General features: G+C 73.2%; 101 protein-coding genes and 3 tRNA genes (2 of these 104 only partly in view). 70 read left to right on the forward strand and 34 right to left on the reverse strand.

What is annotated here, in order from left to right; genetic code table 11:
- The 3 genes from ABD976_RS26035 to ABD976_RS26045 form a co-directional block, all read right to left on the reverse strand.
- Window positions 1-273, reverse strand: partial view of a tyrosine-protein phosphatase gene (locus ABD976_RS26035; RefSeq protein ID WP_345367706.1) — the 5' end (the start) only. Its footprint begins 465 nt before the window's first position; 273 of the gene's 738 nt are visible here — the first part of the coding sequence; the start codon lies at window positions 271-273; its stop codon lies beyond the left edge, outside the window.
- A 94-nt stretch (window positions 274-367) separates the two neighbouring features.
- On the reverse strand, window positions 368-1,786 hold the full coding sequence (locus tag ABD976_RS26040) for a neutral zinc metallopeptidase (RefSeq protein WP_345367707.1): 1,419 nt from the start codon (window positions 1,784-1,786) through the stop codon (window positions 368-370).
- A gap of 150 nt (window positions 1,787-1,936) precedes the next feature.
- The gene (locus ABD976_RS26045) at window positions 1,937-3,274 is read right to left on the reverse strand and encodes a neutral zinc metallopeptidase (protein ID WP_345367708.1); all 1,338 of its coding nucleotides are present in this window, start codon (window positions 3,272-3,274) and stop codon (window positions 1,937-1,939) included.
- 70 nt (window positions 3,275-3,344) lie between these two features.
- Between ABD976_RS26045 and glgP the strand changes: the two genes are divergently transcribed.
- The gene (gene glgP, locus ABD976_RS26050; protein ID WP_345367709.1) at window positions 3,345-5,897 is read left to right on the forward strand and encodes an alpha-glucan family phosphorylase; all 2,553 of its coding nucleotides are present in this window, start codon (window positions 3,345-3,347) and stop codon (window positions 5,895-5,897) included.
- 37 nt (window positions 5,898-5,934) lie between these two features.
- Here the strand turns inward: glgP and ABD976_RS26055 are convergent, their stop codons facing one another.
- The 3 genes from ABD976_RS26055 to ABD976_RS26065 form a co-directional block, all read right to left on the reverse strand.
- Window positions 5,935-7,092 carry a hypothetical protein gene (locus ABD976_RS26055; RefSeq protein ID WP_345367710.1) on the reverse strand — a complete coding sequence of 386 codons (1,158 nt, stop codon included), beginning with the start codon at window positions 7,090-7,092 and terminating at the stop codon, window positions 5,935-5,937.
- 173 nt (window positions 7,093-7,265) lie between these two features.
- Entirely contained in the window at window positions 7,266-7,664 is a 399-nt protein-coding gene (locus ABD976_RS26060) for a rhodanese-like domain-containing protein (protein ID WP_345367828.1), read from the reverse strand.
- Window positions 7,665-7,765: 101 nt separating this feature from the next.
- Window positions 7,766-8,404, reverse strand: coding sequence for a cysteine dioxygenase (locus ABD976_RS26065; RefSeq protein ID WP_345367711.1), 639 nt, complete (start codon window positions 8,402-8,404; stop codon window positions 7,766-7,768).
- Between the two features lie 472 nt (window positions 8,405-8,876).
- On the opposite strand from ABD976_RS26065, the gene ABD976_RS26070 reads away from it, so the two are divergent.
- From ABD976_RS26070 to hrpA, 3 genes are all read left to right on the forward strand, one after another.
- Window positions 8,877-9,644, forward strand: a complete 768-nt coding sequence (locus ABD976_RS26070) for an ABC transporter ATP-binding protein (RefSeq protein ID WP_345367829.1) — start codon at window positions 8,877-8,879, stop codon at window positions 9,642-9,644.
- A 177-nt stretch (window positions 9,645-9,821) separates the two neighbouring features.
- Complete coding sequence (locus ABD976_RS26075) at window positions 9,822-10,604, forward strand: enoyl-CoA hydratase/isomerase family protein (protein WP_345367712.1); 783 nt, start codon at window positions 9,822-9,824, stop codon at window positions 10,602-10,604.
- Window positions 10,605-10,802: 198 nt separating this feature from the next.
- A complete protein-coding gene (hrpA, locus tag ABD976_RS26080) occupies window positions 10,803-14,687 on the forward strand; it encodes an ATP-dependent RNA helicase HrpA (protein ID WP_425570126.1) in 3,885 nt (1,294 codons plus the stop codon).
- 499 nt (window positions 14,688-15,186) lie between these two features.
- On the opposite strand, the gene ABD976_RS26085 is transcribed toward hrpA, so the two are convergent.
- On the reverse strand, window positions 15,187-16,032 hold the full coding sequence (locus ABD976_RS26085) for a DegV family protein (protein WP_345367714.1): 846 nt from the start codon (window positions 16,030-16,032) through the stop codon (window positions 15,187-15,189).
- A gap of 265 nt (window positions 16,033-16,297) precedes the next feature.
- Between ABD976_RS26085 and ABD976_RS26090 the strand changes: the two genes are divergently transcribed.
- Window positions 16,298-17,080, forward strand: coding sequence for an electron transfer flavoprotein subunit beta/FixA family protein (locus ABD976_RS26090; protein WP_345367715.1), 783 nt, complete (start codon window positions 16,298-16,300; stop codon window positions 17,078-17,080).
- Window positions 17,081-17,112: 32 nt separating this feature from the next.
- Window positions 17,113-18,072 (forward strand): electron transfer flavoprotein subunit alpha/FixB family protein, encoded by a 960-nt coding sequence (locus ABD976_RS26095; RefSeq protein ID WP_345367716.1) that lies wholly within the window; start codon window positions 17,113-17,115, stop codon window positions 18,070-18,072.
- A 67-nt stretch (window positions 18,073-18,139) separates the two neighbouring features.
- Here the strand turns inward: ABD976_RS26095 and rnhA are convergent, their stop codons facing one another.
- Window positions 18,140-18,595 (reverse strand): ribonuclease HI, encoded by a 456-nt coding sequence (gene rnhA, locus ABD976_RS26100; protein ID WP_345367717.1) that lies wholly within the window; start codon window positions 18,593-18,595, stop codon window positions 18,140-18,142.
- A 143-nt stretch (window positions 18,596-18,738) separates the two neighbouring features.
- Between rnhA and ABD976_RS26105 the strand changes: the two genes are divergently transcribed.
- From ABD976_RS26105 to mnmA, 4 genes are all read left to right on the forward strand, one after another.
- Window positions 18,739-19,476, forward strand: a complete 738-nt coding sequence (locus ABD976_RS26105) for a GNAT family N-acetyltransferase (protein ID WP_345367718.1) — start codon at window positions 18,739-18,741, stop codon at window positions 19,474-19,476.
- On the forward strand, window positions 19,473-20,249 hold the full coding sequence (locus ABD976_RS26110) for a lysophospholipid acyltransferase family protein (protein ID WP_345367719.1): 777 nt from the start codon (window positions 19,473-19,475) through the stop codon (window positions 20,247-20,249). Before ABD976_RS26105 ends, ABD976_RS26110 begins: the two co-directional genes overlap by 4 nt.
- Before the next feature lie 73 nt (window positions 20,250-20,322).
- Window positions 20,323-21,552, forward strand: a complete 1,230-nt coding sequence (locus ABD976_RS26115; RefSeq protein WP_345367720.1) for a cysteine desulfurase family protein — start codon at window positions 20,323-20,325, stop codon at window positions 21,550-21,552.
- Between the two features lie 3 nt (window positions 21,553-21,555).
- Window positions 21,556-22,641: a tRNA 2-thiouridine(34) synthase MnmA gene (mnmA, locus tag ABD976_RS26120; RefSeq protein ID WP_345367721.1), complete on the forward strand. Its 1,086-nt coding sequence runs from the start codon at window positions 21,556-21,558 to the stop codon at window positions 22,639-22,641.
- Between the two features lie 12 nt (window positions 22,642-22,653).
- On the opposite strand, the gene ABD976_RS26125 is transcribed toward mnmA, so the two are convergent.
- Together ABD976_RS26125 and ABD976_RS26130 are read right to left on the reverse strand one after the other, a co-directional pair.
- Window positions 22,654-24,273: an ABC transporter transmembrane domain-containing protein gene (locus ABD976_RS26125; protein WP_345367722.1), complete on the reverse strand. Its 1,620-nt coding sequence runs from the start codon at window positions 24,271-24,273 to the stop codon at window positions 22,654-22,656.
- A gap of 20 nt (window positions 24,274-24,293) precedes the next feature.
- Entirely contained in the window at window positions 24,294-25,418 is a 1,125-nt protein-coding gene (locus tag ABD976_RS26130) for a DUF1611 domain-containing protein (RefSeq protein WP_345367723.1), read from the reverse strand.
- 182 nt (window positions 25,419-25,600) lie between these two features.
- On the opposite strand from ABD976_RS26130, the gene ABD976_RS26135 reads away from it, so the two are divergent.
- The 7 genes from ABD976_RS26135 to ABD976_RS26165 all read left to right on the forward strand — a co-directional run bounded on the left by ABD976_RS26135 (window position 25,601) and on the right by ABD976_RS26165 (window position 35,575).
- A complete protein-coding gene (locus ABD976_RS26135; protein WP_345367724.1) occupies window positions 25,601-26,641 on the forward strand; it encodes a uroporphyrinogen decarboxylase/cobalamine-independent methonine synthase family protein in 1,041 nt (346 codons plus the stop codon).
- A gap of 88 nt (window positions 26,642-26,729) precedes the next feature.
- A complete protein-coding gene (locus tag ABD976_RS26140) occupies window positions 26,730-27,131 on the forward strand; it encodes a hypothetical protein (protein ID WP_345367725.1) in 402 nt (133 codons plus the stop codon).
- Window positions 27,132-27,135: 4 nt separating this feature from the next.
- Complete coding sequence (locus ABD976_RS26145; protein WP_345367726.1) at window positions 27,136-31,008, forward strand: caspase, EACC1-associated type; 3,873 nt, start codon at window positions 27,136-27,138, stop codon at window positions 31,006-31,008.
- Between the two features lie 41 nt (window positions 31,009-31,049).
- Complete coding sequence (locus ABD976_RS26150) at window positions 31,050-32,078, forward strand: DUF6461 domain-containing protein (RefSeq protein WP_345367727.1); 1,029 nt, start codon at window positions 31,050-31,052, stop codon at window positions 32,076-32,078.
- A 73-nt stretch (window positions 32,079-32,151) separates the two neighbouring features.
- Entirely contained in the window at window positions 32,152-32,796 is a 645-nt protein-coding gene (locus ABD976_RS26155) for a hypothetical protein (RefSeq protein ID WP_345367728.1), read from the forward strand.
- Between the two features lie 125 nt (window positions 32,797-32,921).
- Window positions 32,922-35,051 (forward strand): NAD-dependent DNA ligase LigA, encoded by a 2,130-nt coding sequence (gene ligA, locus ABD976_RS26160; RefSeq protein ID WP_369774599.1) that lies wholly within the window; start codon window positions 32,922-32,924, stop codon window positions 35,049-35,051.
- Window positions 35,052-35,083: 32 nt separating this feature from the next.
- Complete coding sequence (locus ABD976_RS26165; protein WP_345367729.1) at window positions 35,084-35,575, forward strand: GNAT family N-acetyltransferase; 492 nt, start codon at window positions 35,084-35,086, stop codon at window positions 35,573-35,575.
- 361 nt (window positions 35,576-35,936) lie between these two features.
- Here ABD976_RS26165 and ABD976_RS26170 read toward each other — a convergent pair whose 3' ends face one another.
- A complete protein-coding gene (locus ABD976_RS26170) occupies window positions 35,937-36,590 on the reverse strand; it encodes an ACT domain-containing protein (RefSeq protein WP_345367730.1) in 654 nt (217 codons plus the stop codon).
- A 270-nt stretch (window positions 36,591-36,860) separates the two neighbouring features.
- Here ABD976_RS26170 and gatC point away from each other — a divergent pair, with 270 nt between their 5' ends.
- The 4 genes from gatC to gatB are packed head-to-tail and all read left to right on the forward strand — an operon-like array spanning window position 36,861 to window position 40,388.
- The gene (gatC, locus tag ABD976_RS26175) at window positions 36,861-37,160 is read left to right on the forward strand and encodes an Asp-tRNA(Asn)/Glu-tRNA(Gln) amidotransferase subunit GatC (protein WP_345367731.1); all 300 of its coding nucleotides are present in this window, start codon (window positions 36,861-36,863) and stop codon (window positions 37,158-37,160) included.
- Window positions 37,160-38,689: an Asp-tRNA(Asn)/Glu-tRNA(Gln) amidotransferase subunit GatA gene (gene gatA, locus ABD976_RS26180; RefSeq protein ID WP_345367732.1), complete on the forward strand. Its 1,530-nt coding sequence runs from the start codon at window positions 37,160-37,162 to the stop codon at window positions 38,687-38,689. The genes gatC and gatA overlap by 1 nt, the downstream gene beginning before the upstream one ends.
- Window positions 38,689-38,886, forward strand: coding sequence for a hypothetical protein (locus ABD976_RS26185; RefSeq protein ID WP_345367733.1), 198 nt, complete (start codon window positions 38,689-38,691; stop codon window positions 38,884-38,886). The genes gatA and ABD976_RS26185 overlap by 1 nt, the downstream gene beginning before the upstream one ends.
- Window positions 38,883-40,388 (forward strand): Asp-tRNA(Asn)/Glu-tRNA(Gln) amidotransferase subunit GatB, encoded by a 1,506-nt coding sequence (gatB, locus tag ABD976_RS26190; RefSeq protein WP_345367734.1) that lies wholly within the window; start codon window positions 38,883-38,885, stop codon window positions 40,386-40,388. The genes ABD976_RS26185 and gatB overlap by 4 nt, the downstream gene beginning before the upstream one ends.
- A 97-nt stretch (window positions 40,389-40,485) precedes the next feature.
- Here gatB and ABD976_RS26195 read toward each other — a convergent pair whose 3' ends face one another.
- Window positions 40,486-41,901: a carboxylesterase/lipase family protein gene (locus ABD976_RS26195; RefSeq protein ID WP_345367735.1), complete on the reverse strand. Its 1,416-nt coding sequence runs from the start codon at window positions 41,899-41,901 to the stop codon at window positions 40,486-40,488.
- Window positions 41,902-41,937: 36 nt separating this feature from the next.
- Window positions 41,938-42,840, reverse strand: a complete 903-nt coding sequence (locus tag ABD976_RS26200) for an MBL fold metallo-hydrolase (protein ID WP_345367736.1) — start codon at window positions 42,838-42,840, stop codon at window positions 41,938-41,940.
- 126 nt (window positions 42,841-42,966) lie between these two features.
- Between ABD976_RS26200 and ABD976_RS26205 the strand changes: the two genes are divergently transcribed.
- The gene (locus tag ABD976_RS26205) at window positions 42,967-43,890 is read left to right on the forward strand and encodes a helix-turn-helix transcriptional regulator (protein ID WP_345367737.1); all 924 of its coding nucleotides are present in this window, start codon (window positions 42,967-42,969) and stop codon (window positions 43,888-43,890) included.
- Here ABD976_RS26205 and ABD976_RS26210 read toward each other — a convergent pair.
- A complete protein-coding gene (locus tag ABD976_RS26210) occupies window positions 43,844-44,599 on the reverse strand; it encodes an SDR family NAD(P)-dependent oxidoreductase (RefSeq protein ID WP_345367738.1) in 756 nt (251 codons plus the stop codon). The genes ABD976_RS26205 and ABD976_RS26210 overlap by 47 nt on opposite strands.
- Window positions 44,600-44,658: 59 nt before the next feature.
- The gene (locus ABD976_RS26215) at window positions 44,659-45,816 is read right to left on the reverse strand and encodes a PQQ-dependent sugar dehydrogenase (protein ID WP_345367739.1); all 1,158 of its coding nucleotides are present in this window, start codon (window positions 45,814-45,816) and stop codon (window positions 44,659-44,661) included.
- A 130-nt stretch (window positions 45,817-45,946) separates the two neighbouring features.
- Here ABD976_RS26215 and ABD976_RS26220 point away from each other — a divergent pair, with 130 nt between their 5' ends.
- On the forward strand, window positions 45,947-46,663 hold the full coding sequence (locus ABD976_RS26220) for a DoxX family protein (protein WP_345367740.1): 717 nt from the start codon (window positions 45,947-45,949) through the stop codon (window positions 46,661-46,663).
- Window positions 46,664-46,985: 322 nt separating this feature from the next.
- Here the strand turns inward: ABD976_RS26220 and ilvD are convergent, their stop codons facing one another.
- Both ilvD and ABD976_RS26230 read right to left on the reverse strand, forming a co-directional pair.
- Window positions 46,986-48,830 (reverse strand): dihydroxy-acid dehydratase, encoded by a 1,845-nt coding sequence (gene ilvD, locus ABD976_RS26225; RefSeq protein WP_345367741.1) that lies wholly within the window; start codon window positions 48,828-48,830, stop codon window positions 46,986-46,988.
- Between the two features lie 188 nt (window positions 48,831-49,018).
- Window positions 49,019-49,615, reverse strand: a complete 597-nt coding sequence (locus tag ABD976_RS26230) for a PH domain-containing protein (protein WP_345367742.1) — start codon at window positions 49,613-49,615, stop codon at window positions 49,019-49,021.
- A gap of 372 nt (window positions 49,616-49,987) precedes the next feature.
- On the opposite strand from ABD976_RS26230, the gene ABD976_RS26235 reads away from it, so the two are divergent.
- The 7 genes from ABD976_RS26235 (at window position 49,988) to ABD976_RS26265 (ending at window position 57,773) form a co-directional block, all read left to right on the forward strand.
- The gene (locus ABD976_RS26235) at window positions 49,988-51,820 is read left to right on the forward strand and encodes an acetolactate synthase large subunit (protein WP_345367743.1); all 1,833 of its coding nucleotides are present in this window, start codon (window positions 49,988-49,990) and stop codon (window positions 51,818-51,820) included.
- Between the two features lie 8 nt (window positions 51,821-51,828).
- A complete protein-coding gene (gene ilvN, locus ABD976_RS26240; RefSeq protein ID WP_345367744.1) occupies window positions 51,829-52,335 on the forward strand; it encodes an acetolactate synthase small subunit in 507 nt (168 codons plus the stop codon).
- Window positions 52,336-52,379: 44 nt separating this feature from the next.
- Window positions 52,380-53,375, forward strand: a complete 996-nt coding sequence (gene ilvC, locus ABD976_RS26245; RefSeq protein ID WP_345367745.1) for a ketol-acid reductoisomerase — start codon at window positions 52,380-52,382, stop codon at window positions 53,373-53,375.
- A 139-nt stretch (window positions 53,376-53,514) separates the two neighbouring features.
- On the forward strand, window positions 53,515-53,763 hold the full coding sequence (locus tag ABD976_RS26250; RefSeq protein ID WP_345367746.1) for a DUF397 domain-containing protein: 249 nt from the start codon (window positions 53,515-53,517) through the stop codon (window positions 53,761-53,763).
- A gap of 223 nt (window positions 53,764-53,986) precedes the next feature.
- Window positions 53,987-55,585, forward strand: coding sequence for a phosphoglycerate dehydrogenase (gene serA, locus ABD976_RS26255; protein WP_345367747.1), 1,599 nt, complete (start codon window positions 53,987-53,989; stop codon window positions 55,583-55,585).
- A 247-nt stretch (window positions 55,586-55,832) separates the two neighbouring features.
- Entirely contained in the window at window positions 55,833-56,876 is a 1,044-nt protein-coding gene (locus tag ABD976_RS26260) for a 3-isopropylmalate dehydrogenase (protein WP_345367748.1), read from the forward strand.
- A 111-nt stretch (window positions 56,877-56,987) separates the two neighbouring features.
- The gene (locus tag ABD976_RS26265) at window positions 56,988-57,773 is read left to right on the forward strand and encodes a fumarylacetoacetate hydrolase family protein (RefSeq protein ID WP_345367749.1); all 786 of its coding nucleotides are present in this window, start codon (window positions 56,988-56,990) and stop codon (window positions 57,771-57,773) included.
- A 266-nt stretch (window positions 57,774-58,039) separates the two neighbouring features.
- Here ABD976_RS26265 and ABD976_RS26270 read toward each other — a convergent pair whose 3' ends face one another.
- The gene (locus tag ABD976_RS26270) at window positions 58,040-59,272 is read right to left on the reverse strand and encodes an FAD-dependent oxidoreductase (RefSeq protein ID WP_345367750.1); all 1,233 of its coding nucleotides are present in this window, start codon (window positions 59,270-59,272) and stop codon (window positions 58,040-58,042) included.
- A gap of 105 nt (window positions 59,273-59,377) precedes the next feature.
- Between ABD976_RS26270 and gltX the strand changes: the two genes are divergently transcribed.
- The 5 genes from gltX to ABD976_RS26295 all read left to right on the forward strand — a co-directional run bounded on the left by gltX (window position 59,378) and on the right by ABD976_RS26295 (window position 63,226).
- A complete protein-coding gene (gene gltX, locus ABD976_RS26275; protein WP_345367751.1) occupies window positions 59,378-60,865 on the forward strand; it encodes a glutamate--tRNA ligase in 1,488 nt (495 codons plus the stop codon).
- Window positions 60,866-60,975: 110 nt separating this feature from the next.
- Window positions 60,976-61,743, forward strand: coding sequence for an HAD family hydrolase (locus ABD976_RS26280; protein ID WP_345367752.1), 768 nt, complete (start codon window positions 60,976-60,978; stop codon window positions 61,741-61,743).
- A gap of 166 nt (window positions 61,744-61,909) precedes the next feature.
- Window positions 61,910-61,981: transfer RNA gene (locus ABD976_RS26285), tRNA-Gln, on the forward strand.
- Between the two features lie 34 nt (window positions 61,982-62,015).
- Window positions 62,016-62,088: transfer RNA gene (locus ABD976_RS26290), tRNA-Glu, on the forward strand.
- Between the two features lie 1,065 nt (window positions 62,089-63,153).
- A tRNA-Glu gene (locus ABD976_RS26295) sits at window positions 63,154-63,226 on the forward strand.
- A gap of 107 nt (window positions 63,227-63,333) precedes the next feature.
- Here the strand turns inward: ABD976_RS26295 and ABD976_RS26300 are convergent.
- Window positions 63,334-64,035 (reverse strand): IclR family transcriptional regulator, encoded by a 702-nt coding sequence (locus ABD976_RS26300; protein WP_345367753.1) that lies wholly within the window; start codon window positions 64,033-64,035, stop codon window positions 63,334-63,336.
- Window positions 64,036-64,123: 88 nt separating this feature from the next.
- Here ABD976_RS26300 and leuC point away from each other — a divergent pair, with 88 nt between their 5' ends.
- The 3 genes from leuC to ABD976_RS26315 all read left to right on the forward strand — a co-directional run bounded on the left by leuC (window position 64,124) and on the right by ABD976_RS26315 (window position 67,080).
- The gene (leuC, locus tag ABD976_RS26305) at window positions 64,124-65,527 is read left to right on the forward strand and encodes a 3-isopropylmalate dehydratase large subunit (RefSeq protein WP_345367754.1); all 1,404 of its coding nucleotides are present in this window, start codon (window positions 64,124-64,126) and stop codon (window positions 65,525-65,527) included.
- A gap of 44 nt (window positions 65,528-65,571) precedes the next feature.
- Entirely contained in the window at window positions 65,572-66,174 is a 603-nt protein-coding gene (gene leuD, locus ABD976_RS26310) for a 3-isopropylmalate dehydratase small subunit (RefSeq protein ID WP_345367830.1), read from the forward strand.
- 228 nt (window positions 66,175-66,402) lie between these two features.
- Window positions 66,403-67,080 (forward strand): HU family DNA-binding protein, encoded by a 678-nt coding sequence (locus tag ABD976_RS26315; RefSeq protein WP_345367755.1) that lies wholly within the window; start codon window positions 66,403-66,405, stop codon window positions 67,078-67,080.
- Window positions 67,081-67,400: 320 nt separating this feature from the next.
- Here ABD976_RS26315 and ABD976_RS26320 read toward each other — a convergent pair whose 3' ends face one another.
- From ABD976_RS26320 to cofC, 3 genes are read right to left on the reverse strand one after another with little or no spacing between them, the layout of a single operon-like run.
- The gene (locus ABD976_RS26320) at window positions 67,401-68,336 is read right to left on the reverse strand and encodes an NUDIX hydrolase (protein ID WP_345367756.1); all 936 of its coding nucleotides are present in this window, start codon (window positions 68,334-68,336) and stop codon (window positions 67,401-67,403) included.
- Between the two features lie 58 nt (window positions 68,337-68,394).
- Entirely contained in the window at window positions 68,395-70,614 is a 2,220-nt protein-coding gene (locus tag ABD976_RS26325; RefSeq protein ID WP_345367757.1) for an RNA degradosome polyphosphate kinase, read from the reverse strand.
- A gap of 13 nt (window positions 70,615-70,627) precedes the next feature.
- Window positions 70,628-71,299 (reverse strand): 2-phospho-L-lactate guanylyltransferase, encoded by a 672-nt coding sequence (gene cofC, locus ABD976_RS26330; RefSeq protein ID WP_345367758.1) that lies wholly within the window; start codon window positions 71,297-71,299, stop codon window positions 70,628-70,630.
- 102 nt (window positions 71,300-71,401) lie between these two features.
- Between cofC and ABD976_RS26335 the strand changes: the two genes are divergently transcribed.
- The 5 genes from ABD976_RS26335 (at window position 71,402) to ABD976_RS26350 (ending at window position 75,019) form a co-directional block, all read left to right on the forward strand.
- A complete protein-coding gene (locus ABD976_RS26335; protein WP_345367759.1) occupies window positions 71,402-72,181 on the forward strand; it encodes a lysophospholipid acyltransferase family protein in 780 nt (259 codons plus the stop codon).
- Window positions 72,168-73,184 (forward strand): NAD(P)H-dependent glycerol-3-phosphate dehydrogenase, encoded by a 1,017-nt coding sequence (locus ABD976_RS26340; RefSeq protein ID WP_345367760.1) that lies wholly within the window; start codon window positions 72,168-72,170, stop codon window positions 73,182-73,184. The genes ABD976_RS26335 and ABD976_RS26340 overlap by 14 nt, the downstream gene beginning before the upstream one ends.
- A gap of 13 nt (window positions 73,185-73,197) precedes the next feature.
- A complete protein-coding gene (locus tag ABD976_RS26345; RefSeq protein WP_345367761.1) occupies window positions 73,198-74,295 on the forward strand; it encodes a cystathionine gamma-lyase in 1,098 nt (365 codons plus the stop codon).
- Between the two features lie 128 nt (window positions 74,296-74,423).
- Window positions 74,424-74,489 carry a putative leader peptide gene (locus tag ABD976_RS29665; protein WP_369774600.1) on the forward strand — a complete coding sequence of 22 codons (66 nt, stop codon included), beginning with the start codon at window positions 74,424-74,426 and terminating at the stop codon, window positions 74,487-74,489.
- Window positions 74,490-74,551: 62 nt separating this feature from the next.
- The gene (locus ABD976_RS26350) at window positions 74,552-75,019 is read left to right on the forward strand and encodes a cysteine dioxygenase (protein ID WP_345367762.1); all 468 of its coding nucleotides are present in this window, start codon (window positions 74,552-74,554) and stop codon (window positions 75,017-75,019) included.
- A 123-nt stretch (window positions 75,020-75,142) separates the two neighbouring features.
- Here the strand turns inward: ABD976_RS26350 and ABD976_RS26355 are convergent, their stop codons facing one another.
- On the reverse strand, window positions 75,143-75,796 hold the full coding sequence (locus ABD976_RS26355; protein ID WP_369774597.1) for a pyridoxamine 5'-phosphate oxidase family protein: 654 nt from the start codon (window positions 75,794-75,796) through the stop codon (window positions 75,143-75,145).
- Window positions 75,797-75,856: 60 nt separating this feature from the next.
- Here ABD976_RS26355 and pdxR point away from each other — a divergent pair, with 60 nt between their 5' ends.
- Entirely contained in the window at window positions 75,857-77,275 is a 1,419-nt protein-coding gene (gene pdxR, locus ABD976_RS26360; RefSeq protein WP_345367764.1) for a MocR-like pyridoxine biosynthesis transcription factor PdxR, read from the forward strand.
- A 64-nt stretch (window positions 77,276-77,339) separates the two neighbouring features.
- The gene (locus ABD976_RS26365) at window positions 77,340-78,431 is read left to right on the forward strand and encodes a D-alanine--D-alanine ligase family protein (protein ID WP_345367765.1); all 1,092 of its coding nucleotides are present in this window, start codon (window positions 77,340-77,342) and stop codon (window positions 78,429-78,431) included.
- Between the two features lie 55 nt (window positions 78,432-78,486).
- On the opposite strand, the gene ABD976_RS26370 is transcribed toward ABD976_RS26365, so the two are convergent.
- A complete protein-coding gene (locus ABD976_RS26370; RefSeq protein WP_345367766.1) occupies window positions 78,487-79,059 on the reverse strand; it encodes a DUF3515 domain-containing protein in 573 nt (190 codons plus the stop codon).
- A gap of 116 nt (window positions 79,060-79,175) precedes the next feature.
- Window positions 79,176-79,409, reverse strand: a complete 234-nt coding sequence (locus ABD976_RS26375; RefSeq protein WP_345367767.1) for an Lrp/AsnC ligand binding domain-containing protein — start codon at window positions 79,407-79,409, stop codon at window positions 79,176-79,178.
- 96 nt (window positions 79,410-79,505) lie between these two features.
- Between ABD976_RS26375 and ABD976_RS26380 the strand changes: the two genes are divergently transcribed.
- Entirely contained in the window at window positions 79,506-80,471 is a 966-nt protein-coding gene (locus tag ABD976_RS26380; protein WP_345367768.1) for a thiamine-phosphate kinase, read from the forward strand.
- A gap of 67 nt (window positions 80,472-80,538) precedes the next feature.
- Here the strand turns inward: ABD976_RS26380 and ABD976_RS26385 are convergent, their stop codons facing one another.
- The gene (locus ABD976_RS26385) at window positions 80,539-81,879 is read right to left on the reverse strand and encodes an MFS transporter (protein ID WP_345367769.1); all 1,341 of its coding nucleotides are present in this window, start codon (window positions 81,877-81,879) and stop codon (window positions 80,539-80,541) included.
- Window positions 81,880-82,246: 367 nt separating this feature from the next.
- Here ABD976_RS26385 and ABD976_RS26390 point away from each other — a divergent pair, with 367 nt between their 5' ends.
- Both ABD976_RS26390 and ABD976_RS26395 read left to right on the forward strand, forming a co-directional pair.
- Window positions 82,247-82,921 (forward strand): uracil-DNA glycosylase, encoded by a 675-nt coding sequence (locus ABD976_RS26390; protein ID WP_345367770.1) that lies wholly within the window; start codon window positions 82,247-82,249, stop codon window positions 82,919-82,921.
- A 385-nt stretch (window positions 82,922-83,306) separates the two neighbouring features.
- Complete coding sequence (locus ABD976_RS26395) at window positions 83,307-83,870, forward strand: Rv1733c family protein (protein WP_345367771.1); 564 nt, start codon at window positions 83,307-83,309, stop codon at window positions 83,868-83,870.
- 205 nt (window positions 83,871-84,075) lie between these two features.
- On the opposite strand, the gene rpmB is transcribed toward ABD976_RS26395, so the two are convergent.
- The gene (rpmB, locus tag ABD976_RS26400; protein WP_345367831.1) at window positions 84,076-84,267 is read right to left on the reverse strand and encodes a 50S ribosomal protein L28; all 192 of its coding nucleotides are present in this window, start codon (window positions 84,265-84,267) and stop codon (window positions 84,076-84,078) included.
- A gap of 297 nt (window positions 84,268-84,564) precedes the next feature.
- Between rpmB and ABD976_RS26405 the strand changes: the two genes are divergently transcribed.
- From ABD976_RS26405 to ABD976_RS26450, 10 genes are all read left to right on the forward strand, one after another.
- On the forward strand, window positions 84,565-86,118 hold the full coding sequence (locus tag ABD976_RS26405) for a DAK2 domain-containing protein (protein WP_345367772.1): 1,554 nt from the start codon (window positions 84,565-84,567) through the stop codon (window positions 86,116-86,118).
- 176 nt (window positions 86,119-86,294) lie between these two features.
- Window positions 86,295-86,657 carry a GntR family transcriptional regulator gene (locus ABD976_RS26410; protein WP_345367773.1) on the forward strand — a complete coding sequence of 121 codons (363 nt, stop codon included), beginning with the start codon at window positions 86,295-86,297 and terminating at the stop codon, window positions 86,655-86,657.
- Window positions 86,654-87,607 (forward strand): DUF1648 domain-containing protein, encoded by a 954-nt coding sequence (locus ABD976_RS26415; RefSeq protein WP_345367774.1) that lies wholly within the window; start codon window positions 86,654-86,656, stop codon window positions 87,605-87,607. Before ABD976_RS26410 ends, ABD976_RS26415 begins: the two co-directional genes overlap by 4 nt.
- Window positions 87,608-87,619: 12 nt before the next feature.
- Complete coding sequence (locus tag ABD976_RS26420; RefSeq protein ID WP_345367775.1) at window positions 87,620-88,534, forward strand: CPBP family intramembrane glutamic endopeptidase; 915 nt, start codon at window positions 87,620-87,622, stop codon at window positions 88,532-88,534.
- On the forward strand, window positions 88,531-88,998 hold the full coding sequence (locus ABD976_RS26425) for a hypothetical protein (RefSeq protein WP_345367776.1): 468 nt from the start codon (window positions 88,531-88,533) through the stop codon (window positions 88,996-88,998). Before ABD976_RS26420 ends, ABD976_RS26425 begins: the two co-directional genes overlap by 4 nt.
- 31 nt (window positions 88,999-89,029) lie before the next feature.
- Window positions 89,030-91,240, forward strand: a complete 2,211-nt coding sequence (recG, locus tag ABD976_RS26430) for an ATP-dependent DNA helicase RecG (RefSeq protein WP_345367777.1) — start codon at window positions 89,030-89,032, stop codon at window positions 91,238-91,240.
- A 590-nt stretch (window positions 91,241-91,830) separates the two neighbouring features.
- Window positions 91,831-95,208, forward strand: coding sequence for a pyruvate carboxylase (locus tag ABD976_RS26435; protein ID WP_345367778.1), 3,378 nt, complete (start codon window positions 91,831-91,833; stop codon window positions 95,206-95,208).
- Window positions 95,209-95,339: 131 nt separating this feature from the next.
- Entirely contained in the window at window positions 95,340-95,858 is a 519-nt protein-coding gene (locus tag ABD976_RS26440) for a hypothetical protein (RefSeq protein ID WP_345367779.1), read from the forward strand.
- Window positions 95,859-95,952: 94 nt separating this feature from the next.
- Complete coding sequence (locus ABD976_RS26445) at window positions 95,953-96,519, forward strand: hypothetical protein (RefSeq protein ID WP_345367780.1); 567 nt, start codon at window positions 95,953-95,955, stop codon at window positions 96,517-96,519.
- 95 nt (window positions 96,520-96,614) lie between these two features.
- Window positions 96,615-97,730, forward strand: a complete 1,116-nt coding sequence (locus ABD976_RS26450) for a TIR domain-containing protein (RefSeq protein WP_345367781.1) — start codon at window positions 96,615-96,617, stop codon at window positions 97,728-97,730.
- Window positions 97,731-97,984: 254 nt separating this feature from the next.
- Here the strand turns inward: ABD976_RS26450 and araD are convergent, their stop codons facing one another.
- From araD to ABD976_RS26465, 3 genes are all read right to left on the reverse strand, one after another.
- Window positions 97,985-99,715, reverse strand: a complete 1,731-nt coding sequence (gene araD, locus ABD976_RS26455) for an L-arabinonate dehydratase (protein WP_345367782.1) — start codon at window positions 99,713-99,715, stop codon at window positions 97,985-97,987.
- Window positions 99,716-99,853: 138 nt separating this feature from the next.
- The gene (locus ABD976_RS26460; RefSeq protein ID WP_345367783.1) at window positions 99,854-100,381 is read right to left on the reverse strand and encodes a hypothetical protein; all 528 of its coding nucleotides are present in this window, start codon (window positions 100,379-100,381) and stop codon (window positions 99,854-99,856) included.
- 74 nt (window positions 100,382-100,455) lie between these two features.
- Window positions 100,456-100,683 (reverse strand): hypothetical protein, encoded by a 228-nt coding sequence (locus ABD976_RS26465; protein WP_345367784.1) that lies wholly within the window; start codon window positions 100,681-100,683, stop codon window positions 100,456-100,458.
- A 121-nt stretch (window positions 100,684-100,804) separates the two neighbouring features.
- Here ABD976_RS26465 and ABD976_RS26470 point away from each other — a divergent pair, with 121 nt between their 5' ends.
- The 7 genes from ABD976_RS26470 to ABD976_RS26500 all read left to right on the forward strand — a co-directional run bounded on the left by ABD976_RS26470 (window position 100,805) and on the right by ABD976_RS26500 (window position 104,410).
- Window positions 100,805-101,659 (forward strand): helix-turn-helix domain-containing protein, encoded by an 855-nt coding sequence (locus ABD976_RS26470; protein WP_345367785.1) that lies wholly within the window; start codon window positions 100,805-100,807, stop codon window positions 101,657-101,659.
- Window positions 101,660-101,667: 8 nt separating this feature from the next.
- Window positions 101,668-101,862: a DUF397 domain-containing protein gene (locus ABD976_RS26475; protein WP_345367786.1), complete on the forward strand. Its 195-nt coding sequence runs from the start codon at window positions 101,668-101,670 to the stop codon at window positions 101,860-101,862.
- Window positions 101,863-102,005: 143 nt separating this feature from the next.
- Window positions 102,006-102,209, forward strand: a complete 204-nt coding sequence (locus ABD976_RS26480) for a DUF397 domain-containing protein (protein WP_345367787.1) — start codon at window positions 102,006-102,008, stop codon at window positions 102,207-102,209.
- Between the two features lie 79 nt (window positions 102,210-102,288).
- Window positions 102,289-102,492 carry a DUF397 domain-containing protein gene (locus ABD976_RS26485; RefSeq protein WP_345367788.1) on the forward strand — a complete coding sequence of 68 codons (204 nt, stop codon included), beginning with the start codon at window positions 102,289-102,291 and terminating at the stop codon, window positions 102,490-102,492.
- Between the two features lie 33 nt (window positions 102,493-102,525).
- Window positions 102,526-102,726 (forward strand): DUF397 domain-containing protein, encoded by a 201-nt coding sequence (locus ABD976_RS26490; RefSeq protein ID WP_345367789.1) that lies wholly within the window; start codon window positions 102,526-102,528, stop codon window positions 102,724-102,726.
- Between the two features lie 31 nt (window positions 102,727-102,757).
- Window positions 102,758-102,961, forward strand: a complete 204-nt coding sequence (locus ABD976_RS26495) for a DUF397 domain-containing protein (protein ID WP_345367790.1) — start codon at window positions 102,758-102,760, stop codon at window positions 102,959-102,961.
- Between the two features lie 132 nt (window positions 102,962-103,093).
- Window positions 103,094-104,410 carry an MFS transporter gene (locus ABD976_RS26500; protein WP_345367791.1) on the forward strand — a complete coding sequence of 439 codons (1,317 nt, stop codon included), beginning with the start codon at window positions 103,094-103,096 and terminating at the stop codon, window positions 104,408-104,410.
- A 102-nt stretch (window positions 104,411-104,512) separates the two neighbouring features.
- On the opposite strand, the gene ABD976_RS26505 is transcribed toward ABD976_RS26500, so the two are convergent.
- Window positions 104,513-105,193 (reverse strand): GntR family transcriptional regulator, encoded by a 681-nt coding sequence (locus ABD976_RS26505; protein ID WP_345367792.1) that lies wholly within the window; start codon window positions 105,191-105,193, stop codon window positions 104,513-104,515.
- Between the two features lie 117 nt (window positions 105,194-105,310).
- On the opposite strand from ABD976_RS26505, the gene ABD976_RS26510 reads away from it, so the two are divergent.
- The gene (locus ABD976_RS26510) at window positions 105,311-106,864 is read left to right on the forward strand and encodes a thiamine pyrophosphate-dependent enzyme (protein ID WP_345367793.1); all 1,554 of its coding nucleotides are present in this window, start codon (window positions 105,311-105,313) and stop codon (window positions 106,862-106,864) included.
- Window positions 106,865-107,110: 246 nt separating this feature from the next.
- On the opposite strand, the gene ABD976_RS26515 is transcribed toward ABD976_RS26510, so the two are convergent.
- From ABD976_RS26515 to ABD976_RS26525, 3 genes are all read right to left on the reverse strand, one after another.
- Window positions 107,111-108,190, reverse strand: coding sequence for an Ldh family oxidoreductase (locus tag ABD976_RS26515; protein ID WP_345367794.1), 1,080 nt, complete (start codon window positions 108,188-108,190; stop codon window positions 107,111-107,113).
- Between the two features lie 2 nt (window positions 108,191-108,192).
- The gene (locus tag ABD976_RS26520; protein ID WP_345367795.1) at window positions 108,193-108,918 is read right to left on the reverse strand and encodes a ribonuclease activity regulator RraA; all 726 of its coding nucleotides are present in this window, start codon (window positions 108,916-108,918) and stop codon (window positions 108,193-108,195) included.
- Window positions 108,919-109,098: 180 nt separating this feature from the next.
- Window positions 109,099-111,150: a HelD family protein gene (locus ABD976_RS26525; RefSeq protein WP_345367796.1), complete on the reverse strand. Its 2,052-nt coding sequence runs from the start codon at window positions 111,148-111,150 to the stop codon at window positions 109,099-109,101.
- A 153-nt stretch (window positions 111,151-111,303) separates the two neighbouring features.
- On the opposite strand from ABD976_RS26525, the gene rsmD reads away from it, so the two are divergent.
- The 4 genes from rsmD to ABD976_RS26545 form a co-directional block, all read left to right on the forward strand.
- Window positions 111,304-111,870 (forward strand): 16S rRNA (guanine(966)-N(2))-methyltransferase RsmD, encoded by a 567-nt coding sequence (gene rsmD, locus ABD976_RS26530; RefSeq protein ID WP_345367797.1) that lies wholly within the window; start codon window positions 111,304-111,306, stop codon window positions 111,868-111,870.
- A gap of 55 nt (window positions 111,871-111,925) precedes the next feature.
- A complete protein-coding gene (gene coaD / locus ABD976_RS26535) occupies window positions 111,926-112,408 on the forward strand; it encodes a pantetheine-phosphate adenylyltransferase (RefSeq protein ID WP_345367798.1) in 483 nt (160 codons plus the stop codon).
- Window positions 112,409-112,528: 120 nt separating this feature from the next.
- Window positions 112,529-112,963: a guanyl-specific ribonuclease gene (locus ABD976_RS26540; RefSeq protein WP_345367799.1), complete on the forward strand. Its 435-nt coding sequence runs from the start codon at window positions 112,529-112,531 to the stop codon at window positions 112,961-112,963.
- A 206-nt stretch (window positions 112,964-113,169) separates the two neighbouring features.
- A protein-coding gene (locus ABD976_RS26545) for a F0F1 ATP synthase subunit B family protein (protein WP_345367800.1) crosses the window boundary here: on the forward strand, window positions 113,170-113,618 show its 5' portion. 283 nt of this gene lie beyond the right edge of the window; 449 of the gene's 732 nt are visible here — the first part of the coding sequence; it begins with the start codon at window positions 113,170-113,172; the stop codon falls past the right edge of the window.

Raw genomic sequence — 113,618 nt, forward strand, 5'->3', positions numbered from 1 at the left:
CTGGAAGGCGTCCCCGGCGCGCTCGTCGAGCGGGACCCGCACGGTCTCCAGCTCGGCGGGTCGGGGCGCCAGGTCGGGTCCGTCCTCGGGGGTCAGCGCGAGGACGGTGCGCACGCCGTGCGCCAGCAGCGCTTCCCAGCCCGCCGCGGTGAGGTGGTCGAGGGCTTCGGAGCGGACCACGGCACCGCGCCGGGTCCGGCCGCCGCCGGTGGTGGGCAGGCCGCCGAGGTCGCGTCCGTTGAGCAGGCCGTCCCAGTCGAGTCGTCGCGTCATGCCCGTTCGGACGTGCCGCGGCGCGGCGGGGTTGCCCGGTGGGGTTGCTCGGTACCGGCGGATTCCTCGGGAAGCGCGGGTCAGCGGTGGGAGATCAGCCGCCGTACTTGGTGGTGCAGGGCGAGATGCCCTCCTGGAAGCCGATCCGGAACGCCTCGACGCGGGCGAAGCCGGTGGGCACCTGGTCGCCGGAGAGGTCCGCGGCGATCAGGCTGTCCTCGCCGAGCAGCGCGGCCACGCCCTCGTCGACGTCGCCGGGGGCGACCCGCAGCGTGCCGACCGGGTTGCGCTGCCCGATCGGGTCCTCGATGAGCAGACCGCTCCAGGAGCCGACCAGGCACGCCGTGCGCAGGCCGGCCTGCTCGTCGTCCAGGGACAGCCCGGCGGCGTGCTGCACCGACAGCGCGTAGCGGGAGGCGACCTGGGCGTAGGCGGCGAAGTCGCCGTAGCCGGAGGACTCGGCGTTCGTCGTCGGCGGCTGGGCGATCCGCTGGAGCTCTGCCACGTCGAGCGACACGGTGTTGGTGTCCGGGCAGTAGGAGGCGGGCGACGTCGTGGGCACCCCGCCGCACGAGGTGCGCTCGGTGACGATCTCCGGCGGTTCGGCGCCGGTGTCCCGGAATACCGCCCGCAGGCTCTCCTCGACGGCGGCGAGGGTGGCGGCGTCGACGGGCAGGTCGCTGTCCTGCCCGTCCTTCCAGAACTGGAACTGGGTGGTGCGCTGCTTGACGTCGGCGACGTCCATCGCGGCGCAGCGCTTCGGGCCCTCGCTGAAGCCGTACTGGAAGGCGGTGACCCGGTCGAAGGCGCTGCCGTGCGCGTTGGCCCCGGTGAAGCCGCTGTCGCCCGGGGCGTCCCGGATGTAGTTGAGCACGCCCATCACCTGGTTGAGCCCCGGGCCGGTGGAGACCTCGAAGTGCTCGCTGGAGCCCTCGGCGACGTGCCGGAAGAACGCGCCGGTGAAGCAGTCCGCCTGCTGCTCCAGCACGATCACCGGGTCGTTGCCGGTCGCGGTGCCCGCGCGGTGCTGCACCGCGTGCCCCATCTCGTGCGCCAGCACCGCCACCACGGCCATCGGCCCGAAGCTGTTGTCGAGCATCGGCAGCAGCTCGGCGCGGTCCCACGCGATGACGTCCTCGGACGGGCAGTAGAACGCGTTGGCCAGCCCCGCGGTGCTCTCGCCGCAGAGCCGGATGCCGGCGCCGCCGGAGTCGTAGGAGGCCAGCCGCTTCACCGGCTGGAACTCGGTGCCGAAGGCGTCGGGGAAGACCTCCGCCCAGTACGCCGAGACGTCGGCGACCGCGTTGCGGGCGAGCCGGTCCATCTCGCCGCCGTCGCTGCCCTCCACCGGGAGTTCGGCGTCCGGGACGCCCGCGCGCGGCCCGGACGGGCCGTCGGTCACGGGCAGCCCGGCCACGTCGGTGGTGGAGTAGCTGCCGAAGGTGGTGGGGGTGCCGCTGATGGCCTGGGAGCACCCGCCGACGAGCGCGGCGCACGCGATCGCGGAGAGCACGGCGCTCGCGGTGCGGGCGCGCCTCCGCCGGGGTGTCGGAACCGGTGCCACTGAGGTGTCCCATCCTGGTCGGGGTGCTGCCGAGCGGCAAGCCTATCCGGTGATCTTCGGGCGGCGACCGGGATCGTCGAAAACCCGGGCGGCGGCCCGTCAGCGCGGCGGCAGGCAGGCCGGTGCGCCGCCGAGCACGCCCTCGCGCAGCGCGGTGACGCGCTCGGATCCGGTCAGCGCGGAGCGGCCCGCCGCGTCGGCGGAGACCCCGTCCACGACCAGCGCGGCTTCCACGGCCTCGTCCAGATCGGCGGGCGAGAGCGCCGGGTCCGACGCGGTGGCGGCGCCGGTGAGGCAGAGCACGGCCGTCCCCGCGGCCGGGCCGGTGGTCGGCCGTCCGAGGGAGCGCAGCGCGGTCAGCGCGTAGCGGGAGGCCAGCGCGGTCCCGGTCGCCCGGTCGCCGATGTCGTGGTCGACCTCGGCCAGCGCGGCCCGGTCCAGCAGCACGGTCGGCGGTTCGGCGCAGGCGGCCACCGGCCGCGGACGCGGGCAGCCCGGCGCGGTGCCGGAGCGCACCCGGGGGTCCGGCCAGGCGCCGCCCCGCTGCGCGACCACCTCGGCGAAGAAGGCGTCGAGCCGGGCGGTCCGCCCGGGATCGTCGAGCGGCTGCACCGGGTCGTCCGGGCCCGGTTCGGCGACCTCGGGCACCGCCAGCTCCGCGCAGTGCCCCGCCCCGCGGTCGAGGCCGTCCTGGAACGCCGAGATCCGGGCGAAGGCGGTGCCGTGCGTGGTGGTGCCCACCGGGTCGCGGAACACCAGCAGCGCGCGCAGCGCCCCGTCCACCGCGCCCGCGTCCAGCCGCAGGTGCTCGGAGCCGCCCGCGGCGACCCAGCCGAAGAACGCACCGGCGTAGCAGTCGGCCATCGCCTCCACCCGGATCGGGTAAGCGCCGCCGCCGACGTCCATCCCGGTGCGCTGCTGCACCGCGTGCCCGAGCTCGTGGGACAGCACCAGCAGCACGGCGGCGTCGCCGTAGTGCTCGCGGAGCACCGGCAGCAGCGCCGCGCGGTCCCACGCGATCGCGTCCACGGTCGCGCAGTAGTAGGCGTTGCCTTCGACGTCCTCCGCGTCGGCCGAGCACGGCGGGGGCGGCGCCGCGCCGTTCGGGTCGACCGAGAAGAAGCCGCCGTCGAGGTCGCGCCACGGCGCGCCGAACACGGCGGGGAACTCCGCGGCCCAGTACCGCTGGACCTCGGTGACGGCGGTCGCGGCGATCCGGTCGGTGTCACCGTGGTCGGTGCCGTGCACGAACGCCGGGTCGACGGTGTGCAGCACCACGTCGTCCGCCGGGGCGGTGCACCCGGTGAGCGCGGTGATCAGGGCCAAGGCCGCGAGCAGGGCCCGCCGCGCGGGGAACCCGGTCGCGCGCGGGCGGACCCGCGGCGCCCGGCTGCCGCCGCGCCGGGGAACCGCTGGAGCGCGTTCGAAGGCTGGCACCGGTCCAGCCTCCCACCGCCGGGTGCCGGGCGGCGCGCCGCCACCCGCCCCCGGGATAGGGTCCGCTCCCGTGAGAGCCGTCCACCGCTTCACCGTTCGAGCACACCTGCCCGAGCCGCTCAGCGCGCTCGGCACCCTGGCCACCAACCTCCGCTGGACCTGGCACCCGCCCACCCAGGACCTGTTCGCGGCGGTGGACCCGGAGGTGTGGGCGCGGGTCGGCGGCGATCCGCTGCGGCTGCTCGACGAGGTGCCCGCGGAGCGGTTGAGGCTGCTGGCCGAGGACAAGGAGTTCCTGGCGCGCTGCCGCGCCGTCGACGACGACCTGCGGCGCTACCTGACGGTGCCGCGCTGGTACCAGCAGCGCCAGGACGAGGGGGCCGGGCTGCCCGCGTCGATCGCCTACTTCTCGATGGAGTTCGGGCTCACCGAGGCGATGCCGAACTACTCCGGCGGGCTGGGCGTGCTCGCCGGGGACCACCTCAAGTCCGCCTCGGACCTCGGGGTGCCGATGCTCGGGGTCGGGCTGCTGTACCGCTCCGGCTACTTCCGGCAGGCGCTGTCGGCCGAGGGGTGGCAGCTCGAGCGGTACCCGGTGCTCGACCCCCGCGGGCTGCCGCTGGAACCGCTGTGCGGCGAGGGCGGCGCGCCGGTGCTGATCCGGGTGGCGATGCCCGCCGAGCGCACGCTGCACGCGCGGATCTGGAAGGCGCAGGTCGGGCGGGTGCCGCTGCTGCTGCTCGACACGGACCTGCCGGACAACGACGACGACCTGCGCGGCACCACCGACCGGCTCTACGGCGGTGACGCCGAGCACCGCATCCGGCAGCAGATCCTCGCCGGGATCGGCGGCGTCCGCGCGGTCCGCGCCTACTGCGACCTCACCGGGCACCCGCATCCGGAGGTCTTCCACACCAACGAGGGGCACGCCGGGTTCCTCGGGCTGGAGCGGCTGCGCGAGCTGCAGGACGATCCGGGGTTGGAGTTCGACCAGGCGATGGCCGCGGTCCGCGCCGGGACCGTCTACACCACGCACACGCCGGTGCCCGCGGGCATCGACCGGTTCCCGGTGGACCTGGTGCGGCACTACTTCGGCGACGGCTCCCGCCGCGGCCTGCTGCCCGGGGTGCCGACGAACCGGGTGCTGGCGCTGGGCGCGGAGGACAACCTCGGCATGTTCAACATGGCGCACATGGGGCTGCGGCTGGCCCAGCGCGCCAACGGGGTGTCGAAGCTGCACGGGAAGGTCATCCGCACCATGTTCGCCGGGCTGTGGCCGGGTTTCGGCGAGGCGGAGGTGCCGATCAGCTCGGTCACCAACGGGGTGCACGGCCCGTCCTGGTCGGCGCGCGAACTCGGCAAGCTGCTCGGCGAGTCCGAGATGGACAGCGGCGCCGGGCTGCGCGGCATCGAACCGGTCAGCGATTCGCTGCTGTGGGAGCTGCGCTGCTCGCTGCGCCAGCGGCTCGTGGACGAGGTGCGGCGCCGGTTGCGCGAGGCGTGGCTGGAACGCGGCGCCTCCGACCTCGAACTCGGTTGGTGCGACGCGGTGTTCGACCCGGACGTGCTCACCATCGGCTTCGCCCGCCGGGTGCCGACCTACAAGCGGCTGACCCTGATGCTGCGGGACACCGAGCGGTTGCGCGGACTGCTGCTCGACCAGCGGCGGCCGGTGCAGATCGTGGTCGCCGGCAAGTCGCACCCGGCCGACGAGGGCGGCAAGGCGATGATCCAGAAGATCGTCGAGTTCGCCGACCGCGCCGACGTGCGGCACCGGATCGTCTACCTGCCCAGCTACGACATGGCGCTGGCGAAGTACCTGGTGACCGGGTGCGACGTGTGGCTGAACACGCCGGTGCGCCCGCTGGAGGCGTGCGGGACCTCGGGGATGAAGGCGGCGCTCAACGGCGTGCTGAACCTGTCGGTCCGGGACGGCTGGTGGGACGAGATGTTCGACGGCGACAACGGCTGGGCGATCCCGAACGCGCGCGGCGTCACCGACCCGAACCGGCGCGACGACCTGGAGGCCGGCGGGCTCTACGAGCTGATCAGCGACCAGGTGGCGCCGATGTTCTACGAGCGCGACACCGATGGCGTGCCGGGCAAGTGGATGTCGATGGTCCGGCACACGCTGGCCACCCTCGGACCCCGGGTGCAGGCCTCGCGCATGGTGCGGGAGTACGTCGACGACCACTACACCCCGGCCGCGAACTCGGCGCGCGCCGTGGCCGCCGACGGTTTCCGGGGCGCGAAGGAGGTCGCCCGGTACCGGGAGCGGCTGCACGCCTCCTGGACCTGGGTGCGGGTCGGTACCACCGGGATGTCGGTGCCCGGCGGCGGCGCGCCGCTGCTCGGCGGCGACGTGGTGGTGCACGCGGAGGTCGACCTGGCCGGGCTCGACGAATCCGATGTGGACGTCGAGGTGGTGGTCGGCCGCGTCGACGACTCCGACGAGCTGCACGACTTCGTCACCCGCTCGATGCACCCGGTCGGCGGCGGCCGGTACGAGGCGGAGGTGACCCTCCCGCACGCCGGACCGGCCGGCTACACCGTGCGGGTGCTGCCCACCCACCCGCTGCTGTCCGGCCCGGCGGAACTCGGCAAGGTCGTCCTCGCGGGCTGACCCGGCGAGCGCCGGTCGGGTCGACGCGGCCGGTGCGTCAGGCGACGTGGAGCCGTTGGTGGGTTTCGACGACGCGGGGCCACCACGGGGCGAGGTCTTCCGCGCGGGCCAGGGCAGCGCGGGCGGCGGCGTTGTCCTGCTTGGCCATGTGCGCCCGGGCCAGCGTCGCGAAGTCGTCGGCGCGGGACAGCGGCGAGGTGTTGTGCTCGGCGCCGATCGCCGCGAGCCGGGCGGCCTCGTCCGGTTCGCCTTCGAGCAGCGCCAGCAGCCCCTTGGTGCCGCTGAGCTGGAATTCGGGGTAGCCGAGCCGGATCGCGTCGTCCAGCGCCTTCTTCGCCAGCGGCAGCAGGTCGTCGGGCGGGAGCTGTTCGGCTTCCACCGCGGCGAAGCCCAGTCCCGCCATCCCGGCCAGCAGGTAGGACATCTCGCGCGGTCCGGCGTCCCGGCCGGACAGGTGGTCGAGCAGCAGCAGGCAGGCCTGCGCGTACTCCCCGCAGGCCTCGTGCAGGCTGACGCGGCAGGACACCGTGGCGTTGAGGTCGGGGTGCTGCCGCACCAGCTCGTCGACGTGGGCCCGCGACCCGTCGACGTCGCCCGCGCGCAGCGCCTCGTAGGCGCGGGCGGCCATCGGTGCCGCGCGGAACTCGTCGCGCTCGGGCCGCGGCATCCGGGGCAGGCCGAACAGGAGCCACCCGGTCGAGGTCGCCATCGGAGCCCGGCGAGGCCAGAGCTTGTACAGCATCAGCGGGGTCGCCGCCAGCGCCGCGCCCCGGCCGAACGGCAGCTCCGCGAGCGTCCACGCGCCCACCGCGGCGGCGATCCCGGCCAGCGCCGACACGAGCCCGGCCAGCCAGCAGCGCAGCACCACCGGGGAACGCCACGGACCGATCTCGGCGCTGAGGGTCACCGGAAGCGCCCGGACGGTGATCGTCACCCGGCCCGCCTGCCAGGACGCCACCCGGCGCATCGCGCCGAACACCACGTGCCGGACCCGCAGGCCGAACAGCGCCGAGCCGAGCAGCAGACCGAGCTGCGTCGCGATCGGCAGCGCGATCACGCCGACGAGCGCACCGAGCAACCCGAGCGCCACCCCGGAACCCCCGGTGCCGAGCGTTGCTTCGACGGCGGTCACGACGACCGCACCGATCACGGCCGCCACGAACCACGGGCGGGACAGCAGGTTCTGCGCGCGCACGGGACGAACCTACGGGACCACCGGGGCCCGGTGGGCCCGCTTCGGCGAACCCACCGCGTCCCGGCTGCGGCACCAGCCCCGGAGCCGCCCGGACCCCCGGAGCCGCCCGGACCCCTGGAGCCCGCCTGGGCAGCAGGGCGGAGCCGGTCGGGGGACGGCGCGCGCAGTGCTCGTCAGGGCGGGTGGTGCACCGGCAGCCCCGCCGACTTCCACGCCCGGAAGCCGCCGGCCAGGTCGGTGGCGCGGGTCAGCCCGAGGTCCTGCGCCTGCGCCGCGGCGAGGCTGGACGCGTAGCCCTCGTTGCAGACGAGGACGACGGGCAGTTCGGTGCGCAGTCCCGCGAGGCGGTGCGGACCGCCGGGATCCAGCCGCCACTCCAGCACGAGCCGCTCGACGGTCAGCGCACCGGGGATCTCGCCGTCGGCCAGCCGGTCGGACTGCGGCCTGATGTCGACGATCAGGCCGCCGTCGCGTTGCGCGGCGAACGCTTGCTGCGGGGTGAGCCGCTCGAGCTGCTCGCGCGCGGCGGCGAGCAGGCGGTCGATCCCGAACGGTCCGGCGGAAGGGCTCAGCCCCCGGCGCACGGCGTTCTCCGGTGCCAGATCGGTCGGTGTCGGATCGACCGGGTCCGAGCGGGCGGGTTCGCGCGGAGCGGGGTGGTCGCCGGTGGTCGTCATCGCGTCCCCTCGGAGTCGTGCGGCGAGGCGACGTCGGCCGCACCGGTGGCGTCCACTGCGGACAGGTCCGCGTAGCGGCGCACCGGCCGCAGCGGCGGGGAGTAGGCGTGCACGCCGGCCGCGTTGACCGAGGACGTGTTGACGATCTGGTGGGCCCGGTCGCCGCCGAAGCCGATCGCGGTGCCGAGTTCGCGATCCGCGGTGCGGACCGGGCCGTGCGGGTGGCGGTAGTGCTCGCGGAGTTCGCCGAAGAGCACGGCGAAGGAACCGGCGGCGCCGCCGTGGTCGTGCGGTCGGGTGCGCTGGCCCGGTGCCCAGGACAGCAACCAGAGTTCCACGCCCCGGGTGAGACCGAGCTTGACCCACCACCGCCGGTCGTCGTGGATCTCCACCACGTCGAGCAGCGGACCCGCGAATTCGGCGATCACCCGGGCGGTCAGGTCCCGGAGCTCGCGCGGGGTCCAGCGGAGGTGCTCGGGGCGGAGCAGGTCGTGCGGGAACGCCCGTTCCACGCCGGGGTGCAGGTGGGCTGCGCCGGGTGCGGGCAGGTCGTCGGTGGGGACGTTGTCGAGCGGGGCGGGAACCCCGAGCGGAGCGGGGCCGGTGGGGATGTCCTGCTGCGGCAGCGCGTTCATCGGATCTCCGGGAGTGCGTCGCGAGGGCGTGCGGGCGGCGCGGCAGCAGCGCTCCACGAGCAGGAGCGGTGAGCGGTGGACGCCGCCGCGCGGGCGCGCCCCGAGCGGGGCGCGCGGACGTTCGCCTCAGCGACAGGCGGAGGTGACGACCCGGAACAGGTCGGTCACGCGATCGCGGGTGAGCAACGAATCGGCCACGCCGCCGAGAGTGGCACGTCGACAGCCCCGGTACCAGCAGGAGCACCGCCGTCCCGGCATCTGGACCACCCGCGACGCCATGATCACCCGCGCGGGGGAAGCGCAGGGTCCTCCCCGGCGCAGCGCAGCCAGGCGGGGACGGAACAATGACTCCCCGGAGGGGACCTGCCGGACACCTGCGGCGGTCCGGACGGAGACGAACCGGGCGCGCGTCGCCGCGGGCGCCGCGGTCAGTCACGGCTGGGAGGTAGACGTGGACGACCTCGTCATCCGCATGGATGGCGTCGGGGTCCGGCGGGGCAAGACCGCGCTGGTCGCTGACGTGAATTGGTCTGTCGAGCTCGATGAGCGCTGGGTCGTCCTGGGCCCCAACGGCGCGGGCAAGACGACCCTGATGAAGCTCGCCAGCACCGAGATGCACCCCAGCGACGGGGTCGTGGAGGTGCTCGGTGAACGCCTCGGCAAGACCAACGTCTTCGAACTGCGCCCGCGCATCGGGTTGAGCTCGGCGGCGCTGACCAACCGGATCCCCGCCGACGAGGCCGTGCGCGACGTGGTGGTCAGCGCCGGGTACGCCGTCCTCGGCCGGTGGTCCGAGGAGTACGAGGAGATGGACACCGAGCGCGCCGAGGAGCTGCTGGACCTGCTCGGCGTCGCGCACCTGGCCGAACGCCCGTTCGGCACCCTGTCCGAGGGCGAGCGCAAGCGCACCACCATCGCGCGCGCCCTGATGACCGACCCGGAACTGCTGCTGCTCGACGAGCCCGCCGCCGGGCTCGACCTGGGCGGCCGCGAAGACCTGGTGGCGCGGCTGTCGGCGTTGGCGCTGGACCCCGACGCCCCGGCCTCGGTGCTGGTGACGCACCACGTGGAGGAGATCCCGCCCGGGTTCACCCACGCGCTGCTGCTGCGCGGCGGCACGGTCGTCGCCCAGGGCCTGCTCGACGACGTCCTCACCGAGGGCAACCTCTCCGCCACCTTCGGTCAGGACCTGGAGCTCCAGCGCAGCGGTGACCGGTTCTTCGCTCGTCGGCGCGGCTGACCGCCCGCCCCGGACCTCGCCGTGCTCGTCGGCGCGGACGACCGGCGGCCGGGCGCGGCCGCACCGGGGAGCGCGGGCGGCGGGGTGAGCTCCGGGCCCGCTCGCGGGCGGTGCCGGAACCGGGCCCTGCGCGATAGCCTGCCCGTCGAGGTGGCTGTTCGACGAGGAGGTTGCTGCGTGGGCGAGTTCGTCAAGCTCGAAGTGGACGGTGCTGTCGGGACGATCCGGTTGGACCGGCCCCCGATGAACGCGCTGAACCGGCAGATCGAGCAGGAGCTGCACGAGGTCGCGATCGAAGCGTCCCGGAGCGAGGACGTCCGCGCCGTCATCGTCTACGGCGGGGAGAAGGTCTTCGCGGCGGGCGCGGACATCAAGGAAATGGCGGACATGTCCTACGCCGACATGGCGACCAAGGAGCAGCACGGGCTGTCCGCCGCGATGAGCGCCGTCGCCGCCATCCCGAAGCCGACGGTGGCGGCCCTCACCGGCTACGCCCTCGGCGGCGGGTTCGAGCTCGCCCTGGCGTGCGATCGCCGGGTCGCGGGGGACAACGTCAAGGTCGGGCAGCCCGAGATCCTGCTCGGCACGATCCCGGGAGCGGGCGGCACGCAGCGGCTGGCGCGGCTGATCGGGCCGAGCAAGGCCAAGGACATCATCTACACCGGTCGGTTCGTGGCCGCCGAGGAGGCGCTGTCCTGCGGCATGGTCGACGAGATCGTGCCGAAGGACGAGGTGTACGCGGCGGCCCGGCGCTGGGCGGAGCAGTTCACCGGGGGTGCGGCCCGGGCGCTGGCGGCGGCCAAGGCGGCCATCGACGGCGGCCTGGACGTCGATCTGGACAGCGGGCTGAAGCTGGAGACGCACCTGTTCGCCGGCACCTTCGCCACCGAGGACCAGGGCATCGGGATGCGGTCCTTCGTCGAGAACGGACCGGGCAAGGCCGAATTCACCGGTCGGTGAACCGGCGGGCCGCCGCGCCCGTCGGCGCCTCCGGGAGTGGTCCGGGTCACCGCTGCTCCCGGAGGTGGGCCCGCTCGCTGTGAGCGGTGCGAAAACCGGAAGCGCCACGCGCGGGTGCTTCTCTATGCTGGAAGCGGTATGGGTACCCCCGCTGCGACTTCTCCGCTCGTCGACCTGCGCGATCGCTTGCCCCGGCTGATGCTGCACGACCAGCGTCGGCTGCGTCGGCGCATCGAGGGCGCCCGCAAGATCCGCGATCCCGAGGCGGTCCGCTCGGTCGCCGCCGAGATCGCCACCGATGTCCAAGCCGCCGAACACCGCGTCGAGCAGCGCGAGGCGGCGGTGCCGGAACTCCGCTACCCGGAGTCGCTGCCGGTCAGCCAGCGCCGGGAGGACCTGCTGGCGGCGATCCGGGACAACCAGGTCGTGATCGTCGCGGGCGAGACCGGCTCGGGCAAGACCACCCAGCTCCCGAAGATGTGCCTGGAGCTGGGCCGCGGCGTCCAGGGCATGATCGGCCACACCCAGCCGAGGCGGCTCGCGGCCCGCACCGTGGCCGAACGGGTCGCCGAGGAGCTCGACACCGAGCTGGGCACCGCGATCGGCTACCAGGTGCGGTTCACCGAGCGCGCCGGCGAGGACACCCTGGTCAAGCTGATGACCGACGGCATCCTGCTCGCCGAGATCCAGCGCGACCGGATGTTGCGCCGCTACGACACCCTGATCATCGACGAGGCGCACGAGCGCAGCCTCAACATCGACTTCCTGCTCGGCTACCTCAAGCAGCTGCTGCCGCGCCGCCCCGACCTCAAGGTGATCATCACCTCGGCCACCATCGACCCCGAGCGGTTCTCCCGGCACTTCGACGACGCCCCGGTCGTCGAGGTGTCCGGTCGCACCTACCCGGTGGAGGTCCGCTACCGGCCGCTGGTCGACGACTCCGACGAGGCCGAGGACGTCGTGCGCGACCAGACGCAGGCGATCTGCGAGGCGGTCGACGAGCTGGCCGCGGAGGGGCCCGGGGACGTCCTGGTGTTCCTGAGCGGCGAACGGGAGATCCGGGACACCGCGGAGGCGCTCGAGCGGCAGGGCCGGCCGGGCACCGAGGTGCTGCCGCTGTACGCGCGGCTCTCCGCCGCCGAGCAGCACCGGGTGTTCCGGCCGCACGCGGGACGGCGGATCGTGCTCGCCACCAACGTGGCCGAGACCTCGCTGACGGTGCCGGGGATCAAGTACGTGATCGACCCGGGGACCGCCCGCATCTCCCGGTACAGCTTCCGCACCAAGGTGCAGCGGCTGCCCATCGAACCGATCTCGCAGGCTTCGGCGAACCAGCGCAAGGGGCGGTGCGGTCGCGTCTCGGAGGGCATCTGCGTCCGGCTGTACTCCGAGGAGGACTTCCTCGCGCGCCCGGAGTTCACCGACCCGGAGATCCTGCGGACCAACCTCGCCTCGGTGATCCTGCAGATGACCTCGCTCGGGCTCGGCGAGATCGAGTCGTTCCCGTTCGTCGAGCCGCCGGACCGCCGCCAGATCACCGACGGGCTCAACCTGCTGCACGAGCTGGGTGCGCTGGACCGCACCAAGAAGGACCTGACCAAGCAGATCACGGCGGTCGGCCGGAAGCTGTCGCAGCTGCCGATCGATCCCCGGCTGGCCCGGATGGTGCTGGAAGCCGAGCGCAACGAGTGCGTGCGCGAATTGCTGGTGCTCACCGCGGCGCTGTCCATCCAGGACCCGCGGGAGCGGCCCGCGGAGAAGAAGGAGGCCGCCGACCAGCAGCACGCGCGCTTCGCCGACAAGGAGTCGGACTTCACCGCCTACCTGAACCTGTGGACGTACCTGCGGGAGCAGCAGCGGGAGCTGTCCAGCAACCAGTTCCGCCGGCTGTGCCGCAACGAGTACCTCAACCACCTCCGGGTGCGGGAGTGGCAGGACCTCTACGCCCAGCTCCGCCAGCTGGTCAAGGGCATGGGGCTGTCGCTCAACGACGAGCCCGCCGACAGCGCGCGGGTGCACCAGTCGCTGCTGGCCGGGCTGCTCTCGCACGTCGGACTCAAGGACGCGGAGAAGAAGGCCGGGCCGCAGGGCAGGGGCGCGACCGAGTTCCAGGGCGCGCGCAACGCGCGGTTCGCGATCTTCCCCGGTTCGGCGCTGTTCAAGAAGCCGCCGCGCTGGGTGATGGCCGCCGAGCTGGTCGAGACGTCCCGGCTGTGGGCGCGGATCGCGGCCCGGATCGAACCCGAGTGGGTGGAGCGGCAGGCGCAGCACCTGGTCAAGCGCAGCTACAGCGAACCCCACTGGGAGAAGGACCGCGCGTCGGTGGTGGCCTACGAGAAGGTCACCCTCTACGGCATCCCGCTGGTCGCCTCGCGCAAGGTGCAGTACGGGCGGATCGATCCGGAGCTGTCCCGCGAGCTGTTCATCCGGCACGCGCTGGTGGAGGGCGACTGGGAGACCCGGCACGCCTTTTTCCGGGAGAACCGGGCGCTGCTCGAGGAGGTCGAGGACCTCGAGCAGCGGGCCCGCCGCCGGGACATCCTGGTCGACGACGAGACCTTGTTCGACTTCTACGACCGGCGGGTGGGGGCGGAGGTCGTCTCCGGGCGGCACTTCGACACGTGGTGGAAGCAGGTCCGCGAGGAGCAACCGGATCTGCTCAACTTCGAGAAGTCGATGCTCATCAACGAGTCGTCGGCGGCGGTCAGCGACCAGGACTACCCGGACACCTGGCAGGTCGGGGCGCACCGGCTGCCGCTGACCTACCAGTTCGAACCCGGGGCCGACGCCGACGGCGTCACGGTGCACATCCCGGTGGCCGTGCTGAACCAGGTGGACGGTGCCGGCTTCGACTGGTTGATCCCCGGGCTGCGCGAGGAACTGGTGACCGCGCTGCTGAAGTCGTTGCCCAAGCAGCTCCGGCGCAACTTCGTGCCCGCCCCGGACTACGCCCGCGCGGTGCTGGCCCGCACCGCGCCGTCCCGGGGGCCCCTGGTGGACGCGGTGCGCGACCAGCTCCGGGCGATGACCGGAGTGGTGGTGCCGCCCGGCGAGCTGTCCCTCGACCGGCTGCCGGACCACCTGCGCATGACCTTCCGGGTGGTCGACGGGAAGGGACGCTCGCTCGGCGAGTCCAAGGACCTGGAGTCGTTGCGCGAGCGGCTGCGGCCGCGGTTGCGGGCCGAGATCTCCGCCGCCGCGGACGACGTCGAGCGCAGCGGTCTGCGCTCCTGGGACTTCGACCGGCTCCCGGGCACCTTCGAGCAGTCCCGCGGCGGTCACGCCGTCAAGGCCTTCCCCGCGCTGGTCGACGAGGGCGACAGCGTCGGGGTGCGGGTGTTCGACACCGCCGACGAGCAGCGCCAGGCCCTGTGGCGGGGCACCCGCCGCATGCTGCTGCTCAACCTGCCCTCGCCGGTGAAGTCGCTGCAGCGGGGCCTGAGCGGGACCAGCCGGCTGCTGCTGGGCAGCAGCCCGCACGGTGACCTGACCGCGGTGCTGGAGGACTGCGCGAGCTGCGCGGTGGACCGGCTGATCGCCGACCACGGCGGGCCCGCCTGGGACCGGTCCGGCTACGCCGAGCTGGAGGCGTTCGTGCGGGCGCGGCTGGGCAGCGCCACCGCAGGCATCGTCTCCGTCGTGGAGAAGGTGCTGACCGCCGACCAGCAGGTGCGCGCGCGGTTGGCCGACCGGCCTGCCGGGGCTCCGGCCGAGTCGATCGCCGACATCGAGGACCAGCTCGCCGGTCTGCTGCACCCCGGGTTCATCACCGGCACCGGGTGGCGGCGGTTGTCCGATGTGGTCCGCTACCTGCGCGGGGTCGAGCAGCGCCTGGACAAGCTGGTGCACCACCCGCAGCGCGACCTGGAATGGATGGCGCAGGTGCACGAGGTCGAGGACCGCTACCGCGCGCTGCTGGACGAGGTGCCGTCGGGACGCCTGCCGAGCGAGGCGCTGCTCGCCGTCGGGTGGATGATCGAGGAACTGCGGGTGAGCCTGTTCGCGCAGACGGTGGGCACGGCGCACCCGGTATCGCCCAAGCGCATCCACCGCGCGATGGACAAGGCCGCCGGGGGCGCCTGACACCGGCGGTCGTCTCCGCGGCCGCCGCGGTGGTGGTTGCGGGGGCCGGAGCCGCCGCGCCTCCTCCCGCGGCGGTGCGCCGACCGGGTGGGGACGCGGTGCGGTGGTGCTGGACGGGGTTCGGGGGCGCGAATCCACGGTGTCTCCTCGGGACGGGAGCATCCCGACGCCGGTCGCCTCGGTGCCGCGGGGAACGGCGACGGGCGTGCCGGGGGCACCGCGCATTCCGGCGGAAAGCGCGGTCGTGTTCGTCGGGGTGCGTCGTGGCGGTGCCGGAATTCGTTGGCACCGCGCGGATCGGTTCGGGAGCGACCAGCACGGTCCGATGTGGACCGCTGCGGAACGCTCAACACCGAGTATCCGGACTCGAACACCTGTTTGTCATCACTCGGTGGAGTGGATCGCTCCGGCGAACCGGCGCCCGCGCTCGGCGCCGGAGACCGGGACGCCGGGATCGGCGCACCGGGATCAGCGGGCCGATGATCAGCGCACCGGCGGATCAGGGCACCGGCGACACCGTGACGCCGAGCGCGCCCGGCCCGGCGTGGGCGCCCAGGACCGCGCTGGTCTCGGCCAGGGTGGCCCGCCGCACCTGGGGGATCCGGGACCGCAGCTCGTCGAGCACCTGCTGGGCCCGCTCGGCGGATTCGAAGTGCTCGACGCCGATGTCCACGGGGGCGCCGCCCGCCTTCCGCGCCGCCCCGGCCACGGCCTTCTTCAGCGCGCGCTCCGGGCCGATCCCGGTGGTGTGCTGGCCGATGATGCCGTCCTCGAGCGCCAGCACGGGCTTGATCGACAAGGTCTGCCCGAACCAGGCGCGGGCCCGGCCGATCCGCCCGCCGCGCTGCAGGTACTCCAGGGTGTCCACGTAGAGGAGCTGCATCGTGCTGCGCAGCCGCAGGTCCAGCACGTTCATCACGCCCTGGGCGGTCGCGCCCCCCGCGGCGGCCTCGGCGGCGGCGATCACCGGGTAGCCGAGCCCGAGCCCGACCAGGCGGGAGTCCACCACGTACACCGGGATGCCGACCTCGGCGGCCGCGGCGCGGGCGGATTCGCAGGTGCGGGAGAGCCCTTCGGAGATGTGGATGGACAGGATCGCCTCGGCGCCCGCCGCGGCCGCGTCCTGGTAGTTCCAGAAGAACGCGGGCGCCGGGGGCTCGGCGGTCGTGACCGGGACGTCGGCGCGCATCGCGTCGGCGACGTCCCGGTGCGGCACCCGGCGCTCGTCGTTCTGCTCGTCGCCGACTGCCAGCTCGAGCTGGACGACGGCGATGCCCAGCCGCTCGGCGACCTCCGGCGGGATGGAGGCCGTCGAGTCGGTGACGATGGCGACGCGTTGGCTCATGCGCTCCAGGCTACTCATGGGTAAAGCATTTCCGGGCCTGCTGCGGCGAGCTGCCCGTTCGGCCGCCCCTGGGGCGGAATCGTGAGTACCGTCACCCGTCGTCGCAGGTTGCGTGGCTGCTACCGGCAAGTAACATCCAGGGTGGTTGCCATCACTGTGCTTGCGGTGTGGTGACATGGCAAGGTCAACCTTTCCCGGGACCGCGTTCCGGGCGCAGCAACCGCAGCGACACCGTCGTCAGTCCGCAGGAGGTCGAAGAGGGCCCATGAACATCGTCGTCCTGGTCAAGCAGGTGCCTGACACGTATTCCGAGCGGAAGCTCACGGACGCGGACCACACGCTGGACCGCGAATCCGCGGACGCGGTGCTCGACGAGATCAACGAGCGCGCGGTGGAAGAGGCGCTGCAGCTCACCGAGGCCCACGGCGGCGAGGTCACGGCCGTCTGCATGGGTCCGGACCGGGCGACCGACGCGATCCGCAAGGCGCTGTCGATGGGCGCGCACAAGGCGGTGCACCTGTCCGACGAGGCGTTGCACGGCACCGACGCCCCCGCGACCGCGCGGGCGCTGGCGAAGGTGATCGGCGCCCAGGAGTCCGTCGACCTGGTGGTCGCGGGCAACGAGGCCACCGACGGCCGCAGCGGCGCCGTCCCGGCGATGATCGCGGAGGCCCTGGGCTGGCCGCAGCTCACCTTCGCCCGCAAGGTCGAGGTGGACGGCAGCACGGTGCGCATCACCCGGGAGACCGACGCGGGCCTGGTCGACGTCGAGGCGTCCACCCCCGCGGTCGTGTCCGTCACCGAGAAGATCAACGAGCCCCGGTACCCGTCCTTCAAGGGCATCATGGCCGCCAAGAAGAAGCCCGTCTCGGTGCTGACCCTGGCCGACGCCGGGATCGACGCCTCGGAGGTCGGGCTGGCCAACGCCGCCTCGCAGGTGGTGGAGTCGGCGCCGAAGCCGCCGAAGCAGGCCGGGCAGAAGGTCACCGACGAGGGCACCGGCGGTTCGCAGATCGCCGAGTACCTGGTCGGCCAGAAGTTGATCTGAAGTCGTTCACGAGCATTCGAGGAGGCGTAGAGATGTCTGAGGTCCTGGTCCTCGTCGACCACGTGGACGGCGAAGCCAAGAAGGTCAGCTACGAGCTGCTGACGGCGGCGAAGCGGCTCGGCGAGCCCGCCGCGGTGGTCGTCGGCGAGCCCGGCACCGCCGAGAAGCTGAGCTCGGCGCTGGGCGGCCACGGGGCGGCGAAGGTGTACGCCGCCGAATCCGCCGAGGCCGGTTCCTACCTGGTCACCCCGCAGGTCGACGTGCTCGCGGAGCTGGTCGGCAAGGTCTCGCCCGCGGCGGTGCTGATCCCGGCGTCCACCGACGGCAAGGAGATCGCCGGCCGGCTCGCGATCCGGCTGGGCTCCGGTCTGCTGTCGGAGGTCGTGGACGTCGACGCCGAGGGCGTGGCCGCGCACTCGCTGTTCGGCGGCTCCTACACGGCCAAGGCGAAGGTGGCCACCGGCACGCCGGTGATCACCGTGCTGCCCGGCTCGGTGGAGCCCGAGGAAGCCGCCGGTGCCGGTGCCGTCGAGCAGGTCGCGGTGCCCGCCCAGGACGCCGCGAAGGCCGCGCGGATCACCGGTCGGCAGCCGGTGGAGGCCGGTGACCGGCCCGAGCTGACCGAGGCCGGCGTGGTCGTCTCCGGTGGTCGCGGCGTCGGTTCGGCGGAGTCCTTCGAGGTCGTCGAGAAGCTGGCGGACTCGCTGGGCGGTGCCGTCGGGGCCTCCCGCGCCGCGGTGGACTCCGGTTTCTACCCGCACCAGTTCCAGGTCGGCCAGACCGGCAAGACGGTGTCCCCGCAGCTCTACATCGCGCTGGGCATCTCGGGTGCGATCCAGCACCGCGCCGGGATGCAGACGTCCAAGACGATCGTCGCGGTGAACAAGGACGCGGAGGCGCCGATCTTCGAGATCGCCGACTACGGCGTCGTCGGCGACCTGTTCCAGGTGGCCCCGCAGCTCACCGAGGAGATCGGCAAGCGCAAGGGCTGAACGACCCGCCCGCGGTGGGCGGTCCGCACCAGTGCGGGCCGCCCACCGCTGCGTTCGGGGGCGGGTCTCAGCGGGCCTCGTCGCGGCCCCGGCAGGCGAGCCGGTCGGCCCGCTCGTTCTCGACGTGCCCGCTGTGCCCCTTGACCCACTGCCACTGGATGTCGCCGTGCCGGGCGCATTCGGCTTCGAGCCGCTGCCACAGCTCGGCGTTCTTCACGGGCTGCTTGGCGGCGGTGCGCCAGCCGTTGCGCTTCCAGCCCGGCAGCCACTTGGTGATCCCGTTGAGCACGTAGCTGCTGTCGCTGTGGACCCGCACGGCGGGCACCGGCCGGGTCAGCGCCGCGAGCCCCTCGATGACCGCCGTCAGCTCCATCTTGTTGTTGGTGGTGGCGGCGTCGCTGCCGTGCAGCTCGCGCTCGTGCGTCCCGTAGCGCAGCACGACGCCCCAGCCGCCCGGGCCGGGGTTGCCGCTGCACGCGCCGTCGGTGTAGATCTCGACGATGGCTCGGTCCTCGGTGCTCACCCGGGCAATCTAGGCGATACCGCGCGGAGTTCTCCCGGCCGGGCGCGAGCGCTCGGTGCGTCGCGCGCGGTTCACCGGATGTTCGGCCCCAGGGCCCGTCTTCGGCCTACCGGCGGTTCTCCGCCCGGCGGTACACCTGCGTCATGTCGCCAGACGCTGCACTCGCCGCCGTGACAAGCCCGGCGGCCTCCCGGTATTCGATGGTCGTCACCCGCGACCCGCTCGACGTGCTCGCCGCCCAGCGGTTGCGCGCGCAGGTCCTCGGCGCCGAGTGGGGAGTGCCCCTCGGCGCGTTCGACCAGGACCGGTTCGACGACCACTGCGACCACCTCCTCGTCCGCGACGACCTCAGCGGTGCGGTCGTCGGCACCTACCGCCTGCTGCCCCCGCAGCGGTCGGCGGCGGGGCTGTACTCGGCGGAGGAGTTCGACCTCACCGCGCTCGACCCGCTGCGCCCCGGCCTGGTGGAGGCGGGCCGCTCCTGCGTGCACCCGGACCACCGCAACGGCGCGGTCGTCGGCCTGGTGTGGTCGGGGATCGCGCGCTACCTCGACGAACACGGGCACCGGTGGCTCGCCGGGTGCGCCTCGGTGCCGCTGGACGACGGCGGGGCGCTGGCCGCGCGGGTCTGGGACGCGGTGTCGCGCAGGCACTACGCCCCGCCGCGCCACCGGGTCCACCCGCACCGCGAATTCCGCCCGGGGCCGACCACCGCGCGCGGCCCGCTGCCGCCGCTGCTGCGCGGGTACCTGCGGCTCGGCGCGCAGGTCTGCGGCAGGCCGGCGCACGACGAGGAGTTCGGGGTGGCGGACTTCTTCGTGCTGCTGGACTTCGCCGCGGTCGACCACCGCTACCTGCGCTACTGGGGCGTGGCCGGATGACCGGTCCGTGGTCGCCGGTGTCGCCGTGCGGACCGACCTGCCTGCCGGACCGGGACCGGGAGGTCCCCACCGCCCTGGTGCTGCTGCGGCTGGCGGTCCTGATCGGGTTGCTGCCGCTGGGAGTGCTGCTGGCGCTGCTGCCCGCGGGGCTGCGGAGGTGGTGGTCACCGCGGTGGTTCCGCGCCGTGCTGCGCGCGGTCGGCGTCCGGTGGGTGGTGCGCGGGACCCCGCCGGAGCGCGGGGAGCTGGTGGTGGCCCACCACGTGTCCTGGCTGGACGTGGTGCTGCTGCAGGCGGTCGGGCCGCTGCGCATGGTCGCCAAGGCCGAGCTCCGGGACTGGCCGCTGCTGGGCGGGGTGGCGCACCGCTTCGGCGTGCTGTTCCTGCACCGGGACCGGTTGCGGGCGCTGCCGGGCGCGGTCGCCGAGGTGTCCGGTGCGCTGCGCTCCGGCGCGGTGGTGGGGGCGTTCCCGGAGGGGACGACGTGGTGCGGCCGGTCGGCGGGTCGGTTCCGGCCGGCGCTGTTCCAGGCCGCCCTCGACGCCGGTGCCCCGGTGCGCCCGGTGGCGCTGCGCTACCTGGCGGCCGGGGCGCCGACCACGGCGGTGGCGTTCGTCGGGGAGGCGTCCCTGCTGAGCTCGGTGCTCGGGGTGGCGCGCTGTTCCGGGCTGGTCGCGGAGGTGGCGTTCCGGCCGCCGTGCCGGGCGGACGACCGTCGCGGGCTCGCCCGGTCGGCCCAGGAGTCGGCCCAGGGATCGGCGCTGCCGGTGTGACCTGCCTCGCCGGGGGTGCTGAGCTGGGTACTCGGCTCGGCGGCGGGTGGGGCTGCATTACCCTGGACGTGCGATGACTTATCTTGACCACGCCGCCACGACCCCGATGCGGCCCGCGGCGGTCGACGCGATGAGCGAGGCGCTGGCCCGGCTGGGCAACGCCTCGTCCCTGCACACCTCGGGGCGGCGGGCCCGCCGCGCGGTCGAGGAATCGCGCGAGGACCTGGCCGACGCGCTGGGCGCCCGACCCTCCGAGGTGCTGTTCACCGCGGGGGGGACGGAGAGCGACAACCTGGCGGTGAAGGGCATCTTCTGGGCGCGGCGCGCGGCCGATCCGGCGCGGCGCCGGATCCTCGCCTCGGCGGTGGAGCACCACGCGGTGCTCGACGCGGTGGAGTGGCTGGTCGAGCACGAGGGCGCCGAGGTGACGTGGCTGCCCGCCGACGCCCACGGCCGGGTGCGGGCCGAGGTGCTGGCCGAGGCGCTGGCCGCGCACCCCGCCGACGTGGCCCTGGTGACCTGCATGTGGGCCAACAACGAGGTCGGCACCGTCAACGCGATCAGCGAGCTGGCCGGGATCGCCGAGGAGCACGGGGTTCCGCTGCACACCGACGCGGTGCAGGCGGTGGAGTCGCTGCCGGTGGACTTCGCGGCCTCCGGGGTGTCCGCGCTGACGATGACCGGGCACAAGGTCGGCGGCCCCTACGGCGCCGGGGTGCTGCTGCTGGCCCGCGACGTGCCGTGCGCCCCGCTGCTGCACGGCGGCGGCCAGGAGCGGGAGGTCCGCTCCGGCACCCTCGACGTGCCCGGTGTGCTCGGGCTGGCGCGGGCGGTGCGCGAGGCCGTCGAGGCCCGGGAGGCGCACGCCCCGCAGCTCGCCGCGCTCCGCGACGAACTGGTCCGCGGTGTGCTCGCCGAGGTGCCCGACGCGGTGCTCAACGGCGACCCGGGGACCGGCCGCGTCGGCGCCGGACCGTCGCGGTTGCCGGGCAACGCGCACTTCACCTTCCCGGGGTGCGAGGGCGACAGCCTGCTGATGCTGCTGGACGCCAACGGGATCGAGTGCTCCACCGGTTCGGCCTGCACGGCGGGCGTCGCCGAACCGAGCCACGTGCTGCTGTCGATGGGAGCCGAGCCGGAGGCCGCGCGCGGATCGCTGCGGTTCTCCCTGGGGCACACCTCGACCGCGGCGGATGTCCGAGCGCTGACCGGGGCCATCGGCCCGGTGGTGCGACGAGCGCGCGACGCCGGCCTGGCCGGGTCGCGCCGGTCTTCGGCGTCCGCGGGCGCCAGGGAGGTGTGAGGCGTGCGAGTGCTGGCCGCGATGAGCGGTGGGGTGGACTCGGCGGTCGCCGCGGCCCGCGCGGTGGCGGCCGGGCACGAGGTCGTCGGCGTGCACCTGGCGCTGTCGGCCAAGCCGGGGACGCTGCGCACGGGCGCGCGGGGCTGCTGCACCGTGGAGGACTCGCGGGACGCGCGGCGGGCGGCGGACCTGCTCGGCATCCCGTTCTACGTGTGGGACTTCGCCGAGCGGTTCACCGAGGAGGTCATCGACACCTTCGTCGGTGAGTACGCGGCGGGCCGCACCCCGAACCCGTGCCTGACCTGCAACGAGAAGATCAAGTTCGAAGCGTTGCTGGACAAGGCGATCGCGCTGGGCTTCGACGCGGTGTGCACCGGCCACTACGCGCGGCTGGAGCTGGTCGACGGGGTGCCGGAGCTGCGCCGCAGCCGGGACGCCGACAAGGACCAGTCCTACGTGCTGGCCTCGCTGACCGCCGAGCAGCTCCGGCACTCGATGTTCCCGCTCGGCGACTCGCTGAAGTCCGAGGTGCGCGAGGAGGCGGGGCGCCGCGACCTGGCGGTCGCCGAGAAGCCGGACAGCCACGACATCTGCTTCATCCCCGACGGCGACACCCGCTCCTTCCTGGAGGACCGGCTCGGCAGGTCCCCGGGCAAGCTGGTCGACGCCGAGAGCGGCGCGGTGCTCGGCGAGCACGCCGGGGTGCACGGTTTCACCGTGGGCCAGCGCAAGGGACTGGGCATCGACGCCCCCGCCCCCGACGGCAGGCCGCGCTACGTGCTGTCGCTGGAGCCGGTGTCCGGCACGGTGGCGGTCGGCTCGGCCGAGCACCTGGCGGTCACCGAGGTCGACGCCCGCCGCCCGATCTGGCCGGGCCGTCCGTTGGACGGGCCGACCGAGTGCGTGGTGCAGGTCCGGGCGCACGGCGGGCTCGCGGACGCGGTCGCCGAGGCCGACGACGACGGCATCCGGGTGCAGCTCCGCCAGCCGCTGCGCGGGGTGGCGCCGGGGCAGGCGATCGTGCTGTACCGGCCGGAGGAGCGCGGCGACCTGGTGCTGGGCAGCGGGCTGATCTCCGCGACGCGCTGACCGGGGGCCACCTCACCGGCGCCCGAACCCGGCCAGCACGGCGCGGCCGGGGGCCGATCCGGCGTCGAGGTCCCAGACCTGGTGGTCCGGCACGATCGTGGCGGGCACGTCGGTGGCCAGGACCACGACCCCGGGGTAGTCCGCCAGCAGCCGTCCGAGCAGGGCGCGGCCGTCGGCGCCGAGCTGGTCGTCGATGTGGTCGAGCACCAGCAGCGGCGGTTCCTCGTGGAGCGCTCGGGCCAGCTGGAGGCGCGCGAGCTCGGGCAGCGACAGCGGTTCACCGCCCCGCCGCAGCTTCGTCCGCTCGCGGTCGGGCAGGGCGGCCACGCGTTCCTCGAGCCCGACGTCGCGCAGCGCGGGCCAGACCGGGCGCTTCGAGTCCGGGTTGCGGTAGCGCACCGCCCTGGCGATGGTGCCGCGTTCGACGGCGAGCCCGCGCGCGGCGTACCCGACCTGGCTGCGCCGCTCCGTCGGGGACCGGTCGCCGAGGTCACGTCCGGCGACCCGCACCCACGCCTTGGCCCGGCCGTCGACGCCGGCCAGGAACCCGAGCACCGCGTCGACGCGTTCCGGGTCCTGGCTGCGCAGGACGACCCGGGCGCCCGGAGCGGCGATCAGCCCGGGTGCGTCGACGCGTCCGATGCGGAGTTCGGAGACGTGGACCTCGGACGGCGCGGCGCCGCGGTCGGTGCCCGAGGAGCCCCCGCGCGGCCACCGGCGCCGCGCCGCTCCGGCCCCGGGGGCGAGCGCGGGCGAGAGGATCCGCCGCGCCGCCAGGTACGACTGGCGGTACTCCACGACCCGGCCGAGGTCGTGGGTCGGCGCGGCCAGCACGCCCACGACGGTGATCGCGGTGGCGATCGAGGCGTGATCGATGCCGGCCCAGGAACCGGCGGTGATGACGCAGAGGGTCGAGACCGCCGCGGTGGCCGCGGCGATGCCGCGCAGGTACCCGGCGACCTTCGAGCGGTGCACCGCGGCCGCTCCGACGTTCGTGCTGAGCTGGTCGATCTTCTTGAGCTCCCGGTGGATCCCGCCGCCCGCGCGGATCGACGAGCCGGCGGCGACGGTGTCGCTGACGTGGGAGGCGAGCCGCCCGCGGGCCTTGCGCACCGCCCGGGCCCGGCTGAACGCCGGCCGGGCGAGGAGCGCGAGACCACCGCAGAGGACGAGGACCGGGGCGAGCACCGCCAGCGCGAGCATCGGGTGCATCACCGCCAGCACCACGACCACGCCGACGATCAGCGGGATGCCCCCGGCCAGGGGGGCGATGCCCCACGCCACCCAGTTCCGGATGGCCGAGAGGTCGTTGGTGGTGCGGGCGATGGTGGTCCCGAGGGAGGGCCCGTCCGCCCCGGCGAGGCTGGAGGCGACGAGTCCGGCCCGCATCTCGTGCACGTAGTCCTGGGCGAGCTTCTCGGCGAACACCCGCTCCAGGACCCGGACGAGCCCCACCCCCAGCGCGGCCAGCAGCAGGACGCCGAGCGCGGTCCACCGGTGGCCGGGGTCGTCGGCTTGCATCAGGCGCGGCATGGTGACCGCGGTGATCCCGGCCAGCGCCGCCTGCCCCGCCCCGGTGGAGACGAGCACGGCGAACATCGCCCGCCGGCCGCCGGTGAGGAGGTCCGGCATCGGCTCCGCGGCTGCCCGGCTCACAGCAGCGCCCGCGCCACGTCGGGGTCGGCGAGTTCGTAGGTGTTGACCACGGGGACGTCCAGCACTTCCCGCGTCTCGCGCACGGCCAGCGGTGCCGAGGTGACCACCCCGCTGACGGCCGAGACGTGGAGCTCGTGGCTGCGCAGCACCTCCACCCCGGCGACGGCGCCGAGCGCCCCGGACGAGGCGAACACGACCTGGTCGACGTGCCGGGCGAAGACCGGGTCGGCCAGCAACCGCTTGGTCTCGCCCTGGTACAGGCCGTCGGCGATCTCGACGACGATGACGTCGGTGCCCGGCACCGACAGTTCCTCGAGGAGCGACACGAAGATCGACCGGACCTGGTCGTGGTCGAGCCGGAACGTGGTGGCGTAGCCGAAGTCGGTGAAGTCGAGGACCTCCGCCGCTCCCGCGTCGAGGAAGCCGTGCGGATCGCTCCCGGCGCCGGTACCGGTCGCCTTGCCCGCGCTGACCCGCAGCCCGGACTGCGCCAACCCCCGGATGAGGAAGTTGACCGTGGTCGACTTGCCCGCGTTCATCGAGGTGCCGAGCACGCCGATGACCCGGGGACGACCTCCGGTCGCGGGCCCGCGGCCACCGGTGCGGCGCGGCGCCGACCGCTGGAGGGTGACGATGCCCTCCGCGTCGGCGAGCAGGCCCACCGGGCGCACCACCGTCGGATCGTCGACGTCGTCGTGCTTGGCGGTCACGAACCCGGCCAGGCCGCCCGCGGCGACGAGGTGGAGGGGGCGCAGGTCGCCGGGCACCTCGGCCTCGAACTGGTCGGGGGCGTAGCGGTGCCCGTAGGCGATCAGCACCTCGTCGCCGGGGAACAGGGTCTGGCGCCGGCTCACCGGGCTCTCCAGCTTCGCGTGCAGCCCGATCTCGTCGACGCGGGCGAGCACCACATCGCCCGGCTGCGGGACCACGCCCGGTCCGCTGAGCAGCGCGTAGCCGGAGGGGTCGTCGTCGATGCGGGCGGCGAGATGTCGGGTGGTGTACGCCTTCTTCGCCCGGTTCAGCCGAACGGGGTCGAGATCGTCCCGCCGGGGGAGTGCGTCGACCTCGCGGACCGCGCCCGGTGCGGTCGTGCCGTGCTGGGCGGTGGCGACGGGCAGCATGACGTTCCTTCTTCCCTCGAACGAGTGGCGGAGCTTCGACGGGGACGAAGTTAGGGAGACCGGGTGAGAGCACCGTGGGGCCAGGATGAAGGGATCTTCAGCCGGGTATCGCCCACGTCACACGCGGCCGTGCACCGGGTGCGCCGCTGACGCCCCGGCCGTCCGCGGCGGATAATGGAGCCATGCCAGAGCAACTGCGCGGTTCCGACATCACCATTGCGCCCGGGGTGGCCACGGCCATCGGTTCGATGCCGGGGTCGGACCCGGTGGAGGCGGCGCGCACCGTCGTCGGCGAGCTGCCCGAGCTGATGCCGTTCCCCGAGCTGCCGGGCCGGGGCGTGGGTGCCGACATCATCGGTCGCACCGCGGCGATGCTGGTCGACCTCGCCGTCGAACTGGTGCCCTCCGGCTACCGGGTCGCGGGCAAGACCGGTCGCGACCACCGGCGCGGGCAGGACCTGCTGCGCTGGGACCTGGACGCGGTGGAGCAGGCCGTCGGCGAGGCCGGGGCGCCGCGCGCGGTGAAGGTGCAGGCGGCCGGTCCGTGGACGCTGGCCGCCGAGGTCGAGCTGGCCCGCGGCCACCGGGTGCTCACCGATCCAGGTGCGCTGGCCGACTTCACCGAATCGCTGGTCGAGGGCCTGCGGGGGCACGTCGAGGCGGTCGCCGCCCGCACCGGGGCGCCGGTGGTGGTGCAGCTCGACGAGCCGGTGCTGCCCGCGGTGCTGGCCGGTCGGCTGCCCACGCCCTCGGACTACGGCACCGTGCCCGCGGTCCCCGAACCGGAGGCGCAGCGGCTGCTGGCCGGGGTGGTCGAGCGGCTCGGGGCGCCGGTGGTCGTGCACTGCTGCGCCGGTCGGCCGCCGGTGGCGCTGCTGCGCCGCGCCGGGGCCGCCGCGATCGCGCTGGACGCCACCGGACTGGGCGAGGTCACCGGGGCGCTGGCCGACGAGCTCGGCGAGACCTGGCAGGAACGGGTGCCGCTGCTGCTCGGGCTGGTGCCCGGCACCCCGGCCACCGACGCGCCGGTCGGACCGGGCCGGCTCGCCGAACCCGCCTTCGCGCTCGCCTCCCGCCTCGGCTTCGGCCGCCGCGCACTCGCCGAGCTCGCCGTGCCCACACCGACCTGCGGACTCGCCGGGGCCGACCCGGCGTGGGCCCGCCGCGCGATCGCGCTCAGCCGCGACCTGGCGGGCGTCTTCGCCGAGCACGCGGAGAGCTGAGCCCGGTCCGCTGCCGAACCGGCCCCGGGCCGGGTGATCACTGGGTTACCGTGAGCGAGCACGCTCGCGGCTCCGGAGGGGAACCCAGATGGCCCGGCTCATGGTGACTTTCGCCCTGCAGGACGACGACCCGCAGCGCCGGGAGGAGGCGACGCACCGGCTGCTCGGTGAGCTGCGCGACCTCGCGGTGCTGCGGGTGGACCGGGTGCGCGGTGCCGTCGAGGAGGGCGCCAAGGCCGGTGCCGCCCTGGAGATCGGGCAGCTCGTGCTCAGCGGGGTGTTCTCCACCGCGGCCCTCACCGCCGCCACGAAGGTGCTGGTGGCCCGGTTGCAGCGGGAAGGCGCGCGCCAGGTCGTCCTCGGCGAGGGCGAGAACCGGATCGAGATCACCGGGCTGTCCGGCAAGGACCAGAGCGCCGTGGTGCACGCCATCACGGCGGCCCTGGCCTCCTCGGGGGCGCTCGACGAGGGCGAGCCCGCGGAGAGGTGATCGCGTGCGCCTGGCCTTGCTGATCGCCACCTCGATGTACGCCGATCCGGGGCTGCGCGCGCTGCGCGCCCCGGCCGACGAGGCGGAGGAGCTCCGCCAGGTGCTGCTCGCGCAGGGCGACTTCGACCAGGTCGAGGTGCTGCGCAACGAATCCCGCAGCCAGCTCGAACGCGCGGTGGACGACGTGTTCCGCAACGCGGGCCCCGGCGACCTGGTGCTGCTCTACCTGAGCTGCCACGGCCTCAAGGACGACCGGGGCAACCTGGTGTTCGCGGCCTGCAACACCGAGCTGGACCGGCCCGATTCCACCGCGCTGACCGCGTCGTTCGTCCGGGAGCGGGTGCACGCCTCGCAGGCCTCCACCAAGGTGCTGCTGCTGGACTGCTGCTACAGCGGCGCGTTCTCGCTGAGCGGCGCCAAGTCCTCGGCGCTGGTCGACCACGCCCAGCTCACCGGGCGCGGCACCTTCCTGCTCACCGCGACCAGCGCCCTGGAGTACGCCTACGAGGACGACCGGCTCACCGACAACGCCGCGATCGCCTCCTCGCTGTTCACCGACGCCCTGCTGGAGGGCATCCGCACCGGTGCGGCCGACGCGGACGGCGACGGGCTGATCACCGGGGAGGAGCTCTACCTGTACGTGGCCGCGAAGCTCGCCGGGCGCCAGAGCCCGCAGCGCACCAACGACGGCTACGGCACCTTCTACGTCGCGCGGACCGGCGGGACGGTCCCGGCGCCGCCCTCGACCGCCGACCTGCCGGAGGTCTCCCTCGGCGAGCTGCTCGGCGACCCGCTGCGTCGCCCGGACGAGCCGCTGGGGCGCACCGCGGCGCCGGTCGTCGGCGTGCGCGGCGCGGCCGGGGAACCCTTCACCGTCGACTTCGCCGCGCACAACCTCGTCGTGCTCGGCCCGAGCGGCTCCGGCAAGAGCCGGTTCCTGCGCACCGTCCTGCTCGGACTGGCGGCGGGCGCCGACCCGTCCGAGGTCCGGATCAGCTGCGTGGACTCGGAAAGCCGGTTCGGCGCGTTCGCCCGGCTCGACCACGTCGACGCGGTCGTCGGACCGGACGAGCACGAGGCGATCGGTCGGGTGGTGGCCGCCGCCGGGCGGACCCTGGCGGCGCGGCGGGCGCTGTTCCGGGAGCGGGACTTCGACTCGGTCCGCGACTTCCGCGCCGCCCGGCGCAACGGGGAGCTCGACGACGCGCACCCCGACCTGTTCCTCGTGCTCGACCGCTGGGAACCCTTCGCCGACCACAACCCCGACCTGGTGCGCGAGGTCGTCATGCTCGCCCGCGACGGGCTCCAGTTCGGGCTGCACGTGGTGGCCACGGCGCGGCGGGCCTCGGACCTGCCGCCGCGGGTGCACAGCCAGCTCACCGGCCGGATCGAGCTGGGCGAGGGCCCGGCGCGCTCGCACACCGGACCGTTCCGCCCCGCCCTGCCCCGGCTCGGGCGGCACAGCGGGCGGATCGCCGAGGACGTCGCCTCGGTGGAGGAGTACGGGCGGCCGGTTCCCCGGACGATCGGCCCGGCGGGCCTGCGCGACCTCGGCCTGCTCCGAGAGCCGGCGGCGGAACCGGCCCGCCCGCCGCTGCGGATCCCGCTCGGCGTGGACCGGTCCGGTCGCCCCGTCGTGCTCGACCTCCGCACCGGGGCAGCGACTCGGTCGGCAGGGGCCGGACCGCACGGACTCGTCGTGGGACGGCCGGGAGCGCGGGTCGCCCAGACGGTGCGCGCGGTGGTGACGCTGCTCGCGCTCGCCCACTCCCCGGCCGAGCTGTCCTTGGCCCTGCTCGGCAGCGCCAAGCGGAACGAGCTGCGGGGCCTGGTCGATCTGCCGCACTGCGTGCTGGACCGGGCGGTACCGCTGCCCACCGGACTCGACCGCGTGCAGCGTGAGATCAACCGGCGGCGCGCGGCGGAACCGGGTTCCTGGTCGCCCTTGGTCGTCACCATCAACCTGGAATTCCCGCATTTCTCCGCGCCGCGGCTGATGGACAAGATCCTCGCGGTGATGCGCAGCGGTGGGGAGGTGGACGTCCACGTGCTCCTGCACGGCTACGAGCTCGGACCTGAACAACCGGACGAACTCCTGGACCTGTGCGGTTTCCGCATCGTGCACCGGACCACCGCGCGGGCTGAGTCCTGGCGCTTGCTCGGCAGCGGTGCCGCGGCGGAGGCCACCGACGTCCAAGGGCTCGGGTGGCTCAAGAGGGCGGACGACCCGCCGGTCCGGTTCCAGGGCTGGGAGCCGAACGCCGAGTTCGCCGAGGAACTGCGCGCGCTCAGTGACGCCCCGACGCGGGCCGAGGTGCTCGCCGACCCGCTGGACGGGCCGATCACCCTCGCCGACGTCCTCGGCGAGCCGTCGTCCGACCCGGTGCGCGGGGCGTCCACCGCCGCGCCCGGCGCGGACCGGTTGCCGGTGGGGATCGTGGACGACTTCGAGCGCGCGACGACCGCGCCGCTCACGCTCCCGGTGGGGCGCAACCTCCTCATCAGCGGGCCGCCGAGATCCGGCCGGTCTTCCGCGGCGCGGACCGCAGTGCTGGCGCTGGCGCTGAGCAGGACACCCGAGGAGCTGGTGTTCTACTTCCTCGGCCGGGGCGACGGCTTCTCCTGCGGGGACGTGCTCGCCGCGCTACCGCACGTGGCGGGGACGGCGTCGTTCGGCAGTGCGGACGCCGAGGCGGCGGCCATGATCCGCGAGATCACCGCGGTCCTGGGCGCGCGCGAAGCGGGCGAAGGAGGCCCGGCACCCCTGCTCTACCTGGTGGTCGAGCCGTGGCACGTGATGGTGGACCGGTTCGGCGACCTCGCGGCGGAGATCGAGCGGATCGCCGAGCGCGGCGCGAGGTTCGGGGTCCACGTCATCGCGGTGGTGGAGCCCGGGGGAGGGGGACCGGACCTACCGACCCGGTGGGAGCTGAGCCGGGAGGCGCCCGGTACCGGGGTCCTCGGGGGTGCCCGGTTCCGGTTGGCGCTGCCGTGGTTCGAGGACGAGGGGCCCGAGCCGAGTGCGGCCTTGGCCCGGCGGATCGCGGAGGCGTGGCCGGGGTTCCCCGCGAGGGCGTCCGCAGCGGTGACCGCGCCCCCGGTGGTCCCGTACTCGGCGGGTAGCGGGAGCGGCTTGCGGATCGGTTGGCTGGAGCGCGAAGGTGCCTGGCTGGACGTGGACCTCGACGAGACCGCGCACCTGCTCTGCGTCGGCTCCCGCAGTTCGGGGACCGGCTCGCTGCTGCGGGTCGTCCACCGCGAGGTCGAACGCCTCCACCCGGGAAGCCGGGTCGTGGTCCTGGATCCGCGCCGGGAGCTGTTGGGCGAGTTCCCCGCGTGGCTGAGCTACCTGGCGGTGCCCAGCGGGTTCCGCGCGGCGGTGGAGCCGCTGCTGGCCGAACTCGGCAGGCGCTCGCGCGGCGGGCGGTGGGACCGGCGGGTGTTCCTCCTGGTCGCCGACGCCGAGCTGATCGCCCCGGAGGTGCTCGACGGGCTGGTCGACCACCTCGCGGAGGGCGCGCGGATCGGGTTCCACCTCGTGCTGACCCACAACTCGGTCAACCAGGCGGGGGCCTTGCGCTCCGGGGTCGCGGCCGCGCTGCGCGACGCGGGGTGCACGGCGGTGGTGCTCAACGGCGACCCCCGGGACGGGGAGCTGTGGCCGGGGGTGGTGGCCACCGCGCAGCCGCCCGGTCGCGGGCGGGCGCTGCGGCCCGGCCGCGAGCCGGAAGTGGTCCGGTTGTCGTGGCCGGACGCCGGTGCGCCGGACCCGGGCGAGCAGCGCGCCCCGGCCCCCGACTTGTTGCCGCCCGGTTGGGTCGCGACGCCGCCGGTCACCGGGCACCCGGGCGGCCGAACCGCTGACGGGATTTCGTGAACGGTCGGTGGCCGCGGCGTGCTGCTGGTAGGAAGAAGTCCGTGGTACAGGACTCCGGGCAGGACGAGGTGGAGCGCGCCGGGTGGCTGCGGCGGAGCACGCTGCACGAGGCGGCGTGCCTGACGCTGGTGCGCGGTGCGGACGTCGAACGGGTCGCCGCCGGGTTCGGGGCGGTCGCCGACCTGGCGCGCCCGCTGGACATCGACGAGTTCTGCGAGGAGTCCTTCGCCCAGCAGGAGCGGTACCCGATGATCGCGGTGCGCCCGCTGGGCGACTGGCTGCTGGTGGTCGAGGACGGCGGGTTCCAGGGGCGGCGCCCGGAGGTGCTGCGCCGGATCACCCGGGGCACCCGCGGGGTGTCGCTGTTCTGGGACGCCGCGGCCGTCACCCGCTTCTCCAGCGCCGCCGCCGGCGAGCTGCGGACCACGTTCGAGGCGGTGCTGCCGGAGATCCGGGAGGGCGCCGCGCCCGACGAGCTGGAGGGCGCGCGGGCCGGGCTGCCGTGGTCGCGGGCGGAACCGGTGTCGCTGATGCTCGCGCTGGCGGGCCGGGTCACCGGGATCGAACCGACGCGGGAGTGGCTGGCCGGTGAGTTCCGGACCTTCCCGGTCGCCCCGTGGCCCGACGACCTGGCCTCGCTGCCCGCGCCACCGTCGGAGATCACCGGCTACCCGCCCGAGCTGGCGCCGCTGCTGCGGGCCGCCGGTTCGGCCGAGCGGCGCAGCGCCGCGCTGGCGGTGGCCCGGCACGTGCTCGGCTCGGTGGACTTCCTATGCCATCCCGTCGTGGACCAGGTGCTCGCCGCGATGCGCGACCGCCGCGGGGTGGACCACGCGCGGCTCAACGAGACCGTCCGGGAGTGGAGCTGGCGCAGCGTCTTCAACCGGCCGCGCGGCAGCGCCGTGCGCAACGAGCTGCACGCGCTGGAGGTGCTGCGCCGCGCCGCGCACGACGACCCGCTGACGGCGGTGCTGGCGGCGCTCGCCGAGGCCCGCCGGGTGCGCGGGATCGACCCGGCCGAGCTGGCGCACGTCGCCTCCGCCGCGCTGGACGCGTCCTGCCGGTCCTGACCCGTCCTGCCGGTCCGTTGCGTTCGGTGCCGAACCGGCCCCGCCGCGCGGACCGGACCGGCACAATGGGGCCATGCTGAAGTTCTTCCGCCGCCGCTCGGCGCCCGAGTCCGAACCGGTCGACGCCGACGCGCTCGCGCGGGAGTTCTGGCAGCGCTGGGACGCGATGCTGCCCGAGATCGCCGCGGCGCTGGGCGACGAGTCCCCGCAGCGGGTCGAAGCCCTGGTCGCCGACGCCGTCGCCGCGCTGCACCCGCGGCTGACCTTCGGCATCGAGCGCGGCGAGCAGGCCGTCTACGCCTTGGTGGTGAGCGGGCAGGCCGACCCGGAGCTGCGCCGCTTCACCGACGCCTGGAAGGCCACCGCGCCCGCGCCCGGGCCGCTGTGGGAGTACCACGACTCGGTGCCCGCGGTGCCCGATCCCACCGAGGTCACCGTCAACCTGCGCGGTGAGCGCTACCCGCTGGCGGAGGTCCGGGTGGTGGCGCAGGTCGACGAGGCGGAGGGCCTGGTGGACGTCGCGGTGTACCACCCCGGCTTCGCCGCCCTGGACGACGACGTGAAGCGGGCGCTGACGTTCCTGCCGCTGGACGCCGCCCTCGGCGAACGGCTGGCCGCCGACCGGCTCGGCCGGGTGGAGACCGCCGACCGGGAGCCGCAGGGCGCGATCGGCCTGCTGGAGCTGCGCGAGCTGGTCCGCGAGCTCGATCGCGGCTGAGCTCGCGCCGCGACGGCGAGGCGCTGCGTGCCGTTGTCGGGGCGGCTCGTTAACCTCGGCACGTGACCAGCGAAGACCCGCGCCGCCCAGACCTCGACGGCCCCGATCTCGACGGCCCCGATGAGCTGCCCGGTGAGCTGCCCGGCGATCCCGCCGCGGGCGGTGCGGCGGAAGGGGCCGAGGACGTTCCCGCTGACGTGCGGGAACGCTATTCCGCACTGGTCGAGGAGGTGCGCGGGCACCAGTTCCGCTACTACGTGCTCGACGCCCCGACGATCTCCGACGGCGAGTTCGACGAGCTGTTCGGCGAGCTCCAGCGGATCGAGGAGCGGCACCCGGCGCTGCGCCTGGCCGACTCGCCCACGCAGGTGGTCGGCGGCACGTTCTCCACCGAGTTCACCGCCGTGGCGCACCTGGAGCGGATGCTCAGCCTGGACAACGCCTTCGACACCGACGAGCTGCGCGCCTGGGTCGAGCGGGTGGAGCGCGAGGTCGGCGGTCAGGTCCACCACCTGTGCGAGCTCAAGATCGACGGGCTGGCCATCAACCTGCTCTACCGGGACGGGCGCCTGGAGCGGGCCCTGACCCGGGGGGACGGCCGCACCGGCGAGGACGTGACGCTCAACGTGCGCACCATGGCCGACGTGCCGGAGCGGCTCACCGGCACCGACGAGTACCCGGTGCCCGCCCTGGTGGAGGTCCGCGGCGAGGTGTTCTTCCGCGTCGAGGAGTTCGCCGAGCTCAACGCGAAGCTGGTCGAGGCGGGCAAGCCGCCGTTCGCCAACCCGCGCAACGCCGCCGCCGGATCGCTGCGGCAGAAGGACCCGCGGATCACCCGCACCCGCCCGCTGCGGTTGATCTGCCACGGGCTCGGCAAGCGGGAGGGCTTCGAACCGGCCCGCCAGTCCGAGTCCTACGCGGCGCTGCGCGCCTGGGGGCTGCCGGTGTCCGAGCACACCGTCGTGCTGACCACCGAGGACGAGCTGGTCGAGCACATCCGGTACTGGGGCGAGCACCGCGACTCCGCCGCGCACGAGATCGACGGCGTGGTGATCAAGGTCGACGAGGTGCCGCTGCAGCGCAGGCTGGGCACCACCTCGCGGGCCCCGCGCTGGGCGATCGCCTACAAGTACCCGCCGGAGCAGGCGACCACGACGCTGCAGGAGATCCGGGTCAACGTGGGGCGCACCGGGCGGGTGACCCCGTACGCGGTGATGGAGCCGGTCAAGGTCGCCGGGTCCACGGTGTCGATGGCCACCCTGCACAACGCCGACGAGGTGCGCCGCAAGGGCGTGCTGATCGGCGACCGGGTGGTGATCCGCAAGGCGGGCGACGTGATCCCCGAGGTGCTCGGCCCGGTGGCGGACGTCCGCACCGGCGAGGAGCGCGAGTTCGAGATGCCCACCCTGTGCCCGGAGTGCGGGACGCCGCTGCGCCAGCAGAAGGAGGGCGACGTCGACATCCGCTGCCCGAACAGCCGGTCCTGCCCGGCGCAGCTCCGGGAGCGGTTGTTCCACCTCGCCGGGCGCGGCGGCTTCGACATCGAGGTGATGGGCTACGAGGCGGCGGCGGCGCTGCTGGACTCCGGGGTGCTCACCGACGAGGGCGACGTGTTCGACCTCGACGAGGACGCGCTGCTGCGCACCCCGCTGTTCCGCACCAAGGACGGCGCCCTGTCGGCCAACGGCGCGAAGCTGCTGCGGAACCTGGAGTCGGCGAAGAACCAGCCGCTGTGGCGGGTGCTGGTGGCGCTGTCGATCCGGCACGTGGGGCCGACCGCCGCGCAGGCGCTGGCCCGCGAGTTCGGGTCGCTGGACCGCATCGAGCAGGCGACCGAGGAGGAGCTGGCCGCCACCGACGGGGTCGGCCCGACGATCGCGACGGCCGTGGTCGAGTGGTTCGAGGTGGACTGGCACCGCGAGGTCGTGCGCAAGTGGCGCGCGGCGGGCGTGCGGATGGCCGACGAGCGCGACGAATCCGTCCCGCGCACCCTCGAAGGTCTGTCCATCGTGGTCACCGGGACGCTGACGACCTACTCCCGGGACGAGGCCAAGGAAATGATCATGGAACGCGGTGGCCGCGCGGCCGGTTCGGTGTCGAAGAAGACGGCGTTCGTGGTGGTCGGCGACTCGCCCGGGTCGAAGTACGACAAGGCGATGCAGCTCAAGGTGCCGGTCCTCGACGAGGACGGGTTCACCGCGCTGCTCCAGCAGGGCCCCGAGGCCGCCGCCGAGCGCGCGCTGCCCGCGGAATGAGCACCGCGCCCCGAGTGGCAGCATCCGGTGGCATGACGACGATCCGCGCTGCCCGGGCGGCCGACTTCGAGGCCATCGGCGAGCTCTGCGTCCGCGCCTACGCCGAGGCGGGCAACCTCCCGGCCGACGACATCGACTACGCCACCGAGCTGCGCAACGCCGCCGACCGCGCGGCGAAGGCGGAGCTGCTGGTGGCGGTGGACGACGACGCGGTGCTCGGCACGGTCACCGTGGCCCGACCCGGCGGCGTGTACGCCGAGATCGCCCGGCCCGGCGAGGTCGAGTTCCGGATGCTCGCGGTGGCCCCCGAAGCAGCCGGGCGCGGCATCGGCGCCGCCCTCGTCGGCGCGGTGCTGGACCGGGCCCGACAGGAGGACGCGAAGCAGGTCGTGCTCTGCGTCTCGGAGGTCGCCACCGCCGCCCAGCGCCTCTACCGGCGACTGGGCTTCGAGCCGATGCCGGAGCGGGATTGGCTACCAGTGCCAAACTTCCGCCTCACCGCTCACCGTCTTCCACTGTTCTGAACTCGCCTTGCGGAGCGGTGCGGGCAGCGGAACCTCAGCGGCCTTCTCGCTCCGGGCGCCCTTCCTCATGTACAAGCGCGTACACAGCGTCAGGGCGTCCTCGCGAGAAGACCGCTGAGAACCCGCGGCGGTGCGAGTTGCGGGGGTGGGGCAAAGCGGAAGCGGCTTTCGCCGCTTGCCTGACGGTGGTCGGGTTCGGCGTGTGCGTGCCGCTTGCCTGGCGGTGGTGCCGGATGCCGTTGCGCGCGGGGCTTCTCGTTCGTCGTGCGGGTGGGTTTTGCTGGGTGAGGGGCACCCTTGTCCGAGTTACTTGGACAAGGGTGCCCCTCACTCCTGTTCCGAACGGGTGAGCCGCGGGGGCTCAGTTGTCCAGGACGACGGCGACGATCCCGGCGAGGTGGGAGAGCCGGGCGAGCTCGGCGGTGCGGAACAGCGGTCCGCCGGGTCGTCCGGCCAGCAGCACCCGGTCGGGCTTGCCGATCGGGGTGGCGGCGAGTTCGGTGCCGAGCTCCTGCCACGTCCCGGGCACCCACTCGGCGTCGCTGTCCAGGATGGTGCCGCGGTCCAGCGGCAGCCACGGCAGCTCCAGGTAGCCCTCCTGCGGTGCGGAGGTGCTGGCGGCGAGCTGCTCGGCGCCGCCGGAGCGGTGCCCGAACACCATCGCCCAGCCCGACCGGATGATCCGCGGCACGCCTTCGGCGAAGATCTGCAGCCCGTTGCCCGGGTCGGCGGCGATCTCCTCGACCAGCTCCAGCTCGCGGTGGGTGTCCAGCACGCCGGAGTAGGGCCGGACCGCGTCCACCTCGACGCCCTCGATCGATTCGGCCGCCGTGATCAGCACGTCCGGCAGCCGACCGGAGGGCAGCTCCACCACCAGGTCGTCGATGGCCACCCCGCCGCCGCGCTCCACCACGTCGACGCTGAGGATGTCGGCGCCGATCTCGCCGAGAGCGCTGGCGACCGAGCCGAGGGTGCCCGGCTGGTCCGGTATCTGCACCCGAACGAGGAAGGACACCGGACTCAACGCCTCCAGCTTCGTGCGCGGCACCTCGCCGGCCGCGCGGCTCCACGACCGCGCTGGTCCGGCGGCCGGGGGTTGGCGCTGGAATTGTGGCAGATCCGGGGCCGCTGTGGTGATCCCGGCGTCCACGCAGTGGAATGACCTGCGCTTTCCGGGACCCCGGCGACCCCGCCCGGCCCGGCGCGCCCCCCGGACCCCACCGGGCGGGTTCACCATAGACTTCACGGGTACCCGTGAACCGCACATGACCAGGGAGCCTTCGCAGTGTCCAAGATCTCCCGCGACGAGGTCGCGCACCTCGCAGGGCTGGCGAGGCTGGCCGTCACCGAGGCCGAGCTCGACACCTTCGCAGGCCAGCTCGACGTGATCCTGGAATCGGTGGCCAGGGTCGGGGAGGTCGCCGCGGACGACATCCCGCCGACGTCCCACGCGGTGCCGGTGACCAACGTCTTCCGCGACGACGAGGTCCGGCCCGGCCTGAGCCGCGAGCAGGCGCTCTCCGGAGCCCCCGCGGCCGAGGAGGACCGGTTCCGCGTGCCGCGGATCCTGAGCGAGGAGGCCTGATGACGCAGACCGTATCCGGTGACGACCCGACCGGGCTGAGCGCGTCCGAGCTGGCCGACCGGCTGCAGGCGGGTGAGCTGACCTCCGTCGAGGTGACCCGCGCGCACCTGGACCGCATCGACGCGGTGGACACCGCCGTGAACGCCTTCCTGCACGTCGACGTCGAGGGCGCCCTGGAGGCCGCCCGCCGCGCCGACGCGGACCGGGCCGCGGGCACCCCCGCGTCGCCGCTGGCCGGGGTGCCGGTGGCCGTCAAGGACGTGCTGACCACCAGCGACATGCCCACCACCTGCGGCTCCAAGATGCTGGAGGGCTGGGTCCCGCCGTACGACGCGACGGTGACCCGGCGGCTCCGCGAGGCCGGCATGGTGCTGCTCGGCAAGACGAACATGGACGAGTTCGCGATGGGCTCGTCGACCGAGAACTCCGCGTACGGGCCGACCCGCAACCCGTGGGACCTGGACCGGATCCCGGGCGGTTCCGGTGGTGGCTCGGCCGCCGCGCTCGCCGCCTTCGAGGCCCCGCTGTCGATCGGCACCGACACCGGCGGCTCGATCCGCCAGCCGGGCGCGGTCACCGGCACCGTCGGCGTCAAGCCGACCTACGGCGGGGTGTCCCGCTACGGCCTGGTGGCCTTCTCCTCCTCGCTGGACCAGGCCGGTCCGTGCGCCCGCACGGTGCTGGACGCGGCGCTGCTGCACGAGGTGATGGCCGGGTCGGACCCGATGGATTCCACCTCGATCGACGCGCCGGTGCCGCCGGTGGTCGCCGCCGCCCGGGACGGGGCCGCCGGTGACCTCGCCGGGGTCCGCGTCGGCGTCGTCCGGGAGTTCTCCGGCGAGGGCTACCAGCCCGGCGTGCAGCGGGCGTTCGACGCCGCGGTGCAGCAGCTCACCGCGCTGGGCGCCGAGGTCGTCGAGGTGTCCTGCCCGCACTTCGACTACGCGCTGGGCGCCTACTACCTGATCGCGCCGAGCGAGTGCTCGTCGAACCTGGCCCGCTTCGACGCGATGCGCTACGGCCTGCGGATCGGCGACGACGGTTCGCGCAGCGCCGAGGAGGTCATGTCGCTGACCCGGGAGTCCGGTTTCGGCCCCGAGGTCAAGCGGCGGATCATGCTCGGCACCTATGCGCTGTCCTCCGGCTACTACGACGCCTACTACGGGCAGGCGCAGAAGGTGCGCACGCTGATCACCCGGGACTTCGGCGCCGCCTTCGAGCAGGTCGACGTGCTGGTCTCGCCGACCACGCCGACCACCGCGTTCCCGATCGGCGACCGGGTCGACGATCCGCTGGCGATGTACCGTGCGGACCTGTGCACCATCCCGTCGAACCTGGCGGGCAACGCGGCCATGAGCCTGCCCTGCGGCCTCTCCGACGAGGACGGCCTCCCGGTCGGGTTGCAGATCATGGCTCCGCCGATGGCCGACGACCGGCTCTACCGGGTCGGGGCGGCCTACGAGGCCGCGCGCGACGCCGCCCTGGGCGGCGCACTGATCAACAGCGTTCCGCAGTTGGAGGTGGCGTGATGAACCCGAAGATCAAGGCGGCGTTCCAGCTCGCATCCGTGCTCTCCGCGGCGTTCGGCCTGCGGGCGAGCCTCCGCGACGCCCGGGCCAAGAACGACAAGCTGGCGATGGCGGACGTGCTGATCACCGCGGCGGGCCTGGTCACCGGCACCGCGCTGGCGGTCCGCACGCTGCGGCGCAAGGAGGACGACGAGTGACCGCGGTGGCGGAGATCATGGACTACGAGCAGGTCCTGGAGCGGTACGACCCGGTCCTGGGCCTGGAGGTCCACGTGGAGCTGTCCACGCGGACCAAGATGTTCTGCGGCTGCGCGAACGCCTTCGGCGCCGAGCCCAACACCCAGGTGTGCCCGGTGTGCCTGGGGATGCCCGGCGCGCTGCCCGTGGTCAACGGCAAGGCCGTGGAGGCCGCGATCCGGATCGGCCTGGCGCTGAACTGCCAGGTCGCGGAGTGGTGCCGGTTCGCCCGGAAGAACTACTTCTACCCGGACATGCCGAAGAACTTCCAGACCTCCCAGTACGACGAGCCGATCGTGTTCGACGGCCACCTCGACGTGGTGCTCGACGACGGCGAGCTGTTCCGGGTCGAGATCGAGCGCGCCCACATGGAGGAGGACACCGGCAAGTCGCTGCACGTCGGCGGTGCCACCGGCCGGATCCACGGGGCCGAGCACTCGCTGCTGGACTACAACCGCGCCGGGGTGCCGCTGATCGAGATCGTCACCAAGCCGATCACCGGTGCGGGGGAGCGGGCGCCCGAGGTGGCCCGCGCCTACGTCACCGCGCTGCGCGATCTGCTGCGGGCGCTGGACGTGTCCGACGTGCGGATGGACCAGGGCTCGCTGCGCTGCGACGCGAACGTGTCGCTGATGCCGAAGGGCACCGCGGAGTTCGGCACCCGGACCGAGACCAAGAACGTGAACTCGCTGCGCAGCGTGGAGCGCGCGGTCCGCTACGAGATGCAGCGGCACGCCGCGGTGCTCGCCTCCGGCGGCTCGATCCGGCAGGAGACCCGGCACTTCGACGAGGCGAGCGGCGGCACCTCGGCGGGACGTCCGAAGGAGACCTCCGAGGACTACCGCTACTTCCCGGAGCCGGACCTGGTGCCGATCGCGCCGTCCCGCGAGTGGGTCGCCGAGCTGGCGGGCACCTTGCCGGAGCTGCCGTGGGAGCGCCGCAAGCGGGCCAAGGACGAATGGGGACTGTCCGACGAGGAGCTGCGCGACCTGGTCAACTCCGGAGCGCTGGAGCTCGTCGCGGAGACCGTCGAGGCCGGGGCGCCGTCCGGCGACGCCCGGTCCTGGTGGGTCGCCTACCTGTCCCAGCAGGCCAACACCCGCGGCGTCGAGCTGACCGAGCTGGCGATCACGCCCGCCCAGGTGGCGCGGGTGATCGCGCTGGTCGCCGCCGGCGAGCTGACCAACAAGCTGGCCCGGCAGGTCGTCGACGGCGTGCTGGCGGGCGAGGGCGAGCCGGACGAGGTCGTCGCGGCGCGCGGGCTGGCCGTGGTCTCCGACGACTCGGCGCTGCAGGCGGCGATCGACGAGGCGCTGGCCGCGCAGCCGGACGTCGCGGACAAGATCCGGGGCGGCAAGGTCCAGGCGGCGGGCGCGATCGTCGGCGCGGTCATGAAGGCCACCCAGGGCCAGGCCGACGCCAAGCGGGTCCGCGAACTCGTCCTGGCCGCCTGCGGCCAGTAGCCACCGCGCCCGTTCACCCGTCAGGGAAGTGAGTGAGGGGCACCCTTGTCCAAGTAACTTGGACAAGGGTGCCCCTCACTCCGCGTTCGGAGGGTGCTCAGGCTGTGAAGTGGGCGGGGTCGGAGGGGGCCCAGCCGGGGTTGCCGGTGCGGGCGAAGTCCACCCAGGCGCCGTGCAGGCGGGTGGCGAGTTCGGCCGGCGGGGCGGGGCGGCCGAGCAGCCCGTGGGGACCGCGCAGCGCGGGGACGTGCAGGTTGTCGAACGCGAACGGCAGCTCCACCGCGTGCGCCGCGCCGAGCGAGCCGTCCAGCGCGGGGGAGCGCCAGGCGAACTCGTAGCGGTGCGTCGGTCGTCCCCGTGCGGCGTGGGCGTCGGCGAGGCGGCGGCTGCCGGTCCGGAACAGCGCGTCGCCCAGGATCGCCGAGCGCAGCCCGCCCTCGGTCGCCGCCGGGTGCTCGGCCCGGAGCCGCGCCACGAGGGCGGCCGGGTCGGCGGCCACCCGGGCGGCGGTGTCGTGCACGTCCTGGGCGGTCGAGGTGATGAGCTCGCCCTGCGGCGCGAGGTAGAGGTTGCCCTCCTCGGCGTTGGTGCCGACGAGGAGCGCGACGTCGGCGGTCGCGGCTTCGGCGGGCTGGCGGTCGAGCACGAGGCTGAACGGGCTGAGCCCGACCAGCGGGTCGAACCGGGTCGCGGTGCGCAGGTCGAGGCCGCCGAGCTCCGGTGCGATCTCGACGAGGCGCTCGTCCGGCACCTCGGCGAAGTCGGGGGCGAAGTCGGGGGCGAAGTCGGCCGGGGCGATGCCGAGGGCGTCGGCCGCCGCGCGGGTCACCCGCGCCGCCTGCTCCGGGGAGAACGCGCCGAGCCCGCTGCCGCTCTGCACGATGGCGCGCTGGAACAGCCCCGCCGCCTCGGGGGTGGCGAGCACCCCGGCCGCGATGGTCGCCCCGGCGGACTGGCCCGCGAGCGTGACGGTGCCGGGATCACCGCCGAACGCCGCGATGTTCTCCCGCACCCAGCGCAGCCCGGCCACCACGTCGAGCAGCCCCCGGTTGGGCGGTGCGCCGGGCACGTCGAGGAACCCGGGGATGCCCAGCCGGTACTGGAGGGTGACGAGGACGACGCCGTCGCGGGCGAAGGCCGTCCCGTCGTAGAGCGGGGTCCGGGCTGATCCGGCGACGAACCCGCCGCCGTGCACGAAGACCAGCACCGGGTTGCGGTGCGCGTTCGGCGGGGTCCACACGTCGGCGGTCAGGTAGTCCGCGCCGGGAACCCAGCCCGCACCGAAGTAGGGCGACATGTCCAGCGCCCCGAAGTCGCGGCGCGGTTGGGGCGCGGTCGGGCCGGGCGCCGTCGCGTCGCGGACGCCGGACCACGGGGCGTGCGGGGCGGGCGGGGCGAACCGGGCCGCCCCGGTGGGCGGTGCGGCGTAGGGGATGCCGTGGAAGACGTGCGCGGTGCCGCCGGCGCGGCCCCGGACGGCCCCGGCGGTGGTGGTGACGATCGGGTCGGACACCCGGTTCTCCTTCGGGTTCGCGGGAAATCGGCGCGGTCAGAGGCGGGCGAAGGGCGCCCAGCCCTTGATGGCGAACGAGCCGCCCTCGCGGACCACCTCCGCGCCGCCGTGCCCGCCGAGGTGCGCGGGCAGGACCAGCGCGCCGGTGTCGGCGGCCCAGCCGAGCAGCCGCCGCCGGGTGGCCCGGGACCGCACCGGGTCCTCGCAGAAGCAGCTGTTGGTGTCGGGTTCGACGAACTGCAGCGGGGTGTGCAGCAGGTCGCCCGCGAACAGCGCGCGGTCGGTGCCCGATTCGAGCACCACCACCGACGAACCGGGGGTGTGGCCGGGCGCGGGCTCCAGCCGCAGGTTCGCGTCGATCCGGTGGCCGTCCTCCCACAGCTCGGTGAGCCCGGCCTCGTGCACCGGGGCGACGCTGTCCTCGAACACGTTCTGGTTGCCGTGCCCGGAGATCGGGGTGCGCCCGTTCGCGGGGTTCCAGAACTCGAAGTCGGCCCGGGGCAAGAGGTAGGTGGCGTTGGGGAAGGTCGGCACCCACGTGCGGCCGTCGAGCCGGGTGTTCCAGCCGACGTGGTCCACGTGCAGGTGGGTGTTGATGACCAGGTCGACGTCCTCCGGCCGGACCCCGGCCGCGGCGAGGCGGCCGAGGAAGTCCGTGTCCAGCCGGCTCCACACCGGTGCGTGCGGGCGTTCCTTGTCGTTGCCCGCGCCGGTGTCGACGAGGATCGTCCGGCCCTCTCTGCGCAGCAGCCACGTCTGGGCGGCGGCGACGACGGTCCCGGTGGCCGGGTCGAGGAAGTCCGGTGCGAGCCAGTGCTCGCCGTCCCGCCAGGACTCCGCCGGGCTCTCCGGGAAGAAGGTGCCGGGTGCCATCCCGACCGAGCCGTAGTACTCCACGATCCGGGTGATCGTGACGTCTCCCAAGACGATCTCGTGCATGTCCGCTCCTCGCTGGTATCGCTGCGGACCAGCGTGCGGCGGCGGATCCGGGCCGGACCAGACCCGCCCGCGCCTATCCCCGGCGGGGTCAGGCTCGGCGGCCGGTCGCCGCGCATACTCGGGAGCATGGCGACTGGATTGGGCGAGTTCCTCCGGGCTCGGCGGGCGGGGTTGCGCCCCGAGGACGTCGGGCTGCCCGAGTTCCCCGGGCGGCGGCGCGTGGCCGGGCTGCGGCGGGAGGAGCTCGCCCAGCTCGCCGGGGTGAGCGCGTCCTACTACACGCGCCTGGAGCAAGGTCAGTCGAGCAACGCCTCCGGCGCCGTCCTGGACGCCCTCGCCGGAGCGCTCCGGCTCGACGAGCACGAGCGCGACCACCTGCGCGAGCTCGCCCACCGGCGCCCCCGGCCGCTGCGCCGCCCGGCTCCGGAGCGGGTCGACCGCACGACCCGGGAGCTGATGCGTTCCCTCGACGCCGCGCCCGCGCTGCTCGTCGGGCGGCGCACCGATGTGCTGGCCTGGAACGCGCTCGGGCACGCGCTGCTGGCCGGGCACGTCGACCGCACCGCGCCGGACCGGCCTGCCGACCGGCCGAACCTGGCCCGGATGCTGTTCCTCGACCCGCACACCCGCGAGCTCTACGCCGACTGGAAGCGCAAGGCCCGCTCCCTGGTCGGCACCCTGCGGCTCGCCGCCGGCCGGCACCCCGAGGACGCCCTGCTGGCCGCCCTGGTCGGGGAGCTGTCCATGCGCAGCCCCGAGTTCGTGGCGATGTGGGGCGACCACCGGGTCAAGCCGTGCCAGGCCGACGAGTTCGAGCTGCGGCACCCGCTGGTGGGCGCGCTCACCGTCACCAAGCAGGCCCTCGTGGTGGGCCGTTCCCCGGAGCAGTCCCTGATCGTGGCGACCACGGCGGAGGGCTCCAGCTCCGAGCACACCCTGGCCCTGCTCGCCCGGACCACCGCCGAACCGATCGAAGCACCCGCGCCGCCCGGTGACGTCGCCGTCAGCGGGCCAGGTAGCCGCCGTCCACGTGGAGCTCCGAGCCGGTGATGAAGGAGGCGTCGTCGGAGGCCAGGAAGGCGATGGCGGCGGCGATCTCCTCGGGGCGGCCGAGGCGGCCCAGCGGGGTCACCGCGACCAGCGGTCGGCGCTGCTCGGTGGCGTCCGGGTCGCCGAGGATCGGGGTGTCGACGAAGCCGGGGTGCACGGAATTGACCCGCACGCCCGACTCCGCCCAGTCCAGCGCCACGTTCTTGGTCAGGGTGCGCACGGCGCCCTTCGCGGCGTGGTAGGCCGGGTTGCCGCCGAGACCGCCGCTGACCCCGTAGATCGAGCTCACGTTGATCACCGAGCCGTGACCGGACGCCTTGAGCGCCGCCGAGGCGGTCTTCATGCCGAGGAACACCCCGGTCTGGGTCACCGCGACGACCCGCTCGTAGCCCTCGGCGGTGCTGTCCTCGATGCTGCCCCGATCGCCGATCCCCGCGTTGTTGACCAGCACGTCCAGCCGTCCCCACGTGGCGAGCACCGCCTCGATCGCGGCGGTCCAGGCGGCTTCGCCGGTGACGTCGTGGTGGACGAACACCGCCCGGCCGCCCCGTTCCCGGACCTCGGCGACGACCTCGGCGCCCGCCTCGTCCTGGACGTCGGTGACCGCGACGGCCGCGCCCTCGTCGGCCAGCCGCAGCGCGGTGGCCCGGCCGATCCCGCTCGCCGCACCGGTGACCAGCGCCACCCGGTCGCCCAGCCTCGCCGCCATGTCCCGCTCCCTCCATCGACTCACCCGATCGTGGCAGAGCGGGTGAATCGGGTGGAAGCTCAGTCCTTGCCCGCGGTCCCGCCGGTGGGCGGCTCGATGCGGATCACCCGGTCGTCGCTGGACACCGGCTGCCCGCCCGCCTTGTTCGCGGTGCCCAGCCAAACCAGGCCGTCCGGGCCGAGCGCCGCGGCGGTGAAGCGGCCGTAGGTGCCCTCCATCACCTTCGTCGGCTGGCCGGTGAAGGCCCCGTCCGGGGACGGGTGCAGCGTGTACAGCGCGGCGGCATCGCGCAGCGCCACCACCACGGTGCCCGGGTCGGCGGCGCAGCCCGTCACGCCCGGCTGCTCCCGCCAGCTCCAGGCGGGCGGCCCGATCGGTCGGCCCGGACGCACCTGGTGCAGCACGTCCTCGCCCGCCCGGCGGTCGGTGACCCAGAACGAGCCCAGCCCCGGGACCCCGCAGATGCCGCCCGGATCGGACAGCCCGGCGGCGATCACCGGCGAGTCCGGCCGCGGGTTGCCCTCGGCCGGATCGCCGAAGCCGTTGATCCGCAGCACCTTCCCGGCCAGCGACGCCGGATCGGTCGCGGCGGCCGGGTTCCCCGCGTTGCCGGTGGCCACCAGCAGCGCGCCTTGCCCGTCGTCGAACAGCGCGCCGGAATTCCCGCTGCCGCCCTTGGGGATGCCGGTGAGCACCGGCTTCGGGCTGTCCCCGGCCGCGATCCGCACCACCCGGTTGTCGCCGCCGGTGGTGATGTAGGCGTAGAACAGCTCGTCCTCGTGGTAGCTCGGGGACAGCGCGAGCGCGGTCAGCCCCCCGCCGGCGGAGGCGTCCACCGGCAGCCGGGCCAGCTCCACCGGCTCGGCGTCGCGGCGCACCAGCAGCACCCGGCCGGTGGCCCGCTCGCCGACCAGCGCGCCCTGCCCGTCGGGCAGCACCGCGACGGCGCCGACCGGCTCCAGGCAGGTGGCGATCACCGCGGTGTCCGGGTCCTCGCAGCCGACCGGCTCGGCGGGCGCGGACTGCGGGGCGTCCGGGTCCGGCGGCGGCGCCTCGCCCTCGATCGACGGCTGCGGACCCGCCTGCGGTTCCAGGCTCGGCTGCTCCGACCACGGCCGGGGGTGCTCGTCGGGGAACTGGGCGCACCCCGCCAGCAACGCGCCGACGACGGCGGTCGCGCTCAGCAGGAGACGCCGGTTCCGGTGGGAGGCTGCCACGGCCACGAGGGTAGCCCGGCCGCGGTGAACGCCGGGTGAGCCAGGCACTCGCGGCCGGTGGTCACGTGTCGAGCGAGATTCCTTCGAAAGGGTCGCACTTCGCGGTCGCCATGCCTTAGCCTCACGCGGCGTGAGGATCCACGACGATCGCCCCGGTGGTGCCGGCGGCTACCCCGACGATCGCAGCTACGGCCGCCACGCCAGCGGCGGAGCGGCGGGTGGTCCGGGCAGCGCGCACGGCTACGACTACTACGACGACGCCTACAGCGACGCGGAAGCGACCTCGCTCGTCGCGTCCGACAGGGACTACTACTACGACGACGAGGCCGAACCCGGGCTCCAGCCCGAGCGGTCCGGCTGGAACGCGGGCGCCGACCTCGGCCTGCTGGTGCTGCGGTGGACCCTTGGCGGGATCTTCCTCGCCCACGGCGCGCAGAAGCTGTTCGGCGCGTTCGGCGGGCCCGGACCCGAGGGCTTCGCCGGGGCGCTGACCGGGATGGGCTTCCAGCAGAGCGCGCTGCTCGCGCTGATCACCGGCGGCACCGAGCTGGGCGCCGGAGCGCTGCTGGTGCTCGGGCTGTTCACCCCGCTGGCCGCCGCCGGCGTGCTCGGCGTGATGGCCAGCGCCATCGCGCTGAACTTCGGCAACGGGTTCTTCGCCTCGGAAGGCGGAGTCGAGTTCGAGGTGGTGCTCGCCGCGCTCGCGCTGGGCCTGATGTTCACCGGGCCGGGCCGGGTCGCGCTGGACCGCGGCCGGGTCTGGGTCCGCCGCCCGCTGATCTTCGGCACCGTGTCGTTGGTGATCGCGGCGGCGGCAAGCGCAGCAGTACTACTCCTCCTGCGGTGAGGTTCGTGGTTTCGGGCTCGCTCTGCGTGGCGGTGCGGGTAGCGGAACCTCAGCGGCCTTCTCGCTGCGGGATCGCCTCCTGATGTACCCACTTCGTACACGGCGTCGGCGCTGTCCTCGCGAGAAGGCCGCTGAGAACCCGCTGCGGTGCAAGTGGCGAGGGTGGGGCAAGGCGGAAGCGGCTTCCGCCGCTTGCCTGACGGGGGTTTCGTTCGGCGTTGCCTGCGGGCTGGTGGTGACGTTCGCCTGATGGGGCCTTGAGTGAGGGGTACCTTCATCTGTCGGATGAAGGTGCCCCTCACCGGGGAACGTCAGTGGGTGGTCACTTGCCGATGTCGCGGACCGCGCCGTAGGAGGCGGAGGTGGCGAGCTTGGCGTAGGCCCGCAGCGCCGCGGTGACCTTGCGCTCCCGGCCGACCGGCTCCCACGGGTGCTCGCTGGCGTCCATCTTGGCCCGGCGTTCGGCGAGCACCGCCTCGTCGACCAGCAGCTCCAGCTTGCGCTCCCGCACGTCGATGAGCACCTGGTCGCCGTTCTCGACCAGACCGATGGTGCCGCCGTTGGCCGCCTCCGGGGAGATGTGCCCGATGGACAGCCCGGAGGAGCCGCCGGAGAAGCGCCCGTCGGTGATCAGCGCGCACTTCTTGCCCAGCCCGGAGCCCTTGAGGAAGGCCGTCGGGTGCAGCATCTCCTGCATCCCCGGGCCGCCGGAGGGGCCTTCGTAGCGGATCACCAGGACCTCGCCGGGCTGGATCTCCTTGTTCAGGATCGCCGAGACGGCCTGCTCCTGGCTCTCCAGCACCCGCGCCGGGCCCTGGAAGTGCCACAGCTCCTCCTCGACGCCCGCGGTCTTGACCACCGCGCCGTCCACCGCGAGGTTGCCGCGCAGCACCGCCAGCCCGCCGTCGGCGGTGTAGGCGTGCGCGACGTCGCGGATGCAGCCGCCCTCGGAATCGGTGTCCAGGCTGGACCAGCGGTTCTCGGTGGAGAACGCCTTCGTGGTGCGGACCCCGCCCGGCGCGGCGTGGAACATCTCGACGGCCTCGGCCGACGGCGAGCCGGAGCGGACGTCCCACTTGGTCAGCCACTCGGTCAGGTTCGGGCTGTGGATCGCGGTGACGTCGCGGTGCAGCATCCCGCCCCGGTCGAGCTCGCCGAGGATCGCGGGGATGCCGCCGGCCCGGTGCACGTCCTCCATGTGGTAGTCGGAGTTCGGCGCGACCTTGGCCAGGCAGGGCACCCGGCGGCTGGTCGCCTCGATGTCCTCCAGGGCGAAGTCGATCTCGCCCTCCATCGCGGCGGCCAGCGTGTGCAGCACCGTGTTGGTGGAGCCGCCCATCGCCATGTCCAGCGCCATCGCGTTCTGGAACGCCTTCTGGTTCGCGATCGAGCGGGGCAGCGCCGACTCGTCGTCCTGGCCGTAGTAGCGGCGGCACAGGTCCACGACGGTGCGCCCGGCGTTCTCGAACAGCGCCCGCCGGGCCGCGTGGGTGGCCAGCGTGGAGCCGTTGCCGGGCAGCGCGAGGCCCAGCGCTTCGGTGAGGCAGTTCATCGAGTTGGCGGTGAACATGCCGGAGCAGGAGCCGCAGGTGGGGCACGCGGAGCGCTCGACCTCGGAGAGGCCCTCGTCGTCCACCGCCGAGTTGGCCGAGGCCGAGATCGTGGTGATCAGGTCGGTCGGGGCCTGCGCGACGCCGTCGACGACCACCGCCTTGCCCGCCTCCATCGGCCCGCCGGAGACGAAGACCGTCGGGACGTTGAGCCGCATCGCGGCGTTGAGCATCCCGGGCGTGATCTTGTCGCAGTTCGAGATGCACACCAGGGCGTCGGCCTGGTGCGCGTTGACCATGTACTCCACCGAGTCGGCGATGATCTCCCGCGAGGGCAGCGAGTAGAGCATCCCGCTGTGGCCCATCGCGATCCCGTCGTCCACGGCGATCGTGTGGAATTCGCGCGGCACCCCGCCCGCTTCCCGGACGGTCTCGGCCACCACGTCACCGAGGTCGCGCAGGTGCACGTGGCCGGGAACGAACTGGGTGTAGGAGTTGGCGATCGCGACGATCGGCTTGCCGAAGTCGTCGTCGGTCATGCCGGTGGCACGCCACAGCGAGCGGGCGCCTGCGGCGTTCCGCCCGTGGGTCGTGGTGCGGGAGCGGAGCTGGGGCATTGTCCACCTCGTTTGTCGCCAGCGAGGACCGGTCCCGCGGACGGGGGAGCCCTCGGCACGTGTTCCGGGACGCGGGGGACCCCAGCCGCGATCGACGGCCGAGCCCTGGCGTCGGAGGGATCCGGCCCATCGGCCGGGAACGCCCAGGAGGCGCCTTGTGGGCGCGCGGAGCAGCGGTGACTCCGACACTACTCCGCGGTGGCGGGGTCGGTCAGCCGCCCGCCGCTCATCACCGCGAGCCGGGGCAGGTCGCGCACCCGGATCGCGGGCAGCACGACCTCGTCGCCGGAGCGCAGCACGGCCTTGAGCCAGCGCTTCTCGTCCAGCCGCAGCGAGACCACCTCGTCCCAGGTGAACCGCTTGCCGCCGAAGACCGTGCGGGTGCGGACCTCGTCGGGGCCGACGGTGGTGCGGGTGCGCAGGATCCAGACCGCGATGGCCAGCGGGATCAGGTAGACCAGCAGCGCCCACGGTCCGGCCGTGGTCGCCAGCGGGGTGGCGCAGGCCGCGATGGCGAGCACGGCGAGCAGCGACACGGGGTTGATCCGGAAGGCCAGCGAGGACGGCAGCGGCCGCTCCTCGGCGGTCGCCTGCGCGGTGGTGCCCGCCGCCGGGTCCGCGTCCTCGGCCGCGCCGCCCGCGGTGGCGTCCTCGGCGCTGTCGGCCTGCTCGGCGGCTCCCGCCTGTCCCGGGGTTCCGGCCTGCTCGGACCGTTCCGGCATTTCCGGGGTCTCGGCACGCTCCGGGGTCTCGGGCTGCTCCGCGTCCTGCTGGGTCTGGCTCACCCCTCGATGGTCCCACCTGCGGCGGGAGGTGCGGACCGGGGTGCCGCCGCCCGCACCACCGGGGGAGGCGCACACCACACCCGGACGGGTGATGGGGAGGGTGGGAGCCGTGCTGAACTGGTCGAACGCCGGACCGCGCACCGGACCGGGCGTCCACGAAGTGGGAACGGCGTCCCGCAGGTTTGACTCGGCGACCGAGCGCGGACTACCGTCCAGGCCATGCTGCGACTGCACGACATTCTCGTACTTCCCCGGCGCGTCGACGCCTAGGAAGTTTCGCAGCGTCGACGCGCCAACCCTCGTGGGGCCATTTCCGGTCCGCGGGGGTTTTTTCGTGTCCGACCCCACTCCCCGACCCCCGAGGCAGACCTGATGACCAGCGCCAACACCAGGCAGAATCCGGTCCCGACGCCGCCCCCAGGACGCCGGCCCAAGCCCGCTCCGCCCACCGGTGCGCCGGTGAAGCTCAGCGGTGCGCAGGCCCTGGTGCGCTCGCTCGAATCCGTCGGTTGCGAGATCGTCTTCGGCATTCCCGGCGGCACCATCCTCCCGGCCTACGACCCGCTGCTGGACTCCCAGAAGGTGCGCCACGTGCTCGTCCGGCACGAGCAGGGGGCCGGGCACGCCGCCACCGGGTACGCCCAGGCCACCGGCCGGGTCGGGGTGTGCATGGCCACCTCCGGCCCCGGCGCGACCAACCTGGTCACCGCCCTGGCCGACGCCCAGATGGACTCGGTGCCGCTGGTGGCGATCACCGGCCAGCAGTCCACCTCGCTGATCGGCACCGACGCCTTCCAGGAAGCCGACATCTGCGGCATCACGCTGCCGATCACCAAGCACAACTTCCTGGTCACCGACCCGGCGGAGATCCCGAGGACGATCGCCGAGGCCTTCTACATCGCCTCCAGCGGCCGTCCCGGACCGGTGCTGGTGGACATCCCCAAGGACGTCCAGCAGGCCACCACCTCGTTCGCCTGGCCGCCGGAGATGAAGCTGCCCGGGTACCGGCCCGCCACCAAGCCGCACGGCAAGCAGGTCCGGGAGGCGGCGCGGCTGATCACCACCGCGCAGCGGCCGGTGTTCTACGTCGGCGGCGGGGTGCTCAAGGCGGAGGCCACCGCGCGGCTGCGCGAGCTGGCCGAGCGCACCGGCATCCCGGTGGTCACGACGCTGATGGCGCGCGGCGCCTTCCCCGATTCACATCCGCAGCACCTCGGGATGCCGGGGATGCACGGCACCGTCGCGGCGGTCGCCGCGATGCAGCGCGCCGATCTGCTGGTCGCGCTCGGCGCCCGGTTCGACGACCGGGTCACCGGCCAGCTCTCCTCCTTCGCGCCGGAGGCCAAGGTCGTGCACGCCGACATCGACCCGGCGGAGATCTCCAAGAACCGCTACGCCGACGTGCCGATCGTCGGCGACTGCAAGGACGTGCTCGGCGAGCTGATCGAGACCGTGGCCGGGCTCACCGCCGAGGAGGGCAGCGCCGACCTGGCCCCCTGGTGGCAGACGCTGAACAACTGGCGCTCCCGGTTCCCGCTGGGCTACGACTGGCCGGCCGACGGCAGCCTGTCGCCGGAGTACGTCATCGAGCGGATCGGCGCGCTGGTCGGCCCGGACGCGGTCTACGCCGCCGGGGTCGGCCAGCACCAGATGTGGGCCGCCCAGTTCATCGGCTACGAGAACCCCCGGACCTGGCTGAACTCCGGCGGCCTGGGCACCATGGGCTACGCGGTGCCCGCCGCGATGGGCGCCAAGGCCGGGGTGCCGGACAAGCAGGTCTGGGCCATCGACGGCGACGGCTGCTTCCAGATGACCAACCAGGAACTCGCCACCTGCGCCATCGAGGACATCCCCATCAAGGTCGCCGTCATCAACAACGGCAACCTGGGTATGGTCCGGCAGTGGCAGAACCTCTTCTACGCCGAGCGTTACTCACACAGCGACCTCGGCACCCACAAGCACCGCATCCCGGACTTCAAGCTGCTGGCCGAGGCCTACGGCTGCGCGGGTCTGCGGTGCGAGTCCGCTGAGGACGTCGACAGCGTCATCCAGCGGGCCATGGAGATCGACGACCGACCCGTCGTGATCGATTTCGTGGTGGGGCAGGACGCGCAGGTCTGGCCGATGGTGGCCGCCGGGACCGGCAACGACGAGATCATGGCGGCGCGCGGCATCCGTCCGCTGTTCGCCGAGGACGAGGGGTGAGCGCGGCGATGACACGGCACACGCTCAGCGTGCTGGTGGAGAACGTCCCGGGTGTGCTGGCCAGGGTTTCCGGCTTGTTCTCCCGGCGCAGCTTCAACATCGAGTCGCTCGCGGTGGGCCCGACCGAGCACCCGGACATCTCCCGGATGACGATCGTGGTCGCCGTCGGCGAGCAGCCGCTGGAGCAGGTCACCAAGCAGCTCAACAAGCTCGTCAACGTGATCAAGATCGTGGAGCTGGAGCCGGACGCCGCCGTGCAGCGGGAGCTGCTGATGGTCAAGGTGCGCGCCGACGCCTCGGTGCGCAGCCAGGTGCTGGAGACCGTGCAGCTCTTCCGGGCCAAGGTCGTCGACGTCTCGCCGGAGGCGCTGACCATCGAGGCCACCGGCACCGCCGACAAGCTGGGCGCGCTGCTGCGGATGCTGGAGCCCTACGGCATCCGGGAGATGGTGCAGTCCGGCTCGATCGCCATCGGCCGGGGACCGCGCTCGATCACCGCCACCGCGGTGCGCTGACACCCCGCCACAGCCGAACGAAGAAGTGCGAAGGGAACAACGAGATGGCAACTGAGATCTTCTACGACGCCGACGCCGATCTGGGCATCATCCAGGGCCGCAAGGTCGCCGTGGTGGGCTACGGCAGCCAGGGCCACGCCCACGCGCTGAGCCTGCGGGACTCGGGCGTGGACGTGCGGATCGGGCTGCCGGAGGGCTCCAAGTCCCGCGCCAAGGCCGAGGAGGAGGGCCTGGCGGTCGGGACGGTCGCCGAGGTCGCCGCCGAGGCCGACGTGATCATGATCCTGGCGCCCGACACCAAGCAGCGCCAGATCTACGCCGAGGAGATCGCGCCGAACCTCAAGTCGGGTGACGCGCTGTTCTTCAGCCACGGCTTCAACATCCGCTACGGCCTGATCCAGCCGCCGTCCGATGTGGATGTCGCGATGGTCGCGCCGAAGGGCCCGGGCCACCTGGTCCGCCGCCAGTTCGTCGACGGCAAGGGCGTGCCGTGCCTGATCGCGGTGGAGAACGACGCCTCCGGCAGCGCGCAGGCGCTGGCGCTGTCCTACGCGGCCGCCATCGGCGGTGCCCGCGCGGGCGTCATCGGGACCACCTTCAAGGAGGAGACCGAGACCGACCTGTTCGGTGAGCAGGCGGTGCTCTGCGGCGGCGCGAGCGCGCTGGTGCAGAACGGTTTCGAGGTGCTGGTCGAGGCCGGTTACCAGCCGGAGATCGCCTACTTCGAGGTGCTCCACGAGCTCAAGCTGATCGTGGACCTGATGTGGGAGGGCGGCATCGCCGGGCAGCGCTACTCCTGCAGCGACACCGCCGAGTACGGCGACCTCACCCGCGGCCCGCGGGTGATCGACGCCCACGTCAAGGACTCGATGCGGGCCATCCTGGGCGAGATCCAGGACGGCACGTTCGCCAAGGAGTGGGTGGCCGAGGACGAGGCCGGCCGGCCGAACTTCACCAAGCTCCAGGAGGCGGGCAACGCCCACCAGATCGAGGAGGTCGGGCAGAAGCTGCGCGGCCTGATGTCCTGGACCGGCAAGTGAGGCAGCGGCGCAGGTGAACCGGGGCCGCACGGCCCGGGTGGACGGGCCCGGTGGATCCCCGCGGGGGAGCACCGGGCCCTCCGGTGCGCGAGGCCGGTCCTCGCGTCGACAGCGGAGGGTGAGCGATACAGTGCACGACGTGAGTGGTTCAGACAACGACATCGTCGACGACAAGGCGCACATCCGGCACGAGCTCGACTTCTCCGACGCCGAGTGGATCACCAGCACCGACGATCCGGACGAGCCCGGCGTGGAGATCGCCTTCGTCGACGGCTACATCGGGATGCGCAACGGCGCGCAGCCGGACGGCCCGGTCCTGGTGTTCACGCCGGAGGAGTGGGACGCCTTCGTCGCGGGGGCCAAGGACGGCGAGTTCGACGAGCCGTGAGCCGACCCCTCCGCACCTCCGCGGCGACCGCGGGGGTGCGGAACTTCACCGGATCGATTCCGAGTCTCGTGACCTGCGGTGATGGCCGGGGTGCCGGGGGTGGTCGGTGCGGTGATCCGGGCTACACCCTTGTGAACTCTTTCTCAATCTCCCGTTAAACTCCCACCCCGTCCGGGCACAACGCCGTGCCCCAGCGCCGACCGTCTCTCTCACTGGAGCGCCCGTGACCAATGCAAGCCGTCCTGTCGTTCTGATCGCCGAGAAGCTGGCCCCCTCCGTCATCGACGCCCTCGGAGGCGAGGTCGAGGTGCGCCACGTGGATGGAACCGACCGACCGGCCCTGCTCGCCGCCGTCGCCGACGCCGACGCGCTGCTGGTCCGCTCCGCGACCAAGGTCGACGCCGAGGTGCTCGCGGCGTCGTCGAAGCTCAAGGTGGTCGCCCGCGCCGGTGTCGGGCTGGACAACGTCGAGGTCCCCGCCGCCACCGAGCGCGGCGTGATGGTCGTCAACGCGCCGACCTCCAACATCGTCTCCGCCGCCGAGCACGCGATGGCCCTGCTGCTGGCGCTGGCGCGCAACGTCGCGCCGGCCGACGCCAGCCTGCGCGCCGGCGAGTGGAAGCGCAGCGCGTACTCCGGCGTCGAGCTCAACGGCAAGACCATCGGCGTCGTCGGCCTCGGCAAGATCGGGCAGCTGTTCGCCGAGCGCGTCGCGGCCTTCGGCACCGAGCTGATCGCCTACGACCCCTACGTCTCGGCGGCCCGCGCCGCGCAGCTCGGCATCGAGCTGGTGAGCCTGGAGGAGCTGCTGCGCCGGGCCGACGCGCTGTCCATCCACCTGCCCAAGACCGCCGAGACCCTCGGCCTGATCGGCGCGGAGGAGCTCAAGCTCGCCAAGCCGAACCTGTTCGTCATCAACGCCGCGCGCGGCGGCCTGGTGGACGAGGAGGCGCTCGCCGACGCGCTGCGCAACGGCACCATCGCCGGGGCGGGCATCGACGTCTACAAGACCGAGCCGACCACCGACAGCCCGCTGTTCGAGCTGCCCAACGTGGTGGTGACCCCGCACCTGGGCGCCTCCACCGCCGAGGCGCAGGACCGCGCGGGCACCGACGTCGCCAAGTCGGTCAAGCTGGCGCTGCGCGGCGACTTCGTGCCGGACGCGGTGAACGTGCAGGGCGGCGCGGTCGGCGAGGAGGTCCGCCCGTACCTGCCGCTGGCGCAGAAGCTGGGCCAGCTCCTGTCGGCGATGCTGGCGGGCACCCCGAGCTCGGTGACCGTCGAGGCCCGCGGCGAGCTGGCCGACGAGGACGTCTCGGTGCTGCCGCTGGCCGCGCTGCGCGGGCTGTTCTCCGGCGCGGTGGAGAACCAGGTCACCTTCGTCAACGCCCCGCAGCTCGCCGAGGACCTCGGCGTCGACGTCGAGGTGAAGAAGACCTCGGAGAGCAAGAACCACCGCAGCGTGGTGTCGCTGCGCGCGACGCTGCCCGACGGCCGCACCGGCGTGGTGTCGGGCGCGCTGTCCGGCCCGAACGAGGTGCAGAAGCTCGTCGAGGTCAACGGCCGCCACTTCGACCTGCGCGCCGAGGGCCACGTGCTGCTGCTGGAGTACCCGGATCGCCCGGGCGTGATGGGCACCGTCGGCACCCTGCTCGGCGAGGTCGGGGCGAACATCGAGGCCGCCACCGTCAGCCAGACCAAGGACGGGTCCGACGCGATCATGCTGCTGCGCGTGGACCGGCCGGTCGAGCAGGGCGTGCTGGAGCCGATCGGCGCCGCCGTCGGCGCCCGGATCGTGCGCGCGGTGAGCTTCGAGGACTGATCGCCGCGGACGCGCGGACCGCTCGCCCGGAGTGTTCGCGCGGATCCTTCGGAAGCGGGACGCCCGGGGCCGTCGCGGGAACGCGGCGGCCCCGGAACCGTCCGCGTCAGCCGAACGGCGGTCCCACCAACCGGGAAGGATCAACCACTTGGTGGTCCGGCGTGCCTGCGCCCGCGAGCGCCCCGGTAGCCTTCGGCGCAACAGTTCGAGCCCCGCACAGGTCGGGGTCTTCTCGGGAGGTGTGTAGATGCGGCTCGCTGTGATCCCCGGTGACGGGATCGGGCCGGAGGTGGTCGCCGAGGCGTTGAAGGTCCTCGGTGAAGTGGTGCCGGATACCGAGATCACTCGATACGACCTCGGTGCCGCGCGCTGGCACTCGACCGGGGAGCTGCTGCCCGAATCGGTGCTCGGCGAACTGCGCCAGCACGACGCGATCCTGCTCGGTGCGGTCGGCGATCCTTCGGTGCCCAGCGGCATCCTGGAGCGCGGCCTGCTGCTGCGGCTGCGCTTCGAGCTCGACCACCACGTGAACCTGCGCCCGGCGCGGCTCTACCCCGGGGTGAAGAGCCCGGCCGCCGACCCCGGCGAGATCGACATGGTGGTGGTCCGGGAGGGCACCGAGGGCCCGTACGCGGGCAACGGCGGCCTGCTGCGCAAGGACACCACGCACGAGATCGCCACCGAGGTCAGCATCAACACGGCGTTCGGCGTCGAGCGGGTGGTCCGGGACGCCTTCGCGCGCGCGGCGGCCCGCCCGCGCAAGCACCTGACCCTGGTGCACAAGACCAACGTCCTCACCCACGCCGGGTCGCTGTGGTCCCGCGTCGTGGAGGAGGTCTCGCTGCAGTACCCGGACGTCACGGTCGCCTACCAGCACGTGGACGCCACCACGATCCACCTGGTCACCGACCCGTCCCGGTTCGACGTGATCGTCACCGACAACCTGTTCGGCGACATCATCACCGACCTCGCCGGGGCCGTCACCGGCGGGATCGGGCTGGCCGCCAGCGGCAACATCGACGCGACCCGGCGCAACCCGAGCATGTTCGAGCCGGTGCACGGCAGCGCCCCGGACATCGCCGGCCAGGGCGTCGCCGACCCGACGGCGGCGGTGCTGTCGGTGGCGATGCTGCTCGACCACGTCGGCCTGTCGGAGGCCGCCAAGCGGGTCGAGGCCTCGGTGGCCTTCGACCTCGCCACCCGCGACCACTCGGCCCCCGGCGCGACCTACGCCATCGGGGACCGGCTGGCCGCGCTGGTGTCCTCCCGGGAGGTCGCACCGCAGGCCTGAGCACTCGCGCACCGGGCGTCTCCCCAGGCGGGGAGGCGCCCGGTGTCGTGAGCGGTCCCCCAGGCCGGGTTAGGCTCGACCCGCAGTCCACATCGAACGCGGAGGTCCCCCTTGCGCCTGGCACGTGTCGCCCACTCCGACGGGGTGTCGTTCGTCGCCCTCGAACCGGATCCGTCGGCGCCGCGGGAGAAGATCCTGGCCGTCGAGATCGACCAGCACCCCTTCGGCGAGCCGACCTACACCGGGCGCACCTGGCCGATGGCCGACGTCCGGCTGCTCGCGCCGATCCTGCCGACCAAGGTGATCTGCGTCGGCAAGAACTACGCCGAGCACGCCCGGGAGATGGGCGGCGAGCCGCCGGAGAACCCGGTCATCTTCATGAAGCCGTCGACGACGGTGACCGGCCCGAACGCGCCGATCAAGCTGCCCGCCAACTCCGAGCGCGTCGACTTCGAGGGCGAGCTCGCCGCGGTGGTCGGCCAGCCCTGCAAGAACGTCCCCGCCGCGCGCGGCGGCGAGGTGCTGCTGGGCTACACCATCGCCAACGACGTCACCGCGCGCGACCAGCAGCAGGCCGACGGGCAGTGGACCCGGGCGAAGGGCTACGACACCTTCTGCCCGCTCGGCCCGTGGATCGACACCGAGGTCACCCCGAACGACCTGGCCCTGCGCACCGAGCTCGACGGCGAGGTCAAGCAGGAGTCCCGGACGTCGCTGCTGCTGCACGACGTCGGCTCGCTGGTGGCCTGGATCTCCCGGGTGATGACGCTGCTGCCCGGCGACGTCATCCTCACCGGAACCCCGGCCGGGGTCGGCCCGATGCAGGACGGGCAGACCGTGTCGGTGTCGATCGACGGGTTGGGGGCACTAACAAACCCAATCCAAGCCGAACGCTGAGGTTTGGTTTCGGACTCTTTTTGCGTGGCGGTGCGGGTGGCGGAACCTCAGCGGCCTTCTCGCTCCGGGCGCCCTTCTTGATGTATGCCAATACACGGCATCAGGGCGTCCTCGCGAGAAGGCCGCTGAGAACCCGCGGCGGTGCAAGCTGCGAGGGTGGGGTACTGAGGAAGCGGCCTTCGCCGCTTGCCTGACGGTGATCGGTTTGGCTCGCGCGTGGGCTGGCGGGTGCTTTCGCCGTTTCTTGCCGTGGTGTGGTTTCGTCTTTAGCGGCGGGCTTGTTCGGGTGGGCGTTCGCGTAGGGCTCCGAAGGCCAGGACGTAGGGCGGGATTCGGCGCAGCCACGGCACCCTCTGGAGCAGGCGCAGCGGTAGCGGTAGCGCCGCCCGGTCGCTGAACTCGATCTCGCCGCGCAGGGCGGGGGCCACGACCCGGCGGTGCAGCAGGCGCTGGAGGCGCTGGATGAGGACCGTGGTGGGTCGGCGCCGCCGCTGCACGGCGACGACGTGCCGCCGCCGCAAGCGCCCGTCGCGCAGCGGTGCGGCGAGGTGGCGGGCCGCCGCTACGGCGTCCTGCACGGCGAGGTTGATGCCGATGCCGCCGACCGGGGACATGGCGTGCGCGGCGTCGCCGATGCACAGCAGTCCCGGCACGTGCCAGCGGCGCATCCGGTCCAGGGTGACGTGCAGGACCTTCACGTCCGCCCAGTCCTGGACCAGGTCCCGGCCGTCGCCGAGCCACGGCAGCCGCTCGACCAAGGTGCGGTTGAACGCCTCGACCGGCTCCGAGCGGCCTTCCCGATCGGTGCCCTTGGGGATGATCGAGGCCATCTGGAAGTAGTCGCCCCGGTCCAGCATCACGGTGAACGAGCCGCGGTGGATCAGCCCGACCCCGCCCGCCGGGTCGCTGTCCCGGCGGGGGACCTTGAACCAGCGCACGTCCATCGGGGTCGCGAAGTCGTGGACACCGAGCTCGGGCAGCTCGCGGGCGATCGAGTCCCGCCCGTCGCAGGCGACCACGAGGGTGGCGCGCAGCTCCCCGGCGGTGCCGTCGGCGGTGCGGTAGCGCACGCCGCGCACCCGCCCGCCCTCGCGCACGAACCCGGTCGCCTCGGTCTCGCGCCGCAGGCTGAACAGGGGTTCGCGGGAACCTTCGTCGGCCAGCAGGTCGAGGAAGTCCCACTGCGGCACCATCGCGATGTAGTCGCGTTCGACGGGCAGCGTCCGGAAGTCGGCGAGCGTGGCGAACTCCCCGTCCTCGCCGACCGGGATCCGCATCCGGTCCAGCCTGCGCTGCGGCAGCGCGTCGAAGCGCTCGCCCAGGCCGAGGTCGTCCAGCAGCGCGAGGGTGGAGGGGTGCACGGTGTCGCCCCGGAAGTCGCGCAGGAAGTCGGCGTGCTTCTCCAGCACGGTGACCTCGACGCCGGACCGCGCCAGCAGCAGTCCCAGGACCATCCCGGCGGGTCCGCCGCCGATCACGCAGCAGGTCGTGCGCTCCATCGCGCCCTCCTCTGGTCGGACCGTTATTCAACGACCGTTGAAAACCAGGATGCGCCTCCCCGGGCGCGCTCGTCAACCAGCGCACTGGCTAGGCTGGGAGCCGTGATGAGCACGCCAGCAGCAGCGACCCCGTCCAGCGTCCGAGCCCGGTTCTGCCCCTCGCCGACCGGTGTCCCGCACGTGGGGCTCATCCGCACCGCGCTGTTCAACTGGGCGTTCGCCCGGCACCACGGGGGTTCCCTGGTGTTCCGCATCGAGGACACCGACGCCTCGCGGGACACCGAGGAGTCCTACCAGGCGATCATCGACGCCCTGCGCTGGCTCGGCCTGGACTGGGACGAGGGCATCGAGGTCGGCGGCGAGCACGGGCCGTACCGGCAGAGCCAGCGCCGCGAGATCTACGACGACGTCGCGCGGCGGCTGCTGGAGGCGGGCGAGCTCTACGAGTCCTTCTCCACCGCGGAGGAGGTCGAGCAGCGGCACCGCGCGGCCGGCCGCGACCCGAAGCTCGGCTACGACAACGCCGACCGCGAGCTCACCGAGGAGCAGAAGGACGCCTTCCGCGCCGAGGGCCGCGCCGCCGTGCTGCGGCTGCGGATGCCCGACCGCGACATCGCCTTCACCGACCTGGTGCGCGGCGAGATCACCTTCAAGGCGGGCACCGTGCCCGATCCCGTGCTGGTGCGCGGCAACGGCGATCCGCTCTACACCCTGACCAACCCGGTCGACGACGCGCTGATGCGCATCACCCACGTGCTGCGCGGCGAGGACCTGCTGGCCTCCACGCCGCGGCAGATCGCGCTCTACGAGGCGCTGCGGCGGGTCGGCGTCACCGACTTCACCCCCGAGTTCGGCCACCTGCCGTTCGTGATGGGGGAGGGCAACAAGAAGCTCTCCAAGCGCGATCCGCAGTCGGACCTGTTCCACCACCGGGAGCGGGGATTCCTGCCCGAGGGGCTGCTGAACTACCTGGCGCTGCTCGGCTGGTCCATCTCGGAGGACCGCGACGTGTTCACCCTCGACGAGATGGTCGAGGCGTTCGACATCGGCCGGGTGAGCTCGAACCCCGCGCGGTTCGACCAGAAGAAGGCCGACGCGATCAACTCCGCGCACCTGCGCGCGCTCGCGCCCGACGACTTCGTCGGCCGGGTGGTGCCGTACCTGGTGCTCGGTGGCGTGCTGCCGCCCGAGCCGAGCGAGCAGCAGCTCGACCTGGTGCGGGCCGCGGCGCCGCTGGTGCAGGAGCGGCTCGTGGTGCTCTCCGACGCGGTCGGGATGATGCGGTTCCTGTTCGCCGGGGACGACTTCGCGCCGGACCCGGCTTCGGCCGAGAAGGCGCTCGGCGAGGACGCCCGGCCGGTGCTGGAAGCGGCCGTCGGCGCGCTGGCGGACTTGCCGGACTGGACCGCCGCGGCGATCGAGGAGGCGCTCAAGGCCTCGGTCGTGGACGGCCTGGGCATCAAGCCGCGCAAGGCCTTCGCGCCGGTGCGGGTGGCCGTCACCGGCCGCACCGTGTCGCCGCCGCTGTACGAGTCGATGGAGCTGCTGGGCCGCGAGGTTTCCCTGAACCGGCTGCGCGCCGCGCTGGCCTGAACCGCCACGCCGTGTGAAACTGCGCGCTGTTACTGAAACAACGCGCAGGATCACCGCCTTGGCCGAATCGGATTCGCCCGGTGAGCGCCTAGCCTCTCGGGGTGACATCCGTGGCTGAACCCTCCCGCACCACCGGGCAGATCAAGGCCGTCTGCCTGGACATCGACGACACGCTCGTGGACAGCGAGCGCGCTTCGCGGGAGGGGCTGCGGGCCCTCGTGGGCACCGACCGCGCCTGGCAGGTGTGGCGGCGGATCACCGACGAGCACTTCGGCGACCACGCCGCCGGGGACGGCGATTTCGACGCGACCTCCGCCGCGCGCACCCGCGCGTTCTTCGCCGCCTTCGGCCACGAGATCGACGACGCCGAGCTCGCCCGGCGGGAATCCGACCGGATGGCCGCGATGCGGCGCGCCTGGCGGCTGTTCGACGACGCGCTGCCCTGCCTGGACTGGTTGCGCGCCACCGGGCTCCGGCTCGTCGCGATCACCAACGCGCCGAGCGCCTACCAACGCCGGAAGATGGCCGACGTCGGTCTCGCCGGAACGTTCGACACCGTGCTGCTCTCCGAGGAAGTCGGTGCGGCCAAACCGGATCCGCGGATCTTCGCCGCCGCGTGCGGCGGGCTCGGGCTGCGCCCGGAGGAGGTCGTCCACGTGGGCGACCGGCTCGACGCCGACGCGGTCGGCGCCGTCCGGGCCGGGATGCACGGCGTCTGGCTCGACCGCCGGGACACCGGCCGGGCCGCGCCGGACGGCGTGCGGGTCATCAGCAGCCTCTTCGACCTGCCGGAGCTCCTCGTGTGCGACCTGCCCGCCGTGCCCCGGCCGGCCGCCGCGCCCGCCGTCGTGGGCGAAGTCGTCGGCCTGTCCCGCTGACGCACCCCGGCTGACCCCGCCCGACCAGCCCGAACACCGAAGGGGAGGGGGTGTTTCGAAGGGCTCCGCGGGGTTGTGTAGTATTCTCATCAACGGCGCGGACAGCGGTCCGGGGTCGAACTCCCGAGCGGGAGGGCGGAACCGGGCGGATGGCCGGGCCAGCCGGTGGGGTATGGTGTAATCGGCAGCACGACTGATTCTGGTTCAGTTAGTCTAGGTTCGAGTCCTGGTACCCCAGCGAGCAGGTGGATTTCCACCGCTCAACTGAATGAGGTCCCGTCGTCTAGCGGCCTAGGACGCCGCCCTCTCAAGGCGGTAGCGCGGGTTCAAATCCCGTCGGGACTACGCAAATGGGACCGGTGTGTGCACTGTTGTGCGCACACCGGTTTTTGCTTCGTCGTGTTGTTCGGGGGGCCGAGCCCCCCGGGCCCCCCACGGGGCGGCACCTCACCCTGACGAGTACGGCGGAATCACCTTTCACCCGCTTGTTGCGCTGGGAGCGGGGCACTTTTCGCTGGGTGTTGGCTCGCGCTTCGCGCCTCGACCCTGGCGAGGGCTGGGGGCGCCTTTTACCCGGTCGTTGTGCTTGGGGTGTGGCACCTCGTCGCTGGGTGGATCGCGCTTCGCGCCTTGACCCTGGTGAGGGCTGGGGTCGTCTTTTGCCCGGTTGTTTGGTTTGGGGTCTGGCACCTCCTCGCTGGGTGGGTGGCTCGCGCTTCGCGCTCGCCCCTGGTGAGGGCTGGGCGCCTTTTGTCCTCTTGTTGAGTTTGGGAGTCGGGCATCTTCCGCTGGGTGTTGGCTCGCGCTTCGCGCTTGTGCTTGGGGTGTTCGGGGTCGGGTTGGTGCGTGGGGTGGAGTCGCCTTTGCTTGCTTGTGCTGCCTTGGGTTGGCTTGTTCGGTCGACTGTGCGGGGGGTGCTTTTGGTGCGTCGGGTGGTGGGGATTTGAGTGCGGGGCACTTTTCATCCCGCATGGTCGGATGGAGGTGCCCCTCACTCGGAACTTGGGGCTCGTGTTGTTTGGGTGGGGCTTCAGCGGCTCGGTTCGCGGTTTTGTCTTGTCCTGGTTGTTTTGGGGTTTGTGCCTGGGTGCTGTTCGCGGCTTGTGGCTTGTGGCTTGTGGCGGTGGTTTGGTTTCCCCTTTTGCGGGCGGTTGTGCGGGGAGCGTGGTGGTTCGGGCGTCTCCCGGGGGAGGCGTCGCTCCGGGTGGCGGCGGTCCGTGGTCGGGGTCGGGCTGTGCCGGGTGGGAGCGGGGCCTGGACCGCTCGGCTTTCGGGGGCCGGCGGTGGGGATGTCGGGGTTCGGTCGGTCGGCTCTTGGCAGCTGGTTGGTGGGTGAGCTGGGGTTTTGTTTGGGGATGGGGGTGGTTGTGGGTGGGGTGGGGTGGGCGTGTAGAGTTGTCGTCGTAGCGCGGTCCCGTCGTCTAGCGGCCTAGGACGCCGCCCTCTCAAGGCGGTAGCGCGGGTTCAAATCCCGTCGGGACTACGTTTGGCGGGTCCCTCGCTCTTGGTGAGCGGGGGGCCCGCTTCGTTGTGCTGGTCGAGGGGCTGAGCAGGTGTGCGGTGGGCTTCCTGCTCAGCCCGCTCGTGGTCCTACAGGCGGTTCTGGAGGGCGTCCGCGGCGGCCAGGAGGTCGGCGGCCCAGCGGGCACCCGGGCGGCGGCCCATGCGGTCGATGGGGCCGGAGACCGAGATGGCGGCGACCACGGTGCCCGCGGTGTCGCGGACCGGGGCGCTGACGCTGGCCACTCCGGACTCGCGTTCGGCGACGCTCTGCGCCCAGCCGCGGCGGCGGACCTCCATCAGGGTGCGCTCGCCGTAGACCGCCTCGCCGAGCACGGCGCGCTGGGTGGTCGGATCGGCCCAGGCCGCCAGCACCTTCGCCCCCGAACCCGCCGTCATCGACAGCGCGGTGCCCACCGGCACCGTGTCGCGCAGGCCGCTGAGCGGTTCGGCGGCGGCGACGCAGAGCCGCTGCATCCCGTCCCGCCGGTAGAGTTGGACGCTCTCCCCGGTGACGTCCCGCAGTTTGGGCACCACCGCGGCCGCCGCCTCCAGCAGCGGATCGACCGCTCCGCCCGCGAACTCGGCCAGCGCCGGGCCGGGCCGCCAGCGGCCGTCCGAGCCCCGGCGCAGCAGCCGGTGCACCTCCAGGCCCACGGCGAGCCGGTGGGCCGTCGCCCGGGGCAGGCCGGTGCGGCCGCACAGCTCGGCGAGGCCGCAGGGTTCCTCCGCGACCGCCTGCAACACGGCCACTGCCTTGTCCAACACTCCGATACCGCTATGCTGTCCCACGTACCGATATTAACTTCCCGATATCTGGGAAGTCCACTCTGTGGGAGTGACCCGACGCGGGTCACACCAGCCTCGACGGGGAGCAGCGATGGGAAAAACGCTCGCGGAGAAGGTTTGGGACGCGCACATCGTGCGCCGGGGTGAGGGGCACGAGCCCGACCTGCTCTACATCGATCTCCACCTGGTCCACGAGGTCACCAGCCCGCAGGCCTTCGAGGGGCTGCGGTTGGCCGGTCGCCCGGTGCGCCGCCCCGACCTGACCCTGGCCACCGAGGACCACAACGTCCCGACCACCGGGCTCGACCTGCCGATCGCCGACCCGGTGTCGCGCACCCAGGTCGACACGTTGCGCAAGAACTGCGCCGAGTTCGGCATCCGGCTGCACCCGATGGGCGATGCCGAGCAGGGCATCGTGCACGTGGTCGGCCCGCAGCTCGGCCTGACCCAGCCGGGCACCACCGTCGTCTGCGGGGACAGCCACACCTCCACGCACGGCGCGTTCGGCGCGCTGGCGTTCGGCATCGGCACCTCCGAGGTGGAGCACGTGCTGGCCACCCAGACGCTGCCGCTGCGGCCGTTCAAGACGATGGCGGTGAACATCGAGGGCGAGCTGCGCCCCGGTGTGACGTCCAAGGACGTCATCCTCGCCGTGATCGCCAAGATCGGCACCGGGGGCGGCCAGGGCTACGTCCTGGAGTACCGGGGCGAGGCGGTGCGGAAGCTGTCCATGGAAGCCCGGATGACGATCTGCAACATGTCGATCGAGGCGGGCGCCCGGGCCGGCATGATCGCCCCGGACGAGACGACGCTGGCCTACCTCCAGGGCCGTCCGCACGCGCCGAGCGGGGCCGACTGGGACGCCGCGGTCGAGCACTGGCGGTCGCTGCACACCGATCCCGACGCCGAGTTCGACGCCGAGGTGACGATCGACGCCGACGCGCTCACCCCGTTCGTCACCTGGGGCACCAACCCCGGCCAGGGGCTGCCGCTGGGCGAGCGGGTGCCGGACCCGGCGCGGATCGCCGACGAGGCCGAGCGGGCGGCCGCCGAGAAGGCGTTGTCCTACATGGGACTGACCGCGGGGATGCCGCTGCGCGAGGTGGGCGTGGACACGGTGTTCCTGGGCTCCTGCACCAACGGCCGGATCGAGGACCTGCGGGCCGCCGCCGAGGTGCTCCGGGGCCGCACGGTCGCCGGGGACGTCCGGATGCTCGTGGTGCCCGGCTCGATGAAGGTCCGGCAGGAGGCCGAGGCGGAGGGGCTGCACGAGGTTTTCACCGCCGCGGGGGCGGAATGGCGTTCGGCCGGTTGTTCGATGTGCCTCGGGATGAACCCGGACCAGCTCTCGGCGGGGGAGCGCAGCGCCTCGACCTCCAACCGCAACTTCGAGGGCAGGCAGGGCAAGGGCGGTCGCACGCACCTGGTCTCCCCGCTGGTGGCCGCCGCCACCGCCGTGCGCGGCACGCTGTCCTCGCCCGAGGACCTCGACTGAGCCGCCGAACCGCCCTGCCGACGACACAACCTGGAGCGTTGATCGTGGAACCTTTCACCACCCACACCGGGGTCGGCGTCCCGCTGCGCCGGTCCAACGTGGACACCGACCAGATCATCCCGGCGGTCTACCTCAAGCGGGTCGCGCGGACCGGCTTCGAGGACGCCCTGTTCGCCGCCTGGCGCGGTGACGAGGACTTCGTGCTCAACCAGGAGCCCTTCAAGGCGGGCAGCGTGCTCGTCGCGGGGCCGGACTTCGGCACCGGGTCGTCCCGCGAGCACGCCGTCTGGGCGCTGAAGGACTACGGCTTCCGGGTGGTCATCTCGTCCCGCTTCGCCGACATCTTCCGGGGCAACTCGGGCAAGCAGGGCCTGGTGGCCGCCGAGTGCGCGCAGTCCGATGTGGAGCTGCTCTGGAAGCTGCTGGAGAACGAGCCGGGGACCGCGGTGACCGTGGACCTGGAGCAGCGGACCGTGCACGCCAAGGACCTCACCGTGTCCTTCGGCATCGACGACTACACGCGCTGGCGGCTGCTGGAGGGCCTCGACGACATCGGGCTGACGCTGCGGCACGCCGAGACGATCGACACTTTTGAGCAGAACCGGCCGGGCTTCAAGCCCGCCACCCTGCCCGGCCCGCAGGGCTGAGCAGGAACCGCCGGGAAGCGCGTTCTCCGCCGCACAAAAGGAAAAACGCGCTTCCCGGCGGACAACTGAACAGTTGCTCCACCGGCCCCGGAGCCGCCTGCGGGCGGAGTCGAATGCACCGCGCCCCAACAGAAATCGGGGCGTGGCGAATGGCATTTATTTCTCCGGGGCTTTACCGTGGCCTTGAGTCGGCCCAACGGGGCCGTTGTTGTCCTGGGAGGGACTGAAGTGAACAAGGCCCAACTCATCGAGGCTCTGGCCGAACGTCTCGGCGACAAGAAGACCGCCAGCCAGGCGGTGGAAAACGTGGTGGACATCATCGTCCGCAACGTCAACAAAGGCGAGAAGGTCAACATCACCGGCTTCGGCGTTTTCGAGAAGCGGGCGCGTGCGGCCCGCACCGCTCGCAACCCGCGCACCGGTGAGACCGTGAAGGTCAAGAAGACCAACGTTCCCGCCTTCCGCGCCGGCACCCAGTTCAAGGAAGTCGTGGGCGGACAGCGCAAGCTGCCGCGGGCCACCACCGCCAAGGCCGCCACCACCCGCGGGGCGACCACCAAGACGGCCGGTACCCGCACCAAGGCCGCCACTTCCGGCACGTCGACCCGTTCGACGTCGTCGAAGACGGCCGCCGCCCGCACCTCGACCCGCGGCACGACGTCGAAGGCCAGCACCACCAAGGCCGCGGCGCCGAAGAAGTCCACGGCGTCGTCCAAGCCGGCCGCCAAGTCGACGACGTCGAAGGCCAGCACCACCAAGGCCGCGCCGAAGAAGTCCACGGCGACGTCCAAGGCCGCGCCGAAGTCCGCGCCCAAGAGCACGGCCAAGGCGAGCACGACCAAGTCGTCGACGAGCCGTCCGGCCGCCAAGAAGGCGTCGACCACGCGCAAGTCCACCAAGAAGTGAGCGCTCGCGGTACGGCGAGCTCCACGTCGACCGGGCGGGCGGCGCGGTAAGTCCCCACCGCGGGGCGCCGCGCCGCCCGCTCACGGTCCTGGTGGCCGCCCGGGAGCGGCCCTCCCCGAGCGGCCCTCCGAGAGCGGCCCTTCCCGAGCGGCGCTGTGCGGCTTCGCGGAGCGCCGTCCGGTGCGGTTCCCGGACCGGTGCCCGTTCGGGCGGCAGCGGGCGAATCAGGCGGTGCTGCGGCGGTCCCGGCCGCGGCCCCTCCGGTGTCCGTCCCGGAGTTCGCGCGTCCGCACGTGAAGTGCTTTCGCGGAAACGGCCGCTCAGGCCACCGGATCGGCCAGGTAGTCGGCCGCCACCAGGCGCGGTCCACCCGCTTCGCGGCGGAAGGTCAGCGTCCACACGCTGCCCTTCCGGCTGGCGACCTCCCCGAGGTCCAGCCCGCCGTCGGCGGCCAGCCGCGTCACCAGATCGGGGATCACCCCGCCCTGACTGCACACCAGGGCGGGGCCCGCACCGTCGGCGATCTCCCGCAGCCGCCGCACCGCCTCGGTCGGCCGGTCGCGGTACACCTCTTCGGAGAACAGCGGTTCGCCGCCCACTTCCACGCCGAGGTCCGCCGCGATCGGGGCCACCGTTTCGGTGCAGCGCAGCCGCGGCGCCGAATAGATCCGGCGGGGGCCGAACACCGGCAGCAGCGAATGCAATGCGTCGCGCTGCGCGATTCCCGAATCGTCCAGCGGACGCAGCACGTCGTCCCCGGTCCATTCGGAGCGGCTGCCCGCATTCGCGTGGCGCACCAGCAGCACGGTGGTCACGTCGGTGGGCAGCCGTTCGAAGGCGTCGAGCACGACGGCGTCGAACCGGTAGGTCAGCCGCTCCCGCGCCGCCTCGGCGGACAGCCAGCGCAGTTCGTCGACTTCGCCGTTGGGTTCGAAACGGCCGCCGCGCACGCTCGCGGCGAAGTAGTCCACGACCTTCGCCACCGGGGGACCGCCCGGACCGGGCACCGAGTAGCGCGCCCGGGTCAGGAAGCGCGACAGCACCGCGGTGAAGCCGGTTTCCTCGGCCACCTCGCGGGCCGCCGCGTGCGCGGCGAGCTCGCCCGGGTCGAGCTTGCCCTTGGGCAGCGACCAGTCGTCGTAGCGGGGCCGGTGCACCACCGCCACCTCCACGCCGGATTCCCCGTGCCGCCACAGCACGGCGCCCGCGGCCCGGACCACCGGGCTCCCGGCGTCGACGTCCTCCAGTTCGGACACCGACCGCTCCTCGGTCACACCATCACCTGATCCCGCCTCGAATCGAACGACGCCGCGCTCAGGACACCTTGGCGCCGTGCAGCCGGAGCATCTCGACCTGGTGGTCCTTGACCTGCTCATCGCTGCTGGGGGAAGCCTCCCAGTCGCCCTTGGCGTTGAGCACCCAGCACCGGGTGGCCGGGTGCAGCGCCGAGTCGAGGATCGCGTCGAGCTGCCCGACCAGCTTCGGGTCGGTCACCCGCACCTGCGTCTCGATGCGGCGGTCGAGGTTGCGGTGCATCATGTCCGCGCTGCCGATCCAGCGCTCGCCCGCGCCGACGAAGTGGAACACCCGGGAGTGCTCCAGGAACCGGCCCAGGATCGAACGCACCTCGATGTTCTTGCTCAGGCCGGGCACCCCCGCCTTCAGCGCGCAGATCCCGCGCACCACCACCCGCACCGGCACCCCGGCCAGCGAGGCGCGGTACAGCGCGTCGATGATCTGCTCGTCCACCAAGGAGTTGACCTTCATCCGGATGCCGCTGGGCGAACCGGCGCGGGCCAGCTCGATCTCCTGCTCGATGCGCTCCACGATGCCCCGGCGGATGCCCTGCGGCGAGACCAGGACGCGCCGGTACTCGCCGTGCCGCGCGTAGCCGGTGAGCACGTTGAACAGGTCGGTGAGATCGGCGCCGACCTCCGGGGAGGCGGTCAGCAGCCCCATGTCCTCGTAGACCCGAGCCGTCTTCGGGTTGTAGTTGCCGGTGCCGAGGTGGCAGTAGCGGCGGATCGTGGCGCCCTCCTGGCGCACCACGAGCGCGGTCTTGCAGTGCGTCTTGAGCCCCACCAGGCCGTACACCACGTGCACGCCCGCGCGTTCCAGGGTGCGCGCCCACTGGATGTTGGCCTGCTCGTCGAAGCGCGCCTTGAGCTCCACCAGGGCCACGACCTGCTTGCCCTCCTCGGCGGCGTCGATGAGCGCGTTGACGATGGGGGAATCGCCGGAGGTGCGGTAGAGGGTCTGCTTGATGGCCAGCACGTTCGGGTCCACCGCCGCCTGCTCGATGAACCGCTGCACCGAGGTGGAGAACGAGTCGTAGGGGTGGTGCACCAGGACGTCGCCGTCGCGCAGCGTGGCGAAGATGCTCTTGGGCGTCTTGCCCTCGGCGAAGGCCGGGTGGGTGGCGGGGACGAACGGGGCGGACTTGAGGTCCGGCCGGTGGAGCTTGTCGAGCTGCGCCAGGCAGGTCAGGTCCAGCAGGCCCTTGACCTCCACCACGTCGTGCTGGTCCACCTCGAGCTCGCGCAGCAGGAGTTCGAGCATGGTCTCGCTCATCGTGTCGGTGACCTCCAGCCGCACCGGCGGGCCGAACCGCCTGCGGGCCAGCTCCCGCTCCATCGCCTGCAGCAGGTCCTCGTCCCGGTCCTCCTCGACCTCCAAGTCGGCGTTGCGGGTGACCCGGAAGATGTGGTGCTCGGTGACCCGCATCCCGGGGAACAGCTTGTCCAGGTGCGCGGCGATGAGCTCCTCCAGCGGGAGGAAGGTGGCGCGCTCGTTCTCCCGGTCGGCCTCCACCCGGATCAGCCGGGGCACGTTGTCCGGCACCTTCACCCGCGCGAAGCGGCGCACCCCGCCGTCCGGGTCGGCCACCGTCACCGCGAGGTTCAGCGAGAGCCCGGAGATGTAGGGGAACGGGTGCGCCGGGTCGACCGCCAGCGGGGTCAGCACCGGGAAGATGTGGTCCTCGAAGTACCGCGACTGCGACCGCTGCTCGGCCTCGTCGAGCTCCGACCAGGTCAGGATGCGGATGCCCTGCGCCTCCAGCTCCGGGCGCAGCTCGTCGACGAAGACCCGGCCCAGCTTCGCGGTGAGGTCCTGGTTGCGCGCCGAGATCCGGGCGAGCTGCTCGTGCGGCGTCAAGCCGTCCGCGCTGCGCACCGACAGGCCGGTCTCCTCGCGGCGCTTCAACCCGGCAACCCGCACCATGTAGAACTCGTCCAGGTTGGACGCGAAGATCGACACGAAGCGGGCGCGCTCCAGCACCGGCTGCGAGCGGTCCTCGGCGATGGCGAGCACCCGGGCGTTGAAGTCCAGCCAGGAGAGCTCGCGGTTGAGGTAGCGGTCCTCGGGCAGGTCCGTGGTGGCCGCCGCCCGGGTCACGGCGGGCGGTGCGGCGGGCACCCGGGCGCCGCCGGCGTCGGGGCCGGGCAAGGGCGCGGGGGCGGGCCCGCTCGCGGGCACGGGTGGCCGGGGGGTGCCGCGGTCGCTGTCGTCGCTCACGGTTCCATTGTCCCGCATCGGAGCCCTCCGGCTAGACCGTCGAGGGCGGCTCGGCCGACGTCACAGGCGCGTGCCGCAGCAGCGCCCCGGTGCTCGGTCCCAGGCCCAGCGCGGTGGCCGCGCCGAGGTCGTCCGGGGTGTCCACATCGCAGCGCACCGACTCCCACGGGCCCAGCAGCGGGACGGCCCCGGAGCCGGTGTGCGCGGCGGCCGAACCGGGCCCGAACCGCGGGTCCAGCGGACGGCCCGGCGCCGCGAGCAGCAGCGTGGTGCCGGTCGCCTGCCGGTCCGGGCAGAACGCCCGGCGCGGTCCCGCCGCGCGCAGCGCCGCGTCCAGTTCGGCCGGACGCAGCGCGGGCAGGTCGGCCTGCAGCGCCCCGACCCGCCGCACCCCGGTCCGGCCCCGCAGCACCGCGTCCCCGTGCCGCAGCGCCGCGTTCAGCCCCGCCTCCGGGCGGTCCGCCAGCACCTCCACCCCGGCCCCGGCCAGCACCGCGGTGAGCACCGGGTCGGAGGTCACCGCGACCACCGCGGTCACCGCTTCGGCGGCGCGCGCGGCGGCGACCGTGTCCCGCACCACGGCGACGACCAGTTCCGCGTGCGCCGCGGCGCGGCCCGCGCCGCCGTCGGCCGCGCCCAGCAGCCGGGACTTCGCCGCGGCCAGCGACTTGATCGGCAGGAGGAGGTACAGGCCAGCGCTCACCCGGCCATCCTCCCCCGCGCCCCGGGCGGGCGAGCCGCCCCACGCCGCTGCGGTCCGGGCAGCGGGTAACTTGTCCAGCGCTCGCGACGAAAAGGAGTAGCCGTGGCCGAACCCAGGAGCCTCCGGCGCAGGCGGAGGCGGACCAGCGAAGGCGGCAAGGGGACGGGCAAGTTCTGGCTCGGGCTGGCCCGCGCCGTCTTCTACCCGCTCACCGGCGCGCTGGCCCGCACCCGGGTCCGTGGCCTGCACCACATCCCGGCCGAGGGGCCCGCGCTGATCGTGCTCAACCACGTGTCGCACCTGGACCCGGTCTTCGACGCGGTGACCGTGCACCGCGCCGCCCGGGTGCCGCGGTTCATGGCCAAGAACTCGCTGTGGAACGTCCCGGTGCTGCGCAACGTGCTGGTCGGCGTGGAGCAGATCCCCGTGTTCCGCGGCACCGTCGACGCGCAGAAGGCGCTCCGGCAGGCCCACGAGGCGCTGGAGAACGGCAAGGTCGTCCTGATCTACCCGGACGGCACCATCACCAAGGACCCCGACGGCTGGCCGATGACGCCGAAGCTGGGCGTGGCGCGGCTGGCCCTGACCCACGACGTCCCGGTCATCCCCGCGGCCCGCTGGGGCACCCGCGCGGTCTACGACCACTACCGGAAGAAGTTCCGGCCGCTGCCGCGCAAGCGGATCGACTTCGCCTTCGGCGAGCCGATGGACCTGTCGGCCCACCGCGACGGCGAACTCGACACCCCGAAGCTGCGGGAGGTCAGCGGGCTGGCCATGGGCCGGGTGCGGGAGCTGCTCGGGGAGATCCGCGACGAGCAGCCGCCCGCGGACTTCTACAGCGCCGCGCGGCGACCGGGCAAGGACGACGATGGCGCCGGTTGAGCCGGTCCGCCGGGTCGCCGTGCTCGGCGCCGGTTCGTGGGGCACCACGTTCGCCAAGGTGCTCGCCGACGCGGGCACCGAGGTGCGCCTGTGGGCGCGCCGCCGCGAGGTCGCCGACGAGATCAACGCCGAACGCCGCAACGGCGGCTACCTGCCGGGCGTCGAGCTGCCCGAGGGGCTGCGCGCCACCGACGACGCCGCCGAGGCGGTGCACGGTGCCGACGCGGTGGTGCTCGCGGTGCCCAGCCAGACGCTGCGGGAGAACCTGGCGGGCTGGCAGCCGGTGCTGCCGCCGGAGGCCACGCTGGTGAGCCTGGCCAAGGGGGTGGAGCTCAGCACCCTGCACCGGATGAGCCAGGTGATCGGCGAGGTCGCCGACGTGCCGATGGACCGGGTCGCGGTGGTCTCCGGCCCCAACCTCGCCGTGGAGATCGCCGCCGAGCAGCCGACCGCCACCGTCGTCGCGTGTCCCGACCACGACCGCGCGGTGGCCTTCCAGCGGGCCTGCTCGACGTCGTACTTCCGGCCTTACACCAACGTGGACCTGATCGGCATCGAGCTCTCCGGCGCGTGCAAGAACGTCATCGCGCTGGCCTGCGGGATGGCCGTCGGCCTGGGCTTCGGCGACAACACCGCGTCCTCGCTGATCACCCGCGGCCTGGCCGAGACGACCCGGCTGGGCGTGGCGCTGGGCGCCGAACCGATGACCTTCGCCGGCCTGGCCGGGCTCGGCGACCTGGTGGCCACCTGCATGTCGCCGCTGTCGCGCAACCGCACCTTCGGCGAGCGGCTGGGGCGCGGGGAGACCGTCGCCGAGGCGCAGCGCGCCGCGCACGGGCAGGTCGCCGAGGGCGTGAAGTCGTGCTCGTCGATCCGGCAGCTCGCCGCGCGGTACGGGGTGGAGATGCCGATCGCCGACGTGGTGCACCGGGTCTGCCACGAGGGGCTGGCCCCGGCACCCGCCGCCGTCGAACTGCTGGGCCGCGAGCGCAAACCGGAATGACCGGGGAGGAACCATGAGCACGACCGGACCGGGCGACGGCACCCGCAGCGTGCACGGCGGTCACCCGCCCGCGGTGGCGGGCACGCCGCTGCTGGCCGGGCCGGTGTTCGCCGCGCCGTACCACCTCGGCGAGGGCGCCGACTTCTACGGCCGCGCGGGCAACCCGACCTGGCGCGCGCTGGAAGCGGCGATCGGCGACCTCGACGGCGGGCGGTGCGTGCTGCTGCCGTCGGGGATGGCCGCCATCAGCACCCTGCTGCGGACGCTGCTGCGCCACGGCGACACCCTGGTGCTGCCCAGCGACGGCTACTACGCGACCCGCCAGCTCGTCCGCGACGAGCTCGCCGCGCTGGAGCTGGAGGTGCGGGAGATCCCGACGCCGGGGCCGTGGACCGACGAGGTCTTCGCCGGGGCCGCCCTGGTGCTGCTGGAAACCCCGTCGAACCCCGGCCTGGACGTGTGCGACATCGCCGAGCTGGCCGAGCGCGCGCACGCGGCCGGGGCGTTGCTGGCGGTGGACAACACCACCGCGACCCCGCTGGGCCAGCGCCCGCTGGAACTCGGCGCCGACGTCGTGCTCGCCAGCGACACCAAGGCGCTGGCCGGGCACAGCGACGTGCTGATGGGGCACGTCTCGACGCGCGACGCGGAACTGGCGCAGCGGCTGGAACGCGCCCGGACGCTCTCCGGCGCCATCCCCGGTCCGTTCGAGACCTGGCTGGTGCACCGCAGCATGGGCACCCTCGACCTCCGGCTGGCCCGGCAGGCCGAGAACGCGGCGGCGCTGGTGTCGGCGCTGCGCGGGCACCCGGCGGTCGGCGGGCTGCGCTGGCCGGGGGACCCGGACGACCCGTCGCACGCGGCGGCCGCGCGGCAGATGCGGCGGTGGAACGGGGTGTTCCGGTTCGAGCTGGCCGACGCGGCGGCCGTCGAGGAGTTCGTGCGGCGCAGCAGCCTGGTGGTGCCCGCGACGAGCTTCGGCGGCCTGCACAGCACCGTCGACCGGCGGGCGCAGTGGGGCGACCCGGTGGCGCCGGGATTCGTGCGGTTCTCCTGCGGCTGCGAGGATTCCGCCGATCTGGTCGCCGACGTGCTGCACGCCCTGGGCTGAGCCCCCTGCCGCGCCGGACGGCCGGGTTCGCGGGGCGACGACGGCCACCCGTCCGTGTGAGATGACGCGGCGGCGCCTTGACCGTTCCCGCGCGCGCTGGTTCAGTTCCTGGCGTGTTGCTGCGCGCCATGACCGTCCGGCGAGGTCACATCGACCTGCGCCGCGTCGCCAGCGCGCTGTGTCCTTCCTGCTGATCGACTCCCGCAAGCCGAGCGGCCCGCGCCGCCCGGATCAGCCGTCATCGCGAAGGACACCCGTGTTCGCCGTACCGCCCAACACCCTGCCCGCCTCCTCCGGTCTCGCCGTCGCCCACCCGGTGCGCATCGCCCGCGAGCTCGCCGCCGACCGCACGTCGTGGGCGCCGCTGCTGCGCTACGACCCCGACCAGCGCTGGGCGGGGCTGCTGCACCGCGCCGACGGCTGGGAGGCCTGGTTGCTGAGCTGGCTGCCCGGCCAGCGCACCGACCTGCACGACCACGGCAGCGCCACCGGTGCGTTCACCGTGATCTCCGGCACGCTCACCGAAACCGTCGTGCGCTCCGCCGGCGAGGCGCTGCACGTGCTGCGGCCCGGGCAGTCCCGGGTGTTCGGCCCGGACCACGTCCACCGGGTGCGCAACGACGGCCCCGACCCGGCGGTGAGCCTGCACGTCTACCGCCCCGAACGGCCCCGGACGACCCGCTACGGCCACGACCTGGTCACCGGCCACCTCCGGCAAGACTGACCACACCGGACCCGAACCGGCACTCCGTTCCGAGCGACCTCGGAGCTCCGGAACCCGCGCGTCACCCGTTCGGGACGTAGGTGAGGGGCACCCTTGCCCAAGTTACTGGGACAAGGGTGCCCCTCACTCCGGTCGCTTCCGGTCGCGGACGTGCGGGGGTACGGGCAGGGGTGGGGACAGGTCGGGGCTGGGTTCCGGGTCGCCCCAGGCGGTGCGGAGCGGGAGCACGCCCGCCCAGGCGGTGCCCGCCGAGACGTCCTCGGGGTCGTCGTTCGGGCCGGTCGCGCGGACCTTCACCGCCGCTTCGGTGAGGTCCAGCGCGAGCACCGCCGTCTTCGCCAGCTCGCGGCGGTCGGGCTGCCGGGCGTGCTGCCACGAGCCGGGGGCGAGCTGCTCGCTGATGACCCGCAGCGCGAGCAGCCGCTCGTCCTCGTCGGTGACCTGCCGCGCTTCGCCGTGGACCACCGCCGAGCGGTAGTTGACCGAGTGGTGCATCAGCGACCGCGCGTAGACGATGCCGTCGAGGTGCGTCACGGTGGCGCACACCTGGGTCCGCGGCGCCTCGCGCAGGCTCCGCGCCCCGGTGGAGCCGTGCAGGTAGAGCGTGTCGCCGTGCCGCCCGAAGCAGGTGGGCAGCACCCGGGGCGCGCCGTCGACGACCACGCCGAGGTGGCAGATCAGCGCGTCGTCGAGCAGCCGGTGCAGCGCGTCGCGGTCGGTGCGGGCCCGGTGGGAGCCGCGGCGGACGGTGGAGCGTTCGGTGGGGGAGAGCGTCACGTGGACCAGCATCACGACGCGATTGGCCGTGTTGAAGGGCCAATCTGGGAGAATTCCGGAATGCCACACGCCGTGCCCGCGGCGAGCTCCCCGCTGCTGGAGCTCGCCGTCGAACTCCGCCGCGAGGACCCGCGCCCGCTGGCGGTGCAGCTCGCCGACGCGCTGCGGCACGCGGCGACGATCGGGACCCTGCGCGGCGGCGACCGACTGCCCTCGACCCGCGCGCTGGCCCGCCACCTCGGGATCAGCCGGACGGTCACCGCCGCCGCCTACGAGCAGCTCCACGCGGAGGGCTGGATCGCGGGCCGGCGCGGTTCGGGCACCTTCGTCACCACCACGCCGCCGGGCGCGGTGGCCGCCCCGATCGCCGCGGCGGCCGGCGGTGCCGAGCAGCGGACGCCGCACGAGGTGGTGCTCACCCCCGGGGTCCCGTGGGCCGAGGGCATCGACCGGGCGGCGTGGCGGCGCGCCTGGCGGGCGGCGGCCGACGCACCGCCGGATCCGCACCCGCAGCGCGCCGGGCTCGTCGAGTACCGGGAGGCGGTGGCCGAGCACCTGCTGCGCCACCGCGGGCTGGTCCCGGGCGGGCTGGACGTGCGCAGCGTGCTGGCCACCGCGGGGACGACCGCCGCGCTGGGCGAGCTGGCCGCCGCCGTGCTGGGCCGCGGATGCGCGGTCGCGGTGGAGGAACCCGGCTACCAGCGGGCGGTGGGAGCGCTGCGCGCCGCCGGGATCGAGGTGGTGCCCGCGCCGGTGGACCACTCCGGGATCGTGGTGGACGCCCTCCCGGACCGGGTGCGCGCGGTGTACTGCTCGCCCGCGCACCAGTACCCGCTCGGCGGCCGGTTGCCCGCCGAGCGCCGGATCGCGCTGGTGGAGCGGGCCCGGGCGGCGGGGTGGCTGGTGGTGGAGGACGACTACGACGGCGAGTTGCGCTACGACGTGGCGCCGCTGCCGGTGCTGGCCTCGATGGCCCCCGACGTCGTGGTCCACCTCGGCACCACGAGCAAGATCCTGTCCCCGACGCTCGGCGCGGGCTGGATGCTGGCGCCCGAGGAGGTCGCCGCGGCGGTGCTGGAGCACCGGCACCGGACCGGGACCACGCCGGCCCCGGCCGGGCAGCGGGTGCTCGCCGAGTTCGCCCGCAACGGCGATCTGGGCAGGCACCTGCGCCGGTTGCGCCGGGAGCTCTCGCAGCGGCGCGCGCTGGTCGTCGACGAGCTCACCGCGCGCGGGGTCGCGGTGTTCGGCGACCAGGCCGGTGCGCACGTCGTGGTGCCGCTGCCGGACGCCGCCGCGGAGGCGGCGGTGATCGCCGAGGGGCGGGAGCGCGGGCTGGTGCTGGACGGGTTGCGGCGGCACCACTGCGGCCCGCAGCGGTGGTGCGGGCTCGCCCTCGGCTACGCCGCCTGCTCGCGTTCCGAACTGGAGCGCGCACTCCCCGAACTCGCCCGCGCGTGCGCGTCGATCACCGGCTGATACCGGGCCACCCGGCGGTGACACACGAGTGGCCCAGCGGCACCCGGCAGGTAGGGTCGCGCGCATGACACAGCGCAAGATCCGGGTGGCGGTCGTCTTCGGCGGACGCAGCACCGAACACGGCATTTCCTGCGTGTCCGGGGGCAGCGTCCTCGAACACCTCGACCGCGACCGCTTCGAGGTGGTGCCCGTCGGCATCACCCGCGAAGGCGCCTGGGTGCTCGGCACCGAGGACCCGGAGCAACTGCGCATCCGCGACCGGGCGGAGCCGGAGGTGACCTCGGGGACCGCCCTGGCGCTGCCCGGCGACCCGACCCGGCGGGAGCTGGTCCTGCTCGAACCGGGCCGGGGCGGCGAGGTGCTGTCCGCGGTGGACGTGGTGTTCCCGGTGCTGCACGGGGCGTTCGGCGAGGACGGGACCATCCAGGGCCTGCTGGAGATGGCCGACGTGCCCTACGCGGGCCCCGGCGTGCTCTCCAGCGCGGTGTCGATGGACAAGGAGTACACCAAGAAGCTGCTCGCCGCCGAAGGGCTCGCGGTCGGGCGCTACGAGGTGCTGCGGCGCGACGAGGCGACGCTGGAGCAGGCCGGGCGCGACCGGCTCGGGCTGCCGGTGTTCGTCAAGCCGGCGCGGGCCGGGTCCTCGCTGGGGATCACCAAGGTCACCGACTGGGCCGACCTCGACGCGGCGATCGCCGAAGCACGCCGGACCGACCCCAAGGTGATCATCGAGGCCGCCGTGGTCGGCCGCGAGATCGAGTGCGGCGTGCTGGAGTTCCCGGACGGCCGGATCGAGGCCTCGCAGCCCGCCGAGCTGCGGGTCACCGGGGACGTCGACTGGTACGACTACGAATCCAAGTACCTCGACGACGTCACCGAGTTCGACCTGCCCGCCAAGATCGACGACGCGGAGATCGAGGGGTTGCGCGCCGCCGCGCTGCGCGCCTTCCGCGCCCTGGAGTGCCAGGGGCTCGCGCGGGTGGACTTCTTCCTCAGCGGCGGCGGCGAGCTGATCGTCAACGAGGTCAACACCATGCCGGGTTTCACCGAGATCTCGCTGTACCCGCGGATGTGGGCGCACTCCGGGGTGGACTACCCGACGCTGCTGACCACGCTGATCGACACCGCGCTCAGCCGGGGGACCGGCTTGCGCTGATCGGGGAGCGGCGGGACCGGCCCTCAGCCGAACAGCCCTCAGCCGGACATCGCCCTCAGCCGAACACCGGGGTCCGGGGCAGCGCGTCGCCCACCACGCGGGAGAGCTCCTGCAGCGGCGCGGACCCGGAGCCCTCGGGCATGGTCAGCGCCACCAGCACCGGGCGGTCCACGGCGAAGTACGACGTGTTGCCGCCGGTGCTGACCTCCAGCCAGCCGACGCCGGAGACCGACAGCAGCGGGGAGGTCGGGGTCAGCTCGGCGGGTGCGCCGACGCCGCACCGGACGGTGATCGGATCGTGCTCGGCGTCGCCCCACGCCGCGGTGGCCTCCGGAGCGGGCTCGGCCAGCTCCCGGCGCGGCACCCGGGCGTCGCCGACGGGCATCTCCTCGGGCAGCGCGGCCAGCACGGCGCCGCACCCCGGGCTCCCGGCGTCCGGGGCGGGCACCGGCGCCAGCGGGAGCGGACCGGTGCGCCGCTCGCGCTCGGCCTGCTCGACGGCGGCCTGCCGCTGGTTCTCGGTGTAGGTCGCGTAGCCGCCGATTCCGGCGACCGCGACGGCCAGCAGCACGGCCAGGCCGATCGCCACGGCCAGCACCGGACGGGGGATCGCGGGTTCGTCAGCCACGCCGACCACTACAGCACGCGCCGCGCCGGCGTCCGCCGACGGGGTGACCTGCGACAGGGCGCTCCTGCGGCACCTCAGGGGGCGCAGCGAGACGCCACCCGAGGCGGGTCAGGCGCTCAGAGGTGGACCACGGGGCAGGTCAGGGTGCGGGTGATCCCCTCGACGTTCTGGATCTTCGCCACGACCATCTTGCCGAGCAGGTCGACGTTCTCCGCCTCGGCGCGCACGATCACGTCATACGGTCCGGTGACGTCTTCGGCGCTGATGACCCCGGGTGACCCGGAGATCTCGGCGGCGACGGCGGCGGCCCTGCCGACTTCGGTCTGGATGAGGATGTATGCCTGAACCACGGCGCGCCCTTCGATCAGCTCGGATTATCGGGTAGGAAACTGGCAGGGAAGCTACCCCATCGGACCGAGCGGACGCTCAAGGAAGGAAGGTCCCAGTTGGGTCCGGATTCGTCGCAGGACGCACAGACCGTCTCCCAGGTGGGTGAGTTCGGTCTCATCGACCGGGTGACCACCGGTCGGGAGCAGCCCGCGGGCACGCTCCTCGGTCCCGGCGACGACGCGGCGGTGCTCGCGGCGCCGGACGGCCGGGTCGTCGCCACCACCGACGTGCTCGTGGAGCAGGTGCACTTCCGTTTCGACTGGTCCGCGCCCCGGCAGGTGGGTCGTAAGGCGGTGGCGGTGAACCTCTCCGACATCGCGGCGATGGGCGCGGTGCCGACCGGTCTGCTGGTCGGGCTGGCGTGCCCGCCGGACTCGTCCACCGAGCTGGTCGACGAGCTGTTCGGGGGCATGTGGGAAGAAGCACAGGCCGTCGGGGCCGGGGTGGTCGGCGGTGACGTGGTGTCGGCCACCGCGCTGACGATCTCGATCACGGCCCTCGGCGACCTCCAAGGCCGCGAGCCGGTGACCCGCGCGGGCGCGCGGCCCGGGGACGTGGTCGCGGTGGCCGGGCGCCTCGGCTGGTCGGCGGCCGGGCTCGCCGTGCTGGGGCGGGGTTTCCGCTCCCCGGTCGCGGTGGTCGGCGCGCACCGGGTGCCGGAACCGCCGTACGCGGCCGGGCCGCTGGCCGCCGCCGGGGGAGCGACCGCGATGGTCGACGTCTCCGACGGGCTGCTCGCCGACCTCGGCCACGTCGCCGCCGCCTCCGGGGTCGGCATCGACGTGCGCACCGAGCAGCTCGACGTGCCGCAGCGGCTGCTGGAAGTGGGTTCGGCGCTGGGCGCCGACGCCCGGCACTGGGTGCTCACCGGCGGCGAGGACCAGGCGCTGGCCGCGACGTTCCCGGCGGAGGCGGCGCTGCCCGAGGGGTGGCGCGCGATCGGGGCGGTGACCGCGGGCGGCGGCGTCGTGGTGGACGGCGCCGAGTACGAGGGCCCCTCGGGCTGGCAGCACTGGCGCTGAACACGAAACTGGCGCTGAACACGAATGCGGGCCCCCGGCGCACCGGGGGCCCGCATTCGCCGACCTCTCAGTTCGTCGGCATCCGCGCCGTCTCGGATTCCGTGGAACCCATCAGCGGCTGCTTCGCCGTCTCCTTCATCAGGATGATCGGGATCAGCGCGATCAGCGCGGCGCCCATCAGGTAGTACGCCGGGAAGAAGGTGTTCCCGGTCGCCCCCACCACGGCGTCGTTGATCAGCGGCGCGGTGCCGCCGAACAGCGCGGTGGAGATGTTGTAGCCGATGGAGAACGCCGCGTAGCGCACCGTGGTCGGGAACATCGCGGGCAGCGTCGAGGCCAGCGGGCCGATGAGCTGCACGTGCCCGATGCCCAGCAGCGCCAGGCCCAGGATCGTGGTCAGCACGGTGCCCTGCGAGATCAGCATGAACGCCGGGATCGGCAGCACCAGGAAGCAGATCGCCGCGGACAGGAACAGCGGTTTGCGGCCGACCTTGTCCGACAGCGCGCCGACCGGGGTGATCAGCACCATCATGAAGACCACGGTGAGCAGCAGCGGGACCAGGACCTGGTATTCCTGCCCCTCCGGCACCTCCAGGGTGTCGGCCAGGTAGGTCTCCATGTAGGTCAGGATCGTGTAGTTCGCGACGTTGATCAGGACGACGATGCCCATCAGGATCAACAACTGCCGCCACCACTGGCGGACCAGCGCCTTCAGCGGCGACTTCGCGATCTTGTGCGATTCCTTGAGCTCGTTGAACGCCGGGGTGTCCTCCAGCTTCTTCCGGAGGTAGAGCCCGACCCCGCCGAGCGGACCGGCGATCAGGAACGGCACCCGCCAGCCCCAGGTCTCCATCTGCGCGGAGTCCAGGTTGAGGATCAGCAGCGTCGGCACCAGTGCGCCGAGTCCGAATCCGAACAGCGTGCCGAATTCGAGCCAGCTCCCGTAGAAGCCGCGCCGCTTGGTCGGGGCGAACTCCGCGATGTAGGTCGCGGCGCCGCCGTATTCACCACCGGTCGAGAATCCTTGCAGCAACCGGCAGAGCAGCAGCAGCATCGGCGCGAAGATGCCGATCGTGTCGTAAGTCGGCAACAAACCGATCACGAAGGTCGAGCCCGACATCAGCAGGATCGTGATCGCGAGTACGCGCTGCCTGCCGATCCGGTCGCCGAGCGGCCCGAAGAACAGGCTGCCCAGCGGGCGGAACAGGAAGGAGATCGCGAAGACACCGAAGGCCGAGACCGTCTCCAGCGGCCCGGGGAAGAACTGGTGTCCGACGTAGGCCGCCACGTAGGCGTAGACGCCGAAGTCGTACCACTCCGTGGTGTTGCCGATCGCCGCCGCACCGACCGCGCGGTGCAGCAGCGACCGCTGTTCGGCTTCCGTGCGGGCATTTCCTTGCGAAGTCATGGGTTTGCGGGCCACCTCCGGGCGTCCACGTTCGTGGTCGATTCGGAATACGCAGAACCTAGCCCAGTGGCCAGGACGGGGCCACCAATTGACCGAGTTGTGTCCATTCCGCGTCTATTTGCTTTATGGAAAAGATCACCGGAGCCGCGGGCCGCCCCCCGTCCCGGCGCGCGCCCGAGAAGACCGCGCGCGCTCCGGGTGACGGGCGGAAACGACCCGGGGAGCGGGTCTGGTGCGGTGGTGGTTACCCGGATCTCCACCCGTATTACCACGGACGGGTGTGCGGTCGGTCACAACAGGGGAGTCGTCGCGGCGTGGCCGGGGCCTGGCGGCGGGACGATCTCGGTCCTCGCTATCGTGTTCGGCCATGGCCGCACGTCCGCTGCACGACACCGTGGAAGCCGGCTGGGCGCAAGCCCTGGAGCCGGTCGCCGACCGCATCGCCGCGATGGGCGAGTTCCTGCGTGCGGAGGTCGCCGACGGGCAGACCTACCTCCCCGCCGGCGAGCACGTGCTGCGCGCGTTCCAGCAGCCGTTCCGGGACGTGCGGGTGCTCATCGTCGGTCAGGACCCGTACCCGACCCCGGGGCACGCGGTGGGCCTGAGCTTCTCGGTGGCGCCGGGCGTCCGCCCGCCGCGCAGCCTGGTCAACATCTTCAAGGAGTACAGCGACGACCTCGGGCACCCGCTGCCGACCAGCGGCGACCTCACGCCGTGGGCGGAGCGGGGCGTGCTGCTGCTCAACCGGGCGCTCACCGTCCGCCCCGGCAAGCCCGCCTCGCACCGGGGCAAGGGCTGGGAGGAGGTCACCGCGCAGGCGATCCGCGCGCTGGCCGCCCGGGAGGAGCCGATGGTGGCCGTGCTGTGGGGCCGCGACGCCCGCGACCTGCGCCCGATGATGCCCGGAGTGCCCTGCGTCGAGTCCCCGCACCCGAGCCCGATGTCGGCCGACCGCGGCTTCTTCGGCTCCCGCCCGTTCAGCCGGGTCAACGAGATCCTCGCCGAGCGCGGCGACGAGCCGATCGACTGGAAGCTGCCGTAGCGAGCCGCTCCCTCGGGCGGCCCCCGCGAGGTGCGGCCGTGGTCCGAGCGGCGCCGGGTCCGCGCGTGACCGGGGCACTGGCGTCCGTTCAGGCACCTCGGCCCGCGCGTGACCGTGGCCGAAGCGCTGGCGGCGGCGTCGGGGCCTGGGCTCGCGTGCGGCTTGGCCGGGACCGGCGAGCGGCGTCGTTCAGGGGCCTGGGCCCGCGTGCGGTCGTGGTCGGGGCACCGGCGGCGGGTCCCGTCCGGGCACCGCGGTCCGGGGGTCGCTTGGGGAGATCCGCCGAGCGGCGGCGTCCTGCGAGGTCAAGTCGCGGTCGGCTGGTGACCACTGCGGCCCGGTCGTACCGTGGCCGTCCACCGCCCGCATCGCGGAGGACGTCGTCATGGGAGGACTCGAACGCCTCGTCCGGCGGATCTGGCCGGGATCCAACCCGCTGCGCCGCCGCACGGACCGCTTCGAACCGATCGCGCTGGTCGCCGTGCTGCTGCTGGCGGCCATCGCGGTGGGCGCCGCCGCCGGGGTCGCCGAGCAGCAGCGCAGTTCCGGGATGCGCCAGGCCGAGCGGGAGCGCGCCGTCCGGCGCCAGGTCGTCGCGGACGTCGCGGAGGTGCGGTCGGCGGGCACCCTGGAGCGCTCGGTGACGGTGCGGTGGGGGCGACCACCGGACGAGCGGGTCGCGACGGTGGAGATCCCGGCGGAGGCGGGGATACCCGCCTCGCTACCGCTGTGGCTGGACGAGCGCGGGCGGGTGACCGCACCGCCGCTGTCGGCGGCCGAGGTGGCGCGCGGCGCCGGACTGGCCGGGGCGGCGGTGCTGCTCGGCTCCGCGTCGGTCACCGCGCTGCTCTACGCGGGCGCGCGCTGGTGGGTGCTGCGCCGACGGCTCGCGGCGTGGGACGCGGAGTGGCGCGAGATCGAACCCCGCTGGCGCTCCTGGTTCGGCTGACACGCCGGAACCCCACCCACCCGAGCGGACTTCACCGAGGTGAGGGGCACCCTTGCCCAAGTTACTCGGGCAAGGGTGCCCCTCACTCACGGAACTTCCGAGTGACGCCCGGTGGTGGTTGAGGTGATGCGCACCACGGGAGCTGCGGGTGGGCGCGCGAAAGAGCCCCGGGCCGCTGGCGGTCCCGGGGCTCGACGCACGTTCCTCAGCCGCGCACGACCTTGCCCGCCTTGAGGCAGGAGGTGCACACGTTCATGCGCTTGCGCTGGGACAGACCGATCTTGGCGTGCACGGTCTGGATGTTCGGGTTCCACCGGCGCTTGGTCTTCCGGTGGGAGTGCGAGACCGAGTTGCCGAAGCCTGGTCCCTTGTCGCAGACGTCGCAGACGGCAGCCACGTCAGACACCCCTTAACTTTGCTCGACGGTTGCGGCGATGAGGGCCGCGCAAGCCGTTCCCGCGCTCGGGAGGACTCGTCACCCAGGGGTGACCGCGCTTGGCGCTCACCGCCGTTGGCTGCGCGTGCAGCCCGGAGAACCGGTCGCCCAGGCATCGCCACCCGGGACCGGATCAGTGTAGCCGACAGGTCCGCGCACCCCTGGTGAGGGGGCCGCGCGGTCACCTGACCCCGGCGCCGTGACGAGCAACTACGCTCGGACGGATTCGTTCGTACCGTACCAGCGTGGGGAGGTCCGATGCTGCGCGCGCTGGACGCGTCGGCGGTGCGCCGGTGGGCCGAGCTGGCGCTGGCGGCGCTGACCGCCGAGCGGGAGGCGATCGACCGGATCAACGTCTACCCGGTGGCCGACGGCGACACCGGGACGAACCTGCTGCAGACCGCGCGGGCCGGTGCCGCCGAACTCGTCCGCCGGGACCCGGCCGGGGCCGGCGCGGCCCTCGACGCCTGGGCCGTCGGGGCGCTCGGCGGGGCGCGCGGGAACTCCGGCGTGCTGCTGTCCCAGGTGTTGCGCGGGCTGGCCGAGGCGGTCGGCGCGGCCGAGGAGATCGACGGACCGCTGCTGCGGGCGGCGCTGGCCGGGGCCGAGGCGCGGGCGGTCCGGGCGGTGGCCGAGCCGGTGGAGGGCACGCTGCTGACGGTCCTGCGCGCCGCCGCCGCCGCGCCGGAGGACGGTCCGCTGCCCGCGGTGGTGCGCGCCGCGACCGGCGCCGCGTCGGCGGAGCTGGCCGCGACCCCCCGGCGGCTGCCCGTGCTGGCCGAGGCGGGGGTGGTGGACGCGGGGGGCCGGGGCCTGCTGGTGCTGCTGGACGCGCTGCACGCGGTGGTGCACGACGGCGTCCGGCTGGCCGCCGCGCCACCGGATCCCCCGGCGACCCCGCTGCGGCACGACTCCGGCTACGACTACGAGGTGATGTACCTGCTCGCCGAGCCCGATGCCGACCGCGTCGAGCCGCTGCGGGCGGAGCTGGTCGGGCTCGGCGACTGCGTTTCGGTGGTCGACGACGGCGCCGGGACGTGGGCGGTGCACGTGCACTGCGACGACATCGGTGGCGCGATCGAGGCGGGCATCCGCACCGGCCGGGTCAGCCGGATCAAGGTGGAGCGCTTCGCCGACCAGGTTCCCGACGGGTTCGCCCGGACCGCCGCCGTGCTGGCCTGCGTGCCCGGGGCGGAGCTCGGCGCGCTGTTCGCGGCCGAGGGCGCCGACGTGTTCGGCGGGCGGCGGGACAGCGTCGAGGAGCTGCACGCGGCGATCGCGGGGACCCGCGCGGCGCACGTGGTGGTGCTGCTCAACGGGGCGGAGTGCGTGGCGGGGGTGGCCGCGCGGGCCGCCCGGCGGGCGATCCGCGCCGGGCAGGACGTCGTGGTGGTGCCCACGTCCTCGCCGGTGCAGGGGCTGGCGGCGCTGGCGGTGCACGATCCGGACCGGCGCCGGGCCGAGGACCAGGTGGCGATGGCCGAGGCGGCGGCGGCCACCCGTCGCGGCGAGCTGCGGATCGCCGAGTCCGAGGCGCTGACCTGGGTCGGCCGCTGCCGGCCCGGTGACGTGCTCGGGCTGATCGACGGCGAGGTCGTGCTGATCGGCGCCGAGGTGCCGCGCGCCGCGGTCGAGCTGGTCGACCGGATGCTGACCTCGGGCGGCGAGCTCGTCACGGCGCTGGTGGCCGCGACGGCCGGGGACCTGCCCGAGTCCCTCGGTGAGCACCTGCGGCGGACCCACCCCGAGGTGGAGCTGACCTGCTTCCCGATCGGCGGGAGCGCCCCGCTCCTCCTGCTCGGCGTGGAGTGACCCCCGCACCGCTTCCCCCGCACGGGTGGTGAGTGAGGGCACCTTCAGCCGACTGTGCCGGATGAATGTGCCCCTCACCCAGGACCATGTTCGCTGCTGGCGAAACCGCTCGGATCAATCCCGCGAACACCGGGTGAGGTGGTCGGTCCGCGTTTGGTGCTAATGTTGATAGCACCATGTTGCTCTCCCTCGATCTGAACGATCAGCGGCCGCTGCACGAGCAGGCCGCCGACGCCCTGCGCCGGGCCATCGCGGAGGGCGAGGTGCGCCCCGGCGACCGGCTGCCCCCGGCGCGCGATCTCGCGACCGCGCTCCAGATCAACCCGAACACCGTGCTCCGCGCCCTGCGCGGGCTGCGCGAGGAGGGGTTGCTGGAGTTCCGCCGGGGACGCGGCGTCACCGTGCTGCGCCGACCGGACCCGGAGGCCGCCCTGCGCGAGCGCACCCGCGAGCTGGTCGCCGAGGCGGCGCGGCACGGGTTCGGGTCGGCCGACGTCATCGGCTGGATCAGAGCGGACGAACCGGAGGAGGCTCGATGAACGCGCGGCGGTTCCTGATCGGTGCGGGTACCTGGCTGGCGGTGGTGACGGCCGCGCTCGTCGGGGTCCCGCTGGCGCTGCGGGACCGGCTGCCGGACCCGATCGCCTCGCACTGGGGGTTCTCCGGGCAGCCGGACGACTCCATGCCCGCGGCCGGGCTGTTCGCGATGGTGCTGGTGATGTGGGCGCTGTGCGTGGCCGGGGTGGGCGGCTACCTGCGTGGCGGTGGCCTGCGGGACCGGCAGCGGCGGGGGAGCGCGGCGGCGCTGCTGGCCGCGGGCACCGGATTCGTCGGCGGGCTCACCGCGCTCACCCTCTGGGCCAACCTGGACCTGGCGCACTGGCAGCAGGCGCGACCGCTGAACTGGCAGGCGCTGCTGATGATCGTGGTCAGCGCGGGCCTGGGCTGGCTCGGCTGGCGGGTCGGCGTCGCCGGGTTGGAGCCGGACAGTGCCCCGGAGCCGGCCGCCGCCGAGCTGCCGCTGCGCGGTGACCGGCGGGCGGTCTGGGTGTCCGCCGTGACCAGCCGGACGCTGCGGGCGGTGGCCGCGGTCGCGGTGCTGGTGGGGGTCGGGCTCGCCGTGGTGGTCGGCTGGCCCGCCGGGCTCGCCGCGTTGCTCGCCGGGCTGGCCTGCTTCGCGCTGTCCTCGGCGCGGGTGCAGGTCGACGAGCGGGGCGTGCTGGTGGTCTTCGGACCGCAGCGCTGGCCGTCCCGGCGCATCCGGCTGGACCGGATCGTCGACGCCCGGGCCGAGCGGCGGCGCGCGCTGGAGGCAGGTGGCTGGGGCTACCGGGTGCTGCCGCACTTCACCGCGATCATGCTGCGCGGCGGTGACTGCCTGGTGCTGCGGTTGAGCGGTGGCCGGGACTTCGTGATCAGCGTGGACCACCCGCGGCGCGGCGCGGAGTACCTCAACGCCCTGATCACCGAACGATCCGCGACCGAGTGAACAGGAGATCCCGTGCGACGTGATCTGGTGCTCTTCTTACTGGTGGCCCTCGGCGGGGCCTGGCTGGTCGCCGCTCCGCTGTGGTGGAGCGGCGCGGGTCTGGCCACGCCGGGCTTCGCGCTGGTCGCCGCGGCGATGATGTTCACCCCGGCGCTCGGCGTGCTCGCCGTGCGGCTGGCCGACCGGAGCACCCCGGCGCGGCGGTGGGCCCGCGACACCGGGCTCGGCTTCGGCCCCAGTCCCAAGCGCACCGTCGGGCTGCTGCTCGCCGCGTACTTCGGCACCCCGCTGCTGAGCGCGCTCGCGGTGGGGATCAGCGCGGCCGTGGGCGTCCTGGAGCTGGACCTGGCGGGCTTCGGCCTGTTCACCGCCCAGCTCGAAGCGGCCGGGGTGCAGCCGCGCGGCGGGGCCGGGGCGCTGGTGGCGGGGCAGCTCGTGACGATGGTGCTGGTGGCGCCCGCGCTGAACGCGGTGCTGGCCTTCGGCGAGGAGTGGGGCTGGCGGGGCTGGCTGCTGCCGAGGCTGGCCCGGCACGGGGTGTGGCCCGGGTTGCTGCTGTCCGGGCTGATCTGGGGGATCTGGCACGCGCCGGTGACCGCGCTGGGCTACAACTACCCGCACCTCGGAGCCTGGGCGGCGGTGCTGTTCACCGGCTTCTGCGTGCTCTGCGGCCTGCTGCTGGGCTGGCTGCGGCTGCGGTCCGGGAGCGTGTGGCCCGCGGTGGTCGGGCACGGCGCGCTCAACGCCTCGGCGGGGCTGCCGCTGCTGCTCGGTTCGGCGGAGGCGCCGCCGAACATGGCGCTGGCCGGGCTCGTCGGGCTGGTCGGCTGGGCGGTGCTCGCGGTGCTGGCCGCCGTGCTGCTGCGGTCGTCGCCGGGTGGTGCGGACGTGCCGGTCGAGCGGGGCCGACTACGGTCGTCGGCGTGAACAGCCGTGCCCGATTCCTCGTCGCCACCGGGAGCTGGACGCTGCTCGTGGCGGTGGTGATGGTCGCCGTGCCGGTGCTGCTGCGCGGCAGGCTGCCCGATCCGATCGCCGTGGAGTGGACCTACTCGGGCACCCCCGAGGGCTCCCGCTTCCTGGGCGATTACCTGTTCGGCAACGTGCTCTGGTGGCTGGTGATCGCCGCGGTGTGGGCGCTGCTCGGCGTGCGCGGGGTGATCCGCCGCCGCGGCCGGTCCTGGGTGGCCGCCGCCCTCGGGGCCTTCGGGGTGGTGATGCTCGGCACGGTGGTGACGACCGTGCTGGCCAACCTCGACGCCGGTTCCTTCCAGAACGCCGCCGAGCGCGCCGGCCACGGCTGGCTGCTGCTCGGCGCCGCGTTCGCCGCCTGGGCCGGGTGGCGGCTCGCCGGTCGGGACCAGGGCGGTCCGGCGGGCGGCGTCGGGTAATTTTTCCGGCGTCGGGACGAGGAGGAGTGCGGTGACCTCATGGGACGTCACGCTCGACCGGGTGCTCGGCGCCAAGACGGGCAAGGCGCTCGACTCGGCGCTCGGGTTGAGCACGGTCGGGGACCTGCTGCGGCACTACCCGCGGCGCTACGCCGAACGCGGTGAGCTCACCGCCATCGCCGGGCTGGAGCTGGGCGAGCACGCCACCGTGCTGGCCCAGGTCGAGCGGGTCGCCAAGCGGAGCATGAAGTCCCGGCGGGGCACCATCGTGGAGGCCCGGATCACCGATGGCCACCGGTCGCTGACCATCACGTTCTTCAACCAGGCGTGGCGGGAGCGCGAGCTGCTGCCCGGCCGGCGCGGCATGTTCGCGGGCAAGGTCACCGCCTACCGGAACAACCTCCAGCTCGCGCACCCCGAGTACCAGCTCTTCGGCGAGGACGCCGACGTCGGTTCGGCGGCCGAGGAGTTCGCCGCCGCGCTGCTGCCGGTCTACCCGGCGGCCCAGGGGTTGCCGTCGTGGTCCCTCGCCCGCTGCGTGCGGCAGGTCCTCGACGTCTGGGACGGCACCGACGACCCGCTGCCCGCGGAGCTGCGCGAGCGCCACGGGCTCAGCGACCTCGACACCGCGCTGCGCCGGATCCACCAGCCGCAGGACCACGAGGACCTCGCGACGGCGCGGCAGCGGCTGAAGTGGGACGAGGCGCTGTCGGTGCAGCTCGCGCTGGCCCGGCTGCGCGGTTCCGCCGAGTCGCACCCGGCGCCGTCCTGCCCGCCGCGCCCGGACGGCGTGCGCACCGCCTTCGACGAGCGGTTGCCGTTCGAGCTGACCGCCGGGCAGCGCGAGATCGGGGAACGCGTCGCCGTCGACCTCACCGCCGAGCACCCGATGAACCGGCTGGTGCAGGGCGAGGTCGGCAGCGGCAAGACGGTGGTGGCGCTGCGCGCCATGCTGCAGGCGGTGGACGCCGGGCGGCAGACGGCGATGCTGGCGCCCACCGAGGTGCTCGCCGCGCAGCACGCCCGCTCGCTGTCCGAACTGCTCGGCGACCTCGGCCGGGCCGGGGAGCTGGGCGCGGCCGAGCAGGCGACGTCGGTGACCCTGCTGACCGGTTCGTTGCCCACCGCGCAGCGCCGCGCCGCGATGCTGGCGGCGGCCTCCGGCGAGGCGGGCATCGTGGTCGGCACCCACGCGCTGATCCAGGACCGGGTGTCGTTCGCCGACCTCGGGCTGGTGGTGGTCGACGAGCAGCACCGCTTCGGCGTGGAGCAGCGGGACGCGCTGCGCGCCCGCGGTCCGGCGGGCACCTCGCCGCACGTGCTGGTGATGACGGCGACGCCGATCCCGCGCACGGTGGCGATGACGGTCTACGGCGACCTGGAGGTCTCGGCGCTGCGGGAGCTGCCGCGCGGGCGTTCGCCGATCAGCACCAGCGTGGTGCCGGTCGCGGAGAAGCCGGGGTGGCTGGACCGGGCGTGGGCGCGGGTCCGCGAGGAGGTCGCGGCCGGGCACCAGGCGTACGTGGTGTGCCCCCGGATCGGCGACGACGAGGACGAGAAACCCGCCAAGGGCAAGAAGAAGTCCGCCGAGCCGGAGGAGCCGCCGAGCGACGACGGCCAGCAGCGCAGGCCCCCGCTGGCCGTGCTGGAGGTCGCCGAGCAGCTCACCGCCGGTCCGCTCGCGGGACTGCGGGTCGCGGTGCTGCACGGGCGGTTGCCCGCCGACGAGAAGGACGCCGTGATGCGCGGTTTCGCCGCGGGCGAGGTCGACGTGCTGGTGGCCACCACGGTCGTCGAGGTCGGCGTGAACGTCCCGAACGCCACCGCCATGGTGATCATGGACGCCGACCGGTTCGGGGTGAGCCAGCTCCACCAGTTGCGCGGCCGGATCGGCCGGGGCAGCGCGGCCGGGCTGTGCCTGCTGGTCACCGACGCGATGGGCGGCACCACCACCCGGGAGCGGCTCGACGCGGTCGCGTCCACCACGGACGGTTTCGAGCTGGCCCAGCTCGACCTGGAGCTGCGCCGCGAGGGCGACATCCTCGGCGCGGCGCAGTCCGGCCGCCGGTCGGGGCTGAAGATGCTGTCGCTGCTGCGCGACGAGGACGTCATCGCCGAGGCGCGCGACGAGGCCGAGCGCGTGGTGGGCGCCGATCCGGAGCTGCGCGCGCACCCCGGCCTGGCCCGCATGGTCGCCGAGGTCGTCGACGAGGAACGCGCCGGTTTCCTGGAGAAGTCCTGAGCGTCGCAGGCGCTTTCCGGCGAGCTCGTCGCCGCGGGGGCGCCGGACCGCCACCGAGCGGGCGCCGGATCGACTCGCCCTGACGGCCCCGAGGTGGCCGTCGCCGAACCGAGCGGGTCCCGCATCGAGCAGGCCGCTGCTGCTGTCGCGCGCGGCTGCGGATCACGGCGAGAGCACTCCTCGCTCGGGGCGTCGCGGTCTCCTGCGGTGGTTGATCGCGTTCGGCTGCGCGGAAGCGGCTTCGCCGCTTTGCGAACGGGTTCCCTGTCTCGGAGCCCGTCCCCGACCCTCCGCGGCGCGGTGTCGGGCGCCGGAGGGGGCGACTCGCGCGGGATGTGCCGCATCACACGTGGGGGCCGGTACCCGTTCGCGCGCGGGTGCCACGGCGGTCCGGGGGTGAATTGGCCCGGGTGATGTTGCCCGACGCGAAACTTTCACGGATTTTCTTCCCCGGCTGCCTTGTGCGGGCGCTGGTTTCGGCTGGTCATCGCTTTGCCGGGTGGTCCGAACCGTGGAACGTTCTCCCGACTTCGGGAAAATTCGCGGTAGTGTTCTCCGCACCGACGACACCCGTCCTGGAGGTAGCCGGCATGTTCCGCAAGGTCCTCGTCGCCAACCGAGGCGAGATCGCGATCCGAGCCTTCCGCGCCGCGTACGAACTCGGGGCGGGCACCGTGGCGGTGTTCCCCCACGAGGACCGCAACTCGCTGCACCGGCTCAAGGCCGACGAGTCGTACGAGATCGGCGAACCCGGCCACCCGGTGCGGGCGTACCTGTCGGTCGAGGAGATCATCGAGGCGGCGCGCACCGCGGGCGCCGACGCGATCTACCCCGGTTACGGGTTCCTGTCCGAGAACCCGAAGCTGGCCGAGGCGTGCCACCGGGCCGGCATCACCTTCGTCGGCCCGAGCCACGAGATCCTCCAGATGACCGGCAACAAGGCCACCGCCGTGGCCGCCGCCCGCGAAGCCGGGGTACCGGTGCTGGACTCCTCGGCGCCGTCCCGCGAGGTGGACGAGCTGCTCGCCGCCGCCGCGAGCATGACTTTCCCGGTGTTCGTCAAGGCCGTCGCGGGCGGCGGCGGGCGCGGGATGCGCCGGGTCGACCAGCCGGAGGCGCTGCGCGAGGCCCTCGAAGCGGCCATGCGCGAGGCGGAATCGGCCTTCGGCGACGCCACGGTGTTCCTGGAGCAGGCCGTGGTCAACCCCCGGCACATCGAGGTGCAGATCCTCGCCGACGGCGCCGGCGAGGTGATCCACCTCTACGAGCGGGACTGCTCGGTGCAGCGGCGGCACCAGAAGGTCGTGGAGATCGCCCCGGCGCCGAACCTCGACCCGGCACTGCGGGAGCGGATCTGCGCCGACGCGGTCGCCTTCGCCCGCACCATCGGCTACGTCAACGCGGGCACCGTGGAGTTCCTCGTCGACGAGCGCGGCAACCACGTGTTCATCGAGATGAACCCGCGCATCCAGGTCGAGCACACCGTGACCGAGGAGGTCACCGACGCCGACCTGGTGCAGTCGCAGCTGCGCATCGCGGCCGGGGAGACGCTGGCCGACCTGGGCATGTCGCAGGACTCGGTCCGGCTGCGCGGCGCCGCCCTGCAGTGCCGGATCACCACCGAGGACCCGGCCAACGGGTTCCGCCCGGACACCGGCATGATCAGCGCCTACCGCTCGCCGGGCGGCGCGGGCATCCGGCTCGACGGCGGGACCGCGTTCGCCGGGACCAGCGTGAGCGCGCACTTCGACTCGATGCTGGTCAAGCTCTCCTGCCGGGGACGCGACTTCGGCACCGCGGTGGCCCGGGCCCGGCGGGCGCTGGCCGAGTTCCGGATCCGGGGCGTGGCGACCAACATCCCGTTCCTGCAGGCGGTGCTGGAGGACGACGACTTCGCCGCGGGCCGGGTGACGACCTCGTTCATCGGCGAGCGCCCGCACCTGCTCACCGCGCGGCACTCCGCCGACCGCGGCACCCGGCTGCTGAACTACCTCGCCGACGTCACGGTGAACCACCCGAACGGGCGGCGGCCCGGCGTGCCGGAACCGGCGCTGAAGCTGCCGCAGGCGGACCTCGCCGTCCCGCCGCCCGCCGGGTCCAAGCAGCGGCTCACCGAACTCGGCCCGGAGGGATTCGCCCGCTGGCTGCGCGAGTCCGACGCCGTCGGCGTCACCGACACCACCTTCCGGGACGCCCACCAGTCGCTGCTGGCGACCCGGGTGCGCACCCGCGACCTGCTCGCGGTGGCCCCGCACGTGGCGCGGATGACCCCCGAACTGCTGTCCCTGGAGTGCTGGGGCGGGGCGACCTACGACGTGGCGCTGCGGTTCCTCGCCGAGGACCCGTGGGAGCGGCTGGAGAAGCTGCGCGAGGCGGTGCCCAACATCTGCCTCCAGATGCTGCTGCGCGGGCGCAACACCGTCGGCTACACGCCTTACCCGACCGAGGTGACCGAGCACTTCGTGCAGGAGGCCGCCGCCACCGGCATCGACATCTTCCGCATCTTCGACGCGCTGAACGACGTGTCCCAGATGCGCCCGGCGATCGAGGCGGTGCGCGGCACCGGCACCGCGGTGGCCGAGGTGGCGCTGTGCTACACCGGCGACCTGTCCGACCCGGCCGAGGACGTCTACACCCTGGACTACTACCTGCGGCTGGCCGAGCAGATCGTGCAGGCCGGGGCGCACGTGCTGGCGGTGAAGGACATGGCCGGGCTGCTGCGCGCCCCCGCCGCGGCGACCCTGGTCTCCGCGCTGCGCCGCGAGTTCGACCTGCCGGTGCACCTGCACACCCACGACACCCCCGGCGGCCAGCTCGCCACCTACCTGTCGGCGATCCAGGCCGGGGCGGACGCGGTGGACGGGGCGACCGCGTCGATGTCCGGCACCACCTCGCAGCCCGCGCTGTCCTCGGTCGTCGCCGCCACCGACTACACCGACCGCGCCACCGGGCTGGACCTGGGCGCGGTCTGCGACCTGGAGCCGTACTGGGAAGCGGTGCGCAAGGTCTACCAGCCGTTCGAGGCGGGGCTGGCCTCGCCGACCGGCCGGGTCTACCGGCACGAGATCCCCGGCGGCCAGCTCTCCAACCTGCGCACCCAGGCCGTCGCGCTCGGCCTCGGCGATCGCTTCGAGGAGATCGAGGCGATGTACGCGGCGGCCGACCGCATCCTCGGCCGGCTGGTGAAGGTGACCCCGTCGTCGAAGGTGGTCGGCGACCTCGCCCTGCACCTGGTCGGTGCCGGCGTCGCCCCGGCCGACTTCGAGGCGGAGCCGCGCAAGTTCGACATCCCGGACTCGGTGATCGGCTTCCTCCAAGGCGAGCTGGGTGATCCGCCCGCGGGCTGGCCGGAGCCGTTCCGCACCCGCGCCCTGGCCGGGCGGACCGCCACCCGCGCCGTCGCCGACCTCGCCGAGGAGGACCAGCGGGGCCTGCGGGAGGACCGCCGCACCACGCTGAACCGGCTGCTGTTCCCGAAGCCCACCCAGGAGTTCGGCGAGCACCGCGATGCCTACGGCGACACCTCGCTGCTGCACAGCAAGGACTTCTTCTACGGCCTGCAATCCGGGGAGGAGTGCGCGGTGGACCTGGAACCCGGCGTGCGGCTGCTCATCGGGCTGGAGGCGATCAGCGAGGCCGACGAGCGCGGCATCCGCACCGTGATGACCATCCTCAACGGCCAGATGCGGCCCATCCAGGTGCGGGACCGCTCGATCGCCTCCGAGCTGCCGGTCGCCGAGAAGGCCGACCGCGGGCACCCGGGCCACGTGCCCGCCCCGTTCTCCGGGGTGGTCACCCTGGCGGTCGCCGAGGGCGACGCGGTGGAGACCGGGCAGACCGTGGCGACCATCGAGGCGATGAAGATGGAGGCCGCGATCACCGCCCCGCAGGGCGGCCAGGTCAAGCGGCTGGCGATCGGCGGGGTCCAGCAGGTCGAGGGCGGCGACCTGATCGTCGAGATCGGCTGACGGCCCGCGCGGACCCGGGCGGTGGACCCGCGATCGGGTTCACCGCCCCGTGCCGGGCAACCCCGGCGGCGCTCGGCACGTCTTCCTCGCAGCGGCGGTCCGGGGCCGCCGCCCGGCGACGGGGGTCGACGATGCGGGTCAAGTGGGTGACGGGTGTGCTGGCGGCGGTGTGCGCGGCGGCGCTGCTGCCGGGAACGGCGGCCGGGGCGGCGGGTGACGTCCGCGACGTGGAGTGGCGGGACAGCCGGTACGCGGTGCCGCCGGTGGGCGGCTGCCCGGCGCAGGAGGTGCCGTTCGCCGACGGTGCCGCCGTGGTGGGCGACAGCGTCTACCGGTTCACCCCGCGGGAGCACGTCCGCTACGCCGACGTCACCGGCGAAGGCGTCGAGGACGCGCTGCTGTTCCTGGACTGCGGGCCGCGCAACTCCGAGTACTCCACCGCGCTGGTGGGCATGACCACCGCGCCGGACGGCTCGCCGCGGCCGCTGGGGACCGTGGTCAACCCCGAGGTGTGGACCACGGTGCCGACCGGCGTCGTCGTCCGAAACGAGCTGATCTCGGTCGGCCTGGAGAGCTGGGACACCGGCCGCACCTGGACCGAGCACTACCGCTGGGCCGCGTCGGCGGCGGCGTTCGTCCGCGTCGGATGATCGCATTCCGTGGCCGCGGGCCCGGGTGTCCCGCTACCTTCGCGCCCGAGCGGGTGCCGCGCCGGGCGGTACCCCCGGGCTGAGCGGAGGACCGGTGGAGCGGATTCGGCGGCCGAGGTCGCGGCCGGACAACGAGGTGCCGGTGCCCGTGGTGGTGGACTCCCCGGTGCTCAGCACCGGGGACCAGGCCGCGTGGCTGGAGTCCTGCCGGGTCTACTCGACCGGCGTCGAGCTCGAATTCGTCCTGCTGTCCCGCGATCCCGAGCAGCGGCGACCGCACCAGCTCGAACTGCTGGTGGGCGTCGAGTTCGCCGACGGCCGCTGGACCAGCACCTACGGGGCCCAGCCGGACGTCGACCCGGAAGCGCCGGTGCTGCACGCGCAGGGCGGCGGTGGCACCGACAACCGGATGAGCGAGAGCTACTACCTCAGCCCGGTGCCGCCGGAGGGGCCGTGCACGGTGTACTTCGCGCTGCCGGACACCGACCTGGCCGACGGGGAGGTGGTGCTCGCCGGAGCGCGGCTGAACACCGCCGCGGCGGCCGTGCGGGAGCTGTGGCCGTGGCGGCCGAGGGAGTCGAGCACAGCCCCGGTGCACGTCCCGGTCCCGCCCCCAGGAAGCTGGTTCCGCTCCCACCCGGAACCCGGCCTTCCGGACTAACGCAGGACGGTGCGGGGCCAGCGCCGTTGTGGCCGTGTTGTGAGAAGTGCACGAGCCCGTGCACGTGTGAACCGCAGAAAAGGGATTTTTCAACGATGGACCGAGAAGAGCTGGAATCCGAATCTGCCATTCGGGTTTTTTTAAGCTATGCGCACGCGGATGACGAACTGCTGGATATGGTCAAATATTTCAAGGTGTCCCTGGAGCATGTCGCATTCGCTGATCGCGGAAGGAGGCTCGACGTATTCTTTGACCGTGAGTCAATCGGATGGGGGGATAATTGGAAGGGGAAAATTCGGGGCAGTATCGAAGGTGCCATGATCTTCATGCCAGTGGTCACAAGGCAGTACTTCGACCGCGCGGCTTGCCGGGAAGAGCTGCTGTCTTTCCATGGTGAAGCCGAGCGCCTTGGTGTAACGTCCTTGATTCTCCCTGTCGTTGTGATGGGGCATTCATACATATCGGAAGACAGTCAGGATGTAGCGGCTCGAATTATTTCTGAGCGTCAGTACCGGAATCTGGAGGACGCCTGGATCGAAGGGCCGGGGTCTGCGACTTGGCGGCGAACCATGATGCAACTTGCTCGGGAACTGGTCGATGCGGCAGAGCTTGCCGAGCAGAAGCTGAGTGTCGATGCGGGTGCCTCGACGACTCCGAGCATGGGTGATCTCGACGATACCGATGCTCCGGGGATGGCTGAGGTTTCCGAAGCACTGGAGGTCTTTCAAAGGCGCGGGGAGGCCCTAATGCTTACGATGAAGAACGCTCTCGCGAAGCTGGCGGAAAGCTTTAATGGGGCGGAGGGAGTACAAAATATGCCCGCTGCTGAAGCTAGGGCGAAAATGCTTGAGATGGCGGCGCAAATCGGCCCTTATGGAGCTGAATTCCAGGAGGAGGCACGTTCTTTCGAGGCGGTCGTTGTTGAGACTGAAAATTTGATGCGGAGCTATTTGGAGTATATCCGTCAGTGCGGCCCTCGTGACCTTCTGGAGAGGGAGTATGCTGCGCTCAGGTCCAGTGCCGTTGGCATGGAGGCATTTGACGAAGCAGAGGGGATGCTGTCGGAATTTCTGAAAAATCTTCGCCCTGTTGAAGTTTCGAGTGCTCCCATGCGAAAATCCTTGCGTGGGTTTCGTGACGGAGCCAAGGCTGTTGAAAGTGCCATTACGATGATAAAGGGATGGCCGGCACTCGCCGATGAGACCTCTTGAGGCGGCGCCTCGCCTGGTCTGCGCCGTGGGGTGTAGCGCCCTCGATCTTGTCGGTTGGATGGGAATGGATCTCGCGCATCGAAGAGGTCGGTCGACCGGGTGTGCTGCACTGGATTGACTGACCGAGGTGGGCGGTCCTCCGCCGACCCCCTCGGCTCAGGGCTTTAATGCCTTCGGCGGAATACTCTTCCTGCACTTCTGAGCGCCGGTCGCGGCCAGCTCCGCTCCGCATCGAGTCCGGTCGTCGGTGGTCCTCAGTGGATGGCTGGTTCCGGGACGCCGCCGGAGCCGGTGAGGAAGTCGAAGTCGCAGCCCTGGTCGGCTTGGGTGATGTGGCGGTGGAACAGCGTGCTGTAGCCGCGCGCGGCCACCGGCTCGGGCGGGGTCCAGGACGCGCGCCGCCGGGTGAGTTCCTCCTCGGGCACCCGCAGGTCGAGGGTGCGGCGGGCGGTGTCGAGCTCGACCACGTCGCCGTCGCGGAGCAGGGCCAGCGGGCCGCCCGCGACCGATTCCGGGGCCACGTGCAGCACGCAGGTGCCGTAGCTGGTGCCGCTCATCCGGGCGTCGGAGATGCGCACCATGTCGGTGACCCCGGCGCGCAGCAGCTTCTTCGGGATCGGCAGCATCCCCCACTCCGGCATCCCCGGACCGCCCAGCGGTCCCGTGCCGCGCAGCACCAGCACGGTGTCGGCGTCCACGTCGAGGTCCTCGTCGTCGATCCGCGCGGCCATGTCCTCGTAGCCGTCGAAGACCAGCGCGGGCCCGACGTGCTGGAGCAGCTCGGGACTGGCCGCGGAGGTCTTGAGCACGCAGCCGTCCGGCGCGAGGCTGCCGCGCAGCACCGCGAGTCCGCCCTGCGCGGACAGCGGATCGGCGCGCGGGCGGATCACCGCCGGGTCGTGGACCTCGGCGCCGTCCAGGTTCTCGCCGAGGGTGCGCCCGTTGATGGTGAGCGTGTCCCGGTGCAGCAGCCCGCCGAGCTCGGCCATCAGCGCGCGCAGCCCGCCCGCGTCGTGGAAGTCCTCCATCAGGTGCGCCCCGGAGGGCCGGATGTCGGCGAGCACCGGAACGTCGCGGGAGGCGGCGTCGAAGGCGTCCAGCGGGAGGTCGATCCCGGCCCGCCCGGCCATCGCGATCAGGTGGATCACCGCGTTGGTGGAGCCGCCCATGGCCACCACGACGGCGACGGCGTTGTCGAACGCCTCCCGGGTCAGCAGCTCGCCGGGGCGCAGGTCGTCCCAGACGGCCGCGACGATCCGCCTGCCGGTGGCCACCGCCATCCGCTGGTGCGGGGAGAACGCCGCCGGGATGGAGGAGGCGCCGGGCAGCGTCAGGCCGAGCGCTTCGGCGGCGGCGGTCATGGTGGAGGCGGTGCCCATCGTCATGCAGTGCCCGGGGGAGCGGGCGATGCCGTCCTCGATCTCGGCCCACTCCTGGTCGCCGAGGGTGCCGGCGCGCTTGCGGTCCCAGTACTTCCAGGTGTCCGAACCGCTGCCCAGGGTGGTGTCGCGCCAGCGGCCCTTGAGCATCGGCCCGGCGGGCAGGAAGATCGAGGGGAGACCGGCGCTGGTGGCGCCCATGATCAGACCGGGGGTGGTCTTGTCGCAGCCGCCCATCAGCACGCAGCCGTCGACCGGGTAGCTGCGCAGCAGCTCCTCGGTCTCCATCGCGAGCAGGTTGCGGTAGAGCATCGTGGTCGGCTTCTGGAACGGCTCGGACAGCGACATCGCGGGCAGTTCCAGCGGGAAGCCCCCGGCCTGCCAGACGCCGCGCTTGACCTCCTCGGCGCGTTCCCGGAAGTGCGCGTGGCACGGGTTGATCTCGCTCCACGTGTTGACCACGGCGATCACCGGTTTGCCCGCGTAGTCCTCGGCGTCGTAGCCCATCTGCTTGGCGCGGGACCGGTGGCCGAAGGAGCGCATGTCGTCCGCGCCGAACCAGCGGTGGCTGCGCAGTTCCTCGGCGGTGAGCGGTGATCGGGGCATGACCGGCCTTTCGGAGAAGTGCGGCGGCCGATTCAAGGTATATGATATCTCAGTCGGTGACCAGGGGTGCTCGACCGCGACGGCCGAGCACCCCGCGACGCCGGAAACGGCGCTCCGGAGCCCGTTTCCGGCGTGCTGCTACGGTGCGCTCGGGTGGCTGGTCAGTTGCCCGCTCGCGTCGGTCAGGAGTGGCCGCTCCTGGCCGACGCCCACCGCCCTCGGTGCCGGGATGCCGAGCAGGAGTTCCTCGGTCTCCCACGACGAGGGCGAGTGCTCGCCGCGCGCGGCGGTGGCGGGACGCAACCCGGCCTCGATCGCCTGGTTCAGGTGCGCCCTGGTCGTCTCCCGCGCGCTCAAGCACGCCTCGCACGGCACGCCGCCGCGGTCGCCCAGCCGACCGGGCCGCCCGATCCGGGTCCACTCCCCGCGCAGCGGGTGACCGCACAGCGCCCGGCCGTCGCCCCGCGTGAGGTGCACCCGGGTTTCCCGCGAGCCCACCGCCCAGTGGACGTCGACCCGCTGCGCACCGGGCGCCCGGACGGGCGGTCCCGTTCCCGCGCGTCGTTCCGGTGCTGGTGCGGCCCGCTCCTCCGCGCGCCGCGCCGCGCCCTCGATCCCGAGCCACAGGCCCACGAGGAACACGACGTACACGATCGCCCAGACCATCGGCTACCTCCTGACTTCCGCCGCGAGTGCGGCTCTCGCGTCCAGCGCCGTGCGGACCTGGCGCAGTCGTCGACTCATCGGGCCAGCGATCCCCACATGTCGCGCGGGCCGTTGACCAGGAGGTGCGCCTCGGCGTTGCACGCGGCGCAGGTGCTCCACAGCCACGCCTCCCAGGAGAGGACGACCCGGTGCGTCGCCCCGCAGAGCATCAGCGCCTCCGCGCCGTCGGAGAGGTCGTCGGCCTTGCTGGCATGGCGCTCCCGCGCAGCAGGACGCCACAGGAACGCGTGCGGTCGGTACATGTGCCATTACCCTCCGCTGCTATTGTCGTGCTCATGGATGGATGAAGCTAGACGGTAGCGGCGAGATGGTCAGTCGTCTTTCCCCTGATCGGCTGGCGTACGTACATGGGAGGCTGCTGGCATGGCAGGTACAGCACGGCAGGTGCACCTGGGCAGGAAGCTCAAGGAACTGCGGCATGCCGCCGGGTTATCGCTGGAGCAGGTTTCCGAGCACGTGGAACGTTCCCGCTCCGCCGTGGGCCACTGGGAGCGCGGCTTCACCAGGATCGGCGCGCAGGACCTCGCGGCGGTGCTCCGGCTCTACGAAACCGACGAGGAACTGACGGAGCAGTTGCAGACGCTGCGGCGGGAGAGCGGCAAACGTGGTTGGTGGCACTCCTACAAGCTGCCTCCGTACATGACCCCGTTCATCGGTTTCGAGGCCGAAGCGTCCGAGGTCTTCCACTTCGAACTCGGGATTGTGCCTGGGCTCCTGCAAACCGAGAGCTACGCGCGTGCGGTGCACGAATCCGGACGTCTGGTGCTGTCGGACGAGGAACTCCGCGAGTGGGTGGACGCGCGGCTGAAACGGCAGGAGCGGTTGGACAAGGGCGGCGGGCTCACGCTGCACGCCGTGATCGCGGAAGAGGCGGTGCGGCGAGTCGTCGGTTCGCCTGGCGTGATGGCCGAGCAGCTTGAACACCTGCAGAGGGTCTGCAAGAAGCCCAGTTTGAAGCTTCAAGTCCTCCCGTTCGACGCGGGCGCGCACGTCGGCGCGCATGGCCCGATTACTGTGCTGCGGTTTCCGGACGCTGGGCATGGCGATGTGGCGTTCAGCGATACGCCGCTGGGCGGGCACGTGATCGACGACCTCCGGGATGTGGCGGAGCTGAGCCGATTGTTCGCCGAACTCAAAGCGCAGGCGCTCCCGGAGCGGGAATCGGTGGCCATGCTGAGTAGCATCCGAGATGCGCACGCCACCCGTTCGAAGGAGTGAAGAACGTGATGACCACCCCGAAGTGGCGGAAGTCCAGCAGGTCCGGCCAAGGCAACAACTGCGTCGAGGTCGCCGACAACGTGCCGGGGATTGCTCTGATCCGGGACTCCAAGCTCGGTGAGGCGTCCCCGGTCCTGGGCCTGGAGCCGACCGCGTTCTCGGCGTTCGTCAGCGCTGTGCGGGCGGGTCGCTTCGACGGCTGACGCTCGTCCGGCGAAGAACCCCCACCGTCCCGGTGGGGGTTCTTTTTCGTGGGTATGTCGCTGCTTGCGCCGCTCGTGGCGTCTTCCGGAACGCCTCGGACAGTCGTACGCTTCTCGACCAGTACACCGATGGGAGCGGAAGCATGGGCGTTGTCAGCGGTGCGCACTGGCGGAAGTCTTCGAGGTCTTCCCAGGCGTCGAACTGCGTCGAGGTCGCGACCAACTTCCCTGGGGGCGCGTTGGTGCGGGACTCCAAGCTCGGTGACGCCTCGCCGGTGCTCGGCCTGGAGCCTGCCGCGTTCTCGATGTTCGTCGGTGCCATCAAGGCAGGCCGCTTCGACGGCTGACGCCCGTCCGGTGCGGCACTGGAAGGTGTGCTGTTCAACGAAGCCGAAGACTGCTCGACCCGCCGACAGGAGCGTGAGCATGGACATCGTCAACGGCCTGCAATGGCGCAAGTCGAGCCGCAGCAACCAAGGTGGCAACTGCGTCGAGGTAGCTGCGAATCCACCCGGTGCGATCCTGATCCGGGACTCCAAGCTCGGTGACGCCTCGCCAGTCCTGAACACCACGCCCGGCGGGTTCGCACGGTTCCTCCGTGCCGTGCGGAACGGTCGGTATGAATCCTGACGTGCCCATTCGCGATTCGACAGGAGCGCAAACATGGACGCCAGCGGTGCGCAGTGGCGCAAGTCCTCCCGCAGTGGAGGTGCCCAGCAGTGCGTGGAAGTCGCCACCAACCTCGTGGGCGCGGCTCTGATCCGGGACTCGAAGCTCGGGGACGCCTCGCCAGTCCTGAGCACGTCCCGCGGCGCGTACGCGCGGTTCATCGGTGCCATGAAGGCGGGCCGCTTCGACGGCTGACGCCCACCTCAGGAGCGACAGGAGCGGGAGCATGGACGTTGTCAGCGGTGCGGAATGGCGGAAGTCCAGCCGCAGCGGCGCGCAACAGGCGTGCGTCGAGATTGCCACGAACCTGCGTGAGGTGGCGCTGATCCGGGACTCCAAGCTCGGCGACTCCTCGCCGGTGCTCGGCTTGGAACCTGCCGCGTTCTCGGCGTTCGTCGGTGCTGTGCGGGCGGGCCGCTTCGACGGCTGATGCTCGTCCGGCGCGAACCCCCACCGTTCCGGTGGGGGTTCTTCTCGTCTCGTCGGCATCTTGACGGTGTGGGGTGGGCCACTTTAGCTTGGCGTATCAGATATCATGCGCCAACACGATGAGGTGCGTCGCATGGAGCAGCCCGAGTCCAGCCGTCCGCGCCGCACCCGGGTCCGGTGGCTGATCGTCGTCCTGATCGCCGTGGCCACCGCCATCGCCTACATCGACCGCGCCAACCTCAGCGTCGCCAGCGATCAGATGCAGCAGGAGCTCGGCTTCTCCGACGAGCTCAAGGGCATCATGCTGTCGTCGTTCTTCTGGACCTACGCGCTGTTCCAGCTCCCCGGCGGCTGGCTGGTGGACCGCTTCGGCCCCCGGCTGCTCTACCCGCTGGCGGTGCTCTGGTGGTCCATCGGCACCGCGGCCACGGCGCTGGTGCGCGGCTTCGCCGGGGTGATCGGCTGGCGGCTGGTGCTCGGCGTGGGCGAGGCGCCGATGCAGGCGGCCAACGCGCGGGTGGTGTCGGAGTGGTTCCCGCGCAAGGAACGCGCCTTCGCCTCCTCGATCTTCGACACCGGCTCGGAATTCGGGTCGGCGCTGTCGGTCCCGCTGGTGACGCTGCTCATCGCGCTGGTCGGGTGGCGCGGTTCGTTCGTGGTGACCGGCGCGCTGGGGCTCGTGTGGGTCGCGGTGTGGTTGTGGATCTACCGCTCGCCGCGCCGCCAGCGCTGGACCAACCAGGCCGAAGTGGACTACATCGAGCAGGGCGGCGGGCGGACCGAGGAGAAGGAGCTCGGCGACGACGGCAGGCAGCCGATGCCCTGGCGGCACCTCTTCCGCTACTCGACCACCTGGGCGCTGGTCGCCGGCTACACCTGCCGCGGCGTGATCATCTACTTCTTCATCACCTGGTACCCGGACTTCCTGGTGAACCAGCAGGGTTTCAGCCTGCTCCAGCTCGGCCTGTTCGGCGCGATCCCGGGCCTGGCGGCGATGGTGGCCAACTGGCTCGGCGGGCTGCTGTCGGACTGGCTGGTGCGCCGTGGCACGCGGCTGGCGCTGGCCCGCAAGATCCCGCTCGTGGTGGGGATGCTCGGCGCCTCGACGATCGCGCTGGCGTCGGTCGCGCCGAACCCGGTGGCGGCGCTGACCTTCCTGACGCTGTCCTACTGCAGCGTCGCGATCGCGACCGGAGCGCTGCTGTCGCTGCCCGCCGACGTCGCGCCGTCCCCGCGCAACGTCGCGTCCCTGACCGGGGTGCAGAACTTCGGCTCGCAGCTCGGCGGGGTGATCGGGCCGATCGTGATCGGCTTCCTGATCGGCACCGGGCAGTACGCCTACGTGTGGCCGCTGCTGTTCGCCGGGGCGATGAGCGTCATCGGCGCGGCGATCTACGCCTTCGCCGTGAAGATCGAGCCACTGGACGAGCAACGCCCGATGCTCCGCTGACCCTCACCCGAACGGGAACTGAGTGAGGGGCACCCTTGACCAACATACTTGGGCAAGGGTGCCCCTCACTCATGACGAGAACGGGTGACGTCGGGTGCGGGGTCAGCCTTCGGCTTCGTCGATCTTGGCCATGGCGCTGCGGAGGTGCTCGCGGGAGAGCCGTTCGACGTCCTCGGCGCTGCCGTCGGTGGCGGCGGCCAGGATCTCGGCGTGCTCGACGAACTCGTCGCGCCAGGACGGCCAGCGGTCCCACAGCATGCTGACCACGCCGAGCGAGGTGAGGTCGCGCAGGCCGTCGAGCTGGTCGACGACCAGCTCGTTGCCGCAGCCGCTGTAGAGCGCGCGGTGGAACCGGCGGTTGGCGGCGCTGAGCTCGGAGTTGCGGCCCGAGCTGAGCAGCCCGGCGGCTTCGTTGAGCGCGTCCTGGGCCTGCCGCAGCGGCTCGGGGGCGCCGGAGCGGGCGGTGGTCATCGCGGCCCACGGCTCCAGCAGCAGCCGGACCTGGTAGACGGCGCGCAGGTCGGCGAGGGCGAGGCGGCGCACCGTGAAGCCCTTGTTCGGGGCCACGGTGACCAGGCCGGTGTGCGCCATGCCGATCAGCGCCTCGCGGACCGGCGTCTTGGACACCCCGAGCTGCTCGGACAGGCGCCGCTCCACCAGGGTCTCGCCCGGCTGGAGCGCGCCGGTGAGGATGGCGTCGCGCAGGGTGGCGGCGACCAGGTCGGTGCGGCTGGCCGGGCCGTCCAGCGGGCGCAGTCCGGGGGTATCGCTCAGCGTGGACACGAGGTCGATGATATATCGACCCCGGCGCGCCCTCGCCCGGCCCAGGTATTTCCTCGTTCGGATCACCGTTTCCGGTGAAGTGATGTACGATATATCAACCTGACGAAGGGAGTCCCCGTGGAACGCACCGTGGCCCGCGCCGTGGTCGAGGTCCTCGCCGACGCCGGGGTGCGGCGCGGCTACACCGTGCCGGGCGAATCGTTCCTCGGGCTGCTCGACGCGCTGGCGGCCGAACCCCGGCTGACGCTGGTCTCCACCCGGCACGAGAGCGGCGCGGCGTTCATGGCCGAGGCCGACGGCAAGCTGCGCGGCGCCCCCGCCCTCGCGCTGGCCAGCCGCGGTCCGGGCGCCACCAACCTCGCCATCGGCGTGCACACCGCCGAGCAGGACGGGACCCCGATGCTGGTGCTGCTCGGCCAGGTCCCGTCCACCAAGCTCGGCAGGCGGAGCTTCCAGGAGGTCGACCTGGCGGCGATGTTCGCGCCGCTGGCGCGGTGGTCGGCCCAGGCGGGCACCGCCGCCGAGGTCCCCGGGCTGGTCGCCGAAGCGCTGTCCGCCGCGACCGGGCCGCGTCCCGGACCGGCGGTGCTCGCGGTGCCCAGCGACTTCTGGGACCAGCCCGCGCCCGATCCGGTTCCCGCCGCCCCGCCCGCCGTCCCGGCGGCCCCGGACACCGCCGAGGTGGCCGCGCTGCTCGACGCCGCCGAGCAGCCGGTCGTCATCACCGGCACCCGGTCGCCCGAGGACCACGCCGAACTCGTCGCCACCGCCGAACGGCTCGGCCTCGGCGTGCACACCGGGTTCCGCAGGCAGGACTCCTTCCCCGAGGACCACCCGCAGCACCTCGGCCACCTCGCCCTCGGGGTGCCCGCGCTGGACGCGCTGGAGCACGCCGATCTGCTGCTGGTGCTGGGGATGCGGCTCGACGAGGTGACCACCCAGGGCTTCCGCTACCCGCTGCCGCACCAGCGGGTGATCGACGTCGAGCACGGCGTGGCCGGTTTCCTGCGCGAGCTCCGCACCACCGCCGCACCCCGGAGCCGGGACTGGTCCCAGGCGCGCGCCGCCGTGCGGGCGTTCAGCACCGCGCCCGAGGGCACCGACGGCTTGCACCCGACCGACGTGGTGCGCACCCTGCGCCGGCTGGCCCCGGCGGACGCGATCGTGACCAACGACGCGGGCAACTTCGCCGGATTCGTGCACCGCTACTGGTGCTTCACCGAACCGCGCACCCAGCTCGGGCCGTGCAACGGCGCGATGGGCTACGCCGTCCCGGCGGCGGTGGCCGCCAAGCTCGCCGCGCCGGAGCGGACCGCGCTGGCGATGGTCGGCGACGGCGGCGCGCTGATGACCGGCCAGGAGGTCGAGACCGCGGTGCGCCTCGGTGCGCCGATCGTCGTCGTGGTCTTCCAGAACGGGCTCTACGGCACCATCGCGATGCACCAGGCCAAGGCCGGGTTCGGGCTGTCCGCGGTGGACATCGGCGGGGTCGACTTCGCGGGCTGGGCGCGCTCGCTCGGCGCTGCCGGGTACACCGTCGCCTCCCGCGCCGAGCTGGAACCGTCGGTCCGCGCCGCCCTCGCCGCGGACCGCCCCGCCGTCCTCGACGTCCGCACCGACCCGGACGTGCTCACCGCCGACACCCGCCTCGCCGACTTCCTGGAGTCCTGAGGGCCGCTTTCGTCACGCGCCTTGCGTGGCGGTGCGGGTGGCGGAACCTCAGCGGTCTTCTCGCTGCGGGATCGCCTCCTGATGTACCCACTTCCGTACCCGGCGTCGGCGCTGTCCTCGCGAGAAGACCGCTGAGCGGTCACGTCCGAGCACGGGCCGCGGTGCCAGCTGACGGCCGCACAGCATGCGGCTCCGCCGCATCCTGCAAGGACTCCTGAGCCCGTCGGGCGCGCGGCGGTGCGGCGCTCAGCCGAGGTCGAAGGCGACCCCGGCGCGGTCGGCCACGCCCCGGAGCTGGTGCAGCGCCTCGGCCGACAGCGGGACGCCGGCGGCGGTGCGCTCCGCGCGGGCGCGCGCCTGCGGGTCGCCCGCGACCAGCACCGGGTGGTCCGGGTCGACGGGTGGGGTGTCGTGCAGCAGGTCGATCGCGTCGTCCAGGTCGTCGGCGAAGGAACCGGCGGTGCGGAACGCGGCCGGGTCCAGCGCCAGGAAGAAGTGCCCGATGTCGTGCGGGCTCGCGGGGTCGTCGCGTTCGCGCAGCGCCGGGAACACCCCGCCGCACAGGGTCGCGCCGAGCACGTGGGCCATCATGCTCAGCCCGTAGCCCTTGTGGCTGGACATCTCCGGGGTGCCGCCGAGCGGGGTGAGCCCGCCGACGTCGTCCTCCTTGATGATCCGCTGCGCTTCGGCGGCGTCGCGCACCGGTTCGCCCGCGGCGTCGAGCACCCAGCCCGGGGGCAGCGGCCGGTCCTCGTAGTCGTAGACCTTGACCTTGTTGGCCGCGACGGTGCTGGTGGCCATGTCCAGCAGGAAGTGCGGGTTGCGCCGGGCGGGCGCGGCGAACGCGATCGGGTTGGTGGCCAGCATCGGCACCACCGCCCCGGTGGGCACCCCGCAGGACAGGTTCGCCGAGCTGGTGACCATGCCGATCAGGCCCCGGTGGGCGGCCATCTCGGCGTAGTACCCGGCGGCGCCGAAGTGGTGCGAGCGGGCCACCGAGACCACGCCGACGGCGTGCTCGCGGGCCTTGTCGACGGCCAGCCGCATGGCGAACTCGCCCGCCGGGTGGCCGAGCCCGCGCCCGGCGTCGACGAGCGCGGTGGCGGCGTTCTCCCGCACCACGACCGGCCGCGCGGTGAGGTCGAGGCGGCCCTGCTCGTGGAACCGCTCGTAGGTCATCAGCAGCGAGACGCCGTGCGAGTCGATGCCCGCGAGGTCGGTGTCGACGAGCACGTCCGCGGTGGTGGCGGCGAGGTCGTCGGCCATCCCCCAGGCGGTCAGCACGTCCCGGGCCAGCGTCCGGATCCGGTCGGCGGGAACTCCCACGGTCAGCTCCTCGGCGGGTGGTGGCGGGCCCATTCCCGGTAGCGCGCCCGGGTGGCCTCGTCCGGCGGGTAGGTGCCGCGCAGCGGTCGTCCGGCGGTCACTTCGGACAGCACGAACTCCTCCAGGTGCTCCTGCTCGGCGGCTTCCTCGGCGACCTCCGCGGCGAGGTGGCGCGGCAGGCACGCCACGCCGTCGGCGTCGCCGATCAGCACGTCGCCGGGGTAGACGGCGACCTCGCCGCAGCCGATCGGCACCTGGAGGTCGACGGCGTGGTGCTGGACCAGGTTGGTGCTCGCGGAGATCCCGGCGGCGAAGGCGGGCATCGCCAGCTCGGCGAACCCGGCGGCGTCGCGGACGGCGCCGTCGGTGACCACCCCGGCGACCCCGCGCACCTGCAACCGGGTGGCCAGGATGTGCCCGAGCGAGGCGGCGCGCCGCTGGCCCCGGCTGTCGATCACCAGCACCTGACCGGCGGGGACGGCCTCCACGGCGCGGCGCTGCGGGTGGTCGTAGTCCTGGAACACCGAGAGCACGTCGAGGTCCTCGCGGGCCGGGATGCAGCGCAGCGTGAAGGCCTCGCCGACCATCGGGGAGTCCACCGGGTGCAGCGGACGTGGCCCCTGGAGCAGGGCGCCGCGCAGCCCCCGGGCCAGCAGCCGGGTGGTGATCGTCGCGGTGCTGGTGCGGCGCAGCAGGTGCCACGTCCGCTCGGGCAGCGGGTCGGCCATCGGACGCCTCCGGGCGACGCTGGGCAGAGACCGAGATATCATATACCGGATTCGGCGAGCCGCGTTCCGCCGAAAGGCCGGTCCTGGTGGTCACGGGACGTGCGGGCGGGAAGAACCCGGGCGGTGGGGGTTCCGCGCCGAACGGGCGTCAGCCGCCGCAGCGACCCGCCCGCACGCCGGTCAGCCGACTTCGAGCACGGTGAGCTGCTGGGTCGCCCGGCTCAGCGCGACGTAGAGGGCGCGGCGGCCGGTGCTCGATTCGGCGGCCAGCCCCGCCGGGTCGACCACGACCACGCCGTCGTACTCCATGCCCTTGGCCTCCAGGCTGCCGACCACCCGGATGCGGTCCGGATCGGCTTCGGCCAGCCACTCCCGGACCTCGGCGCGGCGGTCCATCGTGGTGATCACGCCGACGGTGCCGTCGGTCCCGGCGGCCAGCTCCAGCGCCACCGCGCGGGCCCGCGCGGCCAGCTCGTCCGGCGCGGCGGTGAGCGTCCGCGGCGGCACCCCGGTGCTGCGGACCGCGACCGGCAGGTCCTCCGCCGGGACCAGGTCGCGCACCGCCTCGGCGGCCACGGCGAAGATCTCCGCCGAGTTGCGGTAGTTGGTGCGCAGCCGGAAGCGCCGGTGCGCCCCCGCCGGGCGCAGCGCCTCGTCGCGGGCCCGCGCCGCCTCCTCCGGGTCCGGCCAGGAGGTCTGCACCGGGTCGCCGACCACGGTCCAGCTCGCGTGGGCACCGCGGCGGCCCACCATCCGCCACTGCATCGGCGAGAGGTCCTGCGCCTCGTCGACGACGACGTGGGCGTACTCGTCGTAGTTCGCCCGCCGCCGGGTGCCCTCGGGCTGCTCCTCCGCGCGCCGCTTCGGCGGCGGCCCCGCGAGGTGGCGCAGCTCGTCGATCAGCGCGACGTCGGCCACCGTCCACTCCGGACCGGTGTCGGCCGGTCCCCAGGACTTCGCCAGCAGGTCGACCTCCTCGGCGCTGAGCAGCCGGCGCGCCGCGGTGGCCAGCCGCTGCGGATCGGACAGCCACCGCAGCACCTGCATCGGGTACACCGCGGGCCACCAGGCCACCAGGAAGCGGTGGAACTCGATGCGCTCGCCGAGCTCGGCGAACAACCGGTCCCGGTCCGGCCGGAAGTCCTCGTCGGCGGCCTCGCGGGCCTGCTGCCACAGCGCTTCCAGCAGCGCGTCGGCGGCCTTCATCCGGGTGCGGTTGGGCGGCGCGCCCTTGGCGTGCAGCGACCGGCGGATCTTCGCCAGCTCCTCGGCGCGCAGCTTGAGCACCGCGCCCCGGTAGAACAGGCTCAGCTCCTCGGGCGCGTCCGGCGGGGCCAGCCGCAGCGCCCGCCGCAGCACCTTCACCATCCGCGCCGACCCCTTGATCCCGGCGGTGCGCGGCTCGTCGACCGCGGTGGCGCCCAGACCGTCGAGCACCTCGCCGAGCGCGCGCAGCTCCACGTTGTGCTCGCCCATCGACGGCAGCACCCGCGAGATGTAGGACATGAACACCGGGGACGGGCCGACCACCAGCACGCCCGGTCCGGCGAGCCGCCGCCGGTCCCGGTACATCAGGTACGCCGCGCGGTGCAGCGCCACCGCGGTCTTGCCGGTGCCCGGACCGCCGGTGATCTCGGTGACCCCCGACTCCGGCGCCCGGATCGCGTCGTCCTGCTCCTTCTGGATGGTGGCCACGATGTTGCGCATCGCATCGCTGCGGGCGCGGGTGAGCGCGGCCATCAGCGCGCCGTCGCCGACCACCCGCATCCCCTCCGGGGCCCGGTGCGGGTCGAGGAGGTCGTCGGAGACGTCGACGACCTCCTCCTTCGAGGACCGGATCACCCGGCGCCGCACCACGTCCATCGAGTGCTCCGGCGTCGCCTGGTAGAACGCCGCGGCCAGCGGCGCCCGCCAGTCCACCAGCAGGTCCTGGAACTGCGGATCGCGGATGCCCAACCGGCCGATGTGGACCGCGTCGCCGCCCGCGAAGTCCAGCCTGCCGAACACCAGGCCCTCCGACTCGGCGTCCAGCGCCTGCAACGTGCGGTGGGCGTGGTGCAGCATCACGTCGCGCTCGTACAGCGCGTCCGGAGTGGCCTCCCGGCCGTGCTCGTAGCTCTGGTCGCGCAACCGCGCCGCGTCGGCGCGCAGCTCGGCGAGCCGGGCGTAGACCCGGTCGACGTGCTGCTGTTCGAGCCGGATCTCGGCCTGCTTGATGGATGCTTCGGACACCTGTGCTTCGTCTCCCCGTTCCTGTGGGCGACCTGGGAGCCTACGGCCCGGCGGTGGAGCCTGCGACGCCTCTCCCGGGCGCTCGGGGCCCGCCCCGGCAGGCGTAAAATGGGCGCCCAGCAGCCGACGCCGACCGTGGGCGACGATGTCCGGGTGACACGGATCGTTGCCGGGAGCGCCGGCGGGCGCCGCCTCGAAGTGCCGCCGCGCGGTACCCGCCCCACCTCCGAACGGGTGCGGGAAGCCCTGTTCAGCTCGCTGGAATCGCTGCTCGACCTCGCGGGGGCGCGGGTGCTCGACCTCTACGGCGGCTCCGGGGCGCTCGGCCTGGAGGCGCTGTCCCGCGGCGCCGCGCACGCCACCTTCGTCGAGCACGACCGGCGCGCCGCCGGGCTGATCCGCCGCAACGCCGCCGCCCTCGGGTTCACCGGGGTGCGCGTCGAGCAGGCGAAGGCGGAGACCGCGCTGGCCGCCGGGTGCGAGGAGCCGTTCGACGTGGTGCTCGCCGATCCGCCGTACGACCTGGGCACCGCCGCGCTGGACCGGGTGCTGGCCGCGCTCGTCGACGGCGGCTGGACCGCGCCCGGTGCGGTCGTGGTGGTGGAGCGCTCGACCCGCGACGCCGAGCCGGGCTGGCCGCCGCCGCTGGCCGCGCTGCGCACCCGCCGCTACGGCGACACCGCCGTGCACTGGGCCGAACACGCTGAGCGCGGGCCGTGACCCCCACCACGTAGCCGGGGCGGGTGCCGGGCCGCTGCTGCTACCGTCCCGCGTCATGAGACGTGCCGTGTGTCCGGGCTCTTACGATCCGGTGACCAATGGCCACCTGGACATCATCGAGCGCGCGTCGGGGCTGTTCGACGAGGTCGTCGTCTCGGTCCTGATCAACAAGAACAAGAAGAGCCTGTTCGACGTGGACGAGCGGCTGGAGATGCTGCGCGAGGTCACCGCGCCGTGGCCGAACGTGCGCATCGACGCCTGGCACGGGCTGCTCGTCGACTACTGCCGGGACCACGGCATCGGCGCCATCGTCAAGGGCCTGCGGGCGGTCAGCGACTTCGACTACGAGCTGCAGATGGCGCAGATGAACCAGCGCCTGTCCGGGGTCGAGACGCTGTTCATGTCCACCAACCCGCTCTACAGCTTCCTGGCCAGCTCGCTGGTCAAGGAGGTCGCCACCTACGGCGGGGACGTCTCCAACCTGCTGCCGCCCGAGGTCGAGCGCCGGATGCGCGAACGGCTCGCCGAGCAGTCCTGAGCCGGCGCCTGCGCGCTGCTCCGTTCGGGTGCGGGCGGGTCACCGGGCCGAGCGGAGCGACGGTTCGGGTTCACGTCACGGCCCCGGGCTGATCACCTGCCGCGGTTAGCGTCGGTCGCCATGAAGCGGATCACGTCGAAACCAGTGCAGTTGCTCCTGGCCGGGCTGCTCGCCGTGACGGGCCTGTTCGGCTTCCAGCTCGTCGCCGCCGCGCAGGTGCCCGAGCCCGCCCCGGCCGCCGCCGCGCAGCCGGCGTGCGGGGACACCTCCGGGTTCCAGCGCGTCGACCTGTCCCAGCTCCCGCCCGAGGCCACCGACACCGTCGAGCTGATCCAGCGCGGCGGCCCCTACCCGTACCCGCAGGACGGGGAGACCTTCCAGAACCGCGAGGGCATCCTGCCGGACTGCGCCGAGGGGTACTACCGCGAGTTCACCGTCGAGACGCCGGGGAGCCCGGACCGGGGCGCCCGCCGGTTCGTCGTCGGGGACGGCGGCGAGTACTTCTACACCGAGGACCACTACGAGAGCTTCCGGCTCACCGACATCAACGCGTGATCTCCCGCCGACCGGCGGCACCGCGCGCGGGCGGGGTGCTGCCGGTCTGACACGCGGGCGCCCGGATATCCCGGCGCCGGGCGGGTCGCGCGGGCAGACTGGGAGACCGGGCTGGTCGCGGCGTGATCGGGACGGGCCGTCCGCCGGGTCGCCGGTGGTTCTGGGATGCTTGCCGCTGCAGCGGCCACGACGGCGAGGAGATCAACGTGTACCGGGTGTTCGAGGCGCTCGACGAACTCGTCACGATCGTCGAGGAGGCGCGCAGCGTCCCCATGACGTCGGGGTGCGTGGTGCCGCGCGGTGATGTGCTGGAGCTGCTCGACGACGTGCGCGACGCGCTGCCGCAGGAGCTCGACGACGCCCAGGACGTGCTGGACCACCGCGACGACGTGGTCTCCAAGGCCGAAGCGCACGCCGAGCAGGCGATGACCGGTTCCCGCAGCGAGGCCGAGCGCACCGTCTCCTCGGCCCGCGCCGAGGCCGAGCAGATCCTGGCGCAGGCCCGCGAGCAGGCCGACGAGCTGATCGCCGAGGCCCGCGCCACCGCCGAGCAGACCGTGACCACCGGTCGCCGCGAGTACGAGGACTACATCGGCCGCGCCCAGTCCGAGTCCGACCGCATGGTGCAGGCCGGGCGGGCCGCCTACGAGCAGTC

It is taken from the genome of Saccharopolyspora cebuensis, assembly GCF_039542665.1.
GTDB lineage: Bacteria > Actinomycetota > Actinomycetes > Mycobacteriales > Pseudonocardiaceae > Saccharopolyspora > Saccharopolyspora cebuensis.

Excerpts from the sequence above, each read along its gene's own strand:
- ABD976_RS26410 (WP_345367773.1), top strand. The coding sequence starts at position 86,295 with ATGTTGCTCTCCCTCGATCTGAACGATCAGCGGCCGCTGCACGAGCAG.
- ilvD (WP_345367741.1), bottom strand. The coding sequence starts at position 48,830 with ATGCCCCAGCTCCGCTCCCGCACCACGACCCACGGGCGGAACGCCGCA.
- ABD976_RS26520 (WP_345367795.1), bottom strand. The coding sequence starts at position 108,918 with ATGGCCGACCCGCTGCCCGAGCGGACGTGGCACCTGCTGCGCCGCACC.
- pdxR (WP_345367764.1), top strand. The coding sequence starts at position 75,857 with ATGCCACACGCCGTGCCCGCGGCGAGCTCCCCGCTGCTGGAGCTCGCC.
- ABD976_RS26200 (WP_345367736.1), bottom strand. The coding sequence starts at position 42,840 with ATGCACGAGATCGTCTTGGGAGACGTCACGATCACCCGGATCGTGGAG.
- ABD976_RS26495 (WP_345367790.1), top strand. The coding sequence starts at position 102,758 with ATGGACGTTGTCAGCGGTGCGGAATGGCGGAAGTCCAGCCGCAGCGGC.
- ABD976_RS26415 (WP_345367774.1), top strand. The coding sequence starts at position 86,654 with ATGAACGCGCGGCGGTTCCTGATCGGTGCGGGTACCTGGCTGGCGGTG.
- ABD976_RS26210 (WP_345367738.1), bottom strand. The coding sequence starts at position 44,599 with ATGGCGGCGAGGCTGGGCGACCGGGTGGCGCTGGTCACCGGTGCGGCG.
- ABD976_RS26070 (WP_345367829.1), top strand. The coding sequence starts at position 8,877 with ATGGATGGCGTCGGGGTCCGGCGGGGCAAGACCGCGCTGGTCGCTGAC.
- ABD976_RS26155 (WP_345367728.1), top strand. The coding sequence starts at position 32,152 with ATGCTGAAGTTCTTCCGCCGCCGCTCGGCGCCCGAGTCCGAACCGGTC.
- ABD976_RS26235 (WP_345367743.1), top strand. The coding sequence starts at position 49,988 with ATGACCAGCGCCAACACCAGGCAGAATCCGGTCCCGACGCCGCCCCCA.
- ABD976_RS26090 (WP_345367715.1), top strand. The coding sequence starts at position 16,298 with ATGAACATCGTCGTCCTGGTCAAGCAGGTGCCTGACACGTATTCCGAG.
- ABD976_RS26475 (WP_345367786.1), top strand. The coding sequence starts at position 101,668 with ATGACCACCCCGAAGTGGCGGAAGTCCAGCAGGTCCGGCCAAGGCAAC.
- ABD976_RS26340 (WP_345367760.1), top strand. The coding sequence starts at position 72,168 with ATGGCGCCGGTTGAGCCGGTCCGCCGGGTCGCCGTGCTCGGCGCCGGT.
- ABD976_RS26135 (WP_345367724.1), top strand. The coding sequence starts at position 25,601 with ATGCCAGAGCAACTGCGCGGTTCCGACATCACCATTGCGCCCGGGGTG.
- ABD976_RS26270 (WP_345367750.1), bottom strand. The coding sequence starts at position 59,272 with ATGGAGCGCACGACCTGCTGCGTGATCGGCGGCGGACCCGCCGGGATG.
- araD (WP_345367782.1), bottom strand. The coding sequence starts at position 99,715 with ATGCCCCGATCACCGCTCACCGCCGAGGAACTGCGCAGCCACCGCTGG.
- ABD976_RS26485 (WP_345367788.1), top strand. The coding sequence starts at position 102,289 with ATGGACATCGTCAACGGCCTGCAATGGCGCAAGTCGAGCCGCAGCAAC.
- ABD976_RS26065 (WP_345367711.1), bottom strand. The coding sequence starts at position 8,404 with ATGAACGCGCTGCCGCAGCAGGACATCCCCACCGGCCCCGCTCCGCTC.
- ABD976_RS26435 (WP_345367778.1), top strand. The coding sequence starts at position 91,831 with ATGTTCCGCAAGGTCCTCGTCGCCAACCGAGGCGAGATCGCGATCCGA.
- ABD976_RS26115 (WP_345367720.1), top strand. The coding sequence starts at position 20,323 with ATGACTTATCTTGACCACGCCGCCACGACCCCGATGCGGCCCGCGGCG.
- ABD976_RS26205 (WP_345367737.1), top strand. The coding sequence starts at position 42,967 with ATGGCGACTGGATTGGGCGAGTTCCTCCGGGCTCGGCGGGCGGGGTTG.
- ABD976_RS26395 (WP_345367771.1), top strand. The coding sequence starts at position 83,307 with ATGGGAGGACTCGAACGCCTCGTCCGGCGGATCTGGCCGGGATCCAAC.
- ABD976_RS26165 (WP_345367729.1), top strand. The coding sequence starts at position 35,084 with ATGACGACGATCCGCGCTGCCCGGGCGGCCGACTTCGAGGCCATCGGC.
- ABD976_RS26260 (WP_345367748.1), top strand. The coding sequence starts at position 55,833 with ATGCGGCTCGCTGTGATCCCCGGTGACGGGATCGGGCCGGAGGTGGTC.
- ABD976_RS26085 (WP_345367714.1), bottom strand. The coding sequence starts at position 16,032 with ATGAGCCAACGCGTCGCCATCGTCACCGACTCGACGGCCTCCATCCCG.
- ABD976_RS26105 (WP_345367718.1), top strand. The coding sequence starts at position 18,739 with ATGTCGCCAGACGCTGCACTCGCCGCCGTGACAAGCCCGGCGGCCTCC.
- ABD976_RS26185 (WP_345367733.1), top strand. The coding sequence starts at position 38,689 with ATGAACCCGAAGATCAAGGCGGCGTTCCAGCTCGCATCCGTGCTCTCC.
- ABD976_RS26460 (WP_345367783.1), bottom strand. The coding sequence starts at position 100,381 with ATGGTCTGGGCGATCGTGTACGTCGTGTTCCTCGTGGGCCTGTGGCTC.
- ABD976_RS26540 (WP_345367799.1), top strand. The coding sequence starts at position 112,529 with ATGAAGCGGATCACGTCGAAACCAGTGCAGTTGCTCCTGGCCGGGCTG.
- gltX (WP_345367751.1), top strand. The coding sequence starts at position 59,378 with ATGAGCACGCCAGCAGCAGCGACCCCGTCCAGCGTCCGAGCCCGGTTC.
- ilvN (WP_345367744.1), top strand. The coding sequence starts at position 51,829 with ATGACACGGCACACGCTCAGCGTGCTGGTGGAGAACGTCCCGGGTGTG.
- ABD976_RS26440 (WP_345367779.1), top strand. The coding sequence starts at position 95,340 with ATGCGGGTCAAGTGGGTGACGGGTGTGCTGGCGGCGGTGTGCGCGGCG.
- ABD976_RS26385 (WP_345367769.1), bottom strand. The coding sequence starts at position 81,879 with ATGACTTCGCAAGGAAATGCCCGCACGGAAGCCGAACAGCGGTCGCTG.
- ABD976_RS26125 (WP_345367722.1), bottom strand. The coding sequence starts at position 24,273 with ATGCCGGACCTCCTCACCGGCGGCCGGCGGGCGATGTTCGCCGTGCTC.
- ABD976_RS26140 (WP_345367725.1), top strand. The coding sequence starts at position 26,730 with ATGGCCCGGCTCATGGTGACTTTCGCCCTGCAGGACGACGACCCGCAG.
- ABD976_RS26110 (WP_345367719.1), top strand. The coding sequence starts at position 19,473 with ATGACCGGTCCGTGGTCGCCGGTGTCGCCGTGCGGACCGACCTGCCTG.
- ABD976_RS26405 (WP_345367772.1), top strand. The coding sequence starts at position 84,565 with ATGCTGCGCGCGCTGGACGCGTCGGCGGTGCGCCGGTGGGCCGAGCTG.
- gatA (WP_345367732.1), top strand. The coding sequence starts at position 37,160 with ATGACGCAGACCGTATCCGGTGACGACCCGACCGGGCTGAGCGCGTCC.
- leuC (WP_345367754.1), top strand. The coding sequence starts at position 64,124 with ATGGGAAAAACGCTCGCGGAGAAGGTTTGGGACGCGCACATCGTGCGC.
- ABD976_RS26130 (WP_345367723.1), bottom strand. The coding sequence starts at position 25,418 with ATGCTGCCCGTCGCCACCGCCCAGCACGGCACGACCGCACCGGGCGCG.
- ABD976_RS26500 (WP_345367791.1), top strand. The coding sequence starts at position 103,094 with ATGGAGCAGCCCGAGTCCAGCCGTCCGCGCCGCACCCGGGTCCGGTGG.
- ABD976_RS26490 (WP_345367789.1), top strand. The coding sequence starts at position 102,526 with ATGGACGCCAGCGGTGCGCAGTGGCGCAAGTCCTCCCGCAGTGGAGGT.
- ABD976_RS26450 (WP_345367781.1), top strand. The coding sequence starts at position 96,615 with ATGGACCGAGAAGAGCTGGAATCCGAATCTGCCATTCGGGTTTTTTTA.
- hrpA (WP_425570126.1), top strand. The coding sequence starts at position 10,803 with ATGCTGCACGACCAGCGTCGGCTGCGTCGGCGCATCGAGGGCGCCCGC.
- ABD976_RS26480 (WP_345367787.1), top strand. The coding sequence starts at position 102,006 with ATGGGCGTTGTCAGCGGTGCGCACTGGCGGAAGTCTTCGAGGTCTTCC.
- ABD976_RS26365 (WP_345367765.1), top strand. The coding sequence starts at position 77,340 with ATGACACAGCGCAAGATCCGGGTGGCGGTCGTCTTCGGCGGACGCAGC.
- ilvC (WP_345367745.1), top strand. The coding sequence starts at position 52,380 with ATGGCAACTGAGATCTTCTACGACGCCGACGCCGATCTGGGCATCATC.
- ABD976_RS26390 (WP_345367770.1), top strand. The coding sequence starts at position 82,247 with ATGGCCGCACGTCCGCTGCACGACACCGTGGAAGCCGGCTGGGCGCAA.
- ABD976_RS26345 (WP_345367761.1), top strand. The coding sequence starts at position 73,198 with ATGAGCACGACCGGACCGGGCGACGGCACCCGCAGCGTGCACGGCGGT.
- ABD976_RS26470 (WP_345367785.1), top strand. The coding sequence starts at position 100,805 with ATGGCAGGTACAGCACGGCAGGTGCACCTGGGCAGGAAGCTCAAGGAA.
- ABD976_RS26325 (WP_345367757.1), bottom strand. The coding sequence starts at position 70,614 with ATGCGGGACAATGGAACCGTGAGCGACGACAGCGACCGCGGCACCCCC.
- ABD976_RS26095 (WP_345367716.1), top strand. The coding sequence starts at position 17,113 with ATGTCTGAGGTCCTGGTCCTCGTCGACCACGTGGACGGCGAAGCCAAG.
- coaD (WP_345367798.1), top strand. The coding sequence starts at position 111,926 with ATGAGACGTGCCGTGTGTCCGGGCTCTTACGATCCGGTGACCAATGGC.
- ABD976_RS26465 (WP_345367784.1), bottom strand. The coding sequence starts at position 100,683 with ATGTACCGACCGCACGCGTTCCTGTGGCGTCCTGCTGCGCGGGAGCGC.